The following is a 112230-nucleotide window of genomic DNA, read 5'->3' as shown; positions in this document are numbered from 1 at the left end:
TCCATCAGGGGCGTGAAACTGTTCATCTTGGGTTCAGGCCTAGGTAAGGTTTGTTGCAGCACGGTGAAGGGTTGATGACAAGGCGGCGACAGTTGCCGCCTGCGCCGCAGCAAAAGTTCGAGACCATGACAGCAGACACCGCCGCATTGACGGTTAGGTAACTGCACTGATACACTGCGATACGTTTTCTGCAGCGGAGTGATGTGCGATGGCGATTTACAGCAGCGATTACGGCCCGGGCGATGTCGACACCAATGTGTTCGACGAAGGGTTCCTCGCAACCCTGCTGTATTTCGCACCGGAAGGCGGACAGCTTAGCGAGAATAGTAAGGACATCGTCTATAATCTTGGCGGCGGCGGCAGCGCGGTGTTCTCCTCGGACGCGGGGTTTGACGGGCTGTGGAGCGGCACGGTCAACGCGATCAGCTACGTCGTCGACGGCACGGTGGTCTCGGGCGGCACCGGCCTTGCCATCGATGGCACGGCGCTGCGCGATGCGATGGCCGCGGGCGACACGGCAACGATCAACCGCCTCGCCTGGAGCGGCAACGACGTGCTGAACGGCGGCGCCAGCGACGACACGCTGCGCGGCTTCGACGGGCGCGACACGATCCTGGGCGGTGCGGGCAACGACCGGCTGGTCGGCGATGCCGGCAACGACCGCATCGTCGGCGGCAGCGGCGCGGACGACATTTTCGGCGGCACCGGCAGCGACCGCCTGTTCGGCGGAGCGGGCGCCGACGTGATCGTGGGCGGTGACGGCAACGACGTGATCGGCGGCGGCGCGGGCAGCGATTCGCTGAGCGGTGGCAGGGGCGCGGACACGTTCGAGTTCCGCAGCCTCGGCCAGCTCAAGGGCTTTGACTACGACTACATCACCGATTTCAGCCACGCCGAGGGCGACAAGATCGACGTGAGCATGATCGACGCCAACACCACGCAAGAGGGTGACCAGGCCTATACCTTCATCGACCGGACCGGCGATGTGCAGCCCGCCGTCGTCCCCGGCATCGGCAGCCTCGTGGTCGAGACATCAGCGACGGCGGGCACCTACGCGGTCTCGCTCTATTACGACGACGCGGGCAACCACCTCCTGTTCTATGTCGTCTCCGCCACGGCGCTGACGGCGGACGACTTCGTGCTCTGAACCGGGCGGCGCGGCACCGCCGGTTGACACGGTTGACACAGTTCTGAGGGAAACCGGCCAGAGGGAAACTTGCCCGAGGGAAACCGGAAGCCCCCGGCGGCAAAGGCCTTGGTTTCAAACGGCACTTCGAGGGGGGCCTCGCCGCAAGGCGGGGCCCTTCCTGCTTCGGGCATGACGGCGCGCCCTTCCCCCCCGCCGCTCTCCATTGCGCAGGCCCCCTCCCCGGCATCCTCCGCCAAGAGGGCGTCGAGCGCGGTGAGGCTGGCGCCGGCTTCGGCATCCCAGGCGTCCGCCGCCACGGCCTCCGCCTCGCGCTGGGCATGGGCGAGCGCGTGGGCCCAGAGGTCGTACTGGTCCAAGCCGGTGGAATCGATCGCGGCGAGGGTCTCGGCCGGCAAGTCCTCGGCCTTGTCGGGAAAGCGGGAGAGCACCTTCCGGCGCGCGGCAAGCAGCGCTTCCTCACGCGTGGGGCGGGCGGGATACCATTCGGCGGGGCCATCGAGATCATGGTCCGGCGGCTGGAACAGCGGTTCGCCCGCGTGCAGCTCGGCCAGATAATCGTCGAACCGCGCCGCGATCACCCCCGCGCCCTCGGCCTGATCGGCATGGCGATCGAGCCGGGCGAGATGGGCGAGGAGCAGGCGCGCATCGAAGCGCACCCGGCTGCCGACCGCCTCGCCCCGGTAGAAGATCGTCTCATGCGTGCCATGTAGCGCGCGCTCCGCCAGCACTTCCTCCGCCGCATCGCGCGCGAGGAGCAGCGCGGCATCCCAACCGGCGGCAAAGGCGGAATCGCGCCGCTTGTGGACATAGGCGGACTGCGGCGAGACCCCGACCCCCGCGCAGGCGCGGCGGACATTGCCGATGGTGGCGAGGAGATGGAGAAAGCGGATGCGGCGATCCGGGGTGAAGGGGAGCGCCATGCAAAGCCCCTCCCCCATGCGGGAGGGGCTGGAGTGGGCAGCATCATACGCCGCGCCTGGTTCCGGCCTACCCCCGACCCCTTCCGCGTGCAGGAGGGGAGTCTCCCCCGGCAGCCCGATATCGCGATCACCGGGGATCCACCCCCGCCCGAAACTGCTGGTGTTGTGCTGAGGCATGACCATGCGACTCCCGCTTGGAACAAAAGGGGATCATTATGGCATGGGTGGGAGTGTGTAGGAAAATTGCTTCGGCAGAAGGAATGCTATCGCCGAATCCTCGGCATATACGTATATTCCGAAGGGAAGCTAGGTGAGCCTTAAAGATGTTCGAAAAACTGTTCTCATATCGGCAAATTCGTGAACTCGAGCGCTCACAAACGTTTGCCTCGCTAAAAAGTGACCGTGATCGTCGGGGACTTGTACCAATTGCAGTGATTGACGATGAGGCGTTCGCCGCGCAGCAGACGCTAACAAATAATGGCTATAATATCAAGGCCTTAGGAGACATTAAGACCTTGGATGAGGTAGAGCCCTACAACATCATTCTATGCGATCTCCAAGGTGTCGGCCGTCATCTGGATGGAAAAAACCAAGGCGCATTTCTCATCAATGAGATCAAACGAAATAGCCCCGAAAAGTTCGTCATAGCCTACACTGGCGGAGCCCTCTCTGATGACATAACAGCCAGAGCGAACGAGACTGCGGACTCTTTTCTACGTAAAGACGCTGACGTACAGGAATGGCGCGACAAACTCGACGACTATATCGAGCGAGTATCAAATCCCATAATTGTTTGGCGCCGGCAACGGGATGCACTTGTTCGAAAAAATGTCGCCACTTTAGACATTTTGAAGTTAGAAGATGCATTCGTGAAATCAGTTCAAAAGCGTGACCCAGAGATATTTGGAAGGATATCGGGAAGCTATGACATTAAAGATGATGCACGCGCTATAGCGCAATCATTGATCGCGTCTGGGATATTTAAACTTCTTGTAGGTTGACATGACAAGTATACCTTATATAGTTGTTGATAAAGGATTAATAACCATAAACGAGGGAATATTAATAAATCTTCCGACCGAATTTTTTTCTGTTGCGCAAAAATCATTTTATGCGGGCGCTAAATCGGGATGGCACCGATGCCCTCTTGGCTACCAAACATTCAGCGTCCTAGACGCTCTTGGTCGGAAAATCGTGTTTCCAGGTATTCTTGATGCGTCACAACCATCTCCAAATCGCAAGTTTCCAAACCACCCTTTGCGTTTTTCTCGTATTCAAATTGAGAAATATGCAGCATCTCATTTAGACATTTTTGAAAAAATCCGGGAACAGCGAGATGCCGAGTTTAGAAACCTAACCCATGATCTTAGAGCCATTTCTACAGAAATATATCATGGATCTCTAAATATAAGAGAATCTGTAGAGCGAGCTCTTCCTGCCGACTCCTCTGAAATACAGAGTAAAGTTGATCTTATAATCAATGCACAGTCAATGATGTCAATTAGACTTGATATCATCGATTACGAGAGTGGGCTAACATCTGGACGCCCACAGGATTACATACAACCTTATCCCAAAGTTCACAAAGTACTGCGTTGTTTTGACGGGAAGTTGAAAGCAAGGCGGATCACTTGGAAAATTGAGGGACAGTGCCGACGCGAAATTCTCGGCCCCTCAATTTTTGAGATTGTCCCATTCGTTATTGTTGAGAACGCCCTGAAATATGCTCCACACGGAAGCAACATCCTAGTTCGATTTGAGGAAAAAGAGAATGAAATTATAATAAGATTTGAATCTTTAGGGCCAAAAATTAAAGATTCTGAAAAAAATAAGATATTTGACCGGGATTATAGAGGCGAATCTGTAAGAAATTCATCCCAGACAGGATCTGGAATCGGCTTATTTGCCGCAAAAACTATCGCAGAATCTCATTTCAAAGGCAGAATTTTTGTAAATCAATTTGATGCGGAATATTGGGATGACGGAGAATGTTTTTACGAAACCAGATTTACAGTGGTTTTGCCGACACAAGACTCCAGCCAGAACCGCAGATGACCTTCAAGAATTCGTTGCTAGATACTTAATTCCACCCAAAACGGACGCTATCCATAGAGTGTGGGGCTTACCCCTCCGACCCGCCTTCGGCGATCCCCCTCCCCATTTGCACTTCGTGGAAATGGGGAGGGCCTGAAGTCTAGCGCGTCAGGAGTGGTTTCAGGTAGTGGCCGGTGAAGCTGCGGGGGTTTTTGGCGACCGTTTCGGGGGTGCCTTCTGCCACGAGTTCGCCGCCGCGGACGCCGCCTTCGGGGCCGAGGTCCAGCAGCCAGTCGGCCGTCTTGATCACATCGAGGTTGTGTTCGATGACGACGACGCTGTTGCCCTGATCGACGAGGCGGTGGAGGACTTCGAGCAGTTTGCGCACGTCTTCGAAGTGGAGGCCGGTGGTGGGTTCGTCGAGGATGTAGAGCGTCTGCCCGGTGCTGCGGCGGGCGAGTTCCTTGGCGAGCTTGACGCGCTGGGCTTCGCCGCCGGAGAGGGTGGTGGCCTGCTGGCCGACCTTGACGTAGCCGAGGCCGACTTCGTTGAGCATGTGCATCCGGTCGCGGATCGGGGGGACGGCCTTGAAGAACTCCTCGGCGTCCTCGATCGTCATGTCGAGCACGTCTGCGATGCTGTGGCCCTTGAACTTCACCTCGAGCGTTTCGCGGTTGTAGCGGCGGCCGTCGCATTCCTCGCAGGTGACGTAGACATCGGGCAGGAAGTGCATCTCGATCTTGATGAGGCCGTCGCCCTGGCACTTCTCGCAGCGGCCGCCCTTGACGTTGAAGCTGAAGCGGCCGGGCTTGTAGCCGCGCGCGGCGGATTCGGGGAGGCCGGCGAACCAATCGCGGATGAGGGTGAAGGCGCCGGTGTAGGTGGCGGGGTTGGAGCGCGGGGTGCGGCCGATGGGGGACTGGTCGATCTCGATCACCTTGTCGCAGTGTTCGAGACCGGTGACGCGGTCATGCGCGCCGGCGATGACGCGGGCGCCATTGAGGGTGCGCGCGGCGACGGCGTGGAGCGTGTCGATCGTGAAGCTCGATTTGCCCGAGCCGGAGACGCCGGTGACGCAGGTGAAAGTGCCGAGGGGAATGCTGGCGGTGACGTTCTGCAGGTTGTTGGCCCGCGCGCCTTCGACGGTGAGCTTGAGGCCGTTGCCCTTGCGGCGCTTCTTCGGCACTTCGATGCGACGGGCGCCGGTGAGGTATTGGCCGGTGAGGCTGGCGGGGTTCGTGAGGATATCGTCGAGGGTGCCCTGCGCGACGATCTCGCCGCCGTGAACGCCGGCGCCGGGGCCGAGATCGACGATATGGTCGGCGGTGCGGATCGCGTCTTCATCGTGCTCGACGACGATGACGGTGTTGCCGAGATCGCGCAGGCGCTTGAGGGTGATGAGGAGGCGGTCGTTGTCGCGCTGGTGGAGGCCGATGGAGGGCTCGTCCAGCACGTAGAGCACGCCGGAGAGGCCGGAGCCGATCTGGGAGGCGAGGCGGATGCGCTGGCTCTCGCCCCCGGAGAGCGTGCCGGAGGTGCGATCGAGATTGAGGTAATCGAGGCCGACGTTGTTGAGGAAGCCGAGGCGCTCGTTGATTTCCTTGAGGATGGCGCGGGCGATCTGGCTTTGCTGGGAGGTGAGCTGGCCATCCAGATTGGCGTACCATTCGACCGCGGCGGCGACCGAGAGGCGGGTGATCGAGGAGATGTCCGCGCCGGCGACCTTGACGCTGAGCGCCTCGGGCTTGAGGCGGGCGCCCTGGCAGGTTTCGCAGGGCTGCGCGGTCTGGAACTTGCCGAGCTCCTCGCGCATCCACGCGCTCTCGGTCTGCAGCATGCGGCGGTTGAGGTTGCCGATGACGCCTTCGAAGGCTTTCTGGACGGTGTAGGACTTCTTGCCATCGATGAAGGTGAGCGGGACGGCCTTGCCGGCGGTGCCGTAGAGGATGACGACCTTGACCTCGCCCGGCAGCTTTTCCCAGGGCGTTTCAAGGCTGAAGCCGAAATGGCCGGCGAGGCTGGCGAGGACCTGCATGTAATAGGGTGACGGCGGGTTGGACTTGGCCCACGGCACGACCGCGCCCTGCTTGAGGCTGAGCGCTTCATTGGGGACGACGAGCTGCGGATCGAACAGGAGCTTTTCGCCGAGGCCATCGCACGCAGGGCACGCGCCCTGCGGGGCGTTGAACGAGAAGAGGCGCGGTTCGATGGACTCGATGGTGAAGCCGCTGACGGGGCAGGCGAACTTTTCGGAAAAGACGATGCGGTTGGCAGGCAGGCCGGTTTTCTTCATGCCCTTCTTGGGGGCGGGTTCAGCCGTTTCGGCGGGCGCGGCCTCACCGCCGATGGCGGCGACGGTGGTATCCGCCAGATCGAGGTAGACCGTGCCGTCCGCCAGCTTGAGCGCCTGCTCGAAACTGTCCGCCAGCCGGGTGCGGAAGCCTTCGTCCGACTGCTTGACCGCGATGCGATCGACCACGACCTCGATATCGTGCTTGAGCTTCTTGTCGAGCGCGGGGGCATCCTCGATGGCCATGAGTTCGCCGTTGATGCGCACGCGGGTGTAGCCGGCGCGCTGCCATTCGGCGAGCTCCTTGCGGTATTCCCCCTTGCGGCCGCGCACGACGGGGGCGAGCAGATAGGCACGCGTGCCCTCCGGCAGGGCAAGCACGCGGTCGACCATCTGGGTCACCGTCTGCGCCGCGATGGGCAGGCCCGTGGCGGGCGAATAGGGAATGCCGACGCGCGCCCAGAGGAGGCGCATGTAATCGTAGATCTCCGTCACCGTGGCGACGGTGGAGCGCGGGTTGCGGCTCGTCGTCTTCTGCTCGATGGAGATGGCAGGCGAAAGCCCGTCGATATGCTCGACATCGGGCTTCTGCATCATCTCGAGAAACTGGCGCGCATAGGCCGAGAGGCTCTCGACATAGCGGCGCTGGCCTTCGGCATAGATCGTATCGAACGCGAGGCTGGATTTGCCCGAGCCCGACAGGCCGGTGATGACGATCAGGCTATCGCGCGGGAGATCGACATCGATCCCCTTGAGATTGTGCTCACGCGCGCCGCGAATGGAGATTTGGGAAAGGGACATGAGGGCAGTCTGTTCCAGATTTGTTCGATTCCGGCAAGAGCGCGCGGGCGTTTTGCGACACGTGGGTGGGGCGGCAGGGATGCGCAAGGTGGCGGGAAGGGAAGAACGGGGGATGCGAGGGGCATACCCCTCGCGCTCCCGGCTTTTTTGGGGGGTAGATAGCTGCTCCGGAGTGGTGCGGGTGACCACTTGGCACAAGGGCAAATCTAGGTGATGCAAATATAACGACCTATTTGGCCTCTTGAGTAAGCAACTCATCGACGAATACCATGCCGAGCTTCACTGGCTGCGCGCAGCTACGGGCAGCACCCGCGAAACCAACTTGTGCCCGGCCTTTGCCTGACTGCTGCGGGCATGGGGCAAGCAGGCCTTCGATCTGCTCTATCACCGAAGCGAGGAAGGCGCTGGACCGTTGCGCATGGGACGCGCGCTAAGACTTTACCCCATCCGACCCGCTGCGCGGTCCACCTCCCCATGTGTGCTTCGCCAAAACGGGGAGGACGGCCTTTGCCGTCCCGAGGCGCTTTGCCCTCCCCTCTCCCTTGCGCGGTCTCGCCGGAATGGGCTGGTCTGGCGTTGACCGGGCGGGGTGCGGGGCATAGCCCTTGGGGTGAAGGGGACTTGCCATGCTGACCGTGACTGGAACCGCGACGGGGGACGTGCTGGACGATTTCGGCAAGGGGCCGGACGAGTATCCGTTTGTGCTGATGATCCAGGGGCTTGGCGGGAACGATCTGCTGCAGGACTTCGATTATGCCAGCGCCGTTCTGGATGGCGGGGCGGGTGACGACATCGTCGTGGCGGCGGCGGGGTCGGGCTCGGTCGGCGGGGCGGTGCCGGACGGGTATACGACGCCGCTGGTGCTGCTGGGCGGCAGCGGTGACGATACGCTGGTGTTTGCCCGCTTTTCCTCGGACACCGTGACGCTGAACGGGGGTGACGGCGACGACGCGCTGGTGATGGCGGGCATTGCCGCCGGGGGCGTGATCGATGGCGGGAGCGGGTATGACCGGCTGATCATGGTGACGGGGCTGCCCTCGCTTTCCCAGAGCACGGTGCGCGGGATCGAGCGGATCGACAGTCTGGGCGCGGGCGGGGTTTCGTTCACGGCGGGGCAGCTTGATGGCGTGACGGCGCTGAGCGGCACGTTCAACCTCAACTTTGGCGGCACGGTGCGGCTGGCGGGCAAATCGCTGAGCGGGGTGACGTTCAACCTCTCGCTCGATTCCGGGTTCAACGTGCGCAAGTCGATCCTGGCCGATGCGAGCGTGACGTCCGGCTTTACCGTGGTGACGGGCGGCGACATCGACCGCGTGACCGGCGGCAGCGGCGCGGACACGATCACGGTGGGCACATCGAGCGTGGCCGGGGAAATCCTCGACGGCGGCGGCGGGCGCGATACCTTGCAGGTGGGGCCGTATGCCGACGTTACGCTCGCGTCGCTGCGCAATATCGAGAGCTTTGCCAGCAATGGCGGACGCTTTGCCACGGCGCAGCTGGCGCGGCCCGACACGCTGACGGGTTCGTTTTTCGCGCGCGGGGCGGGCACGCTGGACTTTGCCGGGCGGACCCTGACCGATTTCTCCCTGAGCTTTGCCGGCGACAGCGCAAGCCATGTGGTGCGCTTTGGCGAGACGGTGACGGGCGGCGTCTTTGTGACCGGGGGCAGCGGGGCCGACACGATCACGGGCGGCGCGGGGGCGGATACGATCCTGGGCGGCATCGGGCGCGATGTGCTGACCGGCGGGACGGGCGCGGACCGCTTCGTGTTTGCGCTGGGGGCAGGCAGCGCCGACCATGCCGCCGCGGCGCGCGTGACCGATTTCAGCCAGGCGCAGGGCGACCGCATCGGCTTCGAGCCGCTGGGCGTGCCGCTGCGCTTCGTGGGGAGCGCGGACTTTGCCGAAGCGGGGGACATCCGCAGCTATGTCGAGGGGACGAAGACCTGGATCGAGGTCGACCTCGACGGCGACAAGGTGGCGGACCGGGCCTATCGGCTCGACGGGGCGATCACGCTGACGGCGGCCGATTTCGGCGCGGGAACGCCGGGGGCGCCGGCGGCGGTACAGGGCGCGCCGCAAGTGGCGGCGGGGGCCGATGAGCGGCTGACCGGCACCGGCGCGGACGAGACGTTTGCAGCCGTGGGCAGCAATGCCGTGGTGTTTGCGGGCGCAGGCGACGACCTTGTCTATGCGCGGGCCGGCGGGCGCTTTTACGGCGAGGACGGGGCGGACCGGATCGTTGCCAGCGGGGGCGAGATCCGCATCGAGGGCGGCGCGGGCAACGACGTGCTGCAGGCGGGCAATGCGCTGTTCAAGGTGTTTGGCGGCAGCGGCGATGATACGCTGGTGGCGACAAGCGCGGGAACGGCGGGATCGCTGCTGGCGGGCGGGGACGGCGACGATACCTTGCGGATCGAGAACTTTGCCGCGCCGACCGGTCTGGCGATCGACGGCGGCGCAGGGCGGGACACGCTGGTCGCGGGGCGCTACCTGCCCTCGCTGGCGGGGGCGACGCTGAAGGGCATCGAGATGGTCTCTGCCGTGGTGGAGCAAGGCGGGCGGCTCAATCCGCTGGGGATCGCCCTGGCGCAAGTGCGCAGCGTGGGCGGGCTGGAGGGCTGGTTCCAGCTGGAGGATAGCGGCACGCTGACCCTCGCGGGCAAGGAACTGCTCGGCACGATCCTGACGTGCGCCGACGGTGGCAACACGATCCGGATGAGCGCGACATCCACCCAGAGCCTGAGCGTGGTGACGGGCAAGGGGCTCGACCGGGCCTATTTCGGGCAGGGCGATGACGGGGTGACGCTGGTGCGCGCGGACAAGACCGCCGGGCAGGTGTTCGACGGCGGCGCGGGACACGACAGCATCTTCATCCGCGGCGACAGCGACACGAGCGCGATGCGGATCGTGAACTTCGAGGTGATCACCGGCGATTTCGTGAAACCGGAGCGCGCCGGGATCGTGCAGCGCAGCGTGCTGGCGGGGGCGGACACGATCGTCAATGCGCTGAAGCTGGCCGATGGGGGGGCGCTGGACCTGTCCGGCAAGACGCTGGAGAACTTCACCCTCACCCTTTCGGACAAGGCGACGACGATCCTGGCGGACGACAGCGTGACGGGCGCGATGCTGATCATCGGCGGAGCGGCGAGCGACCGCATCGGTGGCGGTGGCGGCGCGGACACGCTGCGCGGCGGGGCCGGCGACGACGTGCTGAAAGGCGGCGGCGGGATCGACACGCTGACCGGCGGAACGGGTGCGGACCGCTTCGTGTTTGCCCCCGGCAGCAGCGACGGCGGCCGCGCCAGGGCGGACTACGTCAGCGATTTCAGCACGTCGGACGGCGACCGCATCGACCTGTCGGGTTTTGACGCGGACCCGCTGGCGGCGGGGCGGCAGCACCTGGCCTTCATCGGTGACGCGGCGTTTTCAGCCGCCGGACAAGTGCGCTTCGAGCATGTGCTGACGCAGACTTACGTGGAAGTGGACCTTGACGGGGACGGCAAGGCCGATCTTGCGGTGCGGCTGGCCGGGGCGATCGGCCTGACGGCGGGCGATCTGGTGCTGTGAGGCCGGCCTAGGGCAGGAGGGCGGCCCAGGTCTGCTGGCCGACCACGCCATCGCCGTGAAGGCCGGCACGCGTCTGGGCGGCGAGGACGGCGGCCTTGGTGGCAGGGCCAAAATCGCCATCGGACGCGAGACCCAGCGCGGTCTGAAGGGCTCTGACGTCTTCGCCGGTATCGCCCATGCGCAGGACCGGGTGCGGATTGCCGATGCGGGCGCCGCCGTGGCTGTGGAAGGTGAAGGCCGCAGCGAGCCGGACATCGTAGCGGTTGCGCGCGAAATCGGGGCCGTTGTAGCCGCGGGCAAAGCCGGGCCAATCGCAGCGGACGAGTTCGTCATCGAGGCGCGAGGCGCGCACGAAGCGCACGAAGGCATCGAGCTGCGCGCCCTCGCCCGAGACCATGGCGGCGACGAAGGTTTCGACATCGGGGAAGCCGGCCGCCGCGTGGTTGCAGCCCAGGAGCTGGAACGCGCCCCAGCTGGTGGAGCGCAGCGCGGCAGCACGATCACAGGCCAGCGCCTCGGCCAGACGGTCATACTCCGCCGCGCCGCCGCGATAGCCGCCGGGTGCGGCGCACGAGATGGCGGGATGGGCACCATCGAAGCGGCCTCCCGTCTGGCGGCGGAAAACGTGGCGTTCGAACAGGATCTTGGGCCGGCCATCGGCGAGGAAGCCGCCGCGGCTTTCGACATCGCTGACCGCGCGGATGGCGGCCACCGGGCAGCCGATGGCGCGGGCGGCGCGTTCGAAATCGGCCGGCGTGAGCGGGGTGGGATTGCCGGTAAATGCGAGCATGGGACGCCTCCTGACAGGGAACCTATCAGGCACATTCCAACATGTATCCAACACCACACCGGTTCGGAACCAGTCGCCCCGCGCGGTGGGCCGATCAGAGCGAGAGGGCGCGGGCGCCGGCGGGCCCGGTCCATGCCGCGCGGACGCCCCAGACGTGTTCGATCACGTCTTCGGACAAGGCGACCGCCGGGGGCGCATCGGCGGCAAGCCGGCCCTTGTGGAGGACGATGACGCGGTCTGCGTGGTTCATGGCATGGGCGAGGCTGTGGACGACGAGGACGACGCCCGTCTTCGCCCCGGTGCCCTGATCGGCCAGCGCGCGGAAATGCGCCAGCAGCGCGGCGGCGTGGGCGAGATCGAGGCTGGCGAGCGGTTCATCGGCGAGAATCCAGCGCGGGTTTCCAGCCAGGACCCGGGCGAGTGCCACGCGGGCGCGTTCGCCGCCGGAAAGCGTGTGCACGCCGCGCGGGGCAAGGTGCGCGGCCCCCAGCGCGGTGAGCGCGGCAAGCGCGGCGGCATCGTCCTCGGCACGGGACGTGCGGTGCGGCAGGCGGCCGAGGCGGACAAGCGCTTCGGCGGTGAGGTTCCACGCAGGGTGGGCGTGCTGGGGCAGATAGCCGATATCCTGCGCGCGGCGGCGCGGGGGGAGCTGGGCGAGCGGGGTTTCGCCAAGGCGCACCGGGCCGGGTTCGAGACCGGCCAGCGCGCGCAGCAGCGTGGTCTTGCCCGCGCCATTGGGGCCGCAGATCGCGGTGAGCTCGCCCGGGCGGAGGGTGATGCTGATCCCGGACAGGCGGCCGGGGACGGTGAGGTTTTGCGCGGCGAGGATCATGCCAGCTCGCTCCTGAGGCGCAGAAGCAGCGCCAGGAAAAACGGCGCACCGAGGAGGCTGAGCGCGATGCCGATGCGCAGCTCGCCGCCGGCCAGCGGGAGGAGGCGGCAAAGGCAATCGGCGACAAGCAGGAGGAGCGCGCCGCCCAGCGCCGAGGGCAGGATCAGGCTGGAGGGGCGCTGATCGGTGAACGGGCGCAGCAGGTGCGGGACGACGAGGCCGATGAAGCCGATGATCCCGGCCGCCGCGACCCCCGCGCCGACGACGAGACCGGTGCCTAGGACCATGCACCAGAGCAGGCGGGCCGGCTCCACGCCGAGCGAACGGGCGGTCTCCTCGCCAAGGGTGAGCGCATCGAGCGCGGGGCCGGCGCGCAGGAGGAGGACGAGGCCGAGCGCGGTGGGCGGCGCGGCGAGGAGGACATCGTGCCAGGCGCGGGCCTCGAGACTGCCCATGAGCCAGGTGACGATTTCGGACATCGCGAAGGGATTGGGCGCGAGGCTGATGACGAGGCTGGTGAGCGCGCCCGAGAGGCTGGCGAGCATGAGCCCGGCGAGCGCGAAGAGGCTCGTGCTGTTGCTGCTGCCGGCGTTTCCGGCGATCAGGCCGAGCGCGGCCATGGCGGCGGCGGCTCCGGCAAGGGCCGCGAGCGGGAGCAGCGTGCCGAGGCCGAGCGCGAGGGCCAGCACCGCGCCGAACGCGGCGCTCGGGGCGACGCCGAACAGGCCGGGATCGGCAAGCGGATTGCGCAAGTAGCCCTGCATGGCGGCCCCTGCCCCGCCGAGGCCGGCGCCGATCACCAGCGCGAGCGCGGTGCGGGGGGCGCGCAGCTCGGCCAGGATGGTCAGCGCGTTTGCGGTGTGGGGCGCGAGCGGGTTCAGCCAGACCTGCCCGGCAAGCAGGCTGAGCGGGATGGCGAGCGCGAGGGCCGCGAGGAGGACGGGGACGGGGCGGATCATGACAGCGTGCGGCGCACTTGCGCGAGCCGCTGTGCGGCGGGGATGATGGTGGGGCCGGCGCAGTAGAGCAGGCGCGGATCGAGGGGCGCGCGGGTGGTGCCGGTGAGCCGGGCCAGCGCGGGGTGGCTGAGGGCGCGGGTCTCGCCGGCGGTGAGGATCACGCGCGGGGAATCGGCGAGGACGCGCTCGAGCGGAAGCTGATCGGCCTGCCCCAGCCCGCGCGCGGCGGCAAAATTGGCAAAGCCGGTACGGCGCAGGAGATCGGCGATGAGGGTGGCATCGCCCGGGACGATGCCGCCCGGCTCCCACACCAGCGCTGGGACGGCCGGCGTGCCCGGCGCTGGCGCGGCGGCGGCCAGCGCGGCATCGATGCGGGCAATCAGCGCCTCGCCCTTCGCCGGGTTTCCGGCAAGCGCGGCGAGCGCGCGGATCTGGGCGCGGCTGTCCTCCACCGTGCCGGCGATGCCGAGCGTTTCGAGACGCAGGCCAAGGCGGCGGTAGGCGGCGGCGGTGGCGGGGGGGACGAAGGTGCTGTCCACGACCACATCCGGGCGGAGCGCGAGGACTTCCTCGAGCGTGCCGCGCGTGGTGGGATACTGGCGGGCCTTGGCGGGGTCCATCGAGGCGGCGCGCGGATCGGCGCTGTAGTGCGAGAGGGCGAGGAGCTGGCCGGGTGCGGTGACTTCGGCGAGGATCGCATCGGCGCAGGGGTTTAGGCTGACGATGGTGGGGATGACGCGGGTGGTTTCACGCTTCGGCTGCTGGGTGCAGGCGGCGAGCGTGAGGAGAAGGCAAAAAACCCCTCCGACCCGCCTGCGGCGGGCCACCTCCCCATGTCGGCTTCGCCAAAATGGGGAGGGAAAGACGGAGGGGTTCCCGCGCATCAGTAGCGCACTCTGAGGCCGGCGAAGGCGCCGCGGCCCACGGCGCTGTAGCCGGCGGCGGTGGGCAGGCGGGTGTCGAAGACATTTTCGACGCGGGCGTAGAGCGTGAAGCGTGCGTTCACCGGCAGGCTGGCGCGGAGCGTGGCGACCGCGCCGCCGGGAAGGCGGACGGTGTTGGCCGCGTTGTCGAAGCCGCTGCTGACGAGGCGCAGGTCCGCGCCGAGGGCGAGGCCCGCCAGCCGGGTTTCGAGGTCGCCGCTGAGGGTGAGCGCGTGGCGCGGGCGGCGGGCGAGATCATGGCCGGTGCCGAGGTCTCTGCTGCGGGTGTAGGTGTAGAGGCTGCGCACGGTGAAGGCACCCGCGGGCTTCAGCGTGAGTTCGGCCTCGAGGCCCTCGGCGCGGGCCTTGCCGACGTTGTCATACGTGCCGAAGGGGCGGCCCGCACAGATGCCGGTGGTCTGGCCGAAACAGGAGACGAAGGCGATCAGATTGCGGCTGTCGCGGCGGTAGACCGTGACGGCGGCGGTGACGGGGCCGCTGCTGTAGGCAAGGCCGGCATCATAGCTGCGGCTGCGTTCGGGGCGGAGCGCGGCGTTGCCGTAGTCCGAGAGGAGCTGGAACAGCGTGGGCGCCTTGAAACCCTCGCCGTAGCTGGCGCGCAGGCGCAGGCCATCGGCAAGGCGGGCGGTGCCGTTGGCGCCGAGCGTGGTGGCATGGCCGAATCGGCTGTGATCATCATAGCGCAGGCCTGCGGCGAGCGAGATGCCGGGCGTGTACCAGCCGAGCATGGCGTGGCCGCTGGTCTGGCGGGCGCGGCGCTCCGCATCGAAGGTGCCGGAGTAGCGGGTCCATTCGCTGTCTGCGCCGAAATCGAGCGCGAAATCGGCGGGGAGCCGGGCGCGGCCGGTGAGATCGGCGCGGTGGCTGCGGCCGCGATAGCCGTAACTGGGCGCGGTTCCGAGGGTGGGATCGTAATAGTCGCGCTTGGTATCGGACAGGGCGAAGCCGGTGTTCACCGTGACCAACGCGCCTTCATAGCGCAGGCCGGCGCGGCCGGAGAGCTGGCGGGTGGTCTGGTATTCGGGGGTATCCGCGAAGGTGTAGTTTGGCGCTGGGTAGCCGTCGATTTCGGTGCGGGTATCGGCGTAGCGGGCATTGGCGACCAGCGAGAGGCCGGGGAGGAGATCGAGCCGGGCCTTGCCGCCGAGGTGCCACTGGCGTGCGCCGTCGGGTTCGGTGCCCACGGCGGCGGCGCTGACGCCATCGGTTGTGGTGTAGCCGCCGGTGAGCGAGAGGGCGTAGCTTTGGCGCTTCACGCCTGCGGCGGCGTCTCCGGCGAAGGAGCCGCGGCTGCCGCCTTCGGCGCTGGCTTCGAGGCCATCGGGCTCGCGGGTCTGGATCGCGATGACGCCGCCGAGCGCCGCGCTGCCCCAGGTAACCGAGTTGGAGCCGCGCAGGACGTCGATCCGTTCGATGCCGCCGGTCGTCAGCGTACCGAAATCGAAGCCGGCGCCGGGGGCGGAGACGTCTTCGACGCGGACGCCGTCGATGAGGACGAGGACTTGTTCGCTATCGGAGCCGCGCAGGCGGACGCCGGTGAAGGCGCCTGGTCCCCCATTCCGACTAAGCGTGAGGCCGGGGACTTGCTCCAGCGCGCGGGTGATATCCGGGCCTTGCAGGCGCTCGAGATCGGCGGCGGTGAGGACGGTGATCGGCTGGCCGGTCTGGTCGATGCGGCGGGGGCTGCCGGTGGCGACGACGGTGATGCGTTCGGCAGGCGGCTTGGCGGTGGGAAAGACCGTCGAGAGATCTTCAGTCTGGGCGTATGCGGGGATCGAGACAGCGCAAAGGGCGGCAGCCGCAAAATACTGGCATTTCATGGTCTTTTCCTCCCGGCCCATGGACGTTGCCGTCCATGGCGGGAGAGTGCGCGGGGCCAATTGGCACGCACTGTCACGCATACGCCCGGTACACCCCGCCCGGCCGCGGAACGACCACACACCGGCAGGTTTCCTGGCTCGCCCGGGGTCGTGGCCCCCTGCCCGCCTTCCCAGCCCCTTGCGGGTCCAGTGGCATCGTGAACAGGGCGCTATCCGGGCACAGTTGCGGGGGCAGCTCCGGGTGCAAGTCTTTGAAGACTTGTCCGGATTCCCTCTTAGCCCGCTCTCGCAGGCACCGGTGGCGTCGCAGAGTTACCTAGCGGGACCTGCCCTTTGGGGCAAGCCCCCTCCGTCAGCCCTGCGGGCTACCACCTCCCCGAGACACGCTTGGCGAGACATGGGCGTTAACCCGATGGCAGGGGGGTGTGTCTTAGCGGGACGGGGCGAAATGGCGGGATGCAGGGCGCGCGGAAGGGCTCTAGCGCTGGCTTGCCGCCTAGTGAGTCTGCCCGAGTTATGCCGCTGATTATCGACTACCGGCCGGTGAAGCTGCCGCCCGAGGCGCTGACGCCTCGGCGGGCGGCGGTGCCTGCCGCCAAGGTGGTGGCCAAGGCTGAGCCGGTGGTGGCACCGCGGCCCACACCCAGCCCCTCGCGCAAGCAGGACGGGCGTTTCAAACGCTGGGCCGGTGTGCTGGGCGTGGCGGTGATCGGCTTTGCGCTGTGGCTGGCTGGGCCGGGGTGGCCCCTGTCTGACTGGAATTGGCCGGGCGTACCGGCGGCGCAGGCCCGCGATGGGCTCCAGCCGTTCGAGCGGCCGGGAGACAGCTTTCCGGGATCGGCGTTCTATTATCTGGCGAGCGACGATACGGGGATGCTGGCGCCCGATGCGGCGAGATCGGCGTGGGATGCGCAGCTGGCCGAGATCCATGGCGATGATGCGCCCCCGATCACCGGGGTGGGGCCAGCCGCGCGGCCGATCTTCGCGCGGGGCACGAGCCTTGACCAGTCCCGCGCGCTGCAGTGCCTGACAGCGGCGATCTATTACGAGGCGGCGAGCGAGCCCGATGCGGGGCAGCGCGCGGTGGCGCAGGTGGTGCTGAACCGCGTGGCGCATCCGGCGTGGCCCAAGACAGTGTGCGGCGTGGTCTATCAGGGATCGGAGCGCCTGGGCTGCCAGTTCAGCTTTGCCTGCGACGGATCGCTGGCGCGGCGGCCGGTGGCGGCGTTCTGGGACCGGGCGCGGCGCGTGGCGGCCGATGCGCTGGCAGGCCAGGTCTATGCGCCGGTAGGCCTTGCCACGCATTACCACACGAGCGCGGTGCACCCCTACTGGGCGGACAGCCTTGCTTTTATCGGCACGATCGGAGCGCACCGGTTCTATCGCTGGCAAGGCGCGGCGGGGCGGCCGGCGGCATTCAATGCGGTCTATGCAGGCGGCGAGCCGGTGGCGGCACCGCACCCGCGGACGTGGACCCCGGCGGCGGCCGACATGGCCGATCCGATCCAGCTGGAGAAGGCGTTCGAGGCGGGGCGGATCGAGGCGCTGAAGGCGGCGCAGGCATCACCGGGGGCGGCGGGACCGTGGGGCGCGCGTAATGCGGCCTCGTTCGGGCAGCAGCCCCTGGCAAGCTATGGTGACAAGCATCCGGCGGGGCCGCAGTTTGCGCCCGCAGTAGAGGCGCGCGGGGGCGATGCCGTCTACCGCGCCGGACAGCTGCCGGGCGGCTCCGCGGTCAACCCGGCCTACGAGAACGCGGGCAAATGGATTGCCCAGCCAGGCGGGTGAATTATATCCGGTTCGGGGGTAATCGTGGGGCGCAGCCCCCTGAGCGGCCCTTGATCGGCGCGATTGAACCCCGGTTTTTCATATAGTTGTAAGGGCCTAAGCAAGGTTAGTCAGGTCTTTACCCTGCGGACGAACGCACTGTTCACCCGGGCCTGCTATACACTGTGTATCGCGCCAACAGTGGAGAGCTTCCCATGCTGCACTTTGCCCCTCGCTTTGGGATGATCTCACCCTGTCTGAACTGGGGCAGGCTGCGCCTGCGTGCCATGCGCGTGGCGCGTCCGGCCAACGACAACGGTGCTGCCCTGCCCGGCCGCAAGACCGGTGCCAACGATACCGAGGCGCACGACGAGGCGGTGCTGGCGGCAGCGCTGCGCCTGTTTGCCGCGCACGGCCTTTCGGCGGCGCAACGCGCGGGCGAGGCGGCGGAAATCGCGGCGGCCGGCGGCGACAGCGCCGGCGCGGCCTGGTGGGTCGCGGTGTGCGCCATGCTCGATGGCCCCATGGCCAAGGCGCTGGAGCGCGCCTTCGCGGCGCGGGCGACATCGCAGCGCTGAGGCGCTTGCCCCCTATATTGCTATTGCGAACTGTTATCATAAAAACCCGCTGGTAGTGGGTTTTTGCGCCTTGCAATCACCCGGGCGCGGGCTTAGGTCGCTCGTATCCGCTTGGATTCCTTCCCGTCATGCGGGACGCGGGAGGCCCATATGGCGGCAAATCTCGGGCGGCCCCACCGGGCCGCGTGTCCCGCGTATCCGGGAAAGGATTGCAAAGGCATGGCTCGCAAGAAAATCGCGCTGATCGGCGCCGGCAACATCGGCGGTACGCTCGCGCACCTCGCGGCGCAGAAGGAACTGGGCGACATCGTGCTGTTCGACGTGGTCGAAGGCGTGCCGCAGGGCAAGGCGCTCGATCTTTCGCAGTGCGGCCCCATCGAAGGCTTTGACGCCAAGATCACCGGCAGCAACGACTATGCCGACATTGCCGGGGCCGACGTGATCATCGTGACCGCAGGCGTGGCGCGCAAGCCGGGCATGAGCCGCGACGACCTCCTCGGCATCAACCTCAAGGTGATGAAGGCCGTGGGCGAAGGCATCAAGAACAATGCCCCCGATGCCTTCGTGATCTGCATCACCAACCCGCTCGACGCGATGGTCTGGGCGCTGCGCGAGTTTTCGGGCCTGCCGCACAACAAGGTCGTCGGCATGGCGGGCGTGCTGGATTCGGCGCGCTTCAGCCACTTCATCGCCGATGAATTCAACGTCTCGGTCAAGGACGTGAACACGTTCGTGCTGGGTGGCCACGGCGATACCATGGTGCCGGTGACGCGCTATTCGACCGTGAACGGCATTCCCGTGCCCGACCTCGTCAAGATGGGCCTTTCGACGCAGGAGCGCATCGATGCGATCGTTCAGCGCACCCGCAGCGGCGGCGGCGAGATCGTGGCGCTGCTCAAGACCGGCTCGGCGTTCTATGCGCCCGCCACATCGGGCATCGCGATGGCCGAAGCCTATCTGGGCGACCAGAAGCGCATCCTGCCCTGCGCGGCCTATGTCGATGGCCAGTACGGCGTGGACGGGCTTTATGTCGGCGTGCCGGTGATGATCGGCGCGAACGGCGTGGAAAAGATCATCGAGATCGAACTGGACGACGCCGACAAGGCCGGCCTCAAGGTTTCGGTCGATGCGGTGAAGGAACTGCTGGTGGCGTGCAAGGGTATCGACCCCTCGCTCGCCTGATGGAGCTGCGGGGCGCGAAGACTTGCCCGCAGCAGGTTCGCGCCCCGTTCAGCTACGAAGTTCTACGTGGGCCCGGGAGTGCGCTCCCTTTGCAGGGCCACAGATAAACCCGCTGGTTGTGCGGGTTTGCGTGGTTAGCATTCCGGGCAGCGCAGGCGCCCGCAGGAAAATGACCGGTGCAAGGAACCTGCGCCGGATGGTCCGAAGCCCCACCCTTCCCGGGGCGAGAGGAGTGAGATATGGGTTACGAAGAGCGCGCGTTTGAAGTGGATCCGTTGCAGGAGGGTCCGCAGGCGGGGCCTTCATGGGCGTCCAGCCGCTGGCCGGTAACCGATCCCGCAGCGGGCGACGACCTCACCCGCGCGCTCGATCCGATGGCGCTGAAGCAGGAAATCGCCAAGGCGGCGAAGGCTGCCGGTGCACCGATGGACGAAGCCGCGCTGGAAGCGGCGGCGGGCGCCTCGATCCGCGCGATGCTGCTGGTGCGCACCTACCGCGTGCGCGGGCATCTGGCTGCGGACCTCGATCCGCTCGGCCTCGCCCGGCAGGAGCTGCCGGCGGACATTTCGCCCGAATATCATGGTTTCACCGGGCCCGACCTCGACAAGAAGGTCTTTCTGGGCGGCACGCTGGGGTTGCAGTGGGCCACCCCGCGCGAGATCGTGGGCGTGCTGCAGAAGAACTACTGCGGCAAAGTCGGCCTTGAATACATGCACATCTCGGACGTGGAGGAGCGCAAGTTCCTGCAGGACCGCATCGAGGGCGGCGACAAGAACATCGACTTCACCCCCAACGGCAAGAAGGCCATTCTGGCCGCCGTGGTGCGCGGCGAGCAGTACGAGAAGTTCCTCGGCAAGAAGTATGTCGGCACCAAGCGGTTCGGGCTGGATGGCGGCGAATCCATGATCCCGGCGCTGGAAGCTGTCATCAAGTATGGCGGCCAGCTGGGCGTGCGCGAGATCATCTACGGCATGGCGCACCGCGGCCGCCTCAACGTGCTGGCGAACGTGCTGGCCAAGCCCTACCGGGTGATCTTCCACGAATTTTCCGGTGGCAGCGCGAACCCCGAGGATGTCGGCGGTTCGGGCGACGTGAAGTATCACCTGGGCACCAGCACCGACCGCGAGTTCGACGGGATCAAGGTGCACATGAGCCTGCAGCCCAACCCTAGCCATCTGGAAACGGTGGACCCGGTGGTGCTGGGCAAGACCCGCGCGCAGCAGGCGTTCCGCGAGGACATCGGGCCCGGCAAGCACAAGCAGGTGCTGCCGATCCTGATCCACGGCGATGCGGCCTTTGCCGGGCAGGGCATCGTGTGGGAGTGCTTCGGCTTTTCGGGCGTGAAGGGCTACAACACCGGCGGGTGCATCCACTTCATCATCAACAACCAGATCGGCTTCACCACGAGCCCGCAGTTCTCGCGCGGCTCGCCCTATCCGTCCGACGTGGCCAAGGGCGTGCAGGCGCCGATCATCCACGTGAACGGCGATGATCCCGAAGCAGTGACGTTCGCGTGCAAGCTGGCGATCGACTACCGCCAGAAGTTCGGCCGCGACGTGGTGGTCGACATGTGGTGCTATCGCCGCTTCGGCCACAACGAGGGCGACGAGCCCAGCTTCACCCAGCCGCTGATGTATGCGCGGATCAAGCAGCACCCGCCGGTTTCGGAAATCTATGCGCGCCGGCTGGTCGACCAGGGCGTGATCGACAGGAACTGGAAGGGCGAGAACGAGGACCGCTTCACCGCGACGCTGGAGGCCGAGTTCGAGGCGGCCAAGAGCTACAAGGCGAACGAGGCGGACTGGTTCGGCGGGCGCTGGTCTGGCCTGAACAAGCCGGCCGACCCGGTGACCGCGCGGCGCAACGTGCCCACCGGCATCGATCAGAAGCGCTTCGATGCGCTGGGCCGGACGCTGACGACGGTGCCTGAGGACCTCACCATCCACAAGACGCTGGGCCGGGTGATCGACGCCAAGCGGCAGATGTTTGCGGAAGGCGAAGGCTTTGACTGGGCGACCGGCGAGGCGCTGGCGTTCGGCAGCCTGCTGACCGAGGGCTTCAACGTGCGGCTTTCGGGCCAGGATTCGGGCCGCGGCACGTTCAGCCAGCGCCATGCGGTGTGGGTCGACCAGACCAGCGAGCGCAAGTACGTGCCGCTGACCACCCTGCCCCACGGCAAGTTCGAGGTGCACGACAGCCCGCTCTCCGAATACGGCGTGCTGGGCTTCGAATATGGCTATGCCAGCGCGGACCCCAAGACACTGGTGCTGTGGGAAGCGCAGTTCGGTGATTTCGCCAACGGCGCGCAGATCGTGATCGACCAGTACATCGCCGCCTCCGAAGCCAAGTGGCTGCGCGCCAACGGCCTCGTGCTGCTGCTGCCGCATGGCTATGAAGGCCAGGGTCCGGAGCATTCCTCCGCGCGGCTGGAGCGCTATCTCCAGCTCTGCGCCGAGGACAATATCCAGGTCTGCAACGTGACCAGCCCGGCGAACTACTTCCACGTGCTGCGCCGGCAGATGCAGCGGCCCTTCCGCAAGCCGCTGATCATCATGACCCCCAAGAGCCTGCTGCGCCATCCGCTGGCGAAGTCCAAGGCTTCGGACTTCGTTGGTGAGGGGCACTTCATGCGCATCCTCTCCGACCTCAATCCGGCGCCGGACGCCGATACCCGGCGCGTGGTGCTGTGCAGCGGCAAGGTGGCGTACGACCTGATCGAGGCGCGCGATGCGGCGGGGATCAGCGATGTGCAGATCATCCGGCTCGAGCAGCTCTATCCGTTCCCGGGCGAGCCGCTGGCGCTCAGGCTTTCGCGCATGGCGAACCTCGAAGAGGTGGTGTGGTGCCAGGAAGAGCCGAAGAACAACGGCGCGTGGTTCTTCGTCGAGCCGCTGATCGAGGAAGCGCTGAAGGCCGCGGGCAGCAAGGTGAAGCGCGCGCGCTATGCCGGGCGCAGCGCGGCGGCTTCGCCCGCCACCGGGCTGGCCAAGCGCCACGCCGCAGAACAGGCGGCGCTGATCAGCAATGCGCTTTCGCTTTCCGTGCGCGGCGAGCTGCGCCGGACCAAGAAGAAGGCCTGAGCGGCCGCAATTTTCTCAGGAAGACAATAGCATGTCTATCGAAGTCAAAGTTCCGGTCCTCGGCGAGAGCGTCAGCGAAGCGACGGTGGGCCAGTGGCTGAAGCAGCCCGGCGAGGCCGTGGCGCTGGATGAACCCATCGCGAGCCTCGAGACCGACAAGGTGGCGGTGGAAGTGCCCTCGCCCGTGGCCGGGATCATGGGCGCGCATGTGGCCGCCGAGGGTGACACCGTGGCGGTGGGCGCGCTGCTGGGCCTGATCGAGACGAGCGGGGTGGCGAATGCGCCCGCCCCTGCCCCGGCGGCTGCGGCTGCTCCGGCGGCGGTTGCTGCCGATGATGCGGCGGCACTTTCGCCTGCCGTCCGGCGTGCGGTGCTGGAGCACGGGATCGACCCGGCGACGGTCAAGGGCACCGGCAAGGACGGGCGGCTGACCAAGGAAGACGTGCTGGCCGCGGCCGTTGCCAAGCAGGCCGCGCCCGCGCCGGTCGTGGCGGCGCCGGCCCCTGCCCCGGCTCCCGCGCCGGTTGTCAGCACCTCGGGTGAACGCCGCGAGGAGCGGGTCAAGATGACCCGGCTGCGCCAGACCATCGCCAAGCGGCTGAAGTCTGCGCAGGAAACCGCCGCGATGCTGACCACGTTCAACGACGTGGACATGAGCGCGGTGATGGAAGCGCGCGCCAAGTACAAGGACGTGTTCGAGAAGAAGCACGGCGTGAAGCTGGGCCTCATGAGCTTCTTCGCCAAGGCATCGGTGCTGGCGCTGAAGGACATTCCTTCGGTCAATGCGCAGCTGCAGGGCGACGAGATTGTCTACTTCGATTACGTCGATATCTCGGTGGCGGTTTCGGCGCCCAACGGCCTTGTCGTGCCGGTGGTGCGCGATGTCGACAAGATGAGCTTTGCCGGGATCGAGAAGGCCATCGCCGATTACGGCAAGAAGGCGCGCGACGGCACGCTGACCATGGCCGACATGGCGGGCGGCACGTTCACGATCTCCAACGGCGGCGTGTTCGGCGGGCTGATGTCCACCCCGATCATCAATCCGCCGCAGTCGGCGGTGCTGGGGCTGCACCGCATTGAAGATCGCCCGGTCGTCCGCGACGGGCAGATCGTGGTGCGGCCGATGATGTATATCGCGCTGAGCTATGACCACCGGATCATCGACGGACGCGAGGCGGTGACGGCTTTGAAGACGATCAAGGAAGCGATAGAAGACCCGACGCGTCTGCTGATCGATATGTGATTTTAACCCGGATCGGGGGCATCCCATGGGTATGTATTGGTCGGCAAGGCTGGTGGACGAGAAGGCGTTGGTCCATCTCTTGCAGCATCCGGAGCAGGTCTACGACTTCTTCCATGCCGACCAGTTCGACGGATGTGACCCGGCATGGTTGGATGACTACAAGACCTATCCGATCGTTGACATGGGGCAGGAATGGCATGCCCTTCACTATGTGCTGACGGGCAGTGCCGATACGACGGGATCGGCTCTCGATTTTATCCTGGGTTCATTCAGCGCTGTTGGCGAAGATCTGGGCTATGGTCCCGCACATGTCGTGCCGCCTAGAGCCTTGAGCGCATTCTCGGAGGCACTATCCGCGGTTGGTCCTGATCAGATCGCTGCAAACTTTGCATCGGAAGGCTTTGGGGCAAGCGAAGTGTATCTGGGAAGAGCATTGGCGAGCGAAGGCCATGTGGCACTTGACCAGCTGAACCTGCAAATCACGAAGCTGGCAGAATTTGTTTCGACAGGGGCCGCACGACAATGCGGCGCGATCACTCTAATTACATGAGCTAGAAACATGGCTGAATACCATTACGACGTGCTTGTCATCGGTGCCGGCCCGGGCGGTTATGTCGCGGCGATCCGCGCGGCGCAGCTGGGGCTGAAGGTGGCTTGCGCCGAGGGGCGCGAGACCTTGGGCGGCACGTGCCTCAATGTCGGGTGCATTCCTTCCAAGGCCTTGCTGCATGGTTCGGAGAAGTTCGCCGAGGCGGTGGACGGCACGTTTGCGAGCTATGGCATCAAGACCGGGCCGGTGACGCTCGATCTGGCGGCGATGCAGCAGCAGAAGCTGGATTCGGTGAAGCAGCTGACGGGCGGGATCGAGTTCCTGTTCAAGAAGAACAAGGTGACCTGGCTCAAGGGCTATGCCGCATTCGAGGATGCGCACACGGTGAGCGTGGGCGGCGCGAAGGTGACGGCGAAGGACGTGGTGATCGCCACGGGTTCGAGCGTGACGCCGCTGCCGGGGGTGACCGTCGACAACGACGCGGGCGTGGTGGTCGATTCCACCGGCGCGCTGGCCTTGGACCGCGTGCCCGAACACATGGTGGTGATCGGCGGCGGGGTGATCGGGCTGGAGCTCGGGTCGGTCTGGCGGCGGCTGGGTGCGAAGGTGACGGTGGTGGAATTCCTCGACCAGTTGCTGCCCGGCATGGACGGCGACGTGCGCAAGGAAGCCGCCAAGATCTTCAAGAAGCAGGGCATGGAACTGCGGCTCTCCACCAAGGTGACCGGCGTTGCCGTGAAGGGCAAGACCGCGACGCTTACGCTGGAGCCTTCGGCGGGCGGCGCGGCGGAAACGCTGAGCGCAGACTGCGTGCTGGTCGCCATCGGGCGGCGGCCGAATGTCGATGGGCTGGGGCTCGAGAAGATCGGCCTTGAGCTCAACAAGCGCGGGCAGATCGAGACGGGGCATGATTTCCGCACGAGCGTGCCGGGCGTCTGGGCCATCGGCGACGTGATCCCGGGGCCGATGCTGGCACACAAGGCCGAGGACGAAGGCGTGGCCGTCGCGGAGTTCATCGCCGGGCACACGGGCATCGTGAACCATGCAGTGATTCCGGGCGTGGTCTATACCTTCCCCGAATTTGCGGGCGTGGGCCTGACCGAGGAAGCGGCGCGCGAGAAGGGCGAGGTCAAGGTCTCCAAGTTCCCGATGCTGGCGAACAGCCGCGCCAAGACCAACCACGAGCCCGACGGCTTTGTGAAGGTGATCGCGGACGCCAAGACCGAGCGCGTGCTCGGCGTGTGGTGCATTGCCTCGGTGGCGGGTTCGATGATTGCCGAGGCCGCGCTGGCGCTGGAGTTCGGCGCGACGGCGGAGGACATCGCCTATACCTGCCACGCGCACCCGACCCATGCCGAAGCGCTGAAGGAAGCGGCGATGGGGATTGGCGGCAAGCCGATTCATATCTGAGGGATTGCCCCCTCCGACCCGCTTCGCGGGCCACCTCCCCATTTGCGCTTCGCGAAAACGGGGAGGACCTAGGCGCGGCGGCGGACTTCGACTTCGAGGAACTGGGGCGCGCTGCTGCTGACCATGCGGGCGGCGGCGGCAAGCGCGTAGGGGCTGGCGCGGTAGCGGGTGACGAGGCCGCCGGCGCCGTCGCTGACGAGCGGGGTTTCGAACTCGACGCCGATGGTCGCGTCTTCCGAGCGCGAGACGGTGACGACGGCAAGCTGGCCCGCGCCGAGATCGAGCACGAGGCTGGTGCCCACAGGCACGCCGACAAGCCCTTCGATCCGCGCGCCGGTCGCCGAGAGATTGCGCAGCAGCGCCTCGTAGCGGTGATCTTCGTGGATCACACCGATGCGGCGGTAGACCGAGCGCCGCTCCGGGCGGTGACGCTGTGGGCCTTCGGGCGGGATGCGCAGCTGCCCACCCGCCATGCGTTCGAGCACGACCGTCTGTTCGAGCGGGGGCGAGTAGAGGAAGCCCTGGATGAAACGCGCGCCCTTGGCGCAGACGACATCGCGCTGATCGAACGCCTCGACGCCTTCGACGGTGGTTTCCATGCCCAGCGCATCGGCAAGGCCGATGATCGCGGCGATGATCTTGGCGCTGTTCTGATCGCTCAATGTGCAGCTGTCGACGAAGCTGCGATCGACCTTGAGCTTGTCGAACGGGGCGGCGCGCAAATAGCTCAAGGAGGAATAGCCCGTGCCGAAATCATCGAGCGCAAGGCGGACGCCGAGTGATTTCAGCGCCTTGAAGGCGGCGTCGGTCACTTCGCCATCGCCCATGAACACGGATTCGGTGAGTTCAAGTTCGAGCCGTTCGGGATCGAGCCCGGTGGCATCGAGCATATCGGCGACGATGCCCGGGAAATCGGGGTGGGCGAACTGCACCGCCGAGACATTGACCGCGATGCGCAAGGGGTGCGGCCAGGCCGTGGCATCGCGCGCCGCCTGACGGAGAGCCCAGGCGCCGAGCTGGAGGATCATGCCGGTATCTTCAGCGACGGGGATGAACACCGAAGGCGGGATGTTCCCCCGCGTGGGATGTTCCCAGCGCATGAGCGCCTCGAACCCGACGACGGTGTGATCATCGGTGCGCACGACGGGCTGGTAGACCATGGCGAGCTGGGGCTCGTCCCAACTGTCCGGCCCGCTATCGACCGAGGCAATCGCCTCGCGCAGCGCCTCTTCCAGCAGGCGGCGCTCTTCCTTCTCGTCCTTGAGGTCGGAGGAGTAGAAGCGGAACTGGCCGCGCCCGCCGTGCTTGGCAGCATAGAGCGCAAGATCCGCGGCGCGGACGATATCCTCGCGCTCGGCGCCATCGAACGGGGCAATGGCCATGCCGATCGAGACGCCGATGACAACGTGGTTGTCGTCGATCATGTAGGGCTGCGACACGACGCCGATGATCTTGTCGGCCAGTTCGCCGAGCTTGCCGCGGTCTTCCTGATCGGCAAGCAGGATCTGGAATTCGTCGCCGCCGAGGCGGCCGATCTCGCCCGCCGAGCCGACGACGCGGGTGAGGCGCTGGGCGACCTGGCGCAGCAGCTCGTCGCCCGCCGGGTGGCCGAGCGTATCGTTGACCTGCTTGAACCGGTCGAGATCGAGCATCATCAGCGTGGCGGGGCGCATGGTGCCCTTGAACGCGGCGAGCACCTGATCGAACCGGCGGGTGATGCGGTGGCGATTGGCAAGGCCGGTGAGCGAATCGAATTCGGCGAGGCGCGAGTCCTCGATCCGGCGTTCGTATTCGGCGGTAATGTCGCGCGCGCTGCCGCGATAGCCGTGGAACGCGACCCCTGTTTCCTGTTTGGCACTGCCTGGCTTGGCCGCATCGATCTTGGGCTGGCCGGAAAGCGCCCACCAGCCCGTGCGTGAGCCGGGGGCACAGCGATCGGGTATGAGGCGGACGGTGACATCGGCGATCCGCGCGTGCGCGCCGAGCAGGAACTGCAGCGGCCGATCAGACCGTTCGCCGGGGTTTTCGGGATCGGTTTCGAACAGGCTGGTGAAGGGCAGGCCGACCAGCGCCTCGGCATCAAGGCCGAAGCGTTCGCAGGCCGCGGGGGAGATGTAGGTCAGCCGGCCGGCGGCATCGGTGGCCCAGAACCAGCCTGCATGGCCCCGCTCGATATCCTCGAAAACCGCCAGCCGGTGCTGGGCCCGGTGCGCCGCATCATCGCCGGGAGGCGACGATTGCGGCGGCCGGGGGCCGTGCCAGGTCTTGAGCAAGTTTTTCACCGGAAGCGGAGTGCCTGTTGGAGTAAAACGCCGTTTCGGTCCTAACCTAGCCGCATGTTGGTTACTTTCGGCCTAAGCCTGGTGTTAAGGGAGCCCCATGCCCGTACTTGCCCTGAACCTGCCCGCCGCGCCGCATCTGCCGGCCACGGAGGTCTTTGCGCTGATCGCCGCGCTCGATCCGGTGGGGATCGCGGTCACCGCGCTGAGCGGGGCCCTGCTGGCGGCCCGGATGCGGCAGACGTTCGTGACGATGGCCTTCTTCGCAGTGTTAACGGGAGTGGGCGGCGGCACGGTGCGCGACCTGCTGATCGGGGCACCGGTGTTCTGGGTGCACAATGCCTGGACCGCGCCGGTGTGCCTGGTGGTGGCGCTGACGGTGTGGTTCAGCCCGGCGCGGTGGTGGCAGGGCGAGAGCACGCGGGTGATCGAATGGGCCGATGCGGCGGGGCTTGGCGCCTATGCCGTGCTGGGCACGGCCAAGGCGCTGGCGCTGGGCGTGGCGCCGGTGCCTGCGGCGATGATGGGCGTGATCACCGGCTGCGTGGGCGGGGTGATCCGCGACGTGGTCGCCGGTAGGCCCTCGATCATCATGCGGCCCGAGCTTTATGTGACACCGGCCGCGCTGGCCTCGGCGATCTGCGCGGGCGGGACCGTGGCGGGTCTTTCCAATATGGCCGTGTGGTCCGTAGCGGCGCTGGCCGGCTTCGGGCTACGCGGAGCAGCCATCCATTGGCAGCTGGGGCTGCCGGCCTATGGACATGTGAAGGACGGGGACAGATGAACGTGCGCAAGGTTCTGTTGGCGGGCGCGCTGCTGATCGCAGCGGGCGCGAGTGGGGCAGCGGAGCAGGCGAGCCCCTATGGCCGGTGGCGCACGCCCGAGCGCGGCGGGCTGATCGAGGTGAGCCAGTGCGACGGCGGGCTTTGCGGCAAGGTCCTGGGCGGCAGCGGCGGCGGCACGGCGGAGGACAGACTGGACCGCAACAACAAGAACCCGGCACTGCGCGGGCGGCCGCTGATCGGCATGTACATTTTCCGCGGCCTCAAGCCTTCGGGCGGAAGCTGGAAGGGTTCGATCTACAACCCCAACGACGGCGGGACCTATGCGGCGACGGTTTCGCTGAAATCGCCGAGCGAGCTGGTGGTGAAGGGCTGCGTGGTCTGGCCGCTGTGCAAGACGCAGGTCTGGGCGCGGGTGCGTTAAGGAGGTTTACCCCTCCGTCAGCCCTCTCGGGCTGCTACCTCCCCATTTGTGCGTACCGCAAAAATGGGGAGGTCGAAGGCTCACGCCATCGTGACGACGACTTTGCCGACGGCCTTGCGGTCCGCCAGCATGGCGATGGCTTCGCCGCCGCGTTCGAGCGGCAGGCGGGCGCTGACGCGGGGGTTGATCTTGCCGGCCTTGAGGAGCTCGAACAGTTCGGCGACATGCGCGGCGTTCTTCTGCGGCTCACGCGCGGTAAAGGCGCCCCAGAACACGCCGCAGACGTCGCAGGACTTAAGCAGCGTAAGGTTCAAAGGCAGGCGCGCGATGCCGGCGGGGAAGCCGACGACGAGGAAGCGGCCTTCCCACGCGATGGCGCGCAACGCGGGTTCGGAATAATCGCCGCCGACGATATCGTAGACGATGTCCGCGCCATTGGGGCCGCAGGCGGCCTTGAACGCTTCGGCAAGCGCCTTGCTCTGGTCCTTGTCGAACGGCGGGCGGCCGTAGATCACGACATCGTCCGCACCGGCCTCGCGCGCGGCGGCGGCCTTTTCCTCGCTCGAGACGGCGGCGATGACGCGGTTGCCATAGGCCTTGCCGAGTTCGATGGCGGAAATGCCGACACCGCCGGCGGCGCCGAGGACGAGCATGGTCTCACCCGCCTTGATCCGGCCGCGATCCTTGAGGCCGTGGATCGTGGTGCCGTAAGTCATCAGCAAGGACGCACCGGTTTCGAACGACACGCCTTCGGGCAGCGGGAACATGCGGCCCTGATCCAGCACGACCTTTTCCGCGAGGCCGCCATTGCCGCACATGCCGATGACGCGGTCGCCCGCCTGCCACTGCGTGACGCCCTCGCCCACACTTTCGACCACGCCCGAAATCTCGCCACCGGGCGCATAGGGGCGCTGCGGCTTGAACTGGTACATGTCGCGGATCATCAAGGTATCAGGGAAGTTGATCGCGCAGGCCTTGACCGCGACGACAACCTGGCCGGGGCCGGCGACAGGCGCGTCGATCTCGTCGAGGGTCAGGGTTTCAGGGCCGCCGACGGCGTGGGTGCGAAGGGCCTTCATCGATCTCTCCAGTGCATGTGTTTGCACCGTTGAGCCACGTTTTGGCGGCCTTGGGAAGCCCTATTTAAGCGGGTGGTTAAGCCGGGTGGACGAGGAAGGGCCGCTCGGCGCTGGCCTTGGCTTCGTAGGCGCTGATCGCATCCCCGCGCGCCATGGTGAGGCCAACCTCGTCGAGGCCGTTCAGCAGGCAGTGCTTGCGGAAGGCGTCGATCTCGAACTGGAAGCGGTCCTGGAACGGCGTCGTCACGGTTTGGGCTTCGAGGTCGATGTGCACCGGCTCGGTTGCAGCGACGTCCATCAGGCGGTCGATGGCTTCCTGCGGCAGGACCACGGTGACGATGCCGTTCTTGAAGGCGTTGCCCGAGAAGATATCCGAAAACGACGGCGCGATGACGGCCTTGATGCCAAGATCGAGCAGCGCCCAGGCCGCGTGTTCGCGGCTGGAGCCGCAGCCGAAGTTGTCGCCCGCGATGAGGATCGGCGAGCCCTTGAACTCCGCGCTGTCGAAGATGTTGTCGGGATCCTTGCGCAGCGCCTCGAACGCGCCGCGGCCGAGGCCTTCGCGGCTGATCGTCTTGAGCCAGGCAGCGGGGATGATCACGTCGGTATCGACGTTCTTGCGGCCGAACGGGATGGCGCGGCCATCGATGATGCTGACGGGTTCCATGGCGCGGGCCTTAGCCGGTAGGGCGGGCCGGATGCAAGGCCCGCCGCGCCGCCGTCAATCGGTGTCGATGGGCTCGACGGGGGGCTTGGGAGCCGCCTTTTCCGCGCGTTCCTTGCGACGCGAGGAATAGAGCAGCGCGGCGGCCAGTGCTGCCGAGCCGATCGCGGCGCCGGCAATGGCGGCAGGGCCGGTCCAGCTGTTGCTGCTTTCCTTATCGGTTTTCTTGGTCACGCGTGTGCTCCTTGATCCCGCCTCCTATCGAAGTGGCGTTGGCGCGCCGCGATTGCAAGCAGGCGAAGGGGGCTATCCGCAAGTCTGTGCGGACAAGCCTTCCCCCCTCCCGCAGGACGGGAGGGGGGCGCAGCGGGTCAGAGCCCGTCGACGGCCTTGCTGACCATCACGTTCACCGCAACGCGGCGGTTCTGTGCGCGGCCTTCGGGCGTCGCGTTGTCGGCCAGCGGGTTGGCTGTGGCCATGCCGCTGGGGGTGAGCATCCGGTAGGGCTTCCAGCCGCAGGCCTGCTGGAGATAGTTGACGACGCGCGTGGCGCGCTGATCGCTGAGACGCTGGTTGAGATCTTCGCTGCCGCGGTTGTCGGCATAGCCGACGACCAGCATGACCGCATTCTTGATGCCCTGCGCCTGTGTGGCGAGGGCGCAGAGATCGGCCTTGCCCTGCGGCGTGAGCTCGGTCTTGCCCGAAGCGAAGCTCACGTTGGTGGTGCTCTTGATATTGAACTCGTCGATATCGGCAAAGCGGCTGCGCAGCGCCTCGGTCATCGTGCGGACTTCGGCGGTCGCGGCGGACTGCTCCTCGAAGCCCTGCCTCGTGCCGGTGCGGATCATGTTGGCGATCTTGAGATCCTTGTCCTTGAACTGGATATCGGCCGCCATGAGCGCATCGCCCGACTGCAGTGTGTGGATCGTGACCGGCAGGCCATTGAGCAGCGCATTGGACGCGAGCTGCTGGCGGCTCATGCCGAACAGGCCCTTGCTCGAGCGGATCCTCGTGTAGTCGTTGATGTTGACGATGGTCTTGGTGCCATCATCGGCGGTCACTTCCATGCGGTCCGCGCTGCGGCGCGAGATCACGCCCTTGATATCGGGGCCCTTGGGCAGGGTGGCGGCGGCGGTGCCGGGGGTGAGCGTGGTGTGCAGTTCGGCTGCGGGCTGGGCCTGCTGCTGATCGACCGGAGGAAGCTCCTGGGCATGTGTGGCGGCAAGCACCGGCGACGCGGCGGCAAGCGCAGCGGCAAGAGCGAACACGCCGTGGCGCGGAGACGGGACGGACATTGGCAACCTCCTTTTTTATCAAGCAGCGGCGGCGGGTAGACAGGTGGGGCCGCGCGGCCGCTGCGCTAACGCCTTCCCATCACCGCGAACAGCCTTTCGCGCCGATGAACGACGCAAAGGCGACCGGTCGTTCTGCGGCTACGCCGTGCGGTGGTTGCGACAGAGCGCCTTGGCGGGAAACCAAGTGACTATGCTTATGGGGCTTTGGACGGGCGGAAGCCCCTTGCGATCAGACGAGTTCGCGCACGTCGGTCAGCCGGCCTGTCACCGCCGCGGCCGCCGCCATCGCCGGGCTGACGAGGTGGGTGCGCGCGCCGGGGCCCTGACGGCCGACGAAGTTGCGGTTCGAGGTGCTGGCGCAGCGCTCGCCCGCCGGCACCTTGTCCGGGTTCATGCCAAGGCAGGCCGAGCAGCCGGGTTCGCGCCATTCGAGGCCGGCTTCGCGGAACACCTTGTCGAGGCCTTCCTCTTCGGCCTGACGCTTCACGAGGCCCGAGCCGGGGACGACGATGGCCCAGGTGACGTTCGGCGCCTTCTTGCGGCCCTTCAGCACGGCGGCAGCGGCGCGCAGATCCTCGATGCGGCTGTTGGTGCAGCTGCCGATGAACACGTTCTGGATCTCGACCGAGGTGAGCGGCTGGCCGGGTTCGAGCCCCATGTAATCGAGGCTGGCGCGCGCGGCGGCCTGCTTGGAAGGGTCGGCGAAGCTCTCGGGCGCGGGAACGACGCCGGTGATCGGCAGCACGTCTTCGGGGCTGGTGCCCCAGGTGACGCTGGGGGCGATATCAGCCGCGTTGATGACGACGGTCTTGTCGTACTTCGCGCCGGCATCGGTGGCGAGGCTGCGCCACCACGCGACGGCCTTGTCCCACTCCTCGCCCTTCGGCGCATAGGGGCGGCCCTTGAGGTAGGCGAAGGTCTTGTCGTCCGGCGCGATGAGGCCGGCGCGGGCGCCGTGCTCGATCGCCATGTTGGAGACGGTGAGGCGGCCTTCGATCGAGAGATCGCGGATAACCTGGCCGGTATATTCGATCACATGGCCGGTGCCGCCCGCCGCGCCGAGCACGCCGGTGATGTGGAGGACGACGTCCTTGGCGGTGACGCCGGGCAGCAGCGTGCCTTCGACGCGGACTTCCATCGTCTTCGAACGCTTCAGGAGAAGGGTTTGCGTGGCGAGGACATGCTCGACCTCGCTCGTGCCGATACCGAAGGCGAGCGCGCCGAGGCCGCCGTGGCAGGCGGTGTGGCTATCGCCGCAGACGATGGTGGCGCCGGGGAGCGAGAAGCCCTGTTCCGGCCCGACGACGTGGACGATGCCCTGTTCCGCATCGGCATCGCCGATATAGCGAATGCCGAAGGCGGGTGCGTTGGCTTCCAAGGCTTCGAGCTGGGCCGCGCTTTCGCGGTCGGCGATGGGGACGCGCGCGCCCTTGGCATCGCGGCGGATCGTGGTGGGCAGATTGTGATCCGGCACCGCAAGGGTGAGATCGGGGCGGCGCACCTTGCGGCCGGCCAGACGCAGCGCCTCGAATGCCTGCGGGCTCGTCACTTCATGGACAAGGTGGCGGTCGATATAGACGAGGCTGGTGCCATCGTCGCGATCCTCGACGACGTGGGCGGCCCAGATCTTTTCGTAAAGCGTGCGCGGTGCGGAGGTGCTGGTCATGCCGCGCCGGTTAAGCCCGCGCGGGCCGCATATCAAGCGCCAATGGCGGATCTGAGGGGCAGGTAGGCGGCGTGCCCCCTGCCCCCCAAGTCCACCCGGCGGCGATCAGAGAAGATCCAGGCCGGTGTGGAACGGTTCGGAGACGGCGTAGTGGACCGGCGTGTGGTCGATCTCGGGCTCCGGCGCGGCAGCGTGCCATTCGACGCCGCGTTCGTAGGGAAGCGGATCGCCATGGCGGCCCGGACCATCGAGAACGCCGGTAGAGGAGGCGTAGATAACCGGATCGGACGGATCGAGCGTGTAGATCACGTCGGTCGGGATATCGGTGCCGCTATCGGTTGCGGTGCCGCCCGTCGACGAATCGGAGCCGGCGTCCTCGGCCTTGTAGACCGGGTGATCGAGCCAGAAGATGATGCCGCCATAAGGGTTTGCATCGGTGGCGGTGCCGTCCGTCGTGGTGGTGCCGTCGGTAGCGGTGCCGTCCGTGGCGGTGCCGTCCGTGTGGGCGGGATCGACAACCGGAACGACCAGACCGCCGAAAGTCTCCGCATCGGCGGGGACATCGGTGCCAGCGCCATCGGTGGGAGTGCCATCCGTATGGGCAGGATCAACGACCGGATCAGCCGTGGCGCCGAAGGTCTCCGCATCGGCAGGAACATCGGTGGCGGCACCATCGGCGGGAGTGCCATCCGTGTGGGCAGGGTCGACGACCGGATCCGCCGTGGCGCCGAAGGTCTGCGCATCGGCGGGGACATCGGTACCAGCGCCATCGGTGGGAGTGCCATCCGTGTGGGCAGGGTCAACGACCGGATCGGCCGGAGCTCCGAAGGTCTGCGCATCGGCCGGGACATCGGTGGGAAGCGGCTCGGCAATCGCGATCGGGCCCAACTCGACGGATGCCAATTCAAAGGGGGCGATTTCGATGGGATCGATCGCGATCACCACATTGTCCGCCGGCACCTGTTCAATTTGTACGGCCACGTCATTTCCCCCGAGACTCATTGCGCTCTCCGCTGCAAGTATTTCTTAACCATATTCATGACAGCTTTAATTCGATTCGGCTGTATTATCCGGATCGGACCTAATTACTATCACCGGAAGCACTTATTCATTGGCCGCCTGAACGCCTTGTGAACGATCCGTTCAGGAACCCGGCCCGATGGTGCCAGCGCTCTCGCATGGGCGGCGCGATTGGGCTAAGACGCAAGACATGATCCAGTTTCTCATCGTGTTCGCCACTGTCTGGGCGATGGAATTCATTGCCTGGTCGAGCCACAAGTACGTGATGCACGGCTTCGGCTGGGCCTGGCACCGCGACCATCACGAACCACACGACGGCTTCCTCGAGCGCAACGACCTCTACGCCGTGGTCGGCGCGGCGATGTCGATCAGCGGGTTCATGATCGGCAGCCCGCTGATCGCGGGGGTCTATGCCTGGTGGCCGGCGACGTGGATCGGCGTGGGCGTGCTGATCTACGGGATCATCTATACGCTGATCCATGATGGTCTCGTCCACCAGCGCTGGTTCAAGTATGTGCCGCGCAAGGGCTACTTCAAGCGGGTGGTGCAGGCACACAAGCTGCACCATGCGACCATCGGCAAGGAAGGCGGGGTGAGCTTCGGCTTCATCATCGCGCTCGATCCGGCCAAGCTGAAGCAGAAGCTGAAGGCGCAGCGCGAGGCAGGGATCGCGGTGATCCGCGACGCGGTGGACTGAGGCGCTTCTCTTATCGCGTCATTGCAAGCATAGCGAAACAACGACGAAGGCCGGAGTTCGGCCCGCCGCTATTCGTTCCGCGTCCAGATCCAGCTGCCGGAGAGGGCCATCACGGTGAGCGGGATCAGCACCCATGGCCAGCCGGCGGTGAAGCCGGTAACCGCGACCGAGACGCCCATCGCGATCAGCGCGGCCCATTTGGCGCGGCGGGGGATCGCGCGGCGCTGGCGCCAATCGCGCAGCAGCGGGCCATAGGTCGGGTGATCGAGCAGGCGCTGCTCCCATGCCGGATTGCCGCGCGCGAAGCAGAACAGCGCGAGGAGCAGGAAGGGCACGGTGGGCAGGAGCGGCAGGAGCGCGCCCACCGCGCCCAGACCGACGAAGAACAGGCCGGCCGCCGTCCAGAGCCGGCGTTTCATGCTAGCCCGCGATCCGGGCGGCGTGTTCGCGTACGAGGGCGATCATGTTGGGGACGCCTTGCGTGCGGTTCGACGAGAGCTGGTTCTTGAGATCGAAAGGCGCGAGCAGCGCGGCGATATCGGTTTGGGCGACGTCCTGCGCGGGCTGGTCCTGCACCGCGGCGAGAACGAGCGCGACGATGCCCTTGGTGATCGCGGCGTTGCTATCGGCGAGGAAATGCAGGGCATCTCCGTTTCCGGCGACGGGATAGACCCAGACGCTGGCCGAGCAGCCGCGCACGAGCGTGGCGTCTGTCTTGAGCGCCTCGGGCATGGGTTCCAGCTTGCGGCCGAGATCGATCAGCAGGCGGTAGCGTTCGTCCGCGTCGAGGAATTCATATTCTTCAAGGATGTCGTCGAGCTGGCTCATGGGGCGCGGACATAGCGGATTGGGTGCGGTGGGCAAGCGGGCTGGAGGGCTAAAAAGAACCCCTCCGACCCGCCTGCGGCGGGCCACCTCCCCATTTGCACTTCGTGAAAATGGAGAGGACAGAAAAACGTGGCGTCTCCTTCCCTCTCCATTTTTGCGGCACACACAAATGGGGAGGTGGCAGCCCGCAGGGCTGACGGAGGGGTTCTTTCAGAGATCGACGCCCGCCGCGATGGCTTCGAGCTTGCGCAGGCGTTCCTTGATATCGCTGAGATCAATCAGGCCGAGCACGTGGTTGCCGGCATCGGCGGAGCGCACCGCTTCGGCGCGCTTCAGATCGAGCCAGCCGTTCCACGCGGTGAGCGCGGTGCGGGCGAGGATCGCGATGGCCACCAGCGCGGCGACGGCGAGAACGGTTGCGGTTGTGAAAGGCATGGCAGGTTCCTTTCGAGCGGGATCAATGTTCGCGCAGGGCTTCGATATCCTGCGCGAGGCGGCTGGCATCGCGGCCATCGGTGAGGATGCGTTCGAGCACTTCGACGCGCTTCCTCAGTTCGACGACCTCGCGTTCGAGCGCGGGGTTGGCTTGGCGGGCCTGCATGGCCTCGCGCAGTTCGCTCACCGGGTGGCCGAGGCCGGCCTCGTAGCGGGCGCTGCGCATTCTGGCCCAGGTGAGGATCGCGACGATCGCGACAATGGCGCTCCAGAAGCTCATGGATCAGTCCTTGGATCTTGGGGTTCGGTGGGCGGGTTCAGTTGGCGGAGGCGGTGCGCAGGTCTTCGATCTCGTGCGCCAGCGCGGCGGCCTGCTGGCCCTCGCGATCGGTGGCGATGCGTTCGAGGACGCGGACCCGTTGCTCCAGCTTCTGCGCCTGCGCGGCGAAGTGGGCGGCCTGTTCGGCGCTTTCCCGGGCGGCGAGTTCGAGCTTGCGCTCCTTGTGGGCCAGCGTGCGCTTGTAGATTTCGGCGCAGACGTTGAAGATGGTGACGAGACCGATCATCAGCGCGGCAAAGGCAATGGCATCGGCGGCGTTCATTGCTTGGTGCTCCTTGCAGCGTCCGTTGCGCGCCCGGGTTCCCTGAGCGCCTCGATCTGGCTGGCGACGTCGTAGCTCTTGTCGGTGACGATCGCTTCGAGAACGCGGACCCGCTCCTCGAGCGCAGCCGCGCGGGCGGCGGCCTGGGCGTTGGTTTCGGAAAGCGAGCTGGCGCGGATTTCCTCGATCTTGCGCTGGTGCTGGGTCCAGATCGCGATGATCGGGATCGACAGCGCGAGGATCGGGATCAGCAGGGCGAGTGTTCCATTGTCCATCGGTAGTCCCCCCGGAATGGCGCTTAGCGCAGCTTCTCGATTTCAGCCGAGAGGCGCGGATTGCCCGAGACGTAGAACTGCTCGACCTCGGCAAGGCGGCGGTCGATATCGCGGAAGGTGCTGCGCACTTCCCGCGCCGTGCGGGCCGGCGACTGGCGCACGCCCTGCCAGAACTTCTGCTCTTCGCGGTCTGCGTAGAGGCGGGCCGGCTTCTTTTCAGCGAGGAAGCCGAGCGCGAAGTAGATCAGGAACGGCCAGCCCATCGAGAAGGCGAGGACGAGGAAGCCGATGCGGACCCACAGGACGTCGATCCCGGTGTAATCGGCAATCCCGGAGCAGACCCCCATGAACTTGCCATTGACCTTGTCGCGGTAGAAGCGGGTGTGCTGGGGCTGGTTGCTCATTGGGAAGTCCCCCTCTGCTGCGCGACCAGACGGTCCAGTTCGCGCAATTTCTGGTTGTCGCTCTCAAGGTCGGGGCTGATCCGACCGGGGCGGAATTCGGGATTGTCGGCAGCGACGATGCGTTCGACGGTGTCCATGCGTTCATCGAGCCGGCGGGCGAGCTGGTAGAGCTCCTCGAGCAGCGCCTCGTCACCCGAGGTGAGCGTGGCGGCTGTCTTCCACCGGGTGATGTAGTGGAGCACGATCCAGGGCAGGCCGACGAAGATGGCGAAGAGCGCGCCGAGCGGAATGACGATGTCCTCCATGGCTCAACCCTCCTTCTTGTCTGCCGCGCCGAGCGCGCGCTTCATGGCTTCGAGCTCCTCATCGACCTTGTCCTGGCCCGCGAGCGCGGCGATCTCGTCCGCGAGGCTGGCCGGCGGGCCATCGGCGAGGCCGAGCGCATCGGCGCGGCCTTCGGCATAATCGACGCGGCGTTCGAGCTGGTCGAAGCGGGCCAGCGCCTCGTCGACCCGTTCGCTGGTCATCAGCGTGCGCAGGCGGACGCGGTTTTCAGCGCTTTCGAGGCGGGCGGCAATCGCGGTCTGGCGGCTGCGGGCTTCGCGCAGGCGGGTCTGCAGCTTTTCGATATCCGCCTCGTAGGCGCGCATCGAATCGTCGAGCACCTTGATCTCGCCGGCGAGCTGCGCGCCCATATCGGCGGCCTTGTTCTTTTCGACGAGCGCGGCGCGAGCGAGGTCTTCGCGGCCCTTGGAGAGGGCGAGCTGGGCCTTGTCCGCCCAATCGGCCTGGAGCCGGTCGAGCTTCGCCACGTGGCGGGCCATCTCCTTCTGATCGGCGATGGTGCGGGCGGCAGAGGCGCGCACTTCGACGAGGGTTTCCTCCATCTCCATGATGATCATGCGGATCATCTTGGCCGGGTCATCCGCCTTGTCGAGCAGATCGTTGAAGTTGGCGGCGATGATATCGCGGGTGCGGGAGAAGATGCCCATCAGGTTGGCTCCGGTGGCAAAAGGCGTGAATGGCCGTGAGGTCTCGTTGTCGTGCTGGCGTAGCGCACCGAGCTCGATTTCGAAACGGGATTGCGGACGCCCGGCTGCGGAATGCAGGGGCGTATCGGCACCCATCAGGCGAGCTCACCCGTGATCGCGGCGCTGGACGCGACGATCTGGGGCGCGGCAGCCGAAACCGGGCGGGTGGCGACGGCGACGTTGAGCGCCATCATCGCAGCGATGCTGATCAGCGCCGCGCGGCCGAGCTGGGTCGAGAAGAAGCGGGCAGTGTACATCGGTAGTCTCCTGTTGGTCCCCTGTGCGGGGGTTGCCCCATGCTTTGCAGGAGGCGTGCCAAATCACGAAAGGGCCAGAATTCCGCCGTTTTTACGGATCGGCGAATACGCTTATGTGGGGATTATTGCCTAGGCTTGGGAAATTCTGCTAGACCTTGGTACGAGACACGAAGCGGGGCATCTCATGGATCGCGAAGTCCAGTTCATCGGCCAATCGAGCGCCTTCCTCGATGCGGTCGAGCGCGCCAGCCGTGCCGCGCCGATGCGCCGCCCGGTGCTGGTGATCGGCGAGCGCGGGACTGGCAAGGAACTGATCGCAGAACGCCTCCACCGCCTCTCCACCCGGTGGCAGGAACCGCTGGTGACGATGAACTGCGCGGCGCTCCCCGAGACGCTGATCGAGGCGGAACTGTTTGGCCACGAGGCGGGCGCGTTCACCGGGGCGACGCGGGCGCGCGCGGGGCGGTTTGAAGAAGCGAACGGCGGCACGCTGTTCCTCGACGAGCTGGGCACGCTTTCGATGGGCGCGCAGGAGCGGCTGCTGCGCGCGGTGGAATATGGCGAAGTGGCGCGGATCGGCGCGAACAAGCCGATCATGGTCGACGTGCGCATCGTGGCGGCGACCAACGAAAACCTGCCGCGCATGGCCGAGGAAGGACGCTTCCGCCCGGACCTCCTCGACCGGCTGAGCTTCGAGGTGATCACGCTCCCCCCGCTGAGGGTGCGCGAAGGCGATATCGCGGTGCTGGCGGACTATTACGGGCGGCGCATGGCAGCGGAGCTGGACTGGGCGAGCTGGCCGGGCTTTGCCGCGCATGTGGCGCGGGCGATGGAGGACTATGCCTGGCCGGGCAACGTGCGCGAGCTGCGCAACGTGGTGGAGCGCGCGGTCTATCGCTGGGACGATCCGGCCCGCGCGATCGGGCACATCCAGTTCGATCCGTTCGAGAGCCCATGGCGGCCTTCGGGGCTGACGCAGACGAAAGCGGCCCCCTCCGGCGCGGCTGTGGAGCCTCCGGCCCCGGCGGTTCAGCACGATCTGGACGGCGTGAGCGACTTGCGCGGTGCGGTCGAGGCGCACGAGCGGGCGATCCTCGAGCATCACCTCGGGCGCAACCGCTACAACCAGCGGCAGACCGCGAAGGCGCTGGGGCTGACCTATGACCAGCTGCGGCATTGCCTGAAGAAGCACGGGCTGCTGGAGCGGGGCGAAAGCGCCTAGGCCCAGGCACGGAGGGTTTTGCGCCCGCGCCCGAAACACTCTAACGCCGCCAGCGATGCCCCTCACCCGCCTGACCTTGCGCGATTTTCGCAACCATGCCGCGACGCGGCTGGAGGAGACGGGGCGCTTCAACGTGCTGATTGGCGAGAATGGCGCGGGCAAAACCAACGTGCTGGAGGCGATTTCGCTGCTTTCGCCCGGGCGCGGCCTGCGGCGCGCGCAGCCGGCGGAAATGGCGGGACGCGGCGGGGACGGCAGCTTTGCCGTGGCCGCGGAGCTGGAGCATGGCGACGTCTCGCTGGCGACGGCGACCTCGCCTGCCGCGCCCGGACGGCGCACGGTGCGGATTAACGGTGCGGACGGGCCGGCAGCGCGGCTGGGCGAATGGCTTTCGATCACCTGGCTGACCCCGGCGATGGACCGCCTGTTTGCCGAAGGCGCGGGCGCGCGGCGGCGGTTCCTGGATCGGCTGGTGCTGGCGGTGGAGCCGGGGCACGCGCGCACCGCCAGCCGCTATGAAACGGCGCTGCGCGAGCGCAACCGGCTGCTGGAAGGGCCGGGCGAACCCGATCCCCTGTGGCTCGACGGGATCGAGGCGGGGCTCGCCGAAGCCGGAGCGGACATGGCGCGGGCGCGCACCGGGCTGATCGCGGGGCTGGCAGGAGCGCTGGCCGATCTGCCCGAAGCCCCGTTCGCGCGGCCGGCGCTGGCCTATATGGCAGGCGGGCCGGCGGACCGCGACGCGTTGCAGGCCGCCTTGCGCGAAGGGCGGCGGCGCGACCGCGCGGCGGGGCGCACGCTGACGGGTCCGCACCGCGATGATCTGGGCGTCACGCTGGCGGCGAAGGCGGCTCCGGCGGCGGACTGTTCGACCGGCGAGCAGAAGGCCATGCTGATTTCCATCGTGCTCGCCCATGCCGCGCTGACAGCGGGCGCGCGACCGCAAGTGCTGCTGCTCGACGAGATCGCCGCGCACCTCGATCCGCTGCGGCGCGCGGCGCTTTATGAGCGGCTGGACGAGGCGGGCGCGCAAGTGTGGATGACGGGGACCGAACTCGCGCCATTCGAGCCGCTGGGCACCGATGCGGCGGTGTGGCGCGTGGCCGATGGGGCTGTGGTGCGGGGGTAGTGTCGGGGTAGAGCCCTAGCGCGCGGTGGCGGCTTTCAGGGCCTTGGCCACATCATCCTTCGTCGCGGCGACGATCCTGTTCACGCCCTCGGCAGTGGGGTGGATGTGATCGTCGAGCAGGAGCGCGTCGTTGCCGATCACCGCTTGCAGGAAGAAGGGCACGAGCGGGGCTTTGTGCCTGGCGGCGAGCGCGGGGTAGATCGGGTTGAAGGCGCTCACGTAGTCCTTCCCCATGTTGGGCGCGGCGAGCATGCCCGTCAGCATGGCGGGGATATGGCGCTTGTCGAGTTCGGTGAGGATCGCCTCGAGATTGGCGCGGGTTTCGGCGGGCGGCAGGCCGCGCAGCATGTCATTCCCGCCGAGGCCGACGAGGACGAGCGCGGGTTTCACCTTCTGATTGTCGAGCGTGAAGGCCAGCCGCTCGCGCGCGGCGGCGGTGGTATCGCCCGAGACACCGGCGTTCACCACGCGGGCCTTCACGCCCGAGGCATTGAGCGCGGCTTCGAGGCGCGGCGGATAGCCCTCGCCCGGGGCGAGGCGGTAGCCGGCGTAGAGGCTGTCTCCGAAGGCGAGGATGACGGGGGCATCTGCGGGGATCGCGGGCGCGGCGGCGGCGGCCTCGGTCTGGAGCACTTCGGGCGCGGGGGCCGGTTTCGCGCAGGCAGCGAGGGCGGCGAGAAGAAGCAGGGCGAAGCGGCGCATCGGGAGTCCTCAAGGGCTAGGTTGCGAGGTGCAACCTGTTCGTGGCAATAGCGGCAAGTGACTAGTTCCGCCACCGGCTCGCCCTCCCCTGCCCCTCTGATCGACGCGCGCGACCTCATGCTGAGCCTGGGACAGGGCGAGGCGCGGGTGAATGTGCTGCGCGGGGTGAGCCTTGCGGTGATGCCGGGCGAGACCGTGGCGCTGCTGGGGCCATCGGGTTCGGGCAAGAGCTCGCTGCTGGCGGTCCTAGCGGGGCTGGAGCGTGCCGGGAGCGGCAGCCTGACCGTGGCGGGGCAGGACTTCATGGGACTTTCCGAGGATGCGCTGGCAGCCGCGCGGCGCGGGCGGATCGGGGTGGTGCTGCAGGCGTTCCACTTGCTGCCGACGATGACCGCGCTGGAAAACGTGGCGACGCCGCTGGAGCTGGCGGGGGTGCGGGATGCCGCCCCGGCGGCACGGGCGGCGCTGGAGGCCGTTGGTCTTGCGCACCGCATGGGGCACTATCCGGCGCAGCTTTCAGGCGGCGAGCAGCAGCGCGTGGCGATTGCCCGCGCGCTGGCCCCGCGCCCGGCGCTGGTGTTCGCCGATGAGCCGACCGGAAACCTCGACCATGCCAATGGTGAGGCGGTGGCGGAGCTGTTGTTTGCCCAGGTGGCCGAGGCGGGCGCTACCTTGCTGATGGTGACGCACGATGAGGCCTTGGCCGCCCGCTGCGGCCGGATCGTGCGACTCGAGGATGGGCGGATCATCGCGGACGGCGCGGCGTGAGCCGCTGGGCCCTGGCGTGGCGGCTCGCAAGGCGCGGGCTGGACTGGCGGTTTCGCGGCCTCAGGCTGCTGATCGTGTGTCTGGTGCTGGGGACGGCAGCGCTTGCGGCGATCGGGACGCTGACGGGCGGGATCGGGCGCGAACTGGCCGCCCGCGGGCAGTCCATGTTGGGGGGCGATCTGGAGCTGACCTTGGCCGGGCGCGAAGCGGCGGCGGACGAGCTGGCGGCGATGCGCAGGCTGGGGGCGGTTTCACAAGGCGTGCGCCTGCAAGCCATGGCGCGCCGCGCCGAGAGCGCGGACGATGCGGTGCCGGTCGAGCTGAAGGCGGTCGATGCGCGGTGGCCGCTCTATGGCGCGTTCACCCTCGAGGGCGGACGCAAGGCCGGTGCGCCGCGGGGGATGACCGCGTGGATCGATGCGGGCGTGGGCGACCGGCTGGGCGTGAAAGCAGGTGACCGGCTGAAGATCGGCAATGCCGAACTGGTGATCGGCGGCGTGATCGCGGGCGAGCCGGACCGGCTTTCCGAAGGTTTTGCGCTGGGGCCGACAGTGATCGTGAGCGAGGAGGCGCTTGCCCGGTCGGGGCTGGTGCAGGTCGGCTCGATGGCGCGGTGGAAGTACCGGCTGCGCGTGCCGGCCAAGGCCGATCCGGCGGCGCTGGCGGACGCGTTCAAGGCGCGGTTTGCGCACAGCGGGTTTCAGGTGAAGACGCGCGACAAGGCCTCGCCGGGGCTCGACCGGTTTGTCGAGCGGATGGGGCAGTTTCTGGTGCTGGTGGCGCTCGCCGCGCTGGGGATCGCGGGCATCGGGATTGCGGGGGGCGTATCCTCGTATCTCGAAATGCGGCGGGCCAGCATTGCGACGCTGAAGATCCTCGGCGCGGATGCGGGCGATGTGGTGCGGATCTACCTGCTGCAGATCGCGGCGGCGGCGCTGGCGGCGATCACGCTGGGGCTGGCGCTGGGCGTGGGCATCACGCCGCTGCTGGCGCGGGCGCTGGAAGGGCTGCTGCCGATCCCGCCGGGCTTTACCGTGGACGCGGGCGCGCTGGCGGTGGCGGGAACGTATGGCCTGCTGATCGCGCTGACCTTTGCCGCGCCGCCTTTGCTGGAAGCGCGGCGGGTGCCGGCGATGGCCTTGCTGCGGGCGCGGGTGACGCCGCCGGGGCGCGGCTGGCGGGTCCCGCTGTGGGCGGCGCCGGTGGGCCTTGGGCTGAGCGGGATTGTGGGGCTGGCGGTATTCACATCGCCGCAGCCGTGGTTGGCGGCAGGGTTCCTTGGCGGGGCGGCGGCCGTGTTCGCGCTACTGGCGCTGATCGGGCGAGGCCTTTCGTGGCTGGCGGCGCGATTGCCCCGGCCGAAACGGCCGCTGCTGCGGATGGCGCTGGGCAATCTGCATAGGCCCGGCGCGCAGACATCGGCGCTGGTGGTGGCGCTGGGTTTTGCGCTGGCGGCCTTCGTGCTGCTGGCCGCGGTGCAGACCTCCATCGATGCGAACATCGCCAAGCGCGTGCCCGAGCGGGCGCCGGATTACTTCGTGCTCGATGTGCCGAAGGGCGCGGGGACCGAGACGTTCAAGGCGCTGGTCGCGCGCACCGCGCCCCATGCCGCCGTGCGCATGGTGCCCTCGCTGCGCGGGACGGTGATCGCTTATGGCCCCGAAGGCGCGATGACCGATGTGGCGACGCTGAAGGCGATCCCGGAGGATTCCTGGCTGCTGCGCGGCGACCGGGGGCTGACCTATGCGGACCAAGTGCCGCAGGGCAATGTGCTGACCGCCGGACGCTGGTGGCCACAGGATTACAGCGGCGAGCCGCTGGTGTCGGTCGATGAGGATCAGGCCAAGGCAATCGGGCTGAAAGTGGGCGACAAGCTGCGGATCAGTCTGCTGGGAACAGAGCGCGAAGCACGGGTGGCTTCGCTGAGACGGATCGACTGGTCCTCGTTCGGCTTCAACTACGGCCTCGTCTTCAGCCCCAATGCGCTGGCGGACGCGCCGCACACCTATGCCGCGACGATCACGCTGGCGACGGCGGAGAAACGGCCTGCGGTGCGCCGCGGGATTCTGGCGGGACTGGTCAAAGCGCTGCCGGAAAGCTCGGTGATCGAGGTGGGGCCGGTGCTGGGGCAGGCGCGCACCCTGCTGGGGCAGGTGGGCACCGCGATCTTTGCGGCGGCGAGCGTTGCGGTGCTGGCGGGGCTTGCCGTGCTGGCAGGCGCCATCGCGGCGGCGCGGGCGGCGCGGCAATATGACAGCGTGATCCTGCGCGTGCTGGGGGCGAGCCGGGGGCAATTGCTGGCGCTGCTGGCAGCGGAATATGCGCTGCTCTGCGCGGTTCTGGCGGTGGTCGCGCTGGTCCTGGGCGGGGGGACGGCGTGGCTGGTGATCGTGGAGCTGTTCGAATTCGACTGGGAGCCGGACTGGGGCCGGGTCTTTGCGGTGCTGGGCGCGGGCGTCGGGCTGGTGCTAGTGCTGGCGGTGGCGGGGTCGCTTTCGGTGCTGCGGACGCGGCCGGCGGAGGCGCTGCGGGCGCTTTAGGCTATGCCAAGCATCGTCCTTGCGAGCGCGGATCGTTAGCCGAGCGCGTCGACTGTGGCGGGGTCGCGGGCTTTGGGGCCATAGCGATTGCGGCTTGCGGGAGGCAGCCCGATCATAAAACCCATCGCGTTGTAAATGGCACTCGCGCCATCAAACGCCAGAAACACGACGAAGAGGAACAGGAACGAGCCTGGCAGCTCCGCATCATGGCACCGTCGCACCGCCGTGGCGATGACCGGATAGTGCATGGCAAGGGTCAACAGGACGGCCAGCGCCCCCTTGCCGCCGAACAGGATCACGTAACGGCCTGGAAAGTGCGGCACCGGCACATGCCCCGGATCGAGCGCGAACCAGAGCACCAGATCGACGGCCCACGTGACCAGCAGCACGGCGACGAATTCCTTGCGCCCCGCACAGCCGTAAAGCGACAGCAGCCGACGCAGATGGGATGTGACCTGTTGCATCGGGAAACCGGCCCCTTGTGGTGCCCACGGCACAGAGAGAGCCATGAAACTGCGCGCGAGGCAAGTCTTGCCCGCAGCGCGCCCTTGCCGCAGCGCACAATTACAGGTAAGCGCGCGCCGAAGCCCCGGCCCAACCGCCGGGCACGGCGCGCTGCCTGCGGTCCGCGCCGCACCCGAGATACCAATCGAAAGCGTCTCCATGTCCAATTCCCAGCGCAATATCGCGATCATCGCGCACGTCGACCACGGCAAGACCACGCTGGTGGACCAGCTGTTCCGCCAGTCCGGCACGTTCCGTGACAACCAGCGCGTGGAAGAGCGCGCGATGGATTCGAACGACCTCGAAAAGGAGCGCGGGATCACCATTCTCGCCAAGTGCACCTCGGTCGAATGGAACGGCACGCATATCAACATCGTCGACACCCCAGGCCACGCCGACTTCGGCGGCGAGGTGGAGCGCATCCTCTCGATGGTCGACGGCGTGATCCTGCTGGTGGACAGCTCGGAAGGCGCGATGCCGCAGACCAAGTTCGTGACCGGCAAGGCGCTGGCGCTGGGCCTCAAGCCCATCGTCGTCGTCAACAAGATCGACCGCCCGGACGGCCGCGCGCAGGAAGTGCTCGACGAAGTGTTCGACCTCTTCGTCAGCCTCGATGCCAATGACGAGCAGCTCGAATTCCCGGTGCTCTACGCCTCGGGCCGCAACGGCTACGCCAGCGAGGACCAGGAAGCGCGCGAGGGCACGCTGACCCCGCTGTTCCAGAAGATCGTCGACCACGTGCCGCCGCCGGCCGCCGATGTCGACGGACCGTTCAAGTTCCTCGTGACGCTGCTGGACCGCGACAACTTCCTCGGCCGCATCCTGACCGGCAAGGTCCAGTCGGGTACGGTCAAGGTGAACTCGCCGATCCACGCACTCGACCGCGACGGCAAGATCGTCGAGACGGGCCGCGCCTCAAAGCTGATGGCGTTCCGCGGCCTCGAGCGCGTGCCGGTGGACGAAGCCAAGGCGGGCGACATCATCTCGATCGCCGGGCTCACCGCCGCGACGGTGGCCAACACCATCGCCGATCCCAGCGTGACCGAGCCGCTCTATGCGCAGCCGATCGACCCGCCGACGCTCTCGATGCGCTTTGCGGTGAACGATTCGCCGATGGCGGGCCGCGAGGGCACCAAGGTGACCAGCCGCATGATCCGCGACCGACTGGAGCGCGAGGCCGAATCGAACGTGGCGATCCGCGTGACCGAGAGCGCCGACAAGGACAGCTTCGAAGTGGCCGGCCGCGGCGAATTGCAGCTGGGCGTGCTCATCGAGACGATGCGCCGCGAAGGCTTCGAGCTGGGCATCAGCCGCCCGCGCGTGCTGTTTGGCGAGGACGAGACCGGCGGCCGCACCGAGCCGTATGAAACGGTGGTGATCGACGTGGACGACGAGTTCGCCGGCACCGTCGTCGAGAAGATGGCGACCCGCAAGGGCGAGATGACCGACATGCGCCCCTCGGGCGGCGGCAAGACGCGCATCACCTTCTCGGCCCCTTCGCGCGGCCTCATCGGCTATCACGGCGAGTTCCTTTCGGACACGCGCGGCACGGGCATCATGAACCGCCTGTTCGAGAAGTACGGCCCCTACAAGGGCCGCATCGAAGGCCGGAAGAACGGCGTGCTGATCTCGAACGGCACGGGCGAGGCCGTTGCCTACGCGCTGGGGCCCTTGGAAGAGCGCGGCATCCTGTTCGTGGGCGTGGGCACGCCGCTCTATGAAGGCATGATCATCGGCGAGAACGCGAAGCCGGAAGACCTCGAGGTCAACCCGATGAAGTCGAAGCAGCTGACGAACTTCCGTTCGACCGGCAAGGACGACGCGATCCGCCTGACCCCGCCGAAGATCATGACGCTGGAACAGGCCATCGCCTATATCGACGAAGACGAAATGGTCGAAGTGACGCCGAAGTCGATCCGCTTGCGCAAGGCGCTGCTGGATCCGCACGAGCGCAAGAAGGCCGGCCGGAAGAAGGAAGCCGCGTAAGCGCTGCCTTTTGGCAACGAGACAGAGAGGGCGGTCCGGCGAGGGCCGCCCTTTTTGTTTGGACGCAGGACGCGGGGCCTCGGGTCAAGCCAGGGGTGCCGATGAGCAGATCAATCGTTCAGCAAAAAAGCCTTAAACCTGAACAAACGCTGCAAGCCTCATCCCGTATGCGTTCAGCCAGCGGGGCCTAGATCGGACTTCGACGGCAGCGAATCGTGATCGGGGGGTTCCGATCCATCTCGCTCCGCTGGAGACGAGAGATGTTCACCTTTGCGAAGAAGGCCACGCTTGCCCTTGCCCTTGGCGCCACGGCGCTCGCCAGTGCCACACCAGCCATGGCCGATCCCTATTACGGCGGCGGGTATGGCAGCTATCGCCATCACGGGCGCGGCGGCGACGGCACCGGAGCGGCGATTGCGGGCGGGATCATCGGGCTGGCGCTGGGGGCCATCATTGCCTCGGCGGCGAACAGCAATCACAACCGGGATCGCTACGACAGCCGCTATCGGGGCCAGTATCAGCAGCCCTATCGGGGTCAGCCGACCTGGCAGGGCGCGCAGAACGGCGATCCCTATGACCAGCGCTATCAAGGCGGCCAGCCAGGCTACAGCCGCGATGGCTATCCCGAGACGCAGGACGGCTATTACGACCGGCGCGGCTATCGCGATCCGGACGGATACCAGGGCGATTACCGGGGCAACTGACCGCAGCTTTGGGGCGGCGCGCCGCATCGGGCGCGCCGCTTCAGGATCGGTTCAAAGCGCGCGGCGCTTTCTGCAAAGATCGCGCCGACACGCATCACACAGGCACAGGAGACGGGCCATGAAGCTCTGGAAGACAGCAACGACCGCCATCGCGCTGGCTGCAGGCAGCCTCGCTCTCGCGGCTCCGGCCGAAGCGCACGGCGACCGCGCCGGGATCGCGATCGGCGCGGGCATCGTGGGCCTCGCCATCGGGGCCGCAATCGCATCGGACCACAACGACAGCGATGTCTACGTCCGCTACGACAACCGGCCCCGCTATTACGGCGGGTATTATCAGGCCTATCCGGCCTACCCGGTCTACCGCCCTTACCCGGCGTATCGCAGCTATCCCGCCTGGCGCGGCTATGATCCGCGCTATGACGAGGGCCGCCGGTGGCGCGAACACGAACGCTGGGAAGATCACGAACGCTGGGAGCATCGAGGCGGCTGGCGCGGCTGGTAACATCCAACTGCCTCCGGGGTCCGGTCGCACCCCGGCCGCTTCGACAACCCTGCCCGCACCGGTCCTGTGCGCGCCCCTTGGCCCGCGCATGACCGGTGCGCCTTTCTTATGGGGGCAAAAGCCACTATGGCCCCGCGGATGACTGCCACCCCGGAAACCGCCATCGGCGAAACCGCACCCGTCGATGCGCCGCTCAAGGGCCTGCGCGTGGCGCTGCTCAGCGGCAACTACAACTATGTGCGTGACGGGGCGAACCAGGCGCTGAACCGGCTGGTGGGCTATCTCCAGCGGCAGGGCGCGCAAGTTCACGTCTATGCGCCCAAGGTGCGCAAGCCCGCGTTCCCCTCGATGGGCAAGCTGGTGGGGCTGCCCTCGTTTGCGGTGCCGGGGCGCGCGGAGTATCGCATTCCCTTCGCGCTGGGCCGCAAGGCGCGTGCCGACCTCAAGGCGTTCCAGCCCAATGTGGTCCACGTCTCCTCGCCCGATCCGGCCGCGCACCGCGCGGTGAGCTGGGCGCGCAGCCGCGGCCTGCCGGTGCTGGCGAGCGTGCACACCCGCTTCGATACGTATCCGCGCTATTACAACATGGCCTGGATCGAGCCCTTGCTGACCGCGCTGCTGCGCCGGTTCTACCGCCGCTGCGATGCGCTGGTCGCGCCTTCGGAATCGATGGCGCAAGTGCTGCGCGAGGAGCGGATGAACTATGACATCTCGCTGTGGTCGCGCGGGGTGGACCGGACGATCTTCAACCCCGGCCGGCGCGATCCGGAATGGCGGCGCGGCCTTGGCATTGCCGACGACGAGGTGGTGATCGGCTTCCTCGGCAGGCTGGTGATGGAAAAGGGGCTCGACGTGTTTTCCGACACGATCGACGAACTGGTCCGCAAGAGCGCGGCTACCGGGATGCGCCACCGGGTGATGGTGGTGGGTGAAGGCCCCGCGCGCGCCTGGTTCGAGGCGCGGCTGCCGGGCGCGGTGTTCACCGGTTTTCAGGGCGGTAAGGATCTGGGCCGCGCGGTCGCGGCGATGGATGTGTTGTTCAACCCCTCGATCACCGAGACCTTCGGCAACGTGACGCTGGAGGCGATGGCCTGCGGCGTGCCGGTGGTGGCAGCGGCGGCGACGGGAAGCCAGAGCCTGGTTTCGGACGGGGTTTCGGGCCGCCTGATCGCGCCGGGCGCGCTGAACCAGTTTGCCGAGGCACTGCGCGCCTATGTCGAGGACGGCGACCTGCGCGCGCGCCACGGCGCGGCGGGCGAGAAGCGGTCACTCGATTTCAGCTGGGACGCGATCAATCAGGCCGTGGCGGACACTTACCTGCGGCTGATCCGGCAGAAGGACGCGCTCAAGCGGCGCTAGAGCGTTTTCGAACCAGATGGAATCATCTGGTGACTCGGAAAACGCGGGTGAACAAGACTCTAGAGCGATCCGTCCGATGCAATCGGAACGGATCGCTCTAGCGCAGCACGCCCCTGGCGGCCATGCTGCGCGCATAGATCAGGAAGAACACGAGGGCGCTCCAGATCGTGAGGACAAGCCCTGCTGGCGCGGGCTGCGGCGGGTGGAGCCAGAACGCCTGCGTGAGCTGGCTAACGGCAAGGCCGAGCAGCGAGAGCGCGAAGGCGGGCGCAGCCTGCTTCGAGCGGGTGATGAGGAGCAATGAGCCGAGCAGCGAGCCCCAGACGCCGAGCGCCCAGAATGCGGTGAGCCAGGCAGGCAGCGCGGCCATGTAGGCGGCGCTTTCGGCGTTCATCCCGTTGGCGGCGAAATAGCTGGCCGGGGAGAGCTTCGACATCAGGTAGTCGTAGCAGCCGAACAGGTTCCACAAAAGGCTGAGCACAGCGACGATCCAGAAGGATGCAGGGGCCTTGGGTCTCGCGTTCAGGGGCATGGCTTTATCCTCTCCGGCGCAGGGGCAAGTCTACGCCGGAGAGGGCTGGCTGGCAATCAGCCATCCAGATCGGACCATTCCCACGCCAGCGTCTCGCGGAAGGCGAAGCGGTCGATGTGGCGCTCGACCGCACCTTTCAGGCCGTCGCGCTGGCCGGGCTCGCTGGCGGCGATATGGCATTCGAGCGTTTCGGGGTGCGCGGTGAAGGTGACCACCGCGTCCCCCGCCCACGCAGCGCCGCGTGCGTCGCGTGGGAAGGTGACGGTGCCCTGCTGCGCATCGAAGGTGACGGCGAGGTTGTGTTCCCAGTGCTTGCAGACCTGCTGGAGGTACTTGCTGGCATGGCTGGTGGCGACGTGGGCGACAGAGCTGCTCATTGCGGGGTTCCCATGCGTTCGATCTTGCGCGCTGCTTCGTCGAGAATGTCGGCGATCTGGTGGGCGGTGGCCTCGTCGACCCCGCCAAACGCCTTCTGGCGCAGCGCGAGCATGAGGTTGGCGACCGCCCGGCGCAAGGGCGGGCTGCCGCTGCGGCCTTCGGCCTCCTGCCGGGCCTTGCCGAAATCGCCGAGGCGCTGGACGACGGCCTTGGCCTCGTCCAGCCGGGGGGCGAGTTCGGCGCGGCCGGCATCGGTCATGGTGAAGGCCTTGCGGGCGCCTTCGCCCGGAACCTCGGTAATCATGCCTTCGTCCACCAGCAGCTGGAGCGTGGGATAGACCACGCCGGGGCTGGGCGCGTAGGCGCCGGCGGCGAGTTCCTCGATCGCCTTGATCAGTTCGTAGCCGTGGCGGTCCTGCTCATCGAGGAGGAGCAGGAGGAGGAGGCGCAGTTCGCCGGGGGCAAACATGCGGCCGCCCCTGCCTCCAGATCGGCCGCCGCCGTGGCGGCCGCGTCGTCCGCCGAAGCCGGGGCCTTCATCGTCCCAGTCCTCGCCGCCGCCCCAGCCGCCGCCGAAACCGCCGCCGCCGAAACCGCCGCCGCCGAAACCGCCGCCGCGGTGGCCCCAGCCCCCGAAGCCGCGCGCCATCATTTTCAGGGCGATGTGATGTTTGAAGCCATGTCCGTGGCCGTGTCTGTGGAGTCGCATTGTATATCCTTGATGCTTCATGATGGCTCTAAGATATATCTTTATAAGCTCTTTGCAAGAGGGTGGGTGGGAGTTTCTGGTTGTCGGGGGGCTGAAAGACGCCAAACCCCGGATCAAGTCCGGGGTGACGGGGAAGGCCTGCGTTGGTAGTGCCGGAGTCGAATGTCCGATCTCTTTGCCCCTGCCCCTGCCGAAACGCCGCGTGGAACCGCCGCCGATGATGCGCCGCTGGCCGAGCGGCTGCGTCCGGCCAATCTGGGTGAGGTCGTGGGCCAGGACCACCTGACCGGGCCCGATGGCGCGATCGGGCGGATGGTGGCGGCGGGCAAGCTCTCCTCGATCATCCTGTGGGGGCCGCCGGGGACGGGCAAGACGACCATCGCCCGGCTGCTCGCCGATGCGGTGGGCTTGCGCTATGTGGCGATCAGCGCGGTGTTTTCCGGCGTGGCGGACCTCAAGAAGGCCTTTGCCGAGGCGGAAGGCATGGCCCAGATAGGGCGCAAGACACTGCTGTTCGTGGACGAGATCCACCGCTTCAACCGCGCGCAGCAGGACGGGTTTCTGCCCTATGTGGAAAAGGGGACCGTCACGCTGGTCGGCGCGACGACCGAGAACCCGAGCTTTGCGCTGAACGCGGCGCTGCTGAGCCGGGCGCAAGTGCTGATCCTGCACCGGCTGGACGCGGATGCGCTGGGATCGCTGCTGGCGCGGGCGGAAGAGCTGACCGGCCTGAGGCTCCCCCTCACCCCGCCGGCGCGCGAGGCGCTGATCGCCTCGGCCGATGGTGACGGGCGGTTTCTGCTGGGGCAAGCCGAAACGCTGTTCGATGTCTCGCTCCCCGCGCCGCTGGGGCCGGAGGAGCTGGCGAAATTCCTGATGCGGCGCGTGGCGGTCTACGACAAGGACCGCGACGGGCACTACAACCTGATTTCGGCGCTCCACAAGGCCCTGCGCGGATCGGACCCGCAGGCCGCGCTCTATTACATGGCGCGGATGCTGACGGCGGGGGAAGAGCCGCTCTACGTGCTGCGGCGACTGGTTCGCTTTGCCAGCGAGGACATCGGCCTCGCCGATCCGCAAGCGCTGGTGCAGTGCCTCGCGGCGAAGGATGCCTACCAGTTCCTCGGCTCGCCGGAGGGGGAACTCGCCATCGTGCAGGCCTGCCTTTACCTTGCGACCGCGCCCAAATCGAACGCGGCCTATGCGGCGCAAAAGGCGGCCTTTGCGAGCGCGCGGGAAACGGGATCGCTGCCGCCCCCGGCGCATATCCTCAATGCCCCGACCAAGCTGATGAAGGAGATCGGCTATGGCGAAGGTTATGCCTATGACCATGAGGCCGAGGACGGCTTTTCCGGCGCGGATTATTGGCCGGAGGGGATGCGCGCGCAGGCGTTCTACAAGCCGGTCGAGCGCGGGTTCGAGCGCGAGATCGTGAAGCGGCTGGAGTGGTGGGACAAGAAGCGGCGCGAGCGGCGGGGGGAATGACGCCGGGTCGCTTTCGGCACTTCGCAGCCATCGACTGGTCCGGCGCGGCGGGGGAGCGGCACCGGGGGATTGCGCTGGCGATCTGCGAGGAGGGCAAGGCTGCACCGCAGCTGGTGCGGCCCGGGCATCGCTGGTCGCGCAGCGAGGTTCTGGCATGGCTGTTGGACGAATTGCCGGCGGGGACACTGGTGGGGATGGATCTGGGAATCTCCCTCGCCTTTGCCGACAGGCAAGCGTTCTTTCCGGGGTGGGCCCAAAGCCCTGTCGATGCCAAGGCCCTGTGGGCGCTCATCGATGCGGTGTGCGAGGCCGAGCCGCACCTGTCGGTGGGCGCGTTTGTCGATCATCCTGAAGCGAGTGCGCATTTCCGGCGGCATGGCGGGCGCGAAGGCGCGGCATTCGGAGGCGGAAGAGGGCGGTTCCGGGTGACCGAACTGGCGCAGCAACGGATGGGCTGCACGCCCTATTCGAACTTCAATCTGGTCGGTGCGGCGCAAGTGGGCAAATCGAGCCTCTCGGGCATGCGCGTGCTGCACCGGCTTGCGGGGCGGTTGCCGGTCTGGCCGGTGGATGCGCTGCCAGGCGCGGGCTCGGTGATCTGCGAGATCTACACGACGATTGCGGCGATGGCGGCCGGGCGCAGCGCCGGCCGCTCCAAGATCAGGGACGGCGCGGAGCTTGATGCGGCGCTGGCGCGGCTGGGAAGCGCGCCGGTGGGGCTGATAGGTGCGGTCGATGATCATACCAGCGACGCGCTGGTGACCGCCGCATGGCTGCGCACGGTGGCGCACGATCCGGCGCTGTGGGCACCGGCGGGGCTGACCGAAACGATTGCCCGCACCGAGGGCTGGACCTTCGGGGCCACCTGACGCTAAGGAGGCCGCCAACGCCGGCTTAGCTCAGTTGGTAGAGCACCTGATTTGTAATCAGGGGGCCACGGGTTCAAATCCTGTAGCCGGCACCATTCCCCTCAGCGCTGACGAACCCGTGGTGCCCTCGCTTCGCTGCGCCGCAAGCGGCTCCGCTGGGGGTTCGAATCCTGTAGCCGGCACCATTCCCCTCGGCGCTGACGAACCCGTGGTGCCCTCGCTTCGCTGCGCCGCAAGCGGCTCCGCTGGGGGTTCGAATCCTGTAGCCGGCACCACTTTCTTATCAGACGATGCCTGCCCCCCGCCCGACAGCCTTGCGTTCCTGCGCCTTGCGGCTGCGGTACTGGCTGAGACGATAGGCTTCGAGGACATCGATCGCGCCGCCCGCTTCCAGGCGCGCCATCGCGAGGATCGGCGCGACATCGGTGTTGTAGGCGCGGCGCAGCGTCTGGAAGGCCATCATCGTGTCGTTGGCTTCCTGCGCGCCATGGAGCGCGTCGCGGTCCACCAAGGCGGCCTTGGCGTAGCACTGGGCGATGGTTTCCGCCGAAGACAGCATCGATTCGATGGGATCGGTGACGTTGTGCGACTGGTCGATCATGTAGCTGGGGTTGAACCCCTCACGCGGATTGAGCTCCGCCTCGGCCAGTTCGTTGAACACGAGGAACAGCTGGTGCGGGTTGATCGAGCCTGAATCGAGGTCGTCGTCGCCGTACTTGCTGTCGTTGAAGTGGAAGCCGCCCAATTTGCCGAAGCGGTGGAGCCGGGCGACGATCTGTTCGATGTTCACGTTCGGCGCGTGGTGGCCCAGATCGACAAGGCACTTGGCCTTGGGGCCGAGTTCCTGCGCGGCGAGGATCGAGGAGCCCCAGTCGCTGATCACGGTGGAGTAGAACGCAGGCTCGAACATCTTGTGTTCCAGCAACATGCGCCAGTCATCCGGCAGCGCGGCGTAGACTTGCGATGCGGCTTCGAGATAGCGGTCGAGGCTGCGGCCAAGATCCTGCTGGCCGGGGAAATTGGTGCCATCGCCAACCCAGACGGTAATGTCCTTCGAGCCCAGCTGGCGGCCGATCTCGATGCATTCGATATTGTGGTCGACCGCCTGCGCGCGCGTTGCGGCATCCTGCGCGGCGAGCGAGCCGTTGGCATACGTGTGCGCCTGCCCGGGCTGATCCTGGAATGTGTTGGAATTGACCGCATCGAAGCCGAGGCCGAGGGCGGCGGCTTCCTCACGCAGGGCCTTGTAGTCGCTGACCTTGTCCCACGGGAAGTGCGGCGACACGCGCGGGGTGGTGCGGCCGAGCTGCTGGATGACGGCGCAGTCCTCCAGCTTTTCGTGGATGTTGGTGGGCTCGCCAGGGATCGGGAACTTGGCGAACCGCGTGCCGCCACGGCCCGCGCCCCACGAGGGGACGGCAACAGAGAAGCCGGCGACTTTTGCCTTGACCGCATCGATATCGATCCCGGCGCGGGCGAGCTTGCGGCCAAGCGCGCCGTAATCGTCTTCGAGCGCTTCGAGGTGGACGGCGTTGCGGTCCGCGATGAGGTCGGCGGAAATGGGCAGCTGTGTCATTGTTATTCCTCTCCCCTTCCCGCCTAGCGGGTGAACGCCTGCACGTTGCCCGCGTCAACATTGATCATGTTGCCGGTGGACTTGGCAGAGAGATCGGAAGCGAGCCATGCGGCGGCCTCCGCGATGTCTTCGGGGAGGACGTCGCGCTTGAGCATCGAGCGGTTGCGGTAGTGGGCTTCGAGTTCCTCGCCCGCATCGACCTTGTTGGCGGCGGCGCGTTCCTTGCGCCAATCGCCGTCCCAGATGCGGCTGCCGCGGATCACGGCATCGGGGTTCACGATGTTGACGCGGATGCCATCGGGCGCGCCTTCGAGCGCGAGGCAGCGGGCGAGATGGTTGGCGGCGGCCTTGGCCGAGGCATAGGCGGAGGCCCCTGCTGCGGCGGCAAGGGCATTCTTGGAGCCGATGAACACGACCGACGTCCCGCCCTGCTCCTTCATGCGCTTGAGCAGCGGCCATGCGGCGCGGGCGGTAAGGAAATAGCCCTGTGCAAGGACATCGTGGTTGCGGTGCCAGAGGCTCAGCGTGGTTTCCTCGATGGTGGCGGAGCTGGCGATCCCGGCATTGGCAACGAGCATGTCGAGCCCGCCGAATTCGCGCGCGCAAGCGGCGAAGGCGGCGGCGACGGCGGCTTCATCGGTAACATCGCACGTGGCGGCGCGGATCACGTCCTTGCCGAACTGCTGCGCGAGGCCCGCGCGGGTTTCTTCGAGCGCATCGGCATCGCGATCGGCGAGGAGGACGCAGGCGCCTTCCTTCAGCAGGCGGACCGCAGTGGCGGCGCCGATGCCCCCGGCCCCGCCGGTGACCAGCGCGATGCGGCCGACCATGGGTTTTGGCGCGGGCATGCGCTGGAGCTTGGCTTCCTCGAGCAGCCAGTACTCGATGTCGAAGGCTTCCTGCTCATCAAGCGCGATGTAGTCGCCGATGGCCTCGGCGCCGCGCATCACGTTGATGGCGTTGCCGTAGAACTCGCCGGCGAGGCGGGCGGTGGTCTTGTCAGTCGCGAAGGTGATCCGGCCCACACCGGGGACGAGCACGACGACCGGGTTGGGATCGCGCATGGCGGGGGAATTGGCGCGTTTGCAGCGCTCGTAATAGGCGGCGTAGAGCGCGCGGTAGTCCGCCAGTTGCTGCGCGAGGTAGGCGTCATCCGTCAGGCGCGCGGGATCGAGCGTGAGCGGCGCGATCTTGGTGCGCAGGAAGTGATCGGGGCACGAGGTGCCCAGCGCGGCGAGGCGCTGGAAATCGGCGCTGCCGGTGAATTCAAGCGCTTCGGCATCGTCGGAGAAGTGGCCCAGCTTGCGGCGGGCGCCGGTCATCAGCCCGCGCAGGCGGGGCATGAGATCGGCGGCGATGGCCGCGCGGTCCGGGTTCGGGGCGACGATCTGGCCGCCGAATGCGGGCTTTCCGGCCATTGCGGCGTTGAGATGGCGCGCGGCATCGGCGATCAGGCTGATGGTGTGTTCGTAGCAAGCCTTGGCGCTGTCTGCCCAGCAGATGATGCCGTGGCCGGCAAGCATAACGCCCTTAACCTGAGGGTTCGCGCGGACATAATCGCGCAGCATGACGCCGAGCGTGTAGCCGGGGCGCTTCCAGGGGAGCCAGCCGATGGTGCCCCCCCAGATGGCCCGCGTCGCCGCCTCGCCGCCCGAGCTGGCGGCGAGCGCGATGATCGCATCGGGGTGGACGTGATCGACATGCGCGAAGGGCAGCAGCGAGTGCAGCGGGGTGTCGATCGAGGCGGCGCGGCCATTGAGGTTGAAGGTGCAGTGGGGGAGGTAGCCGACCATCGTGTCGTCGTCATCGGGCCCGGAATAGTGCGCTTCGAGTCCGAGCAGCTTTTCCTGATAGAGCGTCGAGAAGCCATCGAGCTTCATCGAGCCGATATCGCCGCCCGAGCCCTTGACCCAGAGCACGGGGACCGCTTCGCCGGTGAGCGGATCGATGCCGGTGAGCTTGGCCGAGGTGTTGCCCCCGCCGAAATTGGTGACGGTGAGATCGCTGCCGAGAAGGTTCGAACGGTAGAGCAGCAATTCCGCAGGGCTGAGGCTGGCGGCATGCGCATCATCCCAGCGGCTGGTGGGCACGGCGAAGGGAATGGCGGAAGCTACAGGCGTATGGGCGTTCATGGCATCCTTCCGGCGTCAGCGATGGGCTGCGCTTGGTGGACTCGCTAACATTTCCACTGGAAACGATCAATATTGATTGATAATGATCGTTTCAGAACAAGGGAGACGGGCGCTGAACGACGGCGCATTCATCGTGATCGATATGGGCAAGAGCCTGAGCAAGGTCTCGCTGTGGGACCGGGCCGGGCGGCGGCTCGACGTGCGTGCGCGGCCCAATGCGGTGGGCGGCGGCCGTCTCGATGTGGTGGGAATCGCGGCGTGGCTGGTCGAGGCGCTGGGGGCATGGTCAGCGCATCCGGTGGAGGCGATCGTGCCGGTGGGGCACGGCGCGGGCGCGGCGGCGCTGCGGGATGGCGCACTCGCCTTTGCGCCGCTGGACTACGAGGCGGCGATCCCGGCAGATGTGATGGAACGCTACCGTGCGGCGCGCGATCCCTTTGGGGTGACGGGCTCCCCCGCCCTGCCCCATGGGCTGAACCTGGGCGCGCAAGTGTGGTGGCTGGCCGAACAGGCCGCGCTCGAGCGCACGACCTTGCTGCCCTGGGCGCAATATTGGGCGTGGTACCTCAGCGGCGTTGCGGTAAGCGAGGTCAGCTCGCTCGGTTGCCATACCGATCTGTGGGTCCCGGCGGCGGCGACGTATTCGCCGCTGGCCACGCGGATGGGCTGGGCGGAGCGGTTCGCTCCGCTGGCCCATGCCAGGGATGTGATCGACACGCTGCGGCCGGACATCGCGGCGGCGACGGGGCTTTCGGCGCAAGTGAAAGTGCTGGCCGGGATCCATGATTCGAACGCGGCGCTGCACGGCGCGCGCGGGTTTGGCGACGTGGCCGATCATGAGGCGACGGTGCTTTCTACGGGAACATGGTTCGTGGCCATGCGGCGGGCCAAGAGCGCCGCGCCGGTGCTGCCGGAAGGGCGCGATTGCCTCGTCAATGTCGATGTCGACGCTCGCGCGGTGCCTTCAGCGCGGTTCATGGGCGGGCGCGAGATCGAGATGGCCAGCGGGGGCCAACCCGTAGATAATCCTGCGGAGCAGGCAGCCCTGCTGGCGGCGGCGGCGGCCTCGCTGGCGAGTGGCGCGATGCTGCTGCCGACCCTGGCGCCGGGCTGCGGGCCGTTTCCGGATTGCACGGCGCGCTGGATCGGAGAGCCGCAGGACAGGCGGGCGGCGGCGTGTCTTTATGCCGCACTGATAGCCGATGCGGCGCTCGATCTCATCGGCGCGCGCGAGACGCTGCTGGTCGAGGGACGTTTTGCCAGTGCGGAGGTCTTCGTGCGGGCGCTGGCGGCGCTGCGGCCGGACAGCCGCGTGCTGGTGGCGGACGGGCCGGCAGACGCCGCCTACGGCGCGTTGCGGCTGATCGAGCCGGGGCTGGCGCCTGCCGCGCGGTTGCGGCAGGTGGAGCCGCTGGCCGGCGATGTGCATACCTATCGCGCGCGCTGGCAAACTGCGCTGGAGACCACGCCGTGATCATTGCCAATATCGCCGATTTCCGCGAGGCCGCGCGCCGCCGTCTGCCGCACTTCCTGTTCGAATATGTCGATGGCGGATCGTACGCAGAGGAGACGCTGCGGCGGAACATCAGCGATCTGGCGGGGATCGCGCTGCGCCAGCGGGTGCTGGCCGATGTGGCGGATATCGATCTATCGGCGGAATTGTTCGGCCGAAGCCTCGCGATGCCGGTCGCGCTCGCGCCCATCGGCCTTGCGGGCATGAACGCGCGGCGGGGCGAGGTTCAAGCGCTGCGCGCGGCGGAGAAGGCGGGCGTGCCGTTCACGCTTTCCACCGTGTCGGTCTGCCCGCTGGGCGAAGTGGCAGGAGCGGCCAGCAAACCCCTCTGGTTCCAGCTCTACATGATCCGCGACCGGGGCCATATGCGTGACCTGCTGGCGCAGGCGCGGGAAGCGCAAGTGAGCACGCTGGTCTTCACCGTGGACATGCCCGTGCCGGGGAGCCGCTACCGCGATGTGCGCTCAGGCCTTGCGGGGGCTTCGGGGCTGCTGGGCGACCTGCGGCGCACGATGCAGGCCGCGATGCGCCCCGGCTGGGCCTGGGATGTCGGCCTCATGGGCCGCCCGCACCATCTCGGCAATATCGCGCCGGTGCTGAAGGGCCGGACGGGGCTGGAGGATTTCTTCGCGTGGATGCGCGCGAACTTCGACCCTTCGATCCATTGGCGCGACCTCGACTTCATCCGCAGCGAATGGTCCGGCCCCCTGATCATCAAAGGCATTCTCGATCCGGAGGATGCGAGGCAAGCCGCCGATGTAGGGGCGGACGGGATCATCGTTTCCAACCATGGCGGGCGGCAGCTGGACGGGGTGCTCTCCACCGCGCGCGCCTTGCCACCGATTGCCGATGCCGTGGGCGACCGGCTGACCGTGCTGGCCGATGGCGGCGTGCGTTCGGGGCTCGACGTGGTGCGCATGCTCGCGCTGGGCGCCAAGGGCGTGCTGCTCGGGCGGGCCTGGGCCTTTGCGCTGGCGGCGGGCGGCGAGGCTGGCGTGGCGAAGATGCTGGCGCTGATCGACGCGGAAATGCGTGTCGCCATGGCGCTGACGGGGTGCACGCGGGTGAGCCAGATCACCCGCGACAATCTGGTGAGGGGATAGCATTTGAGCGAGGCAGCGCGCGGGAAGACCGCATGGCGTGACACGATCCTGGCGGGGCTCGCCAACTATATCGATGCGGGCTCGATCGTTTCGGGATCGGTGGCGCTGGCGCTGTGGCAGGAGCATTACCACCTCTCGCCGGGCTTCCTCGGGCTGCTCGGCGCGTTTGGCCCCAATGCCATTGGCGCGGGGATCGGCGCGCTGGTCGGCGGAATCCTGTGCGACCGGCTGGGGCGCAAGACGATCTACCAGTGGGACATGCTGCTTTATGCCGCGGGCATGGCGCTGCTGGTGTTTGCGGTGGCGCCGTGGATGATCGTGACGGGATTCCTGATCGTGGGGCTGGCGGTGGGCGCGGATATTCCCGCCTCGTGGTCCCTGATCGCGGAAGGCGCGCCCGACGGGCAGCGCGCGCGGCATTCGGGCATGGCGCAAGTGCTGTGGTATCTCGGGCCGGTCGTGGTGCTGCTGATGAGCCTGGCGCTGACCGGTCTTGGCGAACTGGGCGCGCGGATCGTGTTCGCGCATCTGCTGGTGATCGCGCTGGGCCTCACCTTCCTGCGTTCGCGCATGGCGGAATCGGTGCGGTGGACCGAAGCACAGGCCTCGGGCGAAAAGCGGCCGCCGATATCCTCGCTGTTTCGGGGCAAGCACCTCGCCTCGATCCTCGGCCTTGTCGGCATGTATGGCTTCTGGAACCTGTGGGCCGGCACCAACGGATTCTTCTTCCCTTATATCCTGCGCACGGTGGGCGCGGCGACGCAGGCGCAGGCGGTGGGCATTCAGGCACTGTCGTTCGCCATCGGCATGGCCTCCATCGGCCTCGTGTTCATGCAACTGGCCGACCGGGTGAACCAGCGCACGCTGTTCGCGATTTCGGCGGTGGTGCAGGTGATCGGCATGGGGCTTCTGGTCGTCTTCCCGCTGACGATCCCGGTGGCACTGATCTATGTATTCCTGCTGCAGTTTGGCGGCGGATTCGGCGCGCAGAGCTTTTTCCAGCTGTGGAGCGCGGAAGAATTCCCCACCATGCTGCGCTCGACCGCGCAGGGGGTGTGCTTTGCGATCGTGCGGGTGAGCCTGGGCGTGTTCAGCTTCTTCGTACCGCTGCTGACGGCGACAGGCTTTACGACACTGGCGGTGATCCTGACCGGGTTTCTGATCATCTCCGGCGTGATCGGTACTGCCTGGGCGCCGCGCAACGAGGGCAAAAGCCTTGAACAACTCGAGGCCGAGCGGCATGACGGCTTCTGATTGAAACCGATCAGAGAGCCGAAATGCACGCAGCCGAACGCGAGAGGGTGATTGTCGAGGCGCTGCAAGGCACCGGCTTTGTCACCTATCGCGAGCTTGAAGCGCTGCTCGACGCCTCGCCCGCGACGATCCGGCGCGATCTGGCGCGGCTCGAAGATGCAGGGTCCATCGTGCGGGTGCATGGCGGGGCGAAGCTGACGGAAGGGCCGCGCGCGCCGGTACTGCAGCTGGCGGGCACGCCGTTCGACCAGTCGATCAACCGCAACATGGCCGCCAAGCGCGCCATCGGCGCGGCGGCGGCGGCGCGGTGCGAACCCGGCGAAGGCGTGATGATCGACGGCGGCACGACGACCTTGCAGATGTGCCCGCATCTCGCCGGGCTTGGCCTGCAGGTGCTGACCAATTCGCTCCACATCGTGAACGCGCTGCTGCCGCAGGCCGGCACGCGCATTCTGGTGCCTTCGGGCTCGGTGTTTCGCGAGCAGAACATCATTCTGGCGGCGGCGGGCGAGGAATCGATGCCGCGCTTCCACGCCCCCAAGCTGTTCATGGGCGCGGCCTCGGTGGGGCCGCAGGGGGTGATGCAGCAGGACGTGGTGCTGGTGGCGGCGGAGCGGCGGCTGATCGACCGGGCCGAGCAGGTGATCCTGCTGGTGGATTCGGCAAAGTTTGCGTCTGGTTCGGGAACGATCGTGTGCGGTCTGGACGAAGTGGATGTGCTGGTGACGGACGCGGGGATCACGCCCGAGCACGCCGCGATGGTGCGCGCGGCGGGGGTGGAGCTAGTGGTGGCCTAATCCGGCGTCAGCACCATTTTCAGCGCCCCCGCCTCACGGGCTTCGAACAGGCGGTAGGCCTCCGCGCCTTCGCTCAGCGGCATCCGGTGGGTGATCGTGCGTTCGGGTTTCAGGCGGCCGGACTGGACGAGCGGGAACAGCGCGGGCAGTTCCTCGGGCACCGAGCAGGTGCCGATGCGGAAGGTGAGGCCGGCGGCGAAGGCGCGTTCCAGCGGGAAGGCGAAGCGCCGCGATTGCTGAACGCCGATGACCGAGACGGTGCCGCGCGGTCGGACCAGCCGGAGAGCGAAATCGACCGTCGCGTCGCTGCCGACGACTTCGACCACGCAATCGAGCTTGCGGCCTTTGGTGTCTGCCTTGATGCGTTCGAGCGCTTCGTCGGGATGCAGGGTGATCGCGCCGGATTGTTCGGCCATGGCGCGGCGTTCGGGGATCGGATCGATGGCGTAGACCACGTGGGCGCCCATGACCCAGGCGCTTTCGACCGCCATCAGGCCGATGGGGCCGAGGCCGATGATAGCGACCGACGAGCCGGGGCGGATATCGGCCTGCCGCGCGCCGAACCAGGCGGTGGCGAGCGCGTCGGTCATCATCAGCGCCTGTTCTTCGCTGACGCCTTCGGGGATGGGGACGGCGTTCATGTCCGCCGCGGGAACGCGCACCGCTTCGGCTTGCGAGCCTTGCAGGCGCGCGGAGAGGCCGTAGCAGGCGAGCGCGCCGTTTTCGCAGGTGTGAACAAGACCGGAAAGGCACGAACGGCAGCGGCCGCAGCCGACGGCCGCGGGGAGCATGACCAGATCGCCGACCTTGTGCCGCTGCACCGCGCTGCCGACTTCGACAATCTCACCCACTGCCTCATGGCCAACGCAGAAGCCCACGTCCTCGAAGAAGCCATGGCCGTGGTAGATGTGGAGATCCGAGCCGCAGATCGAGCAGGCGGTGACGCGCACCACGGCATCGGCGGGGGACTGGGGCGCGGGATCGTCCATGCTTTCATAGCGGACATCGCGCGCGCCGTAATAGCGCAGGGCCTTCACAGCGAGAGCCCTCCATCGACGATGAGCGTCTGCCCGGTGACGTAGGACGCGAGCGGCGAGGCGAGGAAGAGCACGGCGCCGGCCATGTCCTGCGGCGTGCCGAGACGGCCTTGCGGGATGCGCGCGATGGAGCCGGCGAGGCGCTCGGGATGGTCGGTGGTCACCTTGGTGAGCTTTGTGGCGACGAGGCCCGGGGCGATGCCGTTCACCCGGATGCCCTCGCCCGCAAAGGCATTGCCGAGCGTGCGCGTGAGGCTGACGGCCCCGGCCTTGGACGCGGCATAGGCGGGGTTGCCGATGTTCGCGCCGAACGCGGCGACCGAGCTGACGGTCACGATACTGCCCTTCGTCTCGGCCAGCGCGGCGCGGAACTTCATCGCGCAGTGCATCAGGCTGTCGAGGTTGACCGCCATGACCTTGTCCCAGCCGGGGCGCGCGAACTCGCCGCGCTTGTAGACGACGGTGCCCTGGCACAGGACGAGGACGTCAAGGCTTTCAAAGGGCGCGGGCGCGGCTTCGATGCCATCGGGATCGCCGACGTCGACGCACGTGTAGCCGAGGCCGGTGAGATCGGAACCTTCGGCGGGATCATAATCCTCGGCCCGGGCGCGCGTGCCCCAGACGTGGACCAGCGCCCCGCGCTGGCGGAAGGCATGGGCGATGCCATTGCCGATGCCGCTCGATCCGCCGACGACGAGGACCTTCCGGCCGGTGAAATCGGTATCGCCGCTCATGGACATGCTCTCTCCTGCGGGGCGCTTCGCCCTCTCCCCCACCTTTTTGGCCGGGAGCGCCCGGTGCGCAAGGGCCTGCGTTACTCGTTCAGCAAAGTATCCTTAAACATGAACAAGAGCCAACGGGACATTCAGGCTCGTGCCACTGCGAATCAGGCACAAGGGCTTCATCGGCACCCATCAAGGGGCCAAAGAAGGGGAACGACGATGAACACGATCTCGAAGGTTCTCACCGCAGCGCTCGCTCTTGGCAGCGCGGTGGCGCTGGGCGGCACGGCGAACGCGCAGGACTGGCGCGGCGGCTACGGCAATGGCAACGGCTACGGCAATGGCTATGGCTACAGCAACAGCTGGCGCAGCCCGCGCGAGCAGGCCTCGATCGACCGCTACCTCGTCGATTCCACCTGCTCGGGCCAGCGCGGCTACCAGCTCGAGAACCGGCTGCGGCTGGAAGTTAGCCGGGGCGGCATCGACCGGTGGACTGCCGGCCGGATCCAGACCGCGATCGACGATCTGCAGGACCAGGAACAGCACGAGTGCCGCGAGCGGGACTTCAGCTCGGCCCGGGATATCGGCAAGAACTACATCCGCATCCGTGCGTGGATCGATCAGGAAAGCGGCAGCTACCGGGGCAACTACTGGCGGCGTTGAGCCACCCGATTACCCCCGGCCGCGATACGGCGCCACCCCCTGATCGGGCACCCAGAGCCCGGCGGGGGGCGTGTCCGACTGCCAGAACACATCGATAGGAATGCCGCCGCGCGGATACCAGTAGCCGCCGATGCGCAGCCAGCGCGGGCGCATCTCGGCAAACAGGCGCTGGCCGATGCCGACCGTCACGTCTTCATGGAAGCCGGCATGGTTGCGGAACGATCCGAGGAACAGCTTGAGCGACTTCGATTCCACGATGGTTTCGCCGGGCGCATAGTCGATCACCAGATGCGCGAAATCGGGCTGGCCGGTGACCGGGCAGAGCGATGTGAACTCCGGCACGGCAAAGCGGGCGAGGAACAGCGAACCGGCACGCGGATTGGGCACATAATCGAGCACGGCCTCTTCGGGCGAGGCAGGCAGGCTGCTGGTCTGGCCCAGGTGCAGCGGGGTGGCGCCGATATCGGTCATCGTGGTGTCCTTTCGTGGCAGCGCCTTTGCACCCGGGCGCGCGGCGGGGCAAGTGGGCGCTTGGGGCATGGCGGCAAGGCCCCATTTTTGGGGTGACGGGGGCGGGGGGCCGGTCTAGTCTTGCCTCAAGGACCCGCACAGACGGGCCGCAGGCAGGACGGAGCTAACCCATGGAATCCCTGGTCTCGACCCAGTGGCTCGCGAGCGAGCTGGGCGCGAGCGATCTGCGCATCGTTGATGCCAGCGCCTTTCTGCCCGAGCACGGCCGCGATCCGGAGCTGGAATACGAAGCGTGCCATATTCCCGGCGCGGTGTTCATGAACCTTGCCGAGCTCGCCGATCCGGCGCGCCCGGGGCTGAACATGCTGCCCAGCGCCGAGCGCTTTGCCAGCCGGATGCAGAGCCTGGGGCTCGGCGATGGCAGCCGCATCGTGCTCTATGACGACAGCCCGGTGAAGACCTCGGCGCGCGCGTGGTTCATGCTGACCACGTTCGGCGCGACCAACGTGGCGCTGCTTGATGGCGGGATCGCCAAGTGGAAGGCGGAAGGGCGCAAGTGCGCGCAAGGCAAGGAAACGCTGCGCCACCGCCACTTCACGGTGTGGAGCGACGACCGCAATGTGCGCTCCAAGGCCGATGTGCTGGCGAACCTTGAGAGCCATGCGGAGCTGGTGGTCGATGCGCGGGGGCCGGGGCGCTTCACCGGCGAGGTGCCCGAAGTGAAGCCCGGCCTTGCCAGCGGCCACATTCCGGGCGCGCGCAATGTCTATTACGCCAGCCTGTTCAAACCCGACGGTACGTGGAAAGCGCCGGACGAGATCCGCGCCGTGTTCGAGGCGGCGGGGGTGGACCTTGGCCGCCCGCTGATCACCAGCTGCGGTTCGGGGGTGACGGCAAGCGCACTGCTCTTCGCGCTGCACCTGATCGGCAAGCACGATGCGGCGCTTTATGACGGCAGCTGGAGCGAATGGGGCGCTGACCCGGCGACGCCGAAGGAAACGGGGGCGGCGGCCTAATTCCCTTCTCCGCAAAATATGCCTAAGACCGGCCCATGGCGGAACATGACAGCAAAAACCACGGCACCGGCACACGGCTGGTCGGCATTGGCCGGCGGGCCGAGTGGACGGGGACGGCGGAGCATCCCGGCGCGGTGGTCAATCCCCCGGTCTACCGGGCGAGCACGCATCTCTATCCCGATATGGCGGCACTGCGGGACCATCCGGCAAACGAGGACGGCAAGTTTTATTATGGCCGCCGCGGTGCGCCAACGCAGTGGGCGCTGGCCGAGGCCTTGACCGCGCTGGAGCCGGGGGCAGAAGGCACGGTGCTCTATCCCTCCGGCGTCGCGGCGATCATGGGCGCGCTGCTGACGGTGCTGCGGCCCGGCGACGTGCTGATGATGATCGACAACGCCTATGAGCCGAGCCGCGCGATGGGGCGCGGGCTGCTGAGGGACTTCGGGATCGAAACGCGCTGGTTCGATCCGGCGGATGTCGAGGGATTTGCGGCGGCGATCTGCGACCGGACCAAGGCGGTGCTGCTGGAAGTTCCGGGCAGCCTCACGATCGAGGTCTGCGACGTGCCCACGCTTTCGGCCATCGCCAAGGCGCGTGGACTGACTGTGGTGCTCGACAACACCTGGGCCTCGCCCTTGGGTTTTCCGGCGCTGGCGCGGGGGGCGGACATCGCCATCATGAGCCTGACCAAGCATGTCGGCGGGCATTCGGACGCCATGATGGGCTCCGCGAGCGCGGGACCGGAATGGTACCGCAAGCTGCGCATCCGCGCGCAGGGACTGGGCAATGTCGTCTCTCCCGATGATGCCGCGCTAATGCTGCGGGGCCTGCGCACGATGGGCCTTCGGCTGGCGCAGGAGACGGCCTCGGCGCTGGCGCTGGCCGAATGGCTCGAAGCGCGGCCCGAAGTGGCCAAGGTGCTTTGCCCGATGCTGCCGGGATCGCCGGGACACGCGCTGTGGACGCGCGACTTTTCCGGGGGCTGCGGGCTGTTCAGCTTTGTGCTCAAGGGCGGAACCTCGGCGGCGCGCGATGCCTTGATCGATGGCCTTTCGCTGTTCGGCATCGGCTATTCGTGGGGCGGGTTCGAAAGCCTTGCCACGCCCGTCGATCCCGCGCCGATCCGCACCGCGAGCCCTTGGCCGCTGCCGGGGCTGGACGCGGGCGACCGCTTTGGCGTGCGGCTTTCCATCGGGCTTGAGGATACGGCGGACCTGATCGCCGATCTCGAGCGCGGGCTGGCCGCCTGGAGCGCTATGGCATGAGCACATGGTTGAAGCTGCACCAGCAGATCAACGCACAGATCAACGACTGGGTCAGTTCGCTCGACGATGTCGGCTTCGATGTGGGCCGGACGCATATCTCGCTGTTCAATGCGGTGTGGATGCTCATTGTCGTCATCGGCGTGCTCGTGTTCGGCCGGGTGGCCAGCCGGATCGGCCGGCGCGCGGTGCGCGGACTCAAAGGCCTCGACGGCACGCAGCGCGCGCTGGGCGAGAAGCTGATGACGGTAACGGTGTGGTCTGCGGCGGTGCTTGTCGGCATCGATGCGCTGGGCATCAACCTCACCACGCTCACGGTGTTTTCCGGCGCCTTCGGCCTTGCGGTGGGCTTTGGCCTGCAGAAGACCTTCGGCAACCTGATCGCGGGCGTGATCCTCCTGATGGACCGCTCGATCAAGCCGGGCGACGTGATCGCGGTGAACGACACCAAGGGCAGCACCTTCGGCGAGGTGAGCCGCATTGGCGTGCGCGCGGTTTCGGTGACGACGCGCGACAACCGCGAAATCCTCATCCCGAACGAAATCCTGATGACCACGCAAGTGGAGAACTGGTCGTACTCCTCGCGCATGGTGGGGATCACGATCCCGGTGAACGTCGCCTATGGAAGCGACCTCGATCTGGCTGAAAAGCTGCTGCTGAAGGCCGCGCTGACGGTGCCGCGCGTCCTGAAGGACCCGGAACCCTCCATCCTGCTCAACGCCTTCGGGCCGAGCGCGATCGAGCTGCTCATCTACATCTCGATCGACGATCCGGAAAACGGCGTCGGCAATGTGCGATCGGACGTGCTGAAGGCGGCGTGGCATGCGCTGAAGGACAGCGGCGTGAGCATTCCGCTGCCGCAATCGGACGTGACGCTGCGGGATTCGGACGGGCTGCGGGTCCTGGCGGAGGCGCTGCGGGGGCGTGAAAACCCGCAGTAGGGAACCCGCTGCCACTCCCCCTTTCGGGGGAGGCTTGGTGGGGGTGCGCGGCACTTGAACGATGAGCGCCGTACCCCCTCCCCCAACCCCTCCCCGCCGAGGAAGAGGGTCAGGGGGCTAAAGTTCACCTAACCCGCCCCCTAGCTTTCCTCGCTGGCGATTGCGGGAGCGAAGGACCATCTGCCAGCCATGGATCAAGCGCCTTCCAGAATCGGAACCGTCTACCTTGTAGGCGCTGGCCCGGGTGATCCGGACCTTCTGACCCTGCGCGCGGCGCGGCTCCTGGCGAGCGCGGAGCTGGTGGTGCATGACGGCCTGGTCGATCCGGCGATCATGGCGATGGTTCCCGCAGGCGCGCGGCTGGTTTCTGTGGCCAAGCAGCGCGCGCGCCACACCATGCAGCAGGACGATATCAACGCGCTGCTGGTGCGCGAGGCGCTGACCGGGCACGATGTGGTGCGGCTGAAGGGCGGCGATCCGTTCATTTTCGGGCGCGGCGGCGAGGAGGCCGAGGCCTGTCATGCCGCCGGGGTTCCGGTGCAGGTCGTTCCCGGCGTGAGCGCGGCCTTGGGCGCGGCGGCGGCGGCGCAGATTCCGCTGACGCACCGCGAGAATGCCTCGATCGTCAGCTTCGTGGCCGGGCAGTGCAAGGGCCTCGCCGATCAGAACTGGGCGGGCCTCGCCGGTGTCGGCCGCACGCTGGTGATCTATATGGGGCTGGCAACCAGCGATGCGATTGCCGAGAAGCTGATGGCAGACGGCCTTGCGCCGGACATGCCGGTGGCGGTGATCGAGAACGCGGCGCGGCCTTCGATGCGCGTGCTGCGCGGGGCACTGGCGGGGCTTGGCGCGCTGGTGGCGGAGCACAAGGTGAAGAGCCCTGCTCTCATCGTGATCGGCGAAGTGACCGCGCGCGAGCGCACTCAGGAACTCATGAAGATAGCGGAGACCGCTGCGTGAAGATTTTGACGGGGAATGATCTGGCGTCCGGCGATGTCGTCTGGTGGGACGGCATGGGCTGGTCGCGCGATGTGAACGATGCGGTCGATGTGGGCGATCAGGACGCTGCGATCCTCGCCGCCGAGGAAGCCGCGCAGCGCGTGAACGCCAGCTATGCGATTGCCGCGACGCAGACCGCCGAGGGTGTCCGCCCCGCGCATATCAAGGACCGCATCCGGGCGCTTGGCCCCACGGTGCGGCTCGACCTTTCCCTCCGCCCCGGCGATCCCGATGCCGCGAAGCAGGTGATCTGAACATGTACCAGTATGACCAGTATGATCAGGCCATGGTCGATGCGCGCGTGGAGGAATTCCGCGGGCAAGTGGCGCGGCGCATGGCGGGCGAGATCACCGAGGACCAGTTCAAGCCGCTGCGGCTGAAGAACGGGCTCTATCTCCAGCTCCACGCCTATATGCTGCGCGTGGCGATCCCCTATGGCACGCTGAACGGGCGCCAGATGCGGATGCTGGGTGACATCGCGGACAAGTACGACCGCGGCTATGGCCACTTCACCACGCGCCAGAACATCCAGTACAACTGGATCAAGCTGGAAGATGCGCCGCAGATCCTGGCGGACCTCGCCACGGTCGAGATGCATGCGATCCAGACGAGCGGCAACTGCATCCGCAACATCAGCTCGGATCACTTTGCCGGAGCGGCGGCGGACGAGTTGGTCGATCCGCGCCCTTATGCCGAGCTGCTGCGCCAGTGGTCGAGCTTCCATCCGGAATTCGATTACCTGCCGCGCAAGTTCAAGATCGCGGTGATCGCCAGCGATACCGACCGCGCGGCGATGCGGCTGCATGATATCGGCATCCAGATCGTGAAGAACGACGCAGGCGAAATCGGCGCGCGCTTCTACGTCGGCGGCGGCATGGGCCGCACCCCGATGATCGCGCCGGTGATCCGCGATTTCGTGCCCGCGCTGCAGATGGTGAGCTACGCCGAGGCCTGCCTTCGCGTCTACAACCGCTACGGCCGCCGCGACAACAAGTACAAGGCGCGGATCAAGATCCTCGTTCACGAGATCGGCGCGGACGAATACCGCCGGCAGGTGGAGGAAGAGTTCGCGCATATCCTGACGCTGGGGCTGGAGCCGCCGGCTGCGGAACTGGAGCGCATTGCCGCGTTCTTCGCAGATCCCGGCCTCGAGACGGGCCTTGCCGAAGGCTATGACCGCAGCGATCCGGACTTCGCGGTGTGGGCGGACCAGAACACTGCCGCGCACAAGCAGGCGGGCTACAAGGCGGTTGTCATCAGCCTCAAGCCGGCGGGCGGTATTCCGGGCGACGCCACGGCGGACCAGATCCGCCTGATGGCAGACCTCGCCGAAGCCTACAGCCTCGACGAGCTGCGCGTGACGCACACGCAGAACATCGTGCTGCCGCATGTGAAGCAGAGCGACCTTTACGCGCTGTGGCAGAAGCTCGATGCGGCAGGCCTCGGCTCGGCCAACCTCGACCTCATCGGCGATATCATCGCGTGCCCGGGGCTCGATTATTGCAGCCTCGCCAATGCGCGCTCGATTCCGCTCGCGCAGAAGATTTCGGAGCGGTTCGCCTCGCCCGAGCGGCAGCGCACGCTGGGTGAGCTCAAGCTCAAGATTTCGGGCTGCATCAATGCCTGCGGGCACCACCATGCAGGCCACATCGGCATTCTCGGCGTCGACCGGAAGGGCACCGAAAACTACCAGCTGCTGTTCGGCGGCTCGGAAGCGGCGGATACCTCGCTCGCGCAGATCGTCGGCCCCGGCTTCAGCGAGGACGGCATCGTCGAAGCGATCGAGACCGCGACCGAAGTCTACCTGAAGGCTCGCGCCGAGGGTGAACGCTTCATCGATACCTACCGCCGCATTGGCGCCGCGCCGTTCAAGGAGGCGATCTATGGCTGAGACACTTCTGCGCCTGCGCGTTGACGCGGCATCGGGCGCGCCCGTGCTTTCGCTGGCGGATTTCCTCGCTTCCGACAACGCTGCGGCTGTCCGCATCGAGCCGGGCGAGGATGCCCGCGCGCTGCTGCCGCATCTGGCGCGCCTCGCGCTCGTCGAGGTGAGCTTCCCCGCCTATGGCGACGGGCGCGGTTATTCCTCGGCGCGAATCCTGCGCGAACACGGGTACACGGGCGAACTGCGCGCGGTGGGCGATGTGCTGCTCGATCAGCTCAGCCACATGAAGCGCTGCGGGTTCGACGGGTTTGCGCCGGTGAAGCCGATTGCGGCGGAAGCGGCGCAGCAGGCCTTCGCGACATGGCCCGACGTCTATCAGAAGACGGTTGACGGCCGCTCGCCCATCTGGGCCAAGCGCCATGGCCTCTAACGAAACACGGGCTGCTGATCAGATCGAGACCGGGCCGCGCTTCACCGAGAGTGATGCGATCCGGCTGAACAACCTGTTTCGCGGGACCGATACGCCCGAGATGCTGCGCAGCGTCCTGAAGGACAGGCTGATCGGCGAGATGGCGGTCGTCTCCAGCTTCGGCGCGGAAAGCGCGGTGCTGCTGCATCTGATCGCGCAGGTGGACCCGTCGATCCCGGTGATCTTCCTGGAAACGCACAAGCATTTCCCCGAAACGATTGCCTATCGCGACGCGCTGGTAGCGCATCTCGGGCTGACCGGGCTGCTGGTCGTGGAGCCGGATGCCGCGCTGCTCGAAGCCAAGGACGGCAACGGCCTGCGCTGGTCGTGGGACCCGGATGGCTGCTGCGAGATCCGGAAAGTGCAGCCGCTGGCGCGCGCGCTGCTTTCGTTCGATGCCTCGATCAGCGGGCGCAAGGGCTTCCAGTCCGCCACCCGCAGCGGCCTGCCGCGCTTCGAGATCGACCGCACCGACGCCGAAGGCCGCCTGAAGTTCAATCCGCTCGCCTCGTGGACCTCGGACGACCTCGAGGCCTACATGGTCCGCCACGATCTGCCGCGCCATCCGCTGGTGGCGCAGGGCTATCCTTCCATCGGCTGCGCGCCCTGCACCAGCAAGGTCGCACCCGGCGAGGACCCGCGTTCGGGCCGCTGGAAGGGCTGGGACAAGGTGGAATGCGGCATCCACGTGCCGGGTTCGCCTGCGAGCGAGTCTGATGGGGAATTGCCGCCGGGGTATGATCCGGCGTTCTGAGGCATTTCCCTCACCAATGAGCACCTTGCGGGGTCTTGGCGCCAAGGCCTAGGCGCAGGATATGTACGCTCCTCCGCTCACCGTCTGGTACGATGGCGCCTGCCCGCTGTGCACGCGCGAGATTGCGCTGATGCGGCGGCTGGACCGGGCACGGCGGATCGACTTTGTCGATGTGAGCGCGGAAGGTGCCGCCTGCCCGCGTGACCGCACGCTGCTGCTGGCGCGGCTCCATGCACGCGAAGACGGCGTGCTGCTCGATGGCGCAGCGGCCTTTGCCGCGATGTGGCGCGCGATCCCGCTGCTGCGCCCGCTCGGCCTGATCGCGCGCATTCCCGTAGTGCTCAAGGCGCTGGAATGGGCCTATGTGCGCTTCTTGCGGGTCCGTCCCGCGCTTCAGAGGATGATGCGTTGAGCGACGACAGGTATCGCAAGGTTCCGACCAGCCGCCTCGGGCGCTTCTCCGCGTTCGGCCAGCTGGCGGGCGGGGTCGCCGGCGGGGTGATCGCCGAAGGGGCCAAGCGCCTCGCGCGGGGTGAGCGGCCGCAGATGGCGGACCTGCTGCTCACCCCCGCCAACGCCACACGCGTGACCGAGCAGCTTTCGCGGCTGCGCGGCGCGGCGATGAAGCTAGGGCAGATGATCTCGCTCGATGCGGGCGATCTGCTGCCACAGGAACTGACCGCGATCCTCGCGCGGCTGCGCGATGCAGCGCATTTCATGCCGCCCAGGCAGTTGCAGACGGTGCTGGCCGCCGCGTGGGGGCCGGACTGGCGGCGACGCTTCGCCCGCTTCGAGGCGACACCGATTGCGGCGGCGTCGATCGGGCAGGTCCATCGCGCGGTGCTGCACGATGGGCGCACGGTGGCGGTGAAGGTGCAGTATCCCGGCATCGCGACGAGCATCGATGCCGATATCGACAACGTGGCGACCCTGCTGCGCGTGTCGGGCCTCCTGCCCAAGACGCTCGACATCACGCCGCTGCTCGCTGAGGCGAAGCTGCAGCTGCACGAGGAAGCAGATTACCTGCGCGAGGCCGAGCAGATGCGCCGCTATGGCGCGATGCTGGCGGGCGAGGCGCAGTTCGTGGTGCCCGCGCCGGTGGACGAACTGACCGGGCCGGGCGTGCTGACGATGGACTTCATCCCTGCGAGGCCCATCGACACGCTGGCTGATGCGCCGCAGGATGTGCGCGACCGGGTGATGGGCGCGATGCTCGATCTGGTGCTGCGCGAACTGTTCGAATTCGGCTTCATGCAGACCGATCCGAACTTTGCCAACTACCGCTGGCAGCCCGAAACGGGCCGCGTGGTGCTGCTCGATTTCGGCGCGGCGCGAGCCGTTCCGGAAGAAACCCGCAGCGCCTATGCGCGGATGATGCAGGCCGGCCTCGGGGGCGATCCGGCAGAGCTGAAGCGGCGCATCTGCGAGGTGGGGTTCGCATCCGAGGAACAGATGGCGCGGCACGGCGCGGCCTTCGAAGGCGTGATCGGGGTGATCCTCGAACACGTCAACAAGGCCGACATCTTCGACTTTGCCGACCGCAGCTTCGTCGCCCGGCTGCGCGATTTCGGCGAGCCGGTGGCGCAGGACCGCGACACCTGGCACCTGCCGCCGATGGACACGCTGTTCGTGCAGCGCAAGGTGAGCGGCACGGCGCTGCTGGCGGTGCGCATGAAGGCGCGCCTGCCGCTGCAGGCGATGGTGGCGGCCCGCGTCGGCACGCTGGTGGCAGACCCCGCCGAAGCGGCCTGAGCCGTCCCGCAATCGGACGGCGCAGGCCTGCCTCGCGCCATTGTCTCGGCCGGAGGTGCCCGGTAAACTCGCGCGATGGCAACCACGCGGACCATCCCGGTCTTCACCGACCTGCAGATCGTCCAGGCACTGACGACCAATTGGGGCGGCCTCTCGCAAGGAACCACGCGGAGCTTTGCGGGCCCCCGCGTGACCTACAGCGTGCCCGCCACCGCCCCGGTCGACGTGTTCGGGAGAGCGGTGGAAACGCCGGGCTTCGTGGCTCCCGGCGCGGACGCGGCGGCGTGCGCCGCGCTGGCGTTCGAGCTGTGGGACGACCTTGTCGCCATCGATCTCGATCCGGTGACCGATCCCGCCAAGGCTCCGGCCGCGGCCATCACGCTGGCCTTTTCAAGCACCACGAAGGGTGGCGGCATCTACACGCTGAGCCGCTTCACGCTCTCATCCTCCAAGGCCAAGACGATGGACGCCGGGCGCGTGTGGCTGAACCCGGCATGGCCCGAGTTCCAGCATCCGGCCTATGGCGACCGCGGGCTGGAGGCCATGCTCCACGAAATCGGGCATGCGCTCGGCCTCTCGCATCCGGCGGTCTATGACGTGGCCAATGCGGTCATGCCCTCCTATGCCGCCAATGCCGGGTTCACCAAGGACACGCTGCGCTGGACGGTGATGTCGTATTTCGCGGCGAATGTGAACGATCCGGCGGTTGACCGCATCGGCGGCGGGCAGACGCCGGACGTGATCCACGACGGGATCAATGCGGCCACCCCGCTGCTCTATGATATCCGCGCGATCCAGGCGCTTTATGGCGCGGACAAGACGACGCGGACGGGCGATGACACGTATGGCTTCCACATGAAGCTGAGCGGGCCGGCGCGGCCGGTATTCGATTTTGTCGCCACGCCCGATCCGGTGATCGCGATCTACGACGCCGGCGGAAACGATACGCTGGATGCGAGCGGCTATGGCACGAACCAGCGCATTACGCTGGTGCCCGGCCGCCTGTCGGATATCGGCAACCTCACGCAGAACGTGGCCATCGCCTTTGGCACCGTGATCGAGAACGCGATTGGCGGCAGCGGCAACGATGCGATTACCGGCAATGCCGCAGACAACCGGCTGCAGGGCGGCGCGGGGGGCGATCTGATCCGCGGCGGCGCGGGGGCTGACGTGCTGGAAGGCGGCGCCGGGAACGACAAGCTGATCGGCGATGCCGGAGGCGACCGGCTGATCGGCGGCGCGGGTGCGGACCGGTTGATCGGCGGAGCCGGCAGCGACACCTTCGTGTTCGACACCCTGCCCGCCGCGAGCAGCCAGCGCGACGTGATCGGCGATTTCACGAGCGGCACCGACCATATCGCGCTTGCCGGTGCAGCCTTTGCCGGTACCGCGTCAGGCGCGCTGCTGCTGGCGCCCGTGGCGATACATCCCGGCGATCATCTGCTTTATGACCAGCCGAACGGGCTGCTGCTCTATGATGCCGATGGAACGGGGCCCGGTGCAGCGGTGCAGATCGCGGTGCTGACGGGGCATCCGCTGCTCACCGCCGCCGATATCATCGTCATTTGAGCCAGCCGGCCTCGCGGTACCACGCAGCGGTCGCCTGGAGCCCCTCGCGCGTGTCGATGCGGGGGCGCCAGAGCGAGGCAGGCGGACGGGCCTCCTCGCTCACGGTCCAGTCCGGATGGCAGATATAGCGGGCGCGGTCCGGCGTGAGCTTGGCCTTCTTCCCGCGCAGCAGCCGATCGGCGCGGGCGGCAAGGCGCACGATGCCGGGCGAGAGCGACAGCGGACGCACCGGCTTTTCGCGCACCGCGGCCCCGATGGCCCGCGCGAGGGCGACGTGGGTCCAGCCGCCGGGTTCGCCATCGTCCGGTTCGAACACCTTGCGGGTGACATCCTCGCCGCTCGGCAGCAGGGCAAGCAGCAGTTCGGCCAGATCGGCGACATGGATGATCGAGAGGTGGCCCGGCGGCGGCAGCGGGATCACCCCGCGCCGCGCGAGGCGGAACAGCTCGAGCATTTCGGTATCGCGCGGGCCGAACACAGCGGGCGGGCGCACGACGCTCCAATCAAGGCCGGAGGCGCGCACCAGCTTTTCGCCGCGCAGCTTCGACGCGCCGTACATCGAAAGCTGCGGCTCGCGCGCGGCGAGCGAGGAGACGTGGATCAGCCGGCTCACGCCCATTTCGTGCGCGGCCTCGATCACGCGCAGGGTGCCCTGGACGTTGCCCTCCTCGAACCCTGCGGCATCGGGCGCATTGACCACGCCGGCGATGTGGATGACCGCGCTCGCGCCGTCCATCAGCCGCTTCAGCGCGGGCACATCGGCAAGATCGCCGTCCACCCATTCGACCCCGCCGCGCAGGCGCTGCTTGCGGCGGGTGAGCGCGCGCACGTCGAGCTGGTGGCGGCCGGCGGCCATGAGCACCGCCTGCCCGACAAAGCCGGTCGCGCCGGTCACCGCGACAAGATCGCCGCGCCGGGGCTTCTCCCCGCTCACAGCATGACCAGCTGATCGCGGTGGACCAGCGCCGAGCGCGGAGCATAGCCGAGCAGTGCTTCGTGTTCGGCGGAAGGGCGGCCCATCAGCGCGGTGCATTCGGAGGCGTCATATTCGCTGAGCCCGCGGGCAAGGACCGTGCCGTCGGGCCCGTGGACCGCAATCGCATCGCCGCGCAGGAACGTGCCCTCGACCGCCGTGACACCCGCCGCCAACAGACTGGATCCGCGTGCCAGCGCGGCGGCCGCGCCTGCATCGACAGTGACCGCGCCCTTCATGCGCAGCTTGCCGCCCAGCCAGGCTTTGCGCGCGCGGGCCTTTCCGGGCGGGCAGAACAGCGTGCCGCGTTCTGCGCCCAGCGCGGCGGCGATGGGGCTGTCCGGGCGGCCATCGATGATCGCGAGCGCGATGCCGGCAAGGCCCGCGATCTCGGCCGCCTGCAGCTTCGAGGTCATCCCGCCCGAGCCGAGGCCGGAGGAGGAGCCGGCGGTTGCCATGGCATGGATTTCCGGGGTGACACCGCGCACCACGGGAATGCGCACCGCGCCGGCAAGGCGGGGATCGCGATCGTAAAGCCCGTCGATATCGGAGAGCAGCAGCACCGCGCTGGCAGCCGCCGCCTGCCCGACGCGGGCGGCGAGGCGGTCGTTGTCGCCAAAGCGGATTTCCTCGGTGGCAACCGTGTCGTTCTCGTTGATCACCGGCACCGCACCGGCGGCGAGCAGCGTGCCCAGCGTGGCGGTAACATTGAGATAGCGGCGGCGGTCTTCCAGGTCTTCCAGCGTGAGCAGCACTTGCGCCGCGATCAGGCCGTGCGCGGCGAGCAGCTCGGCCCAGAGCCCGGCCAGCGCGATCTGGCCGACAGCGGCGGCGGCCTGCGCATCGGCAAGGCTGCCCCGCCCCCCGCGCGCGAGGCCGAGCTTGCGCGCGCCCAGCGCAATGGCGCCCGAGGACACGACGATCACATCCTGCCCGCGCGCGCGGGCGGCGGCGATTTCCGCCACCAGCAGCGTGAGCCACGCACGGCGCGGCTCCCCATCCTTGCCGACGAGCAGCGCCGAGCCAACCTTGATGACAAGGCGCGGCGCGGCGGCGGGGTCGGTCAGCTGGGAAAGACTATCTGCAGACATGGTGCCCGCCGCTTAGGGGAAATGCGGCGGCGCGGGAAGGGGTCGCCCTTCAGATCGGCGACCAGGGCTTCTGATCGGCCGCATCTTCCACTTCGCCTTCCGGGCGTTCGGTGGCGGTGGCGGCGGGAAGGTGTTCGAGGACGGCGTCGAGGAGCGCGTTCATGCCCTTGCCGGTCGCGCCCGAGATCGGGAACACGCGCCTTGCGCCTGCCGCACGAAGTTCGGCGCGGAAGGCGCTGACGAGTTCGGCGTCGACCGTGTCGATCTTGTTGAGCGCGATGAGACGCGGCTTGTCTTCCAGGCCGCCACCATAGGCTTCGAGCTCTTCCTCGACGATGCGCAGCGCATCGGCCGGATCGGTGCCGTTGATGTCGATAAGGTGGATCAGCACCCGGCAGCGTTCGATATGGCCGAGGAAGCGGTCACCCACCCCTGCCCCTTCGGCGGCACCGGCGATGAGGCCGGGGATATCCGCCAGCACGAATTCGCGGTTGCGATGGCGCACCACGCCAAGCTGCGGGCGCAAGGTGGTGAAAGCGTAGTCGCCCACTTTGGCCTTGGTGTTGGTGATCTGGTTGATGAAGGTGGACTTGCCCGCATTGGGCAGGCCGACAAGCCCCGCATCGGCGAGCAGCTTCAGCCGCAGCCAGACATACATTTCCTGCCCGGGCCAGCCGGGACCGACATTGCGCGGGGCGCGGTTGGTGGAGGTCTTGTAGGAAAGGTTGCCGCGCCCGCCATCACCGCCGCGCAGGAGAACCGCACGCATCCCCGGCTCGGTTAGATCGAGGAGAATGGTCTCGCCGTCCTCGCCATCGATCACCTGCGTGCCGACGGGCACCTTGATGACCAGATCCTCACCAGTGGCGCCGGTGCGGTTCTTGCCCATGCCGCCGATGCCGCGCTGGGCCCGGAAGTGCTGGGTGTAGCGGAAGTCAATCAGGGTATTGAGCCCGCTGATCGCCTCGAAGATGATGTCGCCGCCCTTGCCGCCATCGCCGCCATCGGGACCGCCATACTGCACATACTTCTCGCGCCGGAAGCTGACCGCACCGGGCCCGCCCGCGCCGGAGCGGATGAAGATCTTGGCCTGGTCGAGAAAATGCATGGCGGAGGTCTAGCAGAAAGAGGGGGAATTGTCCCGAACTGCTGGCGATCAAGACCAGTATGTCGGAAATTGGCTCTGGACGAGCCGAGAACGGTGCCGTTCGGGAACCGAAACGGAGCGGCCTTGATGGCCGTGAGCACCGGAAGCGCAGAACGATGCCGTTCGCAGGCCGGCATACGCCCAATTTAAGGACTACTGGTGGAGCCGAGGGGGATCGAACCCCTGACCTCGTCATTGCGAACGACGCGCTCTCCCATCTGAGCTACGGCCCCGTTCCCAGTATCCTCCGGCATTCGGGCACGAGGCCCTCCGTCCGGGAGCGCGCGCCTTAGCCCAGCGGGGCCGCGCTTGCCAAGCGCAAAATGAAGCCTGCCGGATCATCCCCAGCCCGCTCACCCCGCGCCTTTCGCAGGGCGCAAGGATGCGCGGGTGGGGCGTCAGGCCGACCGGGGATCAGGGCGTTCCGGTCGACGCCGTCGGGGTCGCCGCTGGCGCTGCCGACGGGCCATACTTCGCGTTCCATTCGGCGAGATCGAGGCGGTACTTTTCATAGCGCCGGTAGAAATCATCGTAGACCACCTCGATGTTCGGCAGGCTGCGGACCGCGAAGGCTTCAAGCTCGGCCGGCTTCAGGGTGGCGATAGCCGGTGCGCCCGTCTTGAGCGCGGCAGCCTTGGCGCGGGCCGTCCTCGGCGCGGGCGCGCTGGGCAAGGCCGGCGTCTGCTCGGCCAGATCGCCGGTGACCGCGAGCGCGGCGTTGCAGAACTCGTTCATCACCGGCGGCAGCGCGAAGTGGTTGTAGACCGAGGTCATGTAGGCCTCGCGCGGGGCGGTGAACTTCGCGCCGTAGCGGGCCTTGAACTCGGCATCGACCTTGCGGTTGGCGGCCATGAGCGTCTTGCCGTAGGCCTTCAGAAACAGCTTGTAGCGCGGCAGGATCTCGGCGTGCTTCGGACTGCCGCAGTTGAGCGCGGCGACATTGAGCGCCGAGCGCAGGTTCCACAGCATCTGTGCGGGCGAGATGCCGCGATTGACCGACTGGCGCAGGCCATTCGCATCGAGCGGGGGGATCGCGATGTTGTCGCTGGCACCGGCTGGCGGGACGGGCTTCGGCGGCGGCGGGGGTGGCGGCGGCGGGGCCGGCTTTGGCGGAGGGGGCGGCAACTGGACCGGCGGCGGTTCCGAGCCGCCGCAACTGGCGAGCGCAAGCGCGAGGGCCGCGGCCGGCAGGCTGAGGGCGATGCGGTGATGCAGAGGCGCGGCTAGGCGCAATTGACGTGACATGCGAGAGGGTCCCCCCGGGAAGTTCCGGCGTCAGGCGTACCCCGCCCACCGCGCAAAGAAAATGCCCGGCGAGCCCAAAGGCCCGCCGGGCACGGCAATGTGAAGCAGGGCAGCCGTTCAGATCAGCGGCGATCGCCCATGAAGCGCAGCAGGAACAGGAACATGTTCACGAAATCGAGGTAAAGCTCGAGCGCGCCGAGCACGATCATCTTGCCCGCGAAATCGGTGCCCGCAACCTGATCGTACATCAGCTTGAGCTTCTGCGTATCGTAGGCAGTGAGCCCTGCGAAGATCAGCACGCCAAGGAAGCTGATGCCCCAGGCAAGACCCGACGACTGCAGGAACAGGTTGATCACGCTGGCGATCAGGATGCCGACGAGGCCCATGATCAGGAACGTGCCGAAGCCCGAAAGGCTGCGCGGCGTGGTGTAGCCATAGAGGCTGAGGCCGGCAAAGGCGCCCGCAGTGGCGAAGAACGTCGCCGCGATCGACGGGCCGGTATAGGCTCCGAAGATCGACGAGAGCGAGATACCCATCGCCACGCTGAACGCCCAGAACAGACCCTGGATCGTGGTGGTGGAGAGGCGGTTGATCCCGAAGTTCATCACGAGGATGATCGCAAGCGGGGCCAGCGCGACGATCCAGCGCAGCGGGGTGCCGAACACCGCCTCGGCCATGCCGGAGGTGGCGAACAGCAGCGCGACGATGCCCGAAAGCAGCACGCCCGAGGCCATGTAGTTGTAGATCGAAAGCATGTAGCGGCGCAGGCCCGCATCATAGGCGGCACCGCGCCCGGCGAGACCCGCCGCAGCGCCGAAGCCTGCCGAGCTCCAGCCCGAGGGCTGTGGGTCATTCCAGTTTGCCATGACGTACCTAACTCCGTTCCGGCCCGGGATGGGCCAAGTGGTGCCAATATCGCCCCAAACCCCCGGCTTTTCAAGCGGGGCGGCGATAACGGCATGTATCAAAGCGTAATAAGCTGGGGTTTAGGCCTGCTCGCCCCTCGCGGACGTAAGGCCAGCCCCTTCTTCATGCGGCCCCTAGCTTCGGGCCGCTTCCGTCAGCTCTGCGCTGCGGTCACGCGCGGCGCGCAGGGTTGCGGTGAGGAGGGCGGCCAGGCGCTCGTCCGCATCGAGCACCTTGAGCCCGGCTTCGGTGGTGCCGCCCGGACTCGCGACACGGCGCGCGAGTTCGCCGGGGGCATGGGGCGAAGCGGCGGCGAGCGCGGACGCGCCTTCGATCATGGCCAGCGCAAGCCGGTCGGCCTGGCTGCGCGGAAGGCCGAGCGCGGCCGCGCCTTCGGCCAGCGCGTCGATCACCCGGTAGACGAACGCGGGGCCTGACCCCGCCAGCGCGGTGACGATATCCATCGCGCCTTCTTCGGCCAGCCATTCCGCCGGGCCGAGCGGGGCCATCAGCGCTTCGGTTCGCTCGCGCGCGGGGCCGGCCGCATCGCCGAACAGCGCGATGGGCGACTTGCCGATGGCGGCGGCCAAATTGGGCATGACGCGAACCACGGCAGCGGCGGCAGGGAACGCGGCGCGCAGGGTGGTGCAGTCCACCCCGGCGAGGATGGAGAGCAGCAGCGTGCCCTCGCCCACGTGCGGGGCGATTGCGGCGGCAGAGGCGGCGAACTGCTGCGGCTTGAAGCCGAGCAGGACGACATCGGCCGGCGCGGCACCAGCGGGCGGCTCACGCAGAAGGCGTACGCCGGCGGGGGCCTCGGCAAGCAGCGGATCGACCACGGTGAACGCGGCGGGATCAAACCCGCCGGCAAGCCAGCCGGCCAGCATCGCGCCGCCCATGTTGCCGCAGCCGAACTGGAGAAGGGAAAAGGTCACTGTGGGTCTCGCTTGCAAGGTGCGGTGATTGCCCATGCCCTCCCCCGCCCTCTCCCGCAAGCGGGAGGCAGGCTCAGGCCTCGCCCGCTGCGTCGATCAGGGCGCTGGCAAGCGCGTCGGCGGGGGACTTGTCGCCCCACAGCAGGAACTGGAATGCGGGGTAGAAGCGGTCGCATTCATCGACCGCCGCCTCGATCGCGGTCTGCGCCTGGACGAGGCTGAGCAGGCCATCATCGCCCAGCATGAGGCCGTGGCGGTAGAGCAGGACCGAGCCGTTCGACCAGATATCGAAGTGGCCAAGCCAGACCTGCTCGTTGATCAGCGCCATGATTTCGAACATCACGCCGCGCTTGTCATCGGGCACGCGGATATCGGGAAGGCAGAGGATCTGGAGGACGTGGTCCTCGCTGCGCCAGATGCAGCGGAGCTGATAGCTGGCCCAGCTGCCCTGGATCTCGCCATGGATTTCATCGTCGGACACGAATTCGCAGGGCCAGCCGCGCGCTTCGAACAGCGAGGCGAGCATATCGACCGGCGCCGCATCCTCGCGTTCGCTGTCTTCATGGCCGGTGCGCATCTGGTGGTCCTCGGGCGGCCCGGACTGGGCCGATAGGTGCCATCGCGGAGTGGACGCGCGGCGGCAATCGGCGCAGGTCTGCGGGCTGGGCAAAACTCGACTAGTCTGTTCATAAGCTGTGGAGAAGCGGTGCACCGCACCGCCCCTCCGGACCGGCTACTTCACGCTCAGCGCATCCACGGCCTGGCCTGCCGGACTGGTCCATTCGTAGCTGCCGACACCGCTTGTACGCAGCTTCTCGATCGTGGCCTGCGCTTCCGCATCGCTGGAGAAAGGCCCTATCAGCAAACGATAATTGCTGCGCCACGGGGTGATAGAGGGCTTGCGGCCACGCAGCAGTGCCGCGCGCGCCTGAAGCCCGAGCCACTCCTTGCCGATGGCCGCGCGATTAGACCCGGTGAGCACCTGAACCCAGATGCGGCTGGCATACTGCGGCTCCGCCTTGGACTTGCCCTTCTTCGACTTGTCGGTTTCGGGCGGGCACTGGACATCGGCGGCGTCCTTGCCCTTGCCCTTGCCAGAGCGGGCGCCGGACTTGGCTTTGGCCGGTGCGGCGGCCTTGCCCGCCTTGCCTGCGGCCTTGCCCTTTGCCGACTTGCCCTTGCCCGTGGCATCGAGGCAATCGGCAGCGAGCGCGAGCTTGTCCTTCTCCGCCTTGTCATTGCCAGCCTTGTCCTTGCCAGTCTTGTCCTTGCCGGTCTTGTCCTTGCCGGTCTTGTCCTTGCCGGTCTTGTCGCTGCCGGGCTTTTCCTTGCCCGGGCGCGTGACGGCAGGTTCGACCGCCTCCTGATCACTGGTGCGCGAAACGGATGTCGGGCCATCGGGGCGCTCGCCGCGATCCCGGCCCTTGCTCCTCGATGCCTTGGCCGACTGGCGCAGCGCTTCGATCCGCGCGAGATCCACGGCATCGGTGGCTGTCTCCGCTTCCTGCTCGGGCGGCTTGAAGCCATCGAAGGCGCTGCGGAAATCGGTCGGCGCGGCGGGCGATGCCGCCTCGGGCGCAGGCGGAGTCGGCGCGGGTGACGCCGCTGGTGATTGAGCGTCGGGACCGAGCTGGGCCACCGGCTGCGAGACCGCAGCGACAGGCGAAGTTGCGGCAGGCAGAGTTGCGGCAGGCGGGGTCGCGGCCAGCGCGAGCTGGGTCGTGGGGGCAGAGGCAGGCACGGCCGGGCCAGCGCTGGCAACCTGCACCGGCGCGGGAGCCGGCGCTGGCGATGTTTGCGCGGGCGAAATTTGCGCTGGCGGGGTCTGGGCCGGAGCTGCGGCACGCGGCTTGGGCTGCGGTGGCGGCGCGACCGGTGTGCCCGGCGGCACATCGAGCTTCGAGAGCACGGCTGGCCGCACTGGCTGGCTTGCAGCAGCAGACGACGACGCCGCCGGTCCCGGCTGCACCTGCGGCTGGGATTGCGGCTGCATTTGCGGCTGGGCCTGCGTCGGGGCGGCCGCGATGCGCGTTGCGGGCTGGAGGCCCCACGGCGCGGTGACCGCAGGCTGGTTCGGTGTCGGCGAAACCGGCGCGGCTGCGGCCATGGCCGTCTGGCGCTTGTCGTCCTTGCCCGGACGGCGGCGTTTCGACCGGTCGTCGCGGCCGCGTGCACCGAGCGCATCACCCTGCGGCACGAGCGAGGCATCGACGCGCGGCGCGCGCGGATGGGCGAGCGCATACTGCACGACCTGCGGATCGTCGCGCCCGATATCCGCCGCCCGGGGGAAGCGGCCGAGATTGGCAGCGGCGGCCTGTTGCGCCGGGGTGAGCCGCGGCAGGTAGCGCAAGTAGGGCGCGATCGCGGCGGCGAGATCGGCGGGCATCGTCGCGCGGGCGATCCCCTCGGCCTCGTCGCTTTGTCCGGCAATCGCCATGATGAAGGTGCGCACCCGCCAGGCGCCGCGATCCTGCCGTTCGAGCAGCGGCTGGATGACCAGCTCCGCGCCGCGCCGGTCGCCCGCGATCACCAGGCTCAGGGCATAGCGGCGGCTGGCCTCATCGTTCTGGCCGCCGGCAAGCGCCAACTGGTACTGGCGCTGGGCGGCGGCGTTGTCGCCGACCAGATCATAGGCAAGGCCGCGTTCGGTGGCCATTTCGGTGCGGCTGAAACCCGCCTGCTCGGCCAGATCGAACCAGCGGATCGCCTCGATCGGCTGGTTCGAGCGCAGCATCGCGACGCCCATCCGGGCGCGGACCCCGGCGGTGCCGGGCGCGACCTGCTCGGCGCGGGTGAGAAAGCCGATCGCCGCATCGGTATCGCCCAGATCGAGCGCGGCCCCGCCGGCATCGAGCAGCGCCGTGACATCGCGCGGATCGCGCGCCAGCTTCGCCAGCGCGGCATTGAGCGTGCGCGTGGGGCTGGGTGCGACCGACTGGACGACCGGCACGGAGGTTGTCGCGACCGGCTCGGCGCCGTCATCGTCGGTGGCGACGGTGCGCTGCTGGGCGAGCCCGGGAGCAGCCGATACCAGCACCGCGCCAGCGATCAGGGCGCAGGCAGCGGAGAAAGCACGGTGCAGCGGCCCGGCGGGATGGAAGCGGGAGATCATGGGGCCGACCTTATCGCGGCAGAAGGAAACACGCAAAGCGGCCCGGCGCAGAAAGAACCCCGGTCGCGGACGCGGGGCAGCTTGCAGAACGGCCAGCGGACGGGCGGCGGTGCGGACCGCCCCTTGCCTGTCCGCCGGTGCCCCCGTTACTGGTTGTTCTGGCGCCCGAGGAAGCGCGGGATGTTGAGCGCGCTGCCGTCTTCCGGATCGGCATCCTCTTCGCCGACACGACCACCGCCGCGCGAGAGATTGGCCATGCGTTCAAACAGCGTGCTGCCCGGCGCGCTGCGCGGCGGTGCATCACTCGCCGAAGGATCGGGCTGCGCGCGGCCGAAGCGCGGCGGGAGCGGCTCCTGATCGCCCAGACCGAGCGCCAGTTCGCCGGGCTCTTCCGTCGGCGGTGCGGCTTCCTGCGCGGACGACAGATCGAGCGTGAGATCGAGCGGCTCTTCCGCCGGGGCTGCCGCCTCGGCAGGTTCGCTCGCCACCGGCTCGGCCGCGGCATGGACGGGCGGCGGCGCGAAGGCCGGCTGGGGTTCAACCGCGACAGGTGCGACAGGCACGGGTACGGGCTCCGGCGTGGACGGACGCCCCATCCCGCCGGGGACCACCGGGCCGCGCGGGCCACCCGACGTCGCCGGGCGCGCAGCCGCTTCGGCCATTTCGCCGGTCTGTTCGATGCCGGTGGCGACGACCGAGACGCGGATCTTGCCATCGAGGTTCGGGTTGAATGCCGAGCCCCAGATGATGTTCGCGTTGGGATCGACCAGCTCACGGATGTGGTTCGCCGCTTCGTCGACTTCCAGCAGCTTCATGTCGTCGCCGCCGATGATCGAGATGATCACGCCCTTGGCGCCCTGCATCGAGACGCCGTCGAGCAGCGGGTTGGCGATGGCGCGTTCCGCGGCTTCGAGCGCGCGGTTCGGGCCCTCGCCCTCGCCGGTGCCCATCATCGCCTTGCCCATCTCGCCCATGACCGAACGGACGTCGGCGAAGTCGAGGTTGATGAGGCCGGGCATGACCATGAGATCGGTGATCGAGCGGACGCCTTGCTGGAGCACTTCGTCGGCCAGCTGGAAGGCTTCCTTGAACGTGGTCTCCGCCTTGGCGACGAGGAACAGGTTCTGGTTCGGGATCACGATCAGCGTATCGACGTGCTTCTGCAGCTCGGCAATGCCGCTTTCGGCGGCGCGCATGCGGCGCGTGCCTTCGAACAGGAACGGCTTGGTGACGACGCCCACGGTGAGCACGCCCTTGCGGCGCGCCGCCTCGGCGATCACGGGCGCGGCGCCGGTGCCGGTGCCGCCGCCCATGCCGGCGGCGATGAAGCACATGTGCACGCCTTCGAGCGCGCGTTCGATCTCTTCGATCGTTTCTTCAGCGGCCGCACGGCCGACCTCGGGACGCGCGCCCGCGCCGAGACCCTGCGTCATGTCGGGACCCAGCTGGATGCGGTTGTCCGCGATCGAATTGTTGAGCGCCTGCGCGTCGGTGTTGACGACGACGAAATCCACGCCCTCGATCTTCGCGTTGATCATGTTGGCAATGGCGTTGCCGCCTGCCCCGCCCACGCCGATGACGGTGATGCGCGGCCGCAGTTCGTCGATGGCCGGCGGTCCGATGTTGATGCTCATAGCGCTCTCCGGTGCGGGTCTGCGGGGGGCCGGAAATGGAGCCCCGGAAATTGTAACGTCTGCTTTGGCACGGATCGTTTCACCGAATCAAAGCATCGACAGGTTTTTCCACAAGTAGGAGGCCCTAAACGCCCCTCCACCATCAGAAATAGTCTTTCATGGCGTGCCAGATGCGCTGGATCAGGCCCAGCCCGCTGTAAGATTGCGTAGGGCCCCAGCTGGGCCCGATCTTGCGGATATCGACCGGATCGGCGGCGGCATAGAGCATCAGGCCGACCAGCGTGGAGGAACTGGGCGTGGCGTGCCCCGGCGGCAGGCCCAGCATGGTCGGCGGCGAGCCGATGCGCACCGGGCGGCCAAGTGCGGCCTGCGCATAGTCGGCAAGGCCGGGCAACTGCGCCCCGCCGCCCGTGAGCACGACCTGCTGGCCGCGCTTGCCATTGAAACCGAGGGCCTTGAGCGCGCGACCGACCTCGTCGGTGAACACGCCGAGCTGCTGGGTGATCACCGAGACGAGTTCGGCGCGGGGGATGCGGTTCTTATCGTCGGCGTGGCGCGCCACGGGGCTGCCCTGTTCGGGATCGCCGGGTGCGCTGACCGGCACCATCTCGCGGTGATCGGCGGGGCTTGCGAGGGCGGATCCCGCCATGCACTTGAGACGCTCGGCCTGATAGCGGCGGATGCCGAAGGCCGAGGCGATGGCATCGGTGATGTCGCCCGAGCCGAAGGCAATCGCCTGCATGCCGAGCATGATGCCGCCGAAGTAGATCGAGACGGTGGTCACCTCGGCGCCGAATTCGATGAGCGCGACGCCCAGTTCGCGTTCCTCGGCGGACAGACAGGCGTGCCCCGCCGCGATGGGCGAACCGACGACCGCCTCGACCCGCAGGTGCGCGTTCTCGACGGTTTCCTTGAGGTTGCGCACCGGCGCGCCGTCCGCCAGCATGACGTGGATATCGACCGCAAGGCGCTCGGCGTGGAGGCCCTTGGGGTTGGGCACGCCGTCCGCGCCATCGAGCGTATAGTGCGCGGGCTGGGCGTGGAGCACGGTGCGGCCATCGGGCTGGATCACCTCGCGTCCGGCGATCAACAGGTGCTCGATATCGTCGCTTTCGATCCGCCGCCCGCCGATCTCGACCTCGACCTTGGCCGTGGTGCTGGCAAGCCCCGCGCCCGAGCAGCCGATCCACACGCTCTGCACGCTCGCATTCGCCATCTTCTCGGCCCGCTCGATGGCATCGCGCACCGAATGGGTCGCGGCGACCATATCGGTCACGTAGCCGCGCTTGATCCCCTGCGACTGGCGGTGGCCCGATCCCATGACAACCATCTCGCCCTGCTCGGTGAGCCCGGCGATGATCGCCGATACCCGGAACGAGCCGAGATTGACGGCGGCAAAGACCTTGGTGATGCGCGGAGCTGCCATGGCCGAACGATCAATCCTGCGCGGTCTTGGCGCTGGGAGCCTTGCCGGGCGTGGCGGAAGCGACGGCAGCACGCGCGGCCTCGGTCTTGGCGGCGGCGGCATTGGCCTTGGCACTGGCCTTGGCACTGGCCTCGGCACGCGCGGAGGCGGCGACGGCATCGGCGCGGCCGGGCACGCGCATGTAGATGCGGTCGGCGCTGCGCATGTCGAAGCTGGCCACCGTGCCGCCGAGCAGCCGGTCGACCCCGTCCATCCGGGCAAAGGTGAGCAGTGCGCTGGCCGACTGCTCCTCGCCTTCGGGCAGCGCAAGGACCTGGCGGGTCTTGAAGGTGAGGTTCCAGCGGCGGTTGCCGATCCATTCGGCCTCGGCCACCTGCGGGCGCAGCGCGGGGGCAGCGTCGAGCAAGTGGACAAGATCGGGCACGCGCGCTTCCGCGCCATTGCCGGAGAGCACCAGCAGCCCTTTGGCCTTGGCCGGGCTGACCGCTTCAAGTGGATGGCCGGTCTCGTCGATCAGTGTGAGCTTGCCATCGCGGCGCAGGACCGCGTGGGGGCTGCGCTCGATCACGTCGACCACCAGGGTATCGGGCAGCTGGCGCGAGACGCGGGCATCCTTCACCCACGAAAGCTGGAGCAGATCGTCACGCAAGGCAGCGATATCGAGCCGGGGCATGGCCTGATCGCGCTGGCCCAGCACCTTCTCGTAGATCTTGAGTTCGTTCATGCGGTTGACGCCGCGCACTTCGACGCGCTTGACCTCGAAGCCGGATTTCGCGGCGACGAGAGCCATCTCAGCCTCGGCCAACTGGGGAACGCCGGCCATGCTGGCGACAACCCACGCGAGCACCGCCGCGCCGCCGAGGATGACGGCCATCAGGATGCGGTGCAGCGTTTCCTCGCCGAAAGGCATCCACTGCATGATCTGGTCGATCGCCGAGCCGGTCTGGCGCCGCGCGGCGGTCACCTTGCGCTTGGTGCCGCTGGCCGCAGCGGCCCGCCGCACCGCCTTGCCGCCCCGGCGAATGGTCTGCGCCATGGCTCAGGCCTCCTTCTGCGCATGGGCGAGCGCATCGGCGACAATCGCCTCGACCAGATCGCCATAGTCCATGCCGAGCGCGCGCGCCTGTTCAGGCACGAGGCTGAGCGGGGTCATGCCCGGCTGGGTGTTCACCTCGAGCAGGAACAGACCTTCAACGCCCTGCTCGTCATCCCAGCGGAAATCGCTGCGGCTGGTGCCACGGCAGCCGAGGAGCTGATGGGCGCGCAGCGCGATGTCCTTGCAGGCCTCGGCGATCTCGTCGGGGATCTCCGCCGGGCAGATATGGTCGGTCATGCCATCGGTATACTTGGCGTCGAAATCGTAGAAGCCGGACTTGGGGCGCAGTTCGGTGACGAGGAGCGCCTTGTCGACCAGCACTGCGGTGGTCAGTTCGCGGCCGCGGATGAACGGTTCGGCGAGGAGTTCGTCGAATTCCTGCCACGGGCCGATGGCATCGCGGCTGATCGGATCGCCATAGTTGCCGTCCTTGGTCACGATGGCAACGCCGACCGAGGAGCCTTCGTTGACCGGCTTCAGCACATAAGGGCGCGGCAGGGGATCGCGCGCGAACAGCTCTTCGCTGCGCACGATGCGCCCACCGGGCATGGGGATGCCGTGGGGCACCAGCGCCTGCTTGGTCAGCTGCTTGTCGATGGCAATGACCGAGGTGGCGAGGCCGGAGTGCGTGTAGGTGAAGCCCATCAGGTCCATCAGGCCCTGCACGGTGCCATCCTCCCCCGGCGTACCGTGGAGCGCGTTGAACACGACATCGGGCGCGGCTTCGGCAAGGCGCTGCGCCACATCGCGGCCCATGTCGATGCGGGTGACGCGGTGGCCCTTGGCCTCCAGCGCATCGGCGACGCCATTGCCGGACATGAGCGACACGGGGCGCTCGCTCGACCAGCCGCCCATGAGGACGGCGATGTGGAGTTTGGGGAGCGTCATGACCGGCCTACTCGCTGAATTTCCCACTGGAGCTCCACGCCCGACTGCTCCTTCACGCGGCGGCGGACTTCCTCGCCCAGCGCTTCGATCTCGGCGCTGGTGGCTTCGCCGGTGTTGATGAGGAAATTGGTGTGCTTTTCGCTGACCTGCGCGCCGCCCAGCGTCAGCCCCCGGCAACCGGCCTTGTCGACCAGTTCCCACGCCTTCCCGCCATCCGGGTTCTTGAAGGTGGAACCGCCGGTCTTGCTGCGCAGCGGCTGGCTGGCCTCGCGCGCGGCGCTGATGCGGTCCATCTCGGCCTGAATGGCGGCGGGTTCGCCCGGATGGCCGCGAAAGCGGGCGGCGACGACCACGCACCCGTCGACGAGATCCGAATGGCGATAGGTGTAGCCGAGTTCCGACAGCGGCAGCGTGGCGATCTCGCCCGAGCGGATCACGACGTCGCAATCGATCAGCACGTCCTTGACCTCGCGGCCATAGGCGCCGCCGTTCATGCGCACGAAGCCACCGACGGTGCCGGGGATCGAGCGGAGGAATTCGAGGCCGGCGATGCCGCTATCACGTGCGGTGGAGGAGACGAGGATGCCGCTCGCCCCGCCGCCGCAGTTGAGGGTGGTCTCGTCTACCTTCTCGACCTTGGCGAACGCCTTGCCGAGGCGGACAACGACGCCGGGGACGCCGCCATCGCGGACGATCAGGTTGGAGCCGAGGCCGAGCGCCATGACGGGGACCTCGGGCGCGAGACCGGCGAGGAAATCCTGCAGATCGGCCAGGTCCTTCGGCTCGAACAGCCACTGCGCCGTGCCGCCGGACTTGAACCAGACCAGCGGCGCGAGCGGGGCATCGGGCGTCAGCTTGCCGCGAACAGGAGGAAGTGCCGTCAGCGTGGTCACGCCGCCCCCCGCTGCTGGGCAATCGCGCCGGCAAGGCCCGCCGCCCACTTGGTGATATCGCCCGCGCCGAGGCAGACGACCATGTCGCCCGGCTGGACCACGCCGGCGAGTTCCGCCGCCAACGCGTCCGCGCCCGCGATCAGGTGCGCCGAGCGGTGGCCCCGCGCCTTGATGCCTTCAACCATCGCGGCGCTGTCAACGCCCTCGATCGGCTGCTCGCCCGCCGGGTAGACCGGCGCGGCATAGACGATATCGGCATCGTTGAAGGCGCCCTGGAAGTCTTCCATGTGATCGCGCAGGCGCGTGAAGCGGTGCGGCTGGACGACGGCGATGACGCGGCCTCCCTGACCTTCGGTGGGCACGCCCTCGCGCGCCGCGGCGAGGACGGCGCGAATCTCGACCGGGTGGTGGCCGTAGTCGTCGATGACTGTTACGCCGTCCACTTCGCCTACCTTGGTGAAGCGGCGCTTGACCCCGCCGAACTTGGCGAAGCCGGTGCGGATCAGCTCTTTCGAAACGCCCATCTCCACCGCGACGGCAACGGCGGCCAAGGCGTTCTGCACGTTATGGCGGCCGGGCATGGGGAGCTCGATACCCTCGATGCGCCGGAAGCTGCCGTCGCGCTGGCGCAGCACGGCGGTGAAGCGGTTGCCGCCCGGGATGGGGGTGACGGCCTCGCCGCGCACGTCGGCCTGCGCAGAGAAACCGTACGTCACCACGCGGCGATCACGCACCTTGGGGATGATCGCCTGCACTTCGGGATGATCGATGCACAGCATGGCCGCGCCGTAGAATGGCACGTTCTCGATGAACTCGACGAAGGCGGATTTCACCTTGTCGAACGATCCGTAGTGATCGAGATGCTCGGGGTCGATGTTGGTGACGACCGCGAGCGTACCATCGAGCCGCAGGAACGAGCCGTCGCTCTCGTCGGCCTCGACCACCATCCACTCGCTGTCGCCCAGCCGCGCGTTGGAGCCGTAGGAATTGATGATGCCGCCGTTGATCACGGTGGGATCGATCCCGCCGGCATCAAGCAGGCACGCGATCATCGAGGTGGTGGTCGTCTTGCCGTGCGTGCCCGCCACCGCCACGGTGTTCTTGAGGCGCATCAGTTCGGCCAGCATCTCCGCGCGGCGCACCACAGGGACGCGCGCTTCCAATGCGGCGACGACTTCGGGATTGTCGCGCTTCACCGCGGTGGAGGTCACGACGACGGCGGCGCCCGCAACGTTTTCCGCGCGCTGGCCGATCATCACCGCGATGCCGCGCTGGCGCAGGCCATCGACGACATAGCTTTCCGCCATGTCGGAGCCCTGCACGCTGTAGCCCATGTTGTGCATCACTTCGGCAATGCCGGACATGCCGATGCCGCCGATACCGACAAAGTGGATCGTGCCGATTTCAGTACCGACGCCCTTCATTCGGCGGATTCCTTTGCAAGTGCCTCGCGGGTGGAAGGCGCGGCCTGCATGCCCTGCGCGCGGATCACGTCCATCAGCGGCACGCCGCCGAAGCCCTCGACCAGATCGGCAAGGTCCTTGACCGCATTGGGCAGGCCGCAGTTCCACGCGGCATGGGCGGCATTGGCGAGCGTCATCGGATTGAGCGCCATCGTCTGGATCTGCTTGGCGAGTTCCTTGGGGGTGAAGCCCGATTGGCGGATCGCACGGGCGCCGCCGGCCTTGACCATCTCGCGCGCGTTGACGGCCTGATGGTCGTCGGTCGCGATGGGCAGCGGCACGAGGATCGCCGGACGACCGACAGCGGTCAGTTCGGCAATGGTCGAGGCGCCGGAGCGGCCGATGAACAGGTGCGTATCGGCGAGCCGGGTCGCCATGTCCTCGAAATAGGTGCCGAGCTCCGCCGGGATCTGGTGGCCGGCATAGCGGGCGCGCACGGCCTCGATGTCCTCGGGCCGGCACTGCTGCGTCACCTGCAGGCGGTGGCGCAGCGCGGGCGGCAGCATGGCAAGGCCATCGGGCACCACTTCCGAAAGGATCGAGGCCCCCTGGCTGCCGCCAGTGATCAGCACGCGGAACAGACTGTCTTCGGTGAATTCGGGGAAGGCTTCACCGCGCAGCGCAAGGACTTCCGCGCGGACCGGGTTGCCGACGCGGTGGACCTTGCCCCACAGCTTGGGATCGAGCCGCTCGACCTCACCGTAGGCCGTGGCGATGGCCGTGGCGCCCTTGGCGAGGAAGCGGTTGACCCGGCCGAGGACGGCGTTCTGTTCGTGGATCACCGTGGGGATGCGGGCCGCGCGGGCAGCCAGCAGCGCGGGCAGCGCGGGATAGCCGCCGAACCCCACGACGCAGGCCGGCTGGAAACTTTCGAACAGGCGCAGCGCCATCGCGCGGCCGCGCCAGATCGCGGCGAGGCCCTTGGCGAGCGCGACGGGGTTCTTGCCGAGCCGCCCGGCGGGCAGGACGTGCGCGGGGAGGAACGAGGGTTTGCCGGGGATCTTCGCGCCGCGCTCGTCGGTGACGAGGGCGACGTGGTGCCCGCGCCGGTCAAGCTCGGCCGCCAGCGCAAAGGCGGGCAGCAGGTGCCCGCCCGTGCCGCCCGCGGCGAGAACGAAGTGGCGCGACACGCCGGGGGTGTGGTGTATCATGTCCGCACGAGCTCCCTCAGGACTGGCGTCTCGCGCGAGAGATAGGGATTGCGGCGCGTGATGGCGAGGAGGAACCCGGCGCCGAGCAGCAGCGCGATAGTCGAGGAACCGCCATAGCTGATGAGCGGCAGCGTCATGCCCTTGGAGGGGAAGAGCTGGAGGTTGACGAGGATGTTGATGAAGGCCTGCCCCGCCAGCTGCGCGGTAAGTCCGGCAGCGGCGAGCACGGTAAACAGGTCTTCCTCATCCGCCAGGCGCAGCATCACGCGGATCACGATGGCGCAGTAGAGCAGCACGATCACCGCGCAGGCGATGAGGCCGAATTCTTCGCCGATCACCGAGAAGATGTAGTCGGTGTGCGCCTCGGGCAGTGCCATCTTGCGGCTGCCGAGCCAGAGCCCCGTCCCGCTCCACCCGCCGCTGACAAGCGTGCGCATGGCAAGGTCCACCTGATCGAACTCGCTGCCGCCCGAAAGGAACGCATCGATGCGGTGGGTGGCGTTGGGATAGAAGAAGTAGGCAAGGACGACGCCGACGACACCGACCGCCCCGTAGACACCGATCCTGTTAAGGCTGAGACCCGAGAGCAGTACGAGCACGAACCACACCCCGCCGAACAGCACGGTCGAGCCGAAATCGGGCTGCGCCATGAGCAGAACGGCGATCAGGCCCATCACGCCGAACGTGATCGGGATCACCGGGAGATTGGGATCGCGCACCCGCCACGAGAGGATCCACGCCACGGCGATCGCGAAGCCGGGCTTGAGAAACTCGGACGGCTGCAGGCTGAAGCCGATCCACAGCCAGCGCTTGGCGCCTTTCACTTCGTTGCCGAGCACCGGGACGAGGACGAGCGCGACCAGCATGGCCGCGGCCAGGATGATCGCAAGCCGGCGCGTCGTCTCCTTTGGCAGGAGCGAGGCCACGAACATGGCCAGCAGCCCGACCGTGAGCCAGCGCAAGTGGATCCAGAAAAAGTAAAGATCGCCGAGCGCCTTGTCCGGCGTCGAAAGGCGGTGCGCGCTGGCCGGCGACGCGGCGGCGACCGCCACCGTGCCGACTGTGATAAGCATGAGCACGAGCGCGAGCAGCACGCGGTCGATCTCGCGCCACCAGATGAGGAGTTCGCTGCGGCGGGTGCGGCGATAGCGATTGGTGCGCGGCGCGATGCGCACGCCGCCGCCGGGAAGCGGGGTGGCGACCTGGCGGGTGGGCTGGACCACGCTCATGCGCTTTTCCTTTCCTCGATCAGCGCGGTGACGATCTGACGGAAGGCATCGCCGCGCGCCTCGAAATCGCGGAACTGATCAAAGCTGGCGCAGGCAGGCGAGAGCATCACGACATCGCCCGGCTCAGCCGCATCCATCGCCTGACGCACCGCATCGCAGAGCATTTCGCTACGCTGGACGGGCATCAGCGGTTCGAGAATATCCGCAAAGCGCGGGCCAGCCTCGCCGATGGTGTAGGCCTGCACGACATGGCTGAAATAAGGGGCGCAGGCGTCGAGGTCGTCGCTCTTGGGCAGGCCGCCGAGGATCCAGTGGACGCGCGGCCAGGCGCCCAGTGCGGGCGCGGTGGAAGCGGGGTTGGTCGCCTTGCTGTCGTTGATGAAGAGCACGCCGTTCGCCTCGCCAACGCGCTCCATGCGGTGCGGCAGGCCGACGAAGCTGGCGAGCGCCGCGCGCCACACGGGCTCGGCAATGCCGAGGCGCTGGGCGATGGCGACCGCGATGGCAGCGTTCTGGAGATTGTGGGGGCCCTGCAGCGAAGGCCAGTCCGCCTGCCCCGTCAGCGCGGCAGGATCGACCACCGCGACATCGCCGGCAGGGCGCTGCATGGCGATCTCCGCCGCGATGCGCCGGGTGTCCTCGTCGCCGCAGCCGAACACGGCGAATTGCCCCGCCTGCTGCATCTGGAACAGGCGGGCCTTGGAGGCGGCGTAGCCTTCATAGCCATCGTAGCGATCAAGGTGATCGGGGCTGAGATTGATGAAGGCGGCGAGATCGGCGTGAAGGCTGTAGGTGAGGTCGATCTGGTAGCTCGACAGTTCGAGCACATAGACCCCGCCTTCGGGCAGCGGCGGCTGGCCGAGGATGGGCAGGCCGATATTGCCGCCCATCTCGGTCGGCAGGCCGGCGGCCCGGACGATGTGGTGGACGAGGCTGGTGGTGGTCGATTTGCCGTTGGTGCCGGTGATGGCGACGACCTTGTGTGGCGGCAGGCTGGCGCGGGCCTGCGCGAAAAGCTCGATATCACCGATGATCGGCACATCGAAGCTGCCAGCGTGGGCAGCGATCGGATGGCGGTTCAGCGGCACGCCGGGGGAAACGACGACGCCGTCGAAGCCGGTGAGATCGATGGTCAGCGGGTCGGCGATGGTGGCCCGGCCTTCCACCGCCGCGCGGGCATCCTCGCGTCCGTCCCATGCCGTCACGTCGGCCCCGCTCGCCAGCAGCGTATCGACGCTGGCCAGCCCCGACCGGGCGAGCCCTAGGACGGCATAGCGTTTGCCGGCAAAGGCAGGGGACGTGATCATCCGCGCGCTTATCGCACCTTGAGCGTGGCGAGCCCGATCAGCGCGAGCACGATCGAGACGATCCAGAAGCGGATGACGACAGTCGATTCCTTCCAGCCCAGTTGCTCGAAATGGTGGTGGATCGGCGCCATGCGGAATACGCGCTTGCCCGTGCGCTTGTAGACGAAGACCTGCACGATGACCGAGACCGCCTCCATCACGAAGAGCCCGCCGACGATGCCGAGCACGATCTCGTGGTGGATCGAGACGGCGATCACGCCGAGCGTTCCCCCGAGCGCAAGGCTGCCGGTATCGCCCATGAACACGGCGGCCGGCGGCGCGTTGAACCAGAGGAACGCCAGGCCCGCCCCCATCACCGCCCCGCAGAAGATCGAAAGCTCGCCCGCGCGCGGCACGTGCTGGATGCCGAGATAATGCGCATAGTCCACGCGCCCTGCGAGGTAGGCGATGATCGCGAAGGTCCCCGCCGCGATGATCACCGGCATGGTGGCAAGGCCGTCGAGCCCGTCGGTAAGGTTCACCGCATTGCCCGCGCCGACGATGACGAAGGCGGCGAAGAGGTAGTAGGCAGGGCCCATGGGCACATAGAGATTGCTGAACACCGGCAGGTAGAGGTTGGTGTCCGTGACCACCAGCGACAGGGCAAGGCCCGCCACGGCAAACTCGGCCAGCAGCCGGATCCGTGCGGAAAGGCCGGCATGGGCGTACTTGGTGACCTTGGCGTAATCGTCAAGAAAGCCGATCAGGCCGAAGCCCAGCGTGACGAGCAGGCAGGCCCATACGAAATTGCTGGTCAGGTCCATCCACAGCATCAGCGAGATCGCGAGGCTGATCACGATCATCAGCCCGCCCATCGTCGGCGTGCCGCGCTTGGCAAGGTGCGATTGCGGCCCGTCGGCGCGGATCGGCTGGCCCTTTCCCTGGCGCACGCGCAGCATGTTGATGAAGCGGGGGCCGATGATCAGGCCGATGGTCAGCGCGGTAAGCAGCGCGGCACCCGAGCGGAACGACTGGTAACGGATGAGATTGGCGATGCCTTCAAAGTGCAGCCAGTGCGCCAGAACGTAGAGCATTCAGTTTTCCCCGGCCTTCCCGGCTCCGCCTTTGGCCCCAGCGGTCAGCGCACGCACGAGAGTGCCGAGCCCGACCGAATTCGACCCCTTGATCAGAATGGCATCGCCGCCCTGCGGAGCATCCGCAGCAAGGCATTCCGCCGCTTCTGCAGCGGTTTCGGCATGGTCGAGTTCGATTTGCGCGGCAAGCGCGGGCCCGGCGCTTTTCCCCAATGCCTTCGCCAGCACGGCCATTTCGGGGCCGACGAGGATGATCCGCTCGACCCCTGCGGCGAGCAGCGGCTCGGCCAGGCCGGCGTGGTAGCCGTCCGAGGCCTCGCCCAGTTCCTTCATCGCGCCCAGCACGGCAATGCGGCGGCGCGCCGGCACTTCGCCCAGCGCGGCGATGGTCGCGCGCATCGAGGCGGGGTTGGCGTTGTAGCTTTCATCGATGATGAGCGCCTTGCCCGAACCGTCGCCGGCGGGTGCCTCGACCACATGACGCGCGCCGCGGCCGGCCAGCCCTTCCATTTCCGCGAGCGCGAGGCCCGCGGAGCCAAGATCGCCCCCGGCAGCGGCGACCGCGGCCATCACCGCCAGCGAATTGTCGACCCAGTGCGCCCCGGGCTGGGCAATCGTGTAGCACAGCTTGCGCGCGCCGAGCTGGCCCGAGAACGCCGCGGTAACCAGCGTGCCGCCGCCGGGCGCGGGGACGGCGTCGAGCAGCCGCGCATCGGCGCTGGCGCTGCGGCCAAAGCTGATCACATGCCCGGCGTGGCGCGCGGCCGCTTCGCGCAGCAGCGCAAAGTGGGGGTTGTCCGCCGGGATGATCGCGGTGCCGCCCGGCTCCAGCCCCTCGAAGATTTCAGCCTTGGCCTGGGCAATGGCCTCCTCGCCCGCAAAGTGGCCGATGTGGGCCGGCGCGATGGTCGTCACGATGGCAATGTGCGGCCGCACCAGCCGGGTCAGCGCGGCCAGTTCGCCCGCGTGGTTCATGCCCATCTCGTAGACACCGAACCGGGTGCGCGGGGGCGTGCGCGCGAGACTGAGCGGCACCCCGACATGGTTGTTGTAGCTCTTGACCGAACGATGCGCGCGGCCCCGGCTGCCCCGGTCGAGCGCGGCGAACAGCGCTTCCTTGACGCCGGTCTTGCCTGCCGAGCCGGTGACCCCGATGATCACCGCACCGGCCCGGTCTGCCCGGGCGCGGGCGGCATGGCCCAGATCGACCAGCGCCTGCGTGGTGCTTTCGACCAGGACATGCGGCCACGGGACCGGGCGATCGACCAGCGCCGCCGCAGCGCCGCGCGCGAAGGCGCCTTCCAGAAAGCGGTGACCATCGCTTTCGGCGCCGATCAGCGCGATGAACAGATCGCCCGGCTGCACTTCGCGGCTGTCCGTCGCGCAGCCCGAAACCTCGAATGTGCCCGAGGCCGTGCCGCCGGTCGCCGCCGCGATCTCGTCCGCGCTCCACAGCGCGAGGCCGATGTCGTCATCGGCTTCGACCGGCCATGGCAGCAGGGCTCTCATCGCATTCATTGGCTGCACTCCCGCGCCACTTGCACGTCGTCGAAGGGAAGGACGCGCGTCGCCTCGCCGCGCCCGATGATCTGGCCCTGCTCGTGCCCCTTGCCCGCGACCAGCACGATATCGCCCGCGCCGGCTGCGGCGATGGCAGCGGCAATGGCCTCGCGGCGGCCGGGCACTTCGCGGGCGCGCGCGTCGCAGCCGCCCAGCACGGCGGCGCGGATGAGCGCGGGATCCTCGCCGCGCGGGTTGTCGTCGGTGACGATCACGAGGTCGGACCCGGCACAGGCGGCGCGGCCCATTTCGGGGCGCTTGCCCTCGTCGCGGTCTCCGCCCGCACCGAACACGGTGATCAGCTTGCCCTGCACTCCCGTCCCCTGGCCCACATGCGGGCGCAGCGCGGCGATGGCGGCGTTGATGGCATCGGGGGTATGCGCGTAATCGACATAGACCGGCGCACCGCTGCGGGTGATGGCCGCGCGTTCGAGCCGCCCGCGCACGGGCTGGATGCGCGAAAGAGCTGCCAGCGTCCCTGCCGGATCGCCGCCGGTGGCGATCACGAGACCCGCCGCGACAAGCGCATTGGCGGCCTGGTAGGCGCCGATCAGCGGCAGGTCGAGCTTGCGGGTGGTGCCCTCGAACGCGAGTTCCAGCGTCTGCCCGAGAAGGGTCGGCGTGCGCGAGACAAGGCGCAGGGTTTCGCCCTGTTCGCCCACGGTGATGAGCTTGAGCCCCCGCGAACGGGCCGCGTCGATGGCCTTGGCGGACCACGCATCGTCCGCCCAGACCACCGCTGTGCCGTCTTCCGCCACGACATCGCCAAACAGCCGCATCTTGGCCTCGAAGTAGGCATCCATCGTGCCATGGTAATCGAGGTGATCACGGCTGAGGTTGGTGAAGGCGCCGGCTGCGACCCGAGGGCCTTCGTTGCGGAACTGGTCGAGGCCGTGGCTGGAGGCCTCGTAGGCGACATGGCTCACCCCCTCGCGGGCGAGGCCTGCAAGGTTGGCGAGGAACGTGACGATATCGGGCGTGGTGAGCCCGGTGGAGACGCTTTCGTCCGCGGTGGTGACGCCGAGCGTGCCGATCGAGGCGGCGTGGTAGCCCGCCATGCGCCAGAGCTGGCGTGTCATCTCGACGGTGGAGGTCTTGCCGTTGGTGCCGGTGACGGCCACCAGGGTTTCGGGCACCGGCGCGAAGAACGGCGCGGCGAGGCGCGCGAAGGCCCGGCGCGGGGCGGCATCGGCGATATGGACCGCGCCCTCCACGTGCGCCTCGGGCCGCGCGACGATGGCGATGGCGCCGGCCTTCACCGCATCGGCAATGAAGTCCTCGCCATTGAAGCGCGCGCCGACGAACGCGCCGAACACGGTGCCGGGGGCAACCTTGCGGTGATCGATGGCAAAGCCGGTGACCTGCGCGCCGGCAAGTGCATCGGGGGTTTCAGGCAGCGACATACCCGCCGCCGCCGCAAGGGCCGCCAGGTTCATTCACCCTCTCCGGAGCCGACCAGCGGGCTGAGGTCGGAAATGTCCACGTCATGATGCGCATCGGGCACCACACCGAGCATCGGGCCGATGCGCGGCACCAGCCGGCCGACGATGGGCGCGGCATTCCACGCGGCAGTGCGCTGGCCGCCGGTCTGCGCGGTGGCTTGCGGCTCGTCCAGCATCACGATGACCACATAGCGCGGCTTGTCCATCGGGAAAGCCGCCGCAAAGGTCGCGATCAGGGAGGTCTTGCGATAACCCCCGCTGCCCGGCTTTTCCGCCGAGCCGGTCTTGCCGCCGACGCGGAAGCCCGGGGCATCGGCCTTGCGGCCCGTGCCATCGACGACGATCATCCGCAGCAACTGGCGAAGGCGCGCGCTGGTCGAGGCCTGAAACACGCGGCGGCCGGGGGCGAGGTGCGCCGGATCCACCTTGTAGAGCGTGGCCGGGCGCCAGATGCCGCCGTTGACCAGCGCGGCATAGGCCGAGGCGAGGTGCAGCGGGGTGACCGCGATGCCGTGGCCATAGCTGACGGTCATCGTCGTCAGCCGCGCCCAATCGCCCTTGCCGCCTTCGCCGCCGCCATGGGGCCAGAGCGGGAAGCCGCGCGCGGGCAGCTCGATCGGCGGGCGCTCGTTCATGCCCAGCGCTTCCATCGTGCGCTTCAGGGCAACCGGCCCCAGCAGATCCGCCACATGCGCCGTGACCGTGTTCGACGAATGGATCAGCGCCTCGGGCACATTGAGCGACGCGCCGAAATTGTGGCTGTCGTGGATGGTGAACTTGCCCACCGGGAAGGGCACGGCGGGATAGCGCACCGAAAGATCGGTGATCACCCCGGCGTCGATCGCGGAAGCAACCGTGATCGGCTTGAAGGTGGAGCCAAGCTCGTAAACCTGGTTCGACACGCGGTTGAACACGAGATCGTTGTAGGCAAGGTCCGACCGGTTCGGGTTGAACGAGGGCAGCGAGGCCAGCGCGATGACTTCGCCGCTATCGGCATCGAGGATCACGCCGGCCGCGCCCTTGGCGCTCGTTTCCAGCATGCCGCGGCCCAGCTCGTCTTCCAGCGCGCCCTGCGCCCGCGCATCGAGGGAAAGCGCGGTGGGGGTGCCGCGGTGCGCCGGATCAAGCAGGCGGCTTTCGAGCACCTGCTCCATGCCGACATGGCCCTTGCCCGCCTCGTCGACAAAGCCGAGCACATGCGCGGCGAGCGAACCCTGCGGGTAGAAACGCTGCTCCTCGCGCGGGAATTCGAGCGCGGGTTCGCCCAGCGCGAAGACCTTGTTGGCATCTTCCGGCAGCACGCGGCGGCGCAGATAGCAGGGTTTGCCGGCCTTGAGCCGCGCGACGAGATCGGCGTAGTCCGCATCGGGGAAAATGCCCGCGAGCGCGCGGGCGATTTCCTCGGGCGTCTTGACCAGCGGCGCGCCGCCCTCCCCCATCGCCTTGGGATTGAACCACAGCGAGTAGGACGCGAAGGCCCGGGCCAGCGCCACGCCGTTGCGATCGGTGATCTCCCCGCGAGAGGGCAGCAGCGCTTCGGCCAGCGAGGTGCGCTCGGGCGTCTGCTCGAACAGGCCGAGCTGCGCGATCCGCACGCAGGCGGTGAGCGAGACGAAGATGAACAGCACCATGACCCACAGCGCGCGCAGGCGGGCGGTGACGAGCGCGTTCTGGCGCACGTTGGCAAGCTGCACCCGGCCGGTGGCAATGGCGGCGGAGGCGGTCAGCGCGTTCACGGGGCGGACTTGCTCCCCTTGGCAGCCGGCTTTGCCGCCTTGGCGGAGTTTTCGGCATGGGCTGCGCCGGACTTTGCGGGTGAAGCCTTGCCCGGCTTCGCATCAGGGCGCGCCGGTGCGAGCTTGGCGCCCTTGCCCGGCTTTTCCGCATCGCCTTTGCCGGACTTGGCAGGGGTGGCCGCCTTGGCCGACCTTGCAAGCGCGGGCTTGCCGTCACCGTCCCCAGCCTTGTTGTCCCCAGCCTTGTTGTCCTTGCCCGCCTTTTCGCCCTTGCCCTTGCCGGGACCGGTCTTGCTGTCCTTGCCGAGCGGTGTGACCATGGCGAGCCGCGCGCCGAGGTTGGCCGTAGCCTTGGCCCGGTCGGCCGCATCGGCCGGCTTGGCAGCAGCCTTGCTGTCGTTGTCATCGGCCACGCGCGGGGCAGGCGCGGCAAAATCGGCCGCGCTGGCGAGCCCGGCGATCACCGAGGGGAACGCGGCCTCGGCGGCCACGGCATCATCCGCGCTGGCGACGCGGATCGGCGTCGGAGAACCGGGGCCATCGGGCTTGGCCAAGGCGGCGAGCTGGCGTTCGCTGGCAAGATACTGGCCAGCCGTCGGCGCGACATAGCCGAATTCGACATCGTTCCAGAGCTTCAGCTGCTGCTGGTTGGCGCGGGTTTCCACCTCGGTCTCAAGGTAGAGCTTTTCCTTGCGCAGCGCGATGATCCGCTGCTCGGTGCGGTGGACCTGGCTGCGCAGCGCATTGACGCGGAAGGCGAGGACCATGACCAGCGCGCCGCAGATCAGCAGCAGCGCGATCCAGCCGATCGAGCGGAAGCGGTGGGCGCTGACGATCATGCCGCCAGACCCTTTCCAGCGTCCGCCCCTCTGGCCGGGGCATTGGTCCGCACGGCCCAGCGCAGGGTAGCCGAGCGCGCGCGGGGATTACGCGCCTGCTCTTCCGCGCCGGGGCGGATCGCCGCCGAGGGTTTTTCGAATACGGGGTGGCCGACCGGGTCGCGCAAGGGCAGGTGCCGCGACCCGGCCGGCAGGGCTCCAGCGCCTTCGCGCAGGAACTGCTTGACGATCCGGTCTTCAAGACTGTGGAAGCTGACGACGGCGAGGCGGCCGCCCGGGGCGAGCACGCGCTCCGCCGCGGCGAGGCCGGCGCGCAGTTCGTCCAGCTCGCCGTTCACATGGATGCGCACGGCCTGGAAGCTGCGCGTGGCCGGGTCCTTGGGCGCGCCGGGACGATAGCCGAGGGCCTTGCGCACCACATCGGCGAACTGGCCGGTGGTGGTGAGCGGACGGGCAGCGACCACGGCGCGGGCGATGCGCCGCGACTGGCGCTCCTCGCCATAGTGGTAGAGCACGTCGGCAATCGCTTCCTCGCTCGCGGTGTTGAGGAAGTCTGCCGCGCTTTCGCCGGACTGCGACATGCGCATGTCGAGCGGGCCGTCGTTTGAAAAGGCAAAGCCGCGCGCGGCCTGATCGAGCTGCATCGAGCTGACGCCGATATCGAACACGATGCCCTGCACCGAGGCGATCCCCGCTTCCGCCAGCCCCTCGGCCAGTTCGGAAAAGCGGCGCGGATGAAGCACGAGGCGCGGCGGGCTTGCAGACACTTCCCCCCAGGCCCGTCCCGCCAGAATCGCATCGGGGTCGCGATCGAAGGCGTGGACGGTGGCGCCGGCACCGAGCAGGCGGCGGGTATATCCGCCTGCGCCGAAGGTGGCGTCCACGATGAGCATGCCGGGCTCGGGGTGCAGCGCGGCAACAACCTCATCGAGGAGCACGGGGATATGGGGAGCCGAGGGGGCGGACGCGCCGGTCACTTGCGGGCCGCCTTGGCCGAGGCTTCGGCCATCCGGGCACGGCAGGCCGATTTGACCGAGTCCCATTCGGAACCCATGGCAAACAGCACATCGGGCGCCCAGATCGTGATCTGGTGCAGGCCGCCGTGGAAATAGAGCGCATCGCCCACCTGCGCCTGCTCGCCGAGATATTCGGGCAGGACGAAGCGGCCGGATTCATCGAAGCTGATGCGGGCGAAGCCGCTGATCTGCGCAGCGCGTAGGTCGATGTCGAAGGGCTCGCCGCGCTCGATCGCAACACGTTCCTCGTGCGCGAGCATTTCGGCAAAGCTGTCCGCGCGGGATTCGCCGAAGCCGACGAGGCAGGGGTGCCTGGCGTGCTTGTCGAGGCAGAGGATGCGGCTGCCGCGCGAGGCGTCCTTGACGGTCTGACGGAAGTCTGCGGGGAGGACAAAGCGGTTCTTCTCGCCGCGCGGCGAAAAGCCCTGCCCCCAATACTGCGACTGTGCCCCAGCCACGTGCCGCTTCCCCGCCTCGGACGAAAGCCTCCCGACCCGGCCACGCACACCCGCGTGGCCGACTCATCCCCCGCGGATGCGTCATGGAGTTCGTCCTGATGGGGTATTGTCTTAACGCGGGAGACCCCGGGCGAAAAGGGGAAAATGCGGGAATTTGCGGTCAGATGTTGATTCCAGTGGATGAATCTTTGCTTGGGGCAATCACGTAGGCCAGCAGCGACCAGCGGGACCTTCCGCAAAAACCCAGCATTTCCGCCAAAAAACAGCGCCGTCACAGACCCTCCGTCGCCGTTCCCGCAATTTCCCGTAATCGTGTCCCGCCAAATCCCGCGATGGCCCGGTCAGCGCGCGAAGGTCTGCCGCATCAGGTCGCGCAGCGCCCGCGCGCGGGCGGCAGCGTCTGCTCCGGCGGCGGGCGCAAGCAGCGCCGCGTCGGCCACGATCAGCACGAAACCCTTGCCGATCCGGCACTTGGCCATAAGCCCCGCCTGCTCGATGCGGCACGCGGCGGCACCGGGAAGCAGCGCCAGCGCGCCCGGGGATTCCACGGGAAACGGCGCTCCCGCAGTTTCCCGCGTCGCGCCCGCCCCTTGCAGCACCAACCCCCAATGCGTGAGGATCGGGTCCAGCAGCACGGTATCGGCCGGGCGGCGCGGATCGCCGAGCGCAAAGCGGCTCGGCGCGGTTAGCAGCGGATCGGCAAACAGCAGCAGGTGCCCGCCGCGCCGCACCCAGCCATCGAGCGCGACGTTTTCCGCCGGTTCGAGCGGGCGCGGCTGCGCCATCACGAGATCGCCGAGCGCGCCGGGAGCCAGCCCGGGGGCCAGACCCGGCGCCAACAAGGTATCGAGGGGGACGAGTCGGTGGCCCTCCTCCAGCACCGCGCGGGCCCAGTGCGGCGGCTCGGGCGCGGCGAGCCGGGCGGCCACGCCATCGGCCTCGCTCCACAGGATCGGGAGGCTGGTGAACAGGCCGAGCGGCGTGGGCGGCGGCGGGGCCGGCCCGGCGCAGGCCGCCAGCAGCAGGACCGCCGCAAGGGTCAGGACGCGGATCAGTTGCCGGCGGGGCGCGTCGTCGGCCGCGCGGCAGGCTTGGCGCCGCCAGTGACGGGCAATTCGGGTGCAACGCCCATGTCGACCAGCGGATCGTTCGCCGCGCTGGGGCTGGCGCTCGGGCTGGCAGCAGCCGCAGCCGGGGTCGTCGTGCGCTCGACCTGCTTGGCGCGGTCCATGATCACATTGGCGAGGCTGACGAGAAGGAGCATCCCGGCAAGGCCGAAAATGCCGATCTGGAGCCGGTGCACCGCTTGCGCCCGCAACTCGCGCGGGCCCGGATGAGCCGGCTGCAGCGCGGCGAGACGCGCAGCCTCCGCGGTCTCCCCAGCGGAAACGGGCGGCTCCGGCGTGCGATCCGGGATGAGGCCAAAAAGTGCCATTGGCCCGATATTACCCGCTTATGCGAGCCAGGGGAAGACCGGCAGTCCCTTCGCCCGCAGCCACTCCGGGTTGTAGAGCGAGGAGAGGTAGCGGAAGCCGGTATCGCACAGGATGGTCGCCACGCGCTTGCCCGGCCCCAACTGCTTGCCGAGCGCGACCGCGCCAGCCACGTTGATGCCGCTCGAAAGGCCGAGGCAGAGGCCTTCCTCCTCAAGCAGGCGGCGCACCCATTCGAGGCCTTCCTCGTCCGAGATGCGAAACTGCGTATCGATCGGCGCGCCTTCGAGATTGGCAGTGATGCGCCCCTGCCCGATACCTTCCGCGACCGAGGAGCCTTCCGCCTTCAGCTCGCCGTGCGCGTAATAGTTGTAGAGCGCGGCGCCGTGCGGATCGGCAAGGCCGATGGTGATCGCCTCGTCAAAGGCCTTGAGGCCGAAGCCGACGCCCGCAATCGTCCCGCCGGTGCCCGCCGCGCAGATGAAGCCGTCGACGCGGCCCTCCATCTGGGCCCAGATCTCGGGCGCCGTGCTTTCGATATGGGCGCGGCGGTTGGCGATATTGTCAAACTGGTTGGCCCAGATCGCGCCTTCGGTCTCCTCGGCAATGCGGCGCGAGGTGTGGACGAAGTGTCCCGGATTGGAAAACGGCGCGGCGGGCACGAGGACGAGCTCGGCCCTGAGCGCCCGGAGCGTGTCCATCTTCTCGCGCGATTGCGTCTCGGGCATCACGATCACGGTCTTGTAGCCCAGCGCATTGGCGACAAGCGCAAGACCGATCCCGGTGTTGCCCGCAGTGCCCTCGACGATGGTGCCGCCCGGCCTCAGCATGCCCTTCGCCTCGGCATCGCGCACGATCCACAGCGCTGCGCGGTCCTTTACCGATGCGCCGGGATTGGCGAACTCGCACTTGCCATAGATCTCGCAGCCGGCGGCCTCGCTGGGCCCCTTGAGGAGGACAAGCGGCGTGTTGCCGATCAGCGAAAGGGTATCGGAGAGCAGGGCGGGCGGTGGGACGGTCTCAGTCATGATCGCCGAAGTAATGCCCCGCCGCGCGCGCCGCAATGCAATTGCGCTTGGAGTCCGGCAAGGGCAGGTGTGAGCCTGCTACTCCCGCCCGGCCCGGATCGCGCCGCCGGCCGCAAAGGGAGCGATCGCGAGCGCGGCAAGGCTGGAGGCGGCGAGCAGCAGCAAGCCGCTTTCCCCGCCCGGCTGGAGCGAGCCCGCGCCGAAGATCAGCAGCGGCACCGCAAGCGGTATGGCCAGCAGGCCGCCCAGCGCCGCGCCCGCGCGCAGACCGGCGGTCAGCGCGGCGATGGTCACGCCGATGGCCGCAAGGCCGGGCGTGCCGAGCAGGAGGCCGACCTCCACCGTCCACAGCTGCGCTCCGTCCAGATTGAGAAGCCCCGCCGAAAGCGGCGCCGCCAGCATCAGCGGCACGCCGAAGCTCAGCCAGTGCGCGAGGATGCGCAAGCTGAGCACGCCTTCCTCGGCAATTCCGCGCAAGGCCCACTGGTCGAAGAACCCGGCCTCGAGATCGGGCTCCACCAGCCGGTCTAGCGGGAGGATCGCGGCGAGCAGCGCCGCCACCCAGATCACGCCCGCGCCGGTCCGCGCCAGCAGCTTGGCATCGGGCCCCACCGCGAAGGGATAGAGCATCGCCACCGCCAGGAAGAACAGCAGCGGCAGCAAGGCCCCGCCCCGGCCCGGCGCGCCGAACAGCAGCAGCGTCAGATCGCGGCGGAAGATCGTCCAGAGGGCCCTCACGGCAGGTGCTCGAGCAGCGAAAGGGTGCGCAGCTTCTGCAATTGCAGCGGCTGGTGCGAGGCGATCACGGCAATGCCGCCCAGCGCCCGGTGCGCCTCGATCGCGGCCTGCGTGCTGGCGCCCCAATGTGCATCGAGCCCGTTCAGCGGCTCGTCGAGCAGCCAGATCCGCGCCCCGCTCGCCGCCAGCCGGGCCAGCGCGGCGCGCTTGCGCTGGCCGGTGGACAGAAAGCGCACTGGCACATCGAGCAGGTCTTCGAGGCCGAAATCGGCGCGCGCTTCTCCCGCGCGGTCGATTGCGCGCCAGAACGCCAGCGCCTCGCCCAGCGGGCGGTGGGGATCGAGCGCGGGCCGTTCGTCGGCCAGCGCGAGGGTGCCGTCATGCTCGACATGGCCGGCGTAGGGCCGCAGCAGCCCCGCCAGAATCCGCATGAGGCTCGACTTGCCGATGCCGTTGGGCCCGGCCAGATGCAGCGCTTCTCCGCCGGCAAGTTCGAAGCCCACGCCCTTGAACAGCAGCCGGTCGCCGCGCCGGCAGGCAAGATCATAGGCAGCAAGACAGCACGGTTGCATCGCCCCACGCGATAGGGGAAAGACGTGGGCCTGCCAAGGAGACCGATTGTGGCGATTGCCCGACTGACCGAAACCGAACGCGCCGAAGCCCTCGCCGCCCTCCCCCTCTGGTCCCTGCGCGCGGATGGCCTCGCCCTCACCCGCACCTTCCGCTTCGCCGATTTCGCCGAGGCTTTCGGCTTCATGACGCGCGTCGCGATCCTCGCCGAAAAGGCCGATCACCACCCGGAATGGTTCAACGTCTACAACCGCGTGGAAATCACGCTGACCACGCACGACGCAGGCGGACTGAGCACGCGCGACGTCGCGCTGGCGGGGGCGATTGACGGGTTTGGGAGCTAGCCCCTACCCCCCCAGCGGCCGCCCCAGTCCGCTGACCTGCTTGCGCAGGCCGCCGGGCATCCAGCGCGCGGCAAAGGCGAGGCTCTTGGCGGTCTTGCCCACCAGCGTGTGCAGCTTCTGGCCATGGACGGCGGCCCAGGCCGCGTCTGCCACGGCGCTCACCGGCGAGATCTCGAGCTTGGCAGCGGTCACCCGCCCGCGAATGTCCTCGTTCGATTGGCGGTTGGGCGCATGGTCGAGCAGCGGCGTCTCGATGAAGCCGGGCATCAGGTCGCGCACCAGAATGCCCTCGTCCTTCCATTCGGCATCGAGCGATTCGGTGATCGAGCGCACGCCGAACTTGGTGGCGGAATAGATCGAGCCGCCGGGCACGCCATAGATCCCCGCCGCGCTCGCGGTGTTGAGCAGGCACGAACCCGGCGCCGAGGCCTTGAGCCAGGGATAGGCCGCCTGCGCGCCCCAGATCACGCCCTTGAGGTTGATATCGAGCGTGCGCTCCACTTCCTCGGTGCTGACATCGACGATGCGCCCGCCAATGGGAATGCCGGCGTTGTTGAACACCACGTCGATCTTCCCGCCCGAGGCTGCCGCGCACGCGGCCAGCGCAGTGTCCCACGCAGCGCGGTCGCGCACGTCGAGCTTGTGCTGCGAGGAGAACCCCGCCGGGATCAGCGCGGCGGTGCCCGCCATGCCGTCCTCGTTGATATCGGCAATGCCGACAAACCAGCCCGCCCGTCCAAACCGCTCGGCCACCGCGCGCCCGATACCCGAAGCGCCGCCGGTGATGAAAATCGTCTTGTGGCCCACACCCAACACCCTTGGTCGTTATTGTTGGCCCCCAGACTACAGCGCCGGATTGTTATAGCAATGCCACGTGAAGATCGCCGCAGCGCCCCGGTGCGGGCGCCAGTCCTCGGCCATGGCGCGGGCCTCCTTCTCGCTGGGCCGCTCCGCCAGCCCCAGCAGCTTCGCCATGCCCGCCTGGACGGCAAGATCGCCCGCCGGCCAGATATCGGGCCGCCCCTCGGCAAACAGCAGGTAGATCTCGGCCGACCAGCGGCCGATGCCCTTGATGCGGGTCAGCTCCGCGATGGCCTCCTCGTCATCGGCGGGCAGCGCGTGGAGATCGAGCTCGCCCGTCACCACCAGTTCGCACAGGGACCGCACATAGCCCTGCTTCTGGCGCGAGAGGCCGCAAGCGCGCAGCGCATCGAAATCGGCGGCGAGCAGATCATGCGGCGGCAGATCATCGCCCAGCAGCGCCTCGAGCTTGGCCCAGACCGAGGCCGCCGCGGCGACGCTGACCTGCTGGCCGACGATGGTGCGCAGGAGGGTCGCATAGCCGCGCGGGCGGATGCGCGGCTCGGGATGGCCGACGCGTGCGACCGCTTCGGCGATGAGGGGATTACGCGCGCCGACATGGGCGAGGCCTTCGGCGATCTGGCTGGCGGTGAGGCCCATCGGTATCAGCTTTCCTTTTGAGGCCATGATGCAGCGCAGCACCTTGCCAAAGCGCACCCCGCGCGATAGCAGCCCCGGTCAAATGGAGCCAGAGTGCGCGCAGGATCGTGCAGGCGTGCTCGCAACAGGAGATAAGGTCGATGCCGAAACTTGTCGTGGTGAACCGCTCGGGTGAAGAGTCCACTGTCGAGGCCGCTGCCGGCCTGTCGGTGATGGAAGCGATCCGCGACAACGGTTTCGACGAACTCCTCGCGCTGTGCGGCGGCTGCTGCTCCTGCGCCACCTGCCACATCTACGTGGACCCCGCCTTCACCGACAAGCTGCCGAAGATGAGCGAAGACGAGAACGACCTGCTCGAAAGCTCGGATCACCGCAACGATACGTCGCGCCTCTCGTGCCAGGTGCAGCTGACCGCCGATCTCGACGGCCTCAAGGTCACCATCGCGCCGGAAGACTGAGCCGACCCGCGCTGCGGCGCGCATCGCTTCTGCAACAGGAAAGACGCCCCGTCGCGGCAACGCGAACGGGGCGTTTTCGTATGGGCGATCGGGGGTAGCCCGAAAGGGCCGAGGCCCTTCGAACCGGGCATTCGGATGAGGCCTGCGGCTGACCGAACACGCCCAGAACCCGGCCCGCGGGCGCAGCGGTCCACCGCTGCGGATCAACGCCTCATCGCGGCTGGATCACGAATGCAAATCCGGTGCGGATTTTATGTCGCGCTGCACCAAAAGCACACCGCGAATTCTTATAACCTTCAAAAAAATAACACTAAAACTGTCAAAGAGGCTCCTTGGCGGCCGCAGCACACCACAGGCTCATGAGGGAGATAATTACGCGCCCTGTTACTGCACTGCTCGCCACGACGGCCTTTGCCGCCGGCACCAGCCCGCTGCGGGCCATCGCCAAGCTGCCTTCGGTGAACTTCCAGTCGGCCGACGCGTTCGGCACCTATGAATGGTCGACCCGCATCACGCTGCGCGGCTTCAACCTCGACGGCATCCCGCTCGGCGACATGTCCTACGGCAACTACAACGGCCGCCGCGTCAGCCGCGCGGTCACGGCCGAGAACATCGGC

Annotated in this window: 108 protein-coding genes, 2 tRNA genes and 1 riboswitch (1 of these 111 only partly in view); of the genes, 44 read left to right on the top strand and 66 right to left on the bottom strand. The window is 67.7% G+C overall.

Annotation, left to right across the window (positions count from 1 at the left end; genetic code table 11):
- Positions 1 to 208 precede the first annotated feature (208 nt).
- On the top strand, positions 209 to 1147 hold the full coding sequence (locus AQZ52_RS15790; RefSeq protein ID WP_067913149.1) for a calcium-binding protein: 939 nt from the start codon (positions 209 to 211) through the stop codon (positions 1145 to 1147).
- On the opposite strand, the gene AQZ52_RS15785 is transcribed toward AQZ52_RS15790, so the two are convergent.
- Entirely contained in the window at positions 1099 to 2070 is a 972-nt protein-coding gene (locus AQZ52_RS15785; protein WP_067913146.1) for a hypothetical protein, read from the bottom strand. The two genes, AQZ52_RS15790 and AQZ52_RS15785, sit on opposite strands and share 49 nt — an antisense overlap.
- A 323-nt stretch (positions 2071 to 2393) precedes the next feature.
- Between AQZ52_RS15785 and AQZ52_RS18625 the strand changes: the two genes are divergently transcribed.
- Positions 2394 to 3071, top strand: coding sequence for a DNA-binding transcriptional response regulator (locus tag AQZ52_RS18625; protein ID WP_156424990.1), 678 nt, complete (start codon positions 2394 to 2396; stop codon positions 3069 to 3071).
- 1 nt (position 3072) lies between these two features.
- A complete protein-coding gene (locus AQZ52_RS18245) occupies positions 3073 to 4125 on the top strand; it encodes a sensor histidine kinase (protein WP_082698142.1) in 1053 nt (350 codons plus the stop codon).
- Between the two features lie 139 nt (positions 4126 to 4264).
- Here AQZ52_RS18245 and uvrA read toward each other — a convergent pair whose 3' ends face one another.
- Positions 4265 to 7195, bottom strand: coding sequence for an excinuclease ABC subunit UvrA (gene uvrA / locus AQZ52_RS15780; RefSeq protein ID WP_067913143.1), 2931 nt, complete (start codon positions 7193 to 7195; stop codon positions 4265 to 4267).
- Positions 7196 to 7821: 626 nt separating this feature from the next.
- Here uvrA and AQZ52_RS15775 point away from each other — a divergent pair.
- Positions 7822 to 10764 (top strand): calcium-binding protein, encoded by a 2943-nt coding sequence (locus AQZ52_RS15775; RefSeq protein WP_067913140.1) that lies wholly within the window; start codon positions 7822 to 7824, stop codon positions 10762 to 10764.
- 7 nt (positions 10765 to 10771) lie between these two features.
- Here the strand turns inward: AQZ52_RS15775 and AQZ52_RS15770 are convergent, their stop codons facing one another.
- The 5 genes from AQZ52_RS15770 to AQZ52_RS15750 all read right to left on the bottom strand — a co-directional run bounded on the left by AQZ52_RS15770 (position 10772) and on the right by AQZ52_RS15750 (position 16109).
- Complete coding sequence (locus AQZ52_RS15770) at positions 10772 to 11554, bottom strand: N-acetylmuramidase domain-containing protein (protein ID WP_082698139.1); 783 nt, start codon at positions 11552 to 11554, stop codon at positions 10772 to 10774.
- Positions 11555 to 11648: 94 nt separating this feature from the next.
- Complete coding sequence (locus tag AQZ52_RS15765; RefSeq protein ID WP_067913137.1) at positions 11649 to 12386, bottom strand: ABC transporter ATP-binding protein; 738 nt, start codon at positions 12384 to 12386, stop codon at positions 11649 to 11651.
- Complete coding sequence (locus AQZ52_RS15760) at positions 12383 to 13345, bottom strand: FecCD family ABC transporter permease (RefSeq protein WP_067913134.1); 963 nt, start codon at positions 13343 to 13345, stop codon at positions 12383 to 12385. The genes AQZ52_RS15765 and AQZ52_RS15760 overlap by 4 nt, the downstream gene beginning before the upstream one ends.
- Positions 13342 to 14172, bottom strand: a complete 831-nt coding sequence (locus AQZ52_RS15755) for an ABC transporter substrate-binding protein (RefSeq protein WP_338045534.1) — start codon at positions 14170 to 14172, stop codon at positions 13342 to 13344. Before AQZ52_RS15755 ends, AQZ52_RS15760 begins: the two co-directional genes overlap by 4 nt.
- Positions 14173 to 14228: 56 nt before the next feature.
- Complete coding sequence (locus AQZ52_RS15750; RefSeq protein WP_067913132.1) at positions 14229 to 16109, bottom strand: TonB-dependent receptor plug domain-containing protein; 1881 nt, start codon at positions 16107 to 16109, stop codon at positions 14229 to 14231.
- Positions 16110 to 16216: 107 nt separating this feature from the next.
- A riboswitch (cobalamin riboswitch) is annotated at positions 16217 to 16424 on the bottom strand.
- A 201-nt stretch (positions 16425 to 16625) separates the two neighbouring features.
- Here AQZ52_RS15750 and AQZ52_RS15745 point away from each other — a divergent pair.
- The 7 genes from AQZ52_RS15745 to lpdA all read left to right on the top strand — a co-directional run bounded on the left by AQZ52_RS15745 (position 16626) and on the right by lpdA (position 25919).
- Positions 16626 to 17897, top strand: coding sequence for a cell wall hydrolase (locus AQZ52_RS15745; RefSeq protein WP_082698135.1), 1272 nt, complete (start codon positions 16626 to 16628; stop codon positions 17895 to 17897).
- Between the two features lie 194 nt (positions 17898 to 18091).
- Entirely contained in the window at positions 18092 to 18454 is a 363-nt protein-coding gene (locus AQZ52_RS15740; RefSeq protein WP_067913129.1) for a hypothetical protein, read from the top strand.
- A 219-nt stretch (positions 18455 to 18673) separates the two neighbouring features.
- Positions 18674 to 19636 carry a malate dehydrogenase gene (mdh, locus tag AQZ52_RS15735; RefSeq protein ID WP_067913127.1) on the top strand — a complete coding sequence of 321 codons (963 nt, stop codon included), beginning with the start codon at positions 18674 to 18676 and terminating at the stop codon, positions 19634 to 19636.
- A gap of 239 nt (positions 19637 to 19875) precedes the next feature.
- Entirely contained in the window at positions 19876 to 22716 is a 2841-nt protein-coding gene (locus tag AQZ52_RS15730) for a 2-oxoglutarate dehydrogenase E1 component (protein WP_067913124.1), read from the top strand.
- A 31-nt stretch (positions 22717 to 22747) separates the two neighbouring features.
- Positions 22748 to 23959: a 2-oxoglutarate dehydrogenase complex dihydrolipoyllysine-residue succinyltransferase gene (gene odhB, locus AQZ52_RS15725; protein ID WP_067913121.1), complete on the top strand. Its 1212-nt coding sequence runs from the start codon at positions 22748 to 22750 to the stop codon at positions 23957 to 23959.
- 25 nt (positions 23960 to 23984) lie between these two features.
- Positions 23985 to 24509, top strand: coding sequence for a DUF1877 family protein (locus tag AQZ52_RS15720; protein ID WP_082698133.1), 525 nt, complete (start codon positions 23985 to 23987; stop codon positions 24507 to 24509).
- A 9-nt stretch (positions 24510 to 24518) separates the two neighbouring features.
- Entirely contained in the window at positions 24519 to 25919 is a 1401-nt protein-coding gene (gene lpdA / locus AQZ52_RS15715) for a dihydrolipoyl dehydrogenase (protein ID WP_067913115.1), read from the top strand.
- A gap of 68 nt (positions 25920 to 25987) precedes the next feature.
- Here the strand turns inward: lpdA and AQZ52_RS15710 are convergent, their stop codons facing one another.
- The gene (locus AQZ52_RS15710; protein ID WP_082698131.1) at positions 25988 to 28201 is read right to left on the bottom strand and encodes a putative bifunctional diguanylate cyclase/phosphodiesterase; all 2214 of its coding nucleotides are present in this window, start codon (positions 28199 to 28201) and stop codon (positions 25988 to 25990) included.
- Positions 28202 to 28298: 97 nt separating this feature from the next.
- On the opposite strand from AQZ52_RS15710, the gene AQZ52_RS15705 reads away from it, so the two are divergent.
- Positions 28299 to 28982 (top strand): trimeric intracellular cation channel family protein, encoded by a 684-nt coding sequence (locus AQZ52_RS15705; RefSeq protein ID WP_082698129.1) that lies wholly within the window; start codon positions 28299 to 28301, stop codon positions 28980 to 28982.
- A complete protein-coding gene (locus AQZ52_RS15700; protein ID WP_067913109.1) occupies positions 28979 to 29404 on the top strand; it encodes a DUF2147 domain-containing protein in 426 nt (141 codons plus the stop codon). The genes AQZ52_RS15705 and AQZ52_RS15700 overlap by 4 nt, the downstream gene beginning before the upstream one ends.
- Before the next feature lie 80 nt (positions 29405 to 29484).
- Here AQZ52_RS15700 and AQZ52_RS15695 read toward each other — a convergent pair whose 3' ends face one another.
- From AQZ52_RS15695 to AQZ52_RS15675, 6 genes are all read right to left on the bottom strand, one after another.
- On the bottom strand, positions 29485 to 30483 hold the full coding sequence (locus tag AQZ52_RS15695; RefSeq protein ID WP_067913106.1) for an NADPH:quinone oxidoreductase family protein: 999 nt from the start codon (positions 30481 to 30483) through the stop codon (positions 29485 to 29487).
- A 76-nt stretch (positions 30484 to 30559) separates the two neighbouring features.
- Entirely contained in the window at positions 30560 to 31150 is a 591-nt protein-coding gene (leuD, locus tag AQZ52_RS15690) for a 3-isopropylmalate dehydratase small subunit (protein WP_067913104.1), read from the bottom strand.
- Positions 31151 to 31204: 54 nt separating this feature from the next.
- Positions 31205 to 31381: a hypothetical protein gene (locus AQZ52_RS18785; RefSeq protein WP_169793759.1), complete on the bottom strand. Its 177-nt coding sequence runs from the start codon at positions 31379 to 31381 to the stop codon at positions 31205 to 31207.
- Between the two features lie 137 nt (positions 31382 to 31518).
- Complete coding sequence (locus tag AQZ52_RS15685; protein ID WP_067913102.1) at positions 31519 to 32442, bottom strand: OmpA family protein; 924 nt, start codon at positions 32440 to 32442, stop codon at positions 31519 to 31521.
- Positions 32443 to 32671: 229 nt separating this feature from the next.
- On the bottom strand, positions 32672 to 34108 hold the full coding sequence (leuC, locus tag AQZ52_RS15680) for a 3-isopropylmalate dehydratase large subunit (protein ID WP_067913100.1): 1437 nt from the start codon (positions 34106 to 34108) through the stop codon (positions 32672 to 32674).
- A 105-nt stretch (positions 34109 to 34213) separates the two neighbouring features.
- Complete coding sequence (locus AQZ52_RS15675; RefSeq protein WP_156424989.1) at positions 34214 to 35089, bottom strand: hypothetical protein; 876 nt, start codon at positions 35087 to 35089, stop codon at positions 34214 to 34216.
- Between the two features lie 229 nt (positions 35090 to 35318).
- On the opposite strand from AQZ52_RS15675, the gene AQZ52_RS15670 reads away from it, so the two are divergent.
- A complete protein-coding gene (locus AQZ52_RS15670; RefSeq protein ID WP_067913092.1) occupies positions 35319 to 35825 on the top strand; it encodes a sterol desaturase family protein in 507 nt (168 codons plus the stop codon).
- 68 nt (positions 35826 to 35893) lie between these two features.
- Here the strand turns inward: AQZ52_RS15670 and AQZ52_RS15665 are convergent, their stop codons facing one another.
- The 10 genes from AQZ52_RS15665 to AQZ52_RS18780 all read right to left on the bottom strand — a co-directional run bounded on the left by AQZ52_RS15665 (position 35894) and on the right by AQZ52_RS18780 (position 39657).
- Positions 35894 to 36244 (bottom strand): YbaN family protein, encoded by a 351-nt coding sequence (locus AQZ52_RS15665; RefSeq protein WP_067913090.1) that lies wholly within the window; start codon positions 36242 to 36244, stop codon positions 35894 to 35896.
- 1 nt (position 36245) lies between these two features.
- A complete protein-coding gene (locus AQZ52_RS15660; protein ID WP_067913087.1) occupies positions 36246 to 36653 on the bottom strand; it encodes a SufE family protein in 408 nt (135 codons plus the stop codon).
- Between the two features lie 210 nt (positions 36654 to 36863).
- The gene (locus tag AQZ52_RS15655) at positions 36864 to 37088 is read right to left on the bottom strand and encodes a hypothetical protein (RefSeq protein ID WP_156424988.1); all 225 of its coding nucleotides are present in this window, start codon (positions 37086 to 37088) and stop codon (positions 36864 to 36866) included.
- A 22-nt stretch (positions 37089 to 37110) separates the two neighbouring features.
- The gene (locus tag AQZ52_RS15650) at positions 37111 to 37368 is read right to left on the bottom strand and encodes a hypothetical protein (protein ID WP_067913084.1); all 258 of its coding nucleotides are present in this window, start codon (positions 37366 to 37368) and stop codon (positions 37111 to 37113) included.
- Between the two features lie 37 nt (positions 37369 to 37405).
- Positions 37406 to 37690 (bottom strand): hypothetical protein, encoded by a 285-nt coding sequence (locus AQZ52_RS15645; protein ID WP_067913081.1) that lies wholly within the window; start codon positions 37688 to 37690, stop codon positions 37406 to 37408.
- Positions 37687 to 37965, bottom strand: a complete 279-nt coding sequence (locus tag AQZ52_RS15640; RefSeq protein WP_067913078.1) for a hypothetical protein — start codon at positions 37963 to 37965, stop codon at positions 37687 to 37689. The genes AQZ52_RS15645 and AQZ52_RS15640 overlap by 4 nt, the downstream gene beginning before the upstream one ends.
- A 23-nt stretch (positions 37966 to 37988) precedes the next feature.
- Complete coding sequence (gene pspC, locus AQZ52_RS15635; RefSeq protein ID WP_067913075.1) at positions 37989 to 38369, bottom strand: envelope stress response membrane protein PspC; 381 nt, start codon at positions 38367 to 38369, stop codon at positions 37989 to 37991.
- Positions 38366 to 38674: an envelope stress response membrane protein PspB gene (gene pspB, locus AQZ52_RS15630; protein ID WP_067913072.1), complete on the bottom strand. Its 309-nt coding sequence runs from the start codon at positions 38672 to 38674 to the stop codon at positions 38366 to 38368. Before pspB ends, pspC begins: the two co-directional genes overlap by 4 nt.
- Before the next feature lie 3 nt (positions 38675 to 38677).
- A complete protein-coding gene (pspA, locus tag AQZ52_RS15625) occupies positions 38678 to 39496 on the bottom strand; it encodes a phage shock protein PspA (protein ID WP_082698127.1) in 819 nt (272 codons plus the stop codon).
- Positions 39496 to 39657 carry a hypothetical protein gene (locus AQZ52_RS18780; RefSeq protein ID WP_169793758.1) on the bottom strand — a complete coding sequence of 54 codons (162 nt, stop codon included), beginning with the start codon at positions 39655 to 39657 and terminating at the stop codon, positions 39496 to 39498. Before AQZ52_RS18780 ends, pspA begins: the two co-directional genes overlap by 1 nt.
- A gap of 184 nt (positions 39658 to 39841) precedes the next feature.
- On the opposite strand from AQZ52_RS18780, the gene pspF reads away from it, so the two are divergent.
- Together pspF and recF are read left to right on the top strand one after the other, a co-directional pair.
- Positions 39842 to 40879: a phage shock protein operon transcriptional activator gene (gene pspF, locus AQZ52_RS15620; RefSeq protein WP_067913069.1), complete on the top strand. Its 1038-nt coding sequence runs from the start codon at positions 39842 to 39844 to the stop codon at positions 40877 to 40879.
- A 55-nt stretch (positions 40880 to 40934) separates the two neighbouring features.
- A complete protein-coding gene (recF, locus tag AQZ52_RS15615) occupies positions 40935 to 42008 on the top strand; it encodes a DNA replication/repair protein RecF (RefSeq protein WP_067913067.1) in 1074 nt (357 codons plus the stop codon).
- A 15-nt stretch (positions 42009 to 42023) separates the two neighbouring features.
- On the opposite strand, the gene AQZ52_RS15610 is transcribed toward recF, so the two are convergent.
- Positions 42024 to 42710 carry an arylesterase gene (locus tag AQZ52_RS15610; RefSeq protein ID WP_067913064.1) on the bottom strand — a complete coding sequence of 229 codons (687 nt, stop codon included), beginning with the start codon at positions 42708 to 42710 and terminating at the stop codon, positions 42024 to 42026.
- 117 nt (positions 42711 to 42827) lie between these two features.
- Between AQZ52_RS15610 and AQZ52_RS15605 the strand changes: the two genes are divergently transcribed.
- Positions 42828 to 43478, top strand: a complete 651-nt coding sequence (locus AQZ52_RS15605; RefSeq protein ID WP_067914050.1) for an ABC transporter ATP-binding protein — start codon at positions 42828 to 42830, stop codon at positions 43476 to 43478.
- Positions 43475 to 46018 carry an ABC transporter permease gene (locus AQZ52_RS15600; protein ID WP_240481695.1) on the top strand — a complete coding sequence of 848 codons (2544 nt, stop codon included), beginning with the start codon at positions 43475 to 43477 and terminating at the stop codon, positions 46016 to 46018. The genes AQZ52_RS15605 and AQZ52_RS15600 overlap by 4 nt, the downstream gene beginning before the upstream one ends.
- 35 nt (positions 46019 to 46053) lie before the next feature.
- Here the strand turns inward: AQZ52_RS15600 and AQZ52_RS18775 are convergent, their stop codons facing one another.
- The gene (locus AQZ52_RS18775) at positions 46054 to 46482 is read right to left on the bottom strand and encodes a DUF805 domain-containing protein (RefSeq protein ID WP_067913061.1); all 429 of its coding nucleotides are present in this window, start codon (positions 46480 to 46482) and stop codon (positions 46054 to 46056) included.
- Between the two features lie 199 nt (positions 46483 to 46681).
- Between AQZ52_RS18775 and typA the strand changes: the two genes are divergently transcribed.
- The 4 genes from typA (at position 46682) to AQZ52_RS15575 (ending at position 51073) form a co-directional block, all read left to right on the top strand.
- Positions 46682 to 48508 (top strand): translational GTPase TypA, encoded by a 1827-nt coding sequence (typA, locus tag AQZ52_RS15590; RefSeq protein ID WP_067913059.1) that lies wholly within the window; start codon positions 46682 to 46684, stop codon positions 48506 to 48508.
- Positions 48509 to 48768: 260 nt separating this feature from the next.
- Positions 48769 to 49212, top strand: coding sequence for a hypothetical protein (locus AQZ52_RS15585; protein WP_067913056.1), 444 nt, complete (start codon positions 48769 to 48771; stop codon positions 49210 to 49212).
- Positions 49213 to 49330: 118 nt separating this feature from the next.
- Positions 49331 to 49714 carry a hypothetical protein gene (locus AQZ52_RS15580; RefSeq protein ID WP_067913053.1) on the top strand — a complete coding sequence of 128 codons (384 nt, stop codon included), beginning with the start codon at positions 49331 to 49333 and terminating at the stop codon, positions 49712 to 49714.
- Between the two features lie 138 nt (positions 49715 to 49852).
- Positions 49853 to 51073, top strand: a complete 1221-nt coding sequence (locus AQZ52_RS15575; RefSeq protein ID WP_067914044.1) for a glycosyltransferase family 4 protein — start codon at positions 49853 to 49855, stop codon at positions 51071 to 51073.
- A 97-nt stretch (positions 51074 to 51170) separates the two neighbouring features.
- Here the strand turns inward: AQZ52_RS15575 and AQZ52_RS15570 are convergent, their stop codons facing one another.
- Genes AQZ52_RS15570 through AQZ52_RS15560 form a run of 3 tightly spaced genes read right to left on the bottom strand, consistent with a single transcriptional unit; the run spans position 51171 to position 52692 of the window.
- Positions 51171 to 51605 carry a hypothetical protein gene (locus AQZ52_RS15570; RefSeq protein WP_067913050.1) on the bottom strand — a complete coding sequence of 145 codons (435 nt, stop codon included), beginning with the start codon at positions 51603 to 51605 and terminating at the stop codon, positions 51171 to 51173.
- A gap of 56 nt (positions 51606 to 51661) precedes the next feature.
- Complete coding sequence (locus tag AQZ52_RS15565) at positions 51662 to 51982, bottom strand: DUF2218 domain-containing protein (protein ID WP_067913047.1); 321 nt, start codon at positions 51980 to 51982, stop codon at positions 51662 to 51664.
- On the bottom strand, positions 51979 to 52692 hold the full coding sequence (locus AQZ52_RS15560; protein WP_156424986.1) for a PadR family transcriptional regulator: 714 nt from the start codon (positions 52690 to 52692) through the stop codon (positions 51979 to 51981). The genes AQZ52_RS15565 and AQZ52_RS15560 overlap by 4 nt, the downstream gene beginning before the upstream one ends.
- A gap of 162 nt (positions 52693 to 52854) precedes the next feature.
- Between AQZ52_RS15560 and AQZ52_RS15555 the strand changes: the two genes are divergently transcribed.
- The 3 genes from AQZ52_RS15555 (at position 52855) to AQZ52_RS15545 (ending at position 55141) form a co-directional block, all read left to right on the top strand.
- Positions 52855 to 54177: a replication-associated recombination protein A gene (locus tag AQZ52_RS15555; protein WP_067913040.1), complete on the top strand. Its 1323-nt coding sequence runs from the start codon at positions 52855 to 52857 to the stop codon at positions 54175 to 54177.
- Positions 54174 to 55046 carry a hypothetical protein gene (locus AQZ52_RS15550; protein ID WP_067913037.1) on the top strand — a complete coding sequence of 291 codons (873 nt, stop codon included), beginning with the start codon at positions 54174 to 54176 and terminating at the stop codon, positions 55044 to 55046. The genes AQZ52_RS15555 and AQZ52_RS15550 overlap by 4 nt, the downstream gene beginning before the upstream one ends.
- Positions 55047 to 55065: 19 nt before the next feature.
- Positions 55066 to 55141: transfer RNA gene (locus AQZ52_RS15545), tRNA-Thr, on the top strand.
- 188 nt (positions 55142 to 55329) lie between these two features.
- On the opposite strand, the gene rhaI is transcribed toward AQZ52_RS15545, so the two are convergent.
- Positions 55330 to 56622, bottom strand: a complete 1293-nt coding sequence (gene rhaI / locus AQZ52_RS15540; protein WP_067913034.1) for an L-rhamnose catabolism isomerase — start codon at positions 56620 to 56622, stop codon at positions 55330 to 55332.
- A 23-nt stretch (positions 56623 to 56645) separates the two neighbouring features.
- Positions 56646 to 58754 carry a bifunctional rhamnulose-1-phosphate aldolase/short-chain dehydrogenase gene (locus AQZ52_RS15535; RefSeq protein ID WP_067913032.1) on the bottom strand — a complete coding sequence of 703 codons (2109 nt, stop codon included), beginning with the start codon at positions 58752 to 58754 and terminating at the stop codon, positions 56646 to 56648.
- Positions 58755 to 58836: 82 nt separating this feature from the next.
- Here AQZ52_RS15535 and AQZ52_RS15530 point away from each other — a divergent pair, with 82 nt between their 5' ends.
- The 4 genes from AQZ52_RS15530 to AQZ52_RS15515 are packed head-to-tail and all read left to right on the top strand — an operon-like array spanning position 58837 to position 63421.
- On the top strand, positions 58837 to 60228 hold the full coding sequence (locus AQZ52_RS15530) for an acetate and sugar kinases/Hsc70/actin family protein (RefSeq protein ID WP_067913029.1): 1392 nt from the start codon (positions 58837 to 58839) through the stop codon (positions 60226 to 60228).
- Positions 60225 to 61370 carry an FMN-dependent L-lactate dehydrogenase LldD gene (lldD, locus tag AQZ52_RS15525; RefSeq protein WP_067913024.1) on the top strand — a complete coding sequence of 382 codons (1146 nt, stop codon included), beginning with the start codon at positions 60225 to 60227 and terminating at the stop codon, positions 61368 to 61370. Before AQZ52_RS15530 ends, lldD begins: the two co-directional genes overlap by 4 nt.
- Positions 61371 to 61373: 3 nt before the next feature.
- Positions 61374 to 62624, top strand: a complete 1251-nt coding sequence (locus tag AQZ52_RS15520) for an MFS transporter (protein ID WP_067913019.1) — start codon at positions 61374 to 61376, stop codon at positions 62622 to 62624.
- A gap of 23 nt (positions 62625 to 62647) precedes the next feature.
- Positions 62648 to 63421, top strand: coding sequence for a DeoR/GlpR family DNA-binding transcription regulator (locus AQZ52_RS15515; RefSeq protein WP_067913016.1), 774 nt, complete (start codon positions 62648 to 62650; stop codon positions 63419 to 63421).
- Here AQZ52_RS15515 and AQZ52_RS15510 read toward each other — a convergent pair.
- Together AQZ52_RS15510 and AQZ52_RS15505 are read right to left on the bottom strand one after the other, a co-directional pair.
- A complete protein-coding gene (locus tag AQZ52_RS15510) occupies positions 63418 to 64458 on the bottom strand; it encodes an alcohol dehydrogenase family protein (protein WP_067913014.1) in 1041 nt (346 codons plus the stop codon). The two genes, AQZ52_RS15515 and AQZ52_RS15510, sit on opposite strands and share 4 nt — an antisense overlap.
- Positions 64455 to 65192 carry an SDR family NAD(P)-dependent oxidoreductase gene (locus AQZ52_RS15505; RefSeq protein WP_067913012.1) on the bottom strand — a complete coding sequence of 246 codons (738 nt, stop codon included), beginning with the start codon at positions 65190 to 65192 and terminating at the stop codon, positions 64455 to 64457. The genes AQZ52_RS15510 and AQZ52_RS15505 overlap by 4 nt, the downstream gene beginning before the upstream one ends.
- Before the next feature lie 207 nt (positions 65193 to 65399).
- On the opposite strand from AQZ52_RS15505, the gene AQZ52_RS15500 reads away from it, so the two are divergent.
- Entirely contained in the window at positions 65400 to 65843 is a 444-nt protein-coding gene (locus AQZ52_RS15500; RefSeq protein ID WP_067913009.1) for a hypothetical protein, read from the top strand.
- Between the two features lie 9 nt (positions 65844 to 65852).
- Here AQZ52_RS15500 and queF read toward each other — a convergent pair whose 3' ends face one another.
- Positions 65853 to 66314 (bottom strand): preQ(1) synthase, encoded by a 462-nt coding sequence (gene queF / locus AQZ52_RS15495; RefSeq protein WP_067913006.1) that lies wholly within the window; start codon positions 66312 to 66314, stop codon positions 65853 to 65855.
- A 170-nt stretch (positions 66315 to 66484) separates the two neighbouring features.
- On the opposite strand from queF, the gene AQZ52_RS15490 reads away from it, so the two are divergent.
- From AQZ52_RS15490 to AQZ52_RS15440, 11 genes are all read left to right on the top strand, one after another.
- Positions 66485 to 67330, top strand: coding sequence for a sulfurtransferase (locus tag AQZ52_RS15490; RefSeq protein WP_067913003.1), 846 nt, complete (start codon positions 66485 to 66487; stop codon positions 67328 to 67330).
- A 35-nt stretch (positions 67331 to 67365) separates the two neighbouring features.
- Positions 67366 to 68595 (top strand): cystathionine beta-lyase, encoded by a 1230-nt coding sequence (gene metC / locus AQZ52_RS15485; protein ID WP_067913000.1) that lies wholly within the window; start codon positions 67366 to 67368, stop codon positions 68593 to 68595.
- Complete coding sequence (locus AQZ52_RS15480; protein WP_067912996.1) at positions 68592 to 69533, top strand: mechanosensitive ion channel family protein; 942 nt, start codon at positions 68592 to 68594, stop codon at positions 69531 to 69533. The genes metC and AQZ52_RS15480 overlap by 4 nt, the downstream gene beginning before the upstream one ends.
- Before the next feature lie 189 nt (positions 69534 to 69722).
- A complete protein-coding gene (cobA, locus tag AQZ52_RS15475) occupies positions 69723 to 70493 on the top strand; it encodes a uroporphyrinogen-III C-methyltransferase (protein WP_067912993.1) in 771 nt (256 codons plus the stop codon).
- Positions 70490 to 70786, top strand: a complete 297-nt coding sequence (locus AQZ52_RS15470; RefSeq protein WP_067912990.1) for a DUF2849 domain-containing protein — start codon at positions 70490 to 70492, stop codon at positions 70784 to 70786. The genes cobA and AQZ52_RS15470 overlap by 4 nt, the downstream gene beginning before the upstream one ends.
- 2 nt (positions 70787 to 70788) lie before the next feature.
- Positions 70789 to 72423: a nitrite/sulfite reductase gene (locus tag AQZ52_RS15465; RefSeq protein WP_067912987.1), complete on the top strand. Its 1635-nt coding sequence runs from the start codon at positions 70789 to 70791 to the stop codon at positions 72421 to 72423.
- Positions 72416 to 72847, top strand: a complete 432-nt coding sequence (locus AQZ52_RS15460; RefSeq protein ID WP_067912984.1) for a DUF934 domain-containing protein — start codon at positions 72416 to 72418, stop codon at positions 72845 to 72847. Before AQZ52_RS15465 ends, AQZ52_RS15460 begins: the two co-directional genes overlap by 8 nt.
- Complete coding sequence (locus AQZ52_RS15455) at positions 72837 to 73640, top strand: phosphoadenylyl-sulfate reductase (protein WP_067912980.1); 804 nt, start codon at positions 72837 to 72839, stop codon at positions 73638 to 73640. Before AQZ52_RS15460 ends, AQZ52_RS15455 begins: the two co-directional genes overlap by 11 nt.
- A gap of 61 nt (positions 73641 to 73701) precedes the next feature.
- On the top strand, positions 73702 to 74052 hold the full coding sequence (locus AQZ52_RS15450) for a thiol-disulfide oxidoreductase DCC family protein (RefSeq protein WP_067912977.1): 351 nt from the start codon (positions 73702 to 73704) through the stop codon (positions 74050 to 74052).
- On the top strand, positions 74049 to 75392 hold the full coding sequence (locus AQZ52_RS15445; protein ID WP_067912974.1) for an ABC1 kinase family protein: 1344 nt from the start codon (positions 74049 to 74051) through the stop codon (positions 75390 to 75392). Before AQZ52_RS15450 ends, AQZ52_RS15445 begins: the two co-directional genes overlap by 4 nt.
- A 75-nt stretch (positions 75393 to 75467) precedes the next feature.
- Positions 75468 to 76961, top strand: coding sequence for a M10 family metallopeptidase C-terminal domain-containing protein (locus AQZ52_RS15440; protein ID WP_067912971.1), 1494 nt, complete (start codon positions 75468 to 75470; stop codon positions 76959 to 76961).
- Here the strand turns inward: AQZ52_RS15440 and AQZ52_RS15435 are convergent.
- The 30 genes from AQZ52_RS15435 to ccmA form a co-directional block, all read right to left on the bottom strand.
- Positions 76954 to 77895, bottom strand: coding sequence for an NAD-dependent epimerase/dehydratase family protein (locus tag AQZ52_RS15435; protein WP_067912967.1), 942 nt, complete (start codon positions 77893 to 77895; stop codon positions 76954 to 76956). The two genes, AQZ52_RS15440 and AQZ52_RS15435, sit on opposite strands and share 8 nt — an antisense overlap.
- On the bottom strand, positions 77892 to 79025 hold the full coding sequence (proB, locus tag AQZ52_RS15430) for a glutamate 5-kinase (RefSeq protein WP_067912964.1): 1134 nt from the start codon (positions 79023 to 79025) through the stop codon (positions 77892 to 77894). Before proB ends, AQZ52_RS15435 begins: the two co-directional genes overlap by 4 nt.
- A gap of 49 nt (positions 79026 to 79074) precedes the next feature.
- Positions 79075 to 80133 (bottom strand): GTPase ObgE, encoded by a 1059-nt coding sequence (gene obgE, locus AQZ52_RS15425; protein WP_067912961.1) that lies wholly within the window; start codon positions 80131 to 80133, stop codon positions 79075 to 79077.
- A 196-nt stretch (positions 80134 to 80329) separates the two neighbouring features.
- Positions 80330 to 80405 (bottom strand) — tRNA-Ala (locus AQZ52_RS15420).
- A gap of 181 nt (positions 80406 to 80586) precedes the next feature.
- A complete protein-coding gene (locus AQZ52_RS15415) occupies positions 80587 to 81417 on the bottom strand; it encodes a hypothetical protein (protein ID WP_156424985.1) in 831 nt (276 codons plus the stop codon).
- A 122-nt stretch (positions 81418 to 81539) separates the two neighbouring features.
- The gene (locus tag AQZ52_RS15410; RefSeq protein WP_067912955.1) at positions 81540 to 82283 is read right to left on the bottom strand and encodes a Bax inhibitor-1/YccA family protein; all 744 of its coding nucleotides are present in this window, start codon (positions 82281 to 82283) and stop codon (positions 81540 to 81542) included.
- A 174-nt stretch (positions 82284 to 82457) separates the two neighbouring features.
- On the bottom strand, positions 82458 to 83258 hold the full coding sequence (gene proC, locus AQZ52_RS15405; RefSeq protein WP_276203281.1) for a pyrroline-5-carboxylate reductase: 801 nt from the start codon (positions 83256 to 83258) through the stop codon (positions 82458 to 82460).
- Positions 83259 to 83331: 73 nt separating this feature from the next.
- Entirely contained in the window at positions 83332 to 83835 is a 504-nt protein-coding gene (locus tag AQZ52_RS15400) for a type III secretion system chaperone family protein (RefSeq protein ID WP_067912949.1), read from the bottom strand.
- A gap of 156 nt (positions 83836 to 83991) precedes the next feature.
- Complete coding sequence (locus AQZ52_RS15395) at positions 83992 to 86370, bottom strand: SPOR domain-containing protein (RefSeq protein WP_067912946.1); 2379 nt, start codon at positions 86368 to 86370, stop codon at positions 83992 to 83994.
- A gap of 146 nt (positions 86371 to 86516) precedes the next feature.
- The gene (gene ftsZ, locus AQZ52_RS15390; RefSeq protein WP_067912943.1) at positions 86517 to 88004 is read right to left on the bottom strand and encodes a cell division protein FtsZ; all 1488 of its coding nucleotides are present in this window, start codon (positions 88002 to 88004) and stop codon (positions 86517 to 86519) included.
- A 142-nt stretch (positions 88005 to 88146) separates the two neighbouring features.
- The gene (gene ftsA, locus AQZ52_RS15385; RefSeq protein ID WP_067912940.1) at positions 88147 to 89430 is read right to left on the bottom strand and encodes a cell division protein FtsA; all 1284 of its coding nucleotides are present in this window, start codon (positions 89428 to 89430) and stop codon (positions 88147 to 88149) included.
- Positions 89431 to 89440: 10 nt separating this feature from the next.
- The gene (locus AQZ52_RS15380) at positions 89441 to 90466 is read right to left on the bottom strand and encodes a cell division protein FtsQ/DivIB (RefSeq protein ID WP_082698115.1); all 1026 of its coding nucleotides are present in this window, start codon (positions 90464 to 90466) and stop codon (positions 89441 to 89443) included.
- 3 nt (positions 90467 to 90469) lie between these two features.
- Positions 90470 to 91414 (bottom strand): D-alanine--D-alanine ligase, encoded by a 945-nt coding sequence (locus AQZ52_RS15375; protein WP_067912937.1) that lies wholly within the window; start codon positions 91412 to 91414, stop codon positions 90470 to 90472.
- Positions 91411 to 92307 (bottom strand): UDP-N-acetylmuramate dehydrogenase, encoded by an 897-nt coding sequence (gene murB, locus AQZ52_RS15370; protein ID WP_067914042.1) that lies wholly within the window; start codon positions 92305 to 92307, stop codon positions 91411 to 91413. The genes AQZ52_RS15375 and murB overlap by 4 nt, the downstream gene beginning before the upstream one ends.
- Entirely contained in the window at positions 92304 to 93731 is a 1428-nt protein-coding gene (murC, locus tag AQZ52_RS15365) for a UDP-N-acetylmuramate--L-alanine ligase (RefSeq protein WP_067912933.1), read from the bottom strand. Before murC ends, murB begins: the two co-directional genes overlap by 4 nt.
- Entirely contained in the window at positions 93728 to 94921 is a 1194-nt protein-coding gene (murG, locus tag AQZ52_RS15360) for an undecaprenyldiphospho-muramoylpentapeptide beta-N-acetylglucosaminyltransferase (protein WP_067912929.1), read from the bottom strand. The genes murC and murG overlap by 4 nt, the downstream gene beginning before the upstream one ends.
- On the bottom strand, positions 94918 to 96150 hold the full coding sequence (locus tag AQZ52_RS15355) for an FtsW/RodA/SpoVE family cell cycle protein (RefSeq protein WP_067912926.1): 1233 nt from the start codon (positions 96148 to 96150) through the stop codon (positions 94918 to 94920). Before AQZ52_RS15355 ends, murG begins: the two co-directional genes overlap by 4 nt.
- Entirely contained in the window at positions 96147 to 97457 is a 1311-nt protein-coding gene (gene murD / locus AQZ52_RS15350; RefSeq protein WP_067912923.1) for a UDP-N-acetylmuramoyl-L-alanine--D-glutamate ligase, read from the bottom strand. The genes AQZ52_RS15355 and murD overlap by 4 nt, the downstream gene beginning before the upstream one ends.
- Before the next feature lie 8 nt (positions 97458 to 97465).
- The gene (gene mraY, locus AQZ52_RS15345) at positions 97466 to 98530 is read right to left on the bottom strand and encodes a phospho-N-acetylmuramoyl-pentapeptide-transferase (RefSeq protein WP_067912920.1); all 1065 of its coding nucleotides are present in this window, start codon (positions 98528 to 98530) and stop codon (positions 97466 to 97468) included.
- Positions 98531 to 100048: a UDP-N-acetylmuramoyl-tripeptide--D-alanyl-D-alanine ligase gene (locus AQZ52_RS15340; RefSeq protein ID WP_067912917.1), complete on the bottom strand. Its 1518-nt coding sequence runs from the start codon at positions 100046 to 100048 to the stop codon at positions 98531 to 98533. It lies immediately after the preceding gene.
- The gene (locus AQZ52_RS15335; RefSeq protein WP_067912915.1) at positions 100045 to 101526 is read right to left on the bottom strand and encodes a UDP-N-acetylmuramoyl-L-alanyl-D-glutamate--2,6-diaminopimelate ligase; all 1482 of its coding nucleotides are present in this window, start codon (positions 101524 to 101526) and stop codon (positions 100045 to 100047) included. The genes AQZ52_RS15340 and AQZ52_RS15335 overlap by 4 nt, the downstream gene beginning before the upstream one ends.
- Positions 101523 to 103268 carry a peptidoglycan D,D-transpeptidase FtsI family protein gene (locus tag AQZ52_RS15330; protein ID WP_067912912.1) on the bottom strand — a complete coding sequence of 582 codons (1746 nt, stop codon included), beginning with the start codon at positions 103266 to 103268 and terminating at the stop codon, positions 101523 to 101525. Before AQZ52_RS15330 ends, AQZ52_RS15335 begins: the two co-directional genes overlap by 4 nt.
- Complete coding sequence (locus tag AQZ52_RS15325) at positions 103265 to 104107, bottom strand: hypothetical protein (RefSeq protein ID WP_067912909.1); 843 nt, start codon at positions 104105 to 104107, stop codon at positions 103265 to 103267. The genes AQZ52_RS15330 and AQZ52_RS15325 overlap by 4 nt, the downstream gene beginning before the upstream one ends.
- Positions 104104 to 105084: a 16S rRNA (cytosine(1402)-N(4))-methyltransferase RsmH gene (gene rsmH / locus AQZ52_RS15320; protein WP_067912907.1), complete on the bottom strand. Its 981-nt coding sequence runs from the start codon at positions 105082 to 105084 to the stop codon at positions 104104 to 104106. Before rsmH ends, AQZ52_RS15325 begins: the two co-directional genes overlap by 4 nt.
- Complete coding sequence (locus tag AQZ52_RS15315; RefSeq protein WP_067912904.1) at positions 105081 to 105581, bottom strand: division/cell wall cluster transcriptional repressor MraZ; 501 nt, start codon at positions 105579 to 105581, stop codon at positions 105081 to 105083. The genes rsmH and AQZ52_RS15315 overlap by 4 nt, the downstream gene beginning before the upstream one ends.
- A 341-nt stretch (positions 105582 to 105922) precedes the next feature.
- Positions 105923 to 106510, bottom strand: a complete 588-nt coding sequence (locus AQZ52_RS15310; RefSeq protein WP_067912901.1) for a motility-associated ABC transporter substrate-binding family protein — start codon at positions 106508 to 106510, stop codon at positions 105923 to 105925.
- A gap of 122 nt (positions 106511 to 106632) precedes the next feature.
- Positions 106633 to 107016 (bottom strand): hypothetical protein, encoded by a 384-nt coding sequence (locus tag AQZ52_RS15305; protein ID WP_067912899.1) that lies wholly within the window; start codon positions 107014 to 107016, stop codon positions 106633 to 106635.
- 18 nt (positions 107017 to 107034) lie between these two features.
- The gene (locus AQZ52_RS15300; protein ID WP_067914039.1) at positions 107035 to 108042 is read right to left on the bottom strand and encodes a cysteine synthase A; all 1008 of its coding nucleotides are present in this window, start codon (positions 108040 to 108042) and stop codon (positions 107035 to 107037) included.
- Positions 108043 to 108120: 78 nt separating this feature from the next.
- A complete protein-coding gene (ccmB, locus tag AQZ52_RS15295; protein WP_067912897.1) occupies positions 108121 to 108780 on the bottom strand; it encodes a heme exporter protein CcmB in 660 nt (219 codons plus the stop codon).
- Positions 108777 to 109352, bottom strand: coding sequence for a heme ABC exporter ATP-binding protein CcmA (ccmA, locus tag AQZ52_RS15290; protein ID WP_067912894.1), 576 nt, complete (start codon positions 109350 to 109352; stop codon positions 108777 to 108779). The genes ccmB and ccmA overlap by 4 nt, the downstream gene beginning before the upstream one ends.
- Positions 109353 to 109400: 48 nt before the next feature.
- Between ccmA and AQZ52_RS15285 the strand changes: the two genes are divergently transcribed.
- Positions 109401 to 109694 (top strand): 4a-hydroxytetrahydrobiopterin dehydratase, encoded by a 294-nt coding sequence (locus tag AQZ52_RS15285; RefSeq protein WP_067912891.1) that lies wholly within the window; start codon positions 109401 to 109403, stop codon positions 109692 to 109694.
- A 3-nt stretch (positions 109695 to 109697) separates the two neighbouring features.
- Here AQZ52_RS15285 and AQZ52_RS15280 read toward each other — a convergent pair whose 3' ends face one another.
- Together AQZ52_RS15280 and AQZ52_RS15275 are read right to left on the bottom strand one after the other, a co-directional pair.
- The gene (locus AQZ52_RS15280; protein ID WP_067912888.1) at positions 109698 to 110501 is read right to left on the bottom strand and encodes an SDR family oxidoreductase; all 804 of its coding nucleotides are present in this window, start codon (positions 110499 to 110501) and stop codon (positions 109698 to 109700) included.
- A 36-nt stretch (positions 110502 to 110537) separates the two neighbouring features.
- Entirely contained in the window at positions 110538 to 111155 is a 618-nt protein-coding gene (locus tag AQZ52_RS15275) for a DNA-3-methyladenine glycosylase family protein (protein ID WP_067912885.1), read from the bottom strand.
- A gap of 140 nt (positions 111156 to 111295) precedes the next feature.
- Between AQZ52_RS15275 and AQZ52_RS15270 the strand changes: the two genes are divergently transcribed.
- Both AQZ52_RS15270 and AQZ52_RS19260 read left to right on the top strand, forming a co-directional pair.
- Positions 111296 to 111613: a 2Fe-2S iron-sulfur cluster-binding family protein gene (locus AQZ52_RS15270; RefSeq protein WP_067912883.1), complete on the top strand. Its 318-nt coding sequence runs from the start codon at positions 111296 to 111298 to the stop codon at positions 111611 to 111613.
- Positions 111614 to 111972: 359 nt separating this feature from the next.
- Positions 111973 to 112230, top strand: partial view of a TonB-dependent receptor gene (locus AQZ52_RS19260; RefSeq protein ID WP_067912880.1) — the beginning only. 600 nt of this gene lie beyond the right edge of the window; only the first 258 of its 858 coding nucleotides appear in the window; it begins with the start codon at positions 111973 to 111975; its stop codon lies off the right edge, out of view.

This window comes from Novosphingobium fuchskuhlense, assembly GCF_001519075.1.
GTDB lineage: Bacteria > Pseudomonadota > Alphaproteobacteria > Sphingomonadales > Sphingomonadaceae > Novosphingobium > Novosphingobium fuchskuhlense.
Note: the sequence above shows the minus strand (reverse complement) of the source record. Positions and strands in the feature narration are given on the sequence as shown.

Coding starts and splice junctions, on each gene's coding strand:
- AQZ52_RS15705 (WP_082698129.1), top strand. CDS start 28,299: ATGCCCGTACTTGCCCTGAACCTGCCCGCCGCGCCGCATCTGCCGGCC.
- obgE (WP_067912961.1), bottom strand. CDS start 80,133: ATGCATTTTCTCGACCAGGCCAAGATCTTCATCCGCTCCGGCGCGGGC.
- AQZ52_RS15335 (WP_067912915.1), bottom strand. CDS start 101,526: ATGAACCTGGCGGCCCTTGCGGCGGCGGCGGGTATGTCGCTGCCTGAA.
- AQZ52_RS15640 (WP_067913078.1), bottom strand. CDS start 37,965: ATGGACAATGGAACACTCGCCCTGCTGATCCCGATCCTCGCGCTGTCG.
- ftsA (WP_067912940.1), bottom strand. CDS start 89,430: ATGGCAGCTCCGCGCATCACCAAGGTCTTTGCCGCCGTCAATCTCGGC.
- ftsZ (WP_067912943.1), bottom strand. CDS start 88,004: ATGAGCATCAACATCGGACCGCCGGCCATCGACGAACTGCGGCCGCGC.
- AQZ52_RS15760 (WP_067913134.1), bottom strand. CDS start 13,345: ATGATCCGCCCCGTCCCCGTCCTCCTCGCGGCCCTCGCGCTCGCCATC.
- AQZ52_RS15655 (WP_156424988.1), bottom strand. CDS start 37,088: ATGCCTTTCACAACCGCAACCGTTCTCGCCGTCGCCGCGCTGGTGGCC.
- murC (WP_067912933.1), bottom strand. CDS start 93,731: ATGAAGGGCGTCGGTACTGAAATCGGCACGATCCACTTTGTCGGTATC.
- AQZ52_RS15650 (WP_067913084.1), bottom strand. CDS start 37,368: ATGAGCTTCTGGAGCGCCATTGTCGCGATCGTCGCGATCCTCACCTGG.
- AQZ52_RS15720 (WP_082698133.1), top strand. CDS start 23,985: ATGGGTATGTATTGGTCGGCAAGGCTGGTGGACGAGAAGGCGTTGGTC.
- ccmA (WP_067912894.1), bottom strand. CDS start 109,352: ATGCAACCGTGCTGTCTTGCTGCCTATGATCTTGCCTGCCGGCGCGGC.
- typA (WP_067913059.1), top strand. CDS start 46,682: ATGTCCAATTCCCAGCGCAATATCGCGATCATCGCGCACGTCGACCAC.
- AQZ52_RS18780 (WP_169793758.1), bottom strand. CDS start 39,657: ATGTACACTGCCCGCTTCTTCTCGACCCAGCTCGGCCGCGCGGCGCTG.
- odhB (WP_067913121.1), top strand. CDS start 22,748: ATGTCTATCGAAGTCAAAGTTCCGGTCCTCGGCGAGAGCGTCAGCGAA.
- AQZ52_RS15790 (WP_067913149.1), top strand. CDS start 209: ATGGCGATTTACAGCAGCGATTACGGCCCGGGCGATGTCGACACCAAT.
- AQZ52_RS15565 (WP_067913047.1), bottom strand. CDS start 51,982: ATGAGCAGCTCTGTCGCCCACGTCGCCACCAGCCATGCCAGCAAGTAC.
- AQZ52_RS15505 (WP_067913012.1), bottom strand. CDS start 65,192: ATGAGCGGCGATACCGATTTCACCGGCCGGAAGGTCCTCGTCGTCGGC.
- AQZ52_RS18775 (WP_067913061.1), bottom strand. CDS start 46,482: ATGCAACAGGTCACATCCCATCTGCGTCGGCTGCTGTCGCTTTACGGC.
- AQZ52_RS15400 (WP_067912949.1), bottom strand. CDS start 83,835: ATGCGCACCGGCCATGAAGACAGCGAACGCGAGGATGCGGCGCCGGTC.
- AQZ52_RS15415 (WP_156424985.1), bottom strand. CDS start 81,417: ATGTCACGTCAATTGCGCCTAGCCGCGCCTCTGCATCACCGCATCGCC.
- cobA (WP_067912993.1), top strand. CDS start 69,723: ATGGATCAAGCGCCTTCCAGAATCGGAACCGTCTACCTTGTAGGCGCT.
- AQZ52_RS15380 (WP_082698115.1), bottom strand. CDS start 90,466: ATGGCGCAGACCATTCGCCGGGGCGGCAAGGCGGTGCGGCGGGCCGCT.
- pspA (WP_082698127.1), bottom strand. CDS start 39,496: ATGGGTGCCGATACGCCCCTGCATTCCGCAGCCGGGCGTCCGCAATCC.
- uvrA (WP_067913143.1), bottom strand. CDS start 7,195: ATGTCCCTTTCCCAAATCTCCATTCGCGGCGCGCGTGAGCACAATCTC.
- recF (WP_067913067.1), top strand. CDS start 40,935: ATGCCCCTCACCCGCCTGACCTTGCGCGATTTTCGCAACCATGCCGCG.
- metC (WP_067913000.1), top strand. CDS start 67,366: ATGGCGGAACATGACAGCAAAAACCACGGCACCGGCACACGGCTGGTC.
- AQZ52_RS15665 (WP_067913090.1), bottom strand. CDS start 36,244: ATGAAACGCCGGCTCTGGACGGCGGCCGGCCTGTTCTTCGTCGGTCTG.
- AQZ52_RS15575 (WP_067914044.1), top strand. CDS start 49,853: ATGACTGCCACCCCGGAAACCGCCATCGGCGAAACCGCACCCGTCGAT.
- AQZ52_RS15560 (WP_156424986.1), bottom strand. CDS start 52,692: ATGCGACTCCACAGACACGGCCACGGACATGGCTTCAAACATCACATC.
- leuD (WP_067913104.1), bottom strand. CDS start 31,150: ATGGAACCCGTCAGCATCATCGATGGCCGCGCCATCCCGTTCGGCCGC.
- mdh (WP_067913127.1), top strand. CDS start 18,674: ATGGCTCGCAAGAAAATCGCGCTGATCGGCGCCGGCAACATCGGCGGT.
- AQZ52_RS15700 (WP_067913109.1), top strand. CDS start 28,979: ATGAACGTGCGCAAGGTTCTGTTGGCGGGCGCGCTGCTGATCGCAGCG.
- AQZ52_RS15375 (WP_067912937.1), bottom strand. CDS start 91,414: ATGACGCTCCCCAAACTCCACATCGCCGTCCTCATGGGCGGCTGGTCG.
- AQZ52_RS15455 (WP_067912980.1), top strand. CDS start 72,837: ATGGCCTCTAACGAAACACGGGCTGCTGATCAGATCGAGACCGGGCCG.
- AQZ52_RS15395 (WP_067912946.1), bottom strand. CDS start 86,370: ATGATCTCCCGCTTCCATCCCGCCGGGCCGCTGCACCGTGCTTTCTCC.
- mraY (WP_067912920.1), bottom strand. CDS start 98,530: ATGCTCTACGTTCTGGCGCACTGGCTGCACTTTGAAGGCATCGCCAAT.
- AQZ52_RS15465 (WP_067912987.1), top strand. CDS start 70,789: ATGTACCAGTATGACCAGTATGATCAGGCCATGGTCGATGCGCGCGTG.
- AQZ52_RS15300 (WP_067914039.1), bottom strand. CDS start 108,042: ATGACTGAGACCGTCCCACCGCCCGCCCTGCTCTCCGATACCCTTTCG.
- AQZ52_RS15530 (WP_067913029.1), top strand. CDS start 58,837: ATGATCGTTTCAGAACAAGGGAGACGGGCGCTGAACGACGGCGCATTC.
- rhaI (WP_067913034.1), bottom strand. CDS start 56,622: ATGACACAGCTGCCCATTTCCGCCGACCTCATCGCGGACCGCAACGCC.
- AQZ52_RS15765 (WP_067913137.1), bottom strand. CDS start 12,386: ATGATCCTCGCCGCGCAAAACCTCACCGTCCCCGGCCGCCTGTCCGGG.
- pspB (WP_067913072.1), bottom strand. CDS start 38,674: ATGGAGGACATCGTCATTCCGCTCGGCGCGCTCTTCGCCATCTTCGTC.
- AQZ52_RS15410 (WP_067912955.1), bottom strand. CDS start 82,283: ATGGCAAACTGGAATGACCCACAGCCCTCGGGCTGGAGCTCGGCAGGC.
- AQZ52_RS15340 (WP_067912917.1), bottom strand. CDS start 100,048: ATGAATGCGATGAGAGCCCTGCTGCCATGGCCGGTCGAAGCCGATGAC.
- AQZ52_RS15750 (WP_067913132.1), bottom strand. CDS start 16,109: ATGAAATGCCAGTATTTTGCGGCTGCCGCCCTTTGCGCTGTCTCGATC.
- AQZ52_RS18625 (WP_156424990.1), top strand. CDS start 2,394: ATGTTCGAAAAACTGTTCTCATATCGGCAAATTCGTGAACTCGAGCGC.
- AQZ52_RS15570 (WP_067913050.1), bottom strand. CDS start 51,605: ATGCCCCTGAACGCGAGACCCAAGGCCCCTGCATCCTTCTGGATCGTC.
- AQZ52_RS15610 (WP_067913064.1), bottom strand. CDS start 42,710: ATGCGCCGCTTCGCCCTGCTTCTTCTCGCCGCCCTCGCTGCCTGCGCG.
- queF (WP_067913006.1), bottom strand. CDS start 66,314: ATGACCGATATCGGCGCCACCCCGCTGCACCTGGGCCAGACCAGCAGC.
- lpdA (WP_067913115.1), top strand. CDS start 24,519: ATGGCTGAATACCATTACGACGTGCTTGTCATCGGTGCCGGCCCGGGC.
- AQZ52_RS15325 (WP_067912909.1), bottom strand. CDS start 104,107: ATGATCGTCAGCGCCCACCGCTTCCGCTCGATCGGCTGGATCGCGCTG.
- AQZ52_RS15500 (WP_067913009.1), top strand. CDS start 65,400: ATGAACACGATCTCGAAGGTTCTCACCGCAGCGCTCGCTCTTGGCAGC.
- pspF (WP_067913069.1), top strand. CDS start 39,842: ATGGATCGCGAAGTCCAGTTCATCGGCCAATCGAGCGCCTTCCTCGAT.
- murD (WP_067912923.1), bottom strand. CDS start 97,457: ATGATCACGTCCCCTGCCTTTGCCGGCAAACGCTATGCCGTCCTAGGG.
- AQZ52_RS15775 (WP_067913140.1), top strand. CDS start 7,822: ATGCTGACCGTGACTGGAACCGCGACGGGGGACGTGCTGGACGATTTC.
- AQZ52_RS15785 (WP_067913146.1), bottom strand. CDS start 2,070: ATGGCGCTCCCCTTCACCCCGGATCGCCGCATCCGCTTTCTCCATCTC.
- AQZ52_RS15460 (WP_067912984.1), top strand. CDS start 72,416: ATGGCTGAGACACTTCTGCGCCTGCGCGTTGACGCGGCATCGGGCGCG.
- AQZ52_RS15275 (WP_067912885.1), bottom strand. CDS start 111,155: ATGGGCCTCACCGCCAGCCAGATCGCCGAAGGCCTCGCCCATGTCGGC.
- AQZ52_RS15480 (WP_067912996.1), top strand. CDS start 68,592: ATGAGCACATGGTTGAAGCTGCACCAGCAGATCAACGCACAGATCAAC.
- AQZ52_RS15270 (WP_067912883.1), top strand. CDS start 111,296: ATGCCGAAACTTGTCGTGGTGAACCGCTCGGGTGAAGAGTCCACTGTC.
- leuC (WP_067913100.1), bottom strand. CDS start 34,108: ATGACCAGCACCTCCGCACCGCGCACGCTTTACGAAAAGATCTGGGCC.
- AQZ52_RS15305 (WP_067912899.1), bottom strand. CDS start 107,016: ATGGCACTTTTTGGCCTCATCCCGGATCGCACGCCGGAGCCGCCCGTT.
- AQZ52_RS15645 (WP_067913081.1), bottom strand. CDS start 37,690: ATGAACGCCGCCGATGCCATTGCCTTTGCCGCGCTGATGATCGGTCTC.
- murG (WP_067912929.1), bottom strand. CDS start 94,921: ATGATACACCACACCCCCGGCGTGTCGCGCCACTTCGTTCTCGCCGCG.
- AQZ52_RS15660 (WP_067913087.1), bottom strand. CDS start 36,653: ATGAGCCAGCTCGACGACATCCTTGAAGAATATGAATTCCTCGACGCG.
- AQZ52_RS15450 (WP_067912977.1), top strand. CDS start 73,702: ATGTACGCTCCTCCGCTCACCGTCTGGTACGATGGCGCCTGCCCGCTG.
- AQZ52_RS15585 (WP_067913056.1), top strand. CDS start 48,769: ATGTTCACCTTTGCGAAGAAGGCCACGCTTGCCCTTGCCCTTGGCGCC.
- AQZ52_RS15740 (WP_067913129.1), top strand. CDS start 18,092: ATGCTGCACTTTGCCCCTCGCTTTGGGATGATCTCACCCTGTCTGAAC.
- AQZ52_RS15515 (WP_067913016.1), top strand. CDS start 62,648: ATGCACGCAGCCGAACGCGAGAGGGTGATTGTCGAGGCGCTGCAAGGC.
- proB (WP_067912964.1), bottom strand. CDS start 79,025: ATGTCTGCAGATAGTCTTTCCCAGCTGACCGACCCCGCCGCCGCGCCG.
- AQZ52_RS15555 (WP_067913040.1), top strand. CDS start 52,855: ATGTCCGATCTCTTTGCCCCTGCCCCTGCCGAAACGCCGCGTGGAACC.
- AQZ52_RS15730 (WP_067913124.1), top strand. CDS start 19,876: ATGGGTTACGAAGAGCGCGCGTTTGAAGTGGATCCGTTGCAGGAGGGT.
- AQZ52_RS15355 (WP_067912926.1), bottom strand. CDS start 96,150: ATGAGCGTGGTCCAGCCCACCCGCCAGGTCGCCACCCCGCTTCCCGGC.
- pspC (WP_067913075.1), bottom strand. CDS start 38,369: ATGAGCAACCAGCCCCAGCACACCCGCTTCTACCGCGACAAGGTCAAT.
- AQZ52_RS15745 (WP_082698135.1), top strand. CDS start 16,626: ATGCCGCTGATTATCGACTACCGGCCGGTGAAGCTGCCGCCCGAGGCG.
- AQZ52_RS15550 (WP_067913037.1), top strand. CDS start 54,174: ATGACGCCGGGTCGCTTTCGGCACTTCGCAGCCATCGACTGGTCCGGC.
- AQZ52_RS15685 (WP_067913102.1), bottom strand. CDS start 32,442: ATGTCCGTCCCGTCTCCGCGCCACGGCGTGTTCGCTCTTGCCGCTGCG.
- AQZ52_RS15695 (WP_067913106.1), bottom strand. CDS start 30,483: ATGAAGGCCCTTCGCACCCACGCCGTCGGCGGCCCTGAAACCCTGACC.
- AQZ52_RS15770 (WP_082698139.1), bottom strand. CDS start 11,554: ATGCTCGCATTTACCGGCAATCCCACCCCGCTCACGCCGGCCGATTTC.
- AQZ52_RS15535 (WP_067913032.1), bottom strand. CDS start 58,754: ATGAACGCCCATACGCCTGTAGCTTCCGCCATTCCCTTCGCCGTGCCC.
- AQZ52_RS15490 (WP_067913003.1), top strand. CDS start 66,485: ATGGAATCCCTGGTCTCGACCCAGTGGCTCGCGAGCGAGCTGGGCGCG.
- AQZ52_RS15440 (WP_067912971.1), top strand. CDS start 75,468: ATGGCAACCACGCGGACCATCCCGGTCTTCACCGACCTGCAGATCGTC.
- AQZ52_RS18245 (WP_082698142.1), top strand. CDS start 3,073: ATGACAAGTATACCTTATATAGTTGTTGATAAAGGATTAATAACCATA.
- AQZ52_RS15580 (WP_067913053.1), top strand. CDS start 49,331: ATGAAGCTCTGGAAGACAGCAACGACCGCCATCGCGCTGGCTGCAGGC.
- AQZ52_RS15605 (WP_067914050.1), top strand. CDS start 42,828: ATGCTGAGCCTGGGACAGGGCGAGGCGCGGGTGAATGTGCTGCGCGGG.
- AQZ52_RS15670 (WP_067913092.1), top strand. CDS start 35,319: ATGATCCAGTTTCTCATCGTGTTCGCCACTGTCTGGGCGATGGAATTC.